Source organism: Streptomyces sp. NPDC037083, from assembly GCF_055606485.1.
Genome location: NZ_JBVJSQ010000009.1, coordinates 170,625 through 282,635 on the forward strand (window position 1 = coordinate 170,625; position 112,011 = coordinate 282,635).

101 protein-coding genes and 3 pseudogenes (2 of these 104 running past the window's edge) are annotated in these 112,011 nt (G+C 73.1%); 62 read left to right on the top strand and 42 right to left on the bottom strand.

Features of this window, described 5'->3' with window-relative positions:
• Nucleotides 1-417 carry the 5' end (the start) of a LysR family transcriptional regulator gene (locus tag ACZ7DE_RS24330; protein WP_470764537.1) on the bottom strand. It extends 453 nt beyond the left edge of the window, so 417 of the gene's 870 nt are visible here — the first part of the coding sequence; it begins with the start codon at nt 415-417; its stop codon lies off the left edge, out of view.
• 101 nt (nt 418-518) lie between these two features.
• Here ACZ7DE_RS24330 and ACZ7DE_RS24335 point away from each other — a divergent pair, with 101 nt between their 5' ends.
• A complete protein-coding gene (locus ACZ7DE_RS24335; RefSeq protein ID WP_470764539.1) occupies nt 519-824 on the top strand; it encodes a YciI family protein in 306 nt (101 codons plus the stop codon).
• A 156-nt stretch (nt 825-980) separates the two neighbouring features.
• Complete coding sequence (locus ACZ7DE_RS24340; protein ID WP_470764541.1) at nt 981-1,379, top strand: SseB family protein; 399 nt, start codon at nt 981-983, stop codon at nt 1,377-1,379.
• Nucleotides 1,380-1,551: 172 nt separating this feature from the next.
• Here ACZ7DE_RS24340 and ACZ7DE_RS24345 read toward each other — a convergent pair whose 3' ends face one another.
• The 6 genes from ACZ7DE_RS24345 to ACZ7DE_RS24370 all read right to left on the bottom strand — a co-directional run bounded on the left by ACZ7DE_RS24345 (nt 1,552) and on the right by ACZ7DE_RS24370 (nt 7,141).
• The gene (locus tag ACZ7DE_RS24345; protein ID WP_470764543.1) at nt 1,552-1,944 is read right to left on the bottom strand and encodes a MarR family winged helix-turn-helix transcriptional regulator; all 393 of its coding nucleotides are present in this window, start codon (nt 1,942-1,944) and stop codon (nt 1,552-1,554) included.
• A gap of 75 nt (nt 1,945-2,019) precedes the next feature.
• Entirely contained in the window at nt 2,020-2,370 is a 351-nt protein-coding gene (locus ACZ7DE_RS24350) for a VOC family protein (RefSeq protein WP_470764545.1), read from the bottom strand.
• A gap of 583 nt (nt 2,371-2,953) precedes the next feature.
• On the bottom strand, nt 2,954-3,988 hold the full coding sequence (locus tag ACZ7DE_RS24355; RefSeq protein WP_470764547.1) for a LacI family DNA-binding transcriptional regulator: 1,035 nt from the start codon (nt 3,986-3,988) through the stop codon (nt 2,954-2,956).
• Nucleotides 3,985-4,890: a carbohydrate ABC transporter permease gene (locus tag ACZ7DE_RS24360; protein ID WP_470764549.1), complete on the bottom strand. Its 906-nt coding sequence runs from the start codon at nt 4,888-4,890 to the stop codon at nt 3,985-3,987. The genes ACZ7DE_RS24355 and ACZ7DE_RS24360 overlap by 4 nt, the downstream gene beginning before the upstream one ends.
• On the bottom strand, nt 4,887-5,813 hold the full coding sequence (locus tag ACZ7DE_RS24365; RefSeq protein WP_470764551.1) for a carbohydrate ABC transporter permease: 927 nt from the start codon (nt 5,811-5,813) through the stop codon (nt 4,887-4,889). The genes ACZ7DE_RS24360 and ACZ7DE_RS24365 overlap by 4 nt, the downstream gene beginning before the upstream one ends.
• Nucleotides 5,810-7,141, bottom strand: a complete 1,332-nt coding sequence (locus tag ACZ7DE_RS24370) for an ABC transporter substrate-binding protein (RefSeq protein WP_470764552.1) — start codon at nt 7,139-7,141, stop codon at nt 5,810-5,812. The genes ACZ7DE_RS24365 and ACZ7DE_RS24370 overlap by 4 nt, the downstream gene beginning before the upstream one ends.
• A gap of 229 nt (nt 7,142-7,370) precedes the next feature.
• On the opposite strand from ACZ7DE_RS24370, the gene ACZ7DE_RS24375 reads away from it, so the two are divergent.
• The 15 genes from ACZ7DE_RS24375 (at nt 7,371) to ACZ7DE_RS24445 (ending at nt 23,940) form a co-directional block, all read left to right on the top strand.
• A complete protein-coding gene (locus ACZ7DE_RS24375; protein ID WP_470764554.1) occupies nt 7,371-9,392 on the top strand; it encodes a beta-galactosidase in 2,022 nt (673 codons plus the stop codon).
• Nucleotides 9,393-9,517: 125 nt separating this feature from the next.
• The gene (locus ACZ7DE_RS24380) at nt 9,518-11,077 is read left to right on the top strand and encodes a glycoside hydrolase family 53 protein (RefSeq protein ID WP_470764556.1); all 1,560 of its coding nucleotides are present in this window, start codon (nt 9,518-9,520) and stop codon (nt 11,075-11,077) included.
• A gap of 208 nt (nt 11,078-11,285) precedes the next feature.
• Nucleotides 11,286-11,573, top strand: coding sequence for an ArsR family transcriptional regulator (locus tag ACZ7DE_RS24385; protein WP_470764557.1), 288 nt, complete (start codon nt 11,286-11,288; stop codon nt 11,571-11,573).
• Nucleotides 11,574-11,707: 134 nt separating this feature from the next.
• Nucleotides 11,708-12,676 (top strand): SMP-30/gluconolactonase/LRE family protein, encoded by a 969-nt coding sequence (locus ACZ7DE_RS24390; RefSeq protein WP_470764559.1) that lies wholly within the window; start codon nt 11,708-11,710, stop codon nt 12,674-12,676.
• A 76-nt stretch (nt 12,677-12,752) separates the two neighbouring features.
• Nucleotides 12,753-13,208 carry a fluoride efflux transporter CrcB gene (crcB, locus tag ACZ7DE_RS24395; RefSeq protein ID WP_470764561.1) on the top strand — a complete coding sequence of 152 codons (456 nt, stop codon included), beginning with the start codon at nt 12,753-12,755 and terminating at the stop codon, nt 13,206-13,208.
• A complete protein-coding gene (locus ACZ7DE_RS24400; RefSeq protein WP_470764563.1) occupies nt 13,205-13,585 on the top strand; it encodes a DUF190 domain-containing protein in 381 nt (126 codons plus the stop codon). The genes crcB (ACZ7DE_RS24395) and ACZ7DE_RS24400 overlap by 4 nt, the downstream gene beginning before the upstream one ends.
• Nucleotides 13,582-13,947 carry a fluoride efflux transporter CrcB gene (gene crcB / locus ACZ7DE_RS24405; protein ID WP_470764565.1) on the top strand — a complete coding sequence of 122 codons (366 nt, stop codon included), beginning with the start codon at nt 13,582-13,584 and terminating at the stop codon, nt 13,945-13,947. Before ACZ7DE_RS24400 ends, crcB (ACZ7DE_RS24405) begins: the two co-directional genes overlap by 4 nt.
• Nucleotides 13,948-14,041: 94 nt before the next feature.
• Nucleotides 14,042-14,878, top strand: coding sequence for an undecaprenyl-diphosphate phosphatase (locus ACZ7DE_RS24410; protein WP_470764567.1), 837 nt, complete (start codon nt 14,042-14,044; stop codon nt 14,876-14,878).
• 165 nt (nt 14,879-15,043) lie between these two features.
• Nucleotides 15,044-15,721 carry a FadR/GntR family transcriptional regulator gene (locus tag ACZ7DE_RS24415; RefSeq protein ID WP_470764569.1) on the top strand — a complete coding sequence of 226 codons (678 nt, stop codon included), beginning with the start codon at nt 15,044-15,046 and terminating at the stop codon, nt 15,719-15,721.
• Nucleotides 15,718-17,157, top strand: coding sequence for an amino acid permease (locus tag ACZ7DE_RS24420; protein ID WP_470764571.1), 1,440 nt, complete (start codon nt 15,718-15,720; stop codon nt 17,155-17,157). Before ACZ7DE_RS24415 ends, ACZ7DE_RS24420 begins: the two co-directional genes overlap by 4 nt.
• Nucleotides 17,158-17,201: 44 nt before the next feature.
• On the top strand, nt 17,202-18,218 hold the full coding sequence (locus ACZ7DE_RS24425) for an asparaginase (RefSeq protein ID WP_470764573.1): 1,017 nt from the start codon (nt 17,202-17,204) through the stop codon (nt 18,216-18,218).
• A gap of 246 nt (nt 18,219-18,464) precedes the next feature.
• On the top strand, nt 18,465-19,877 hold the full coding sequence (gene aspA, locus ACZ7DE_RS24430; protein ID WP_470764574.1) for an aspartate ammonia-lyase: 1,413 nt from the start codon (nt 18,465-18,467) through the stop codon (nt 19,875-19,877).
• Between the two features lie 67 nt (nt 19,878-19,944).
• A complete protein-coding gene (locus ACZ7DE_RS24435) occupies nt 19,945-20,874 on the top strand; it encodes a glutaminase (protein ID WP_470764575.1) in 930 nt (309 codons plus the stop codon).
• Nucleotides 20,875-20,995: 121 nt separating this feature from the next.
• Nucleotides 20,996-22,402, top strand: coding sequence for a polyprenol phosphomannose-dependent alpha 1,6 mannosyltransferase MptB (gene mptB / locus ACZ7DE_RS24440; RefSeq protein WP_470764576.1), 1,407 nt, complete (start codon nt 20,996-20,998; stop codon nt 22,400-22,402).
• Nucleotides 22,399-23,940, top strand: a complete 1,542-nt coding sequence (locus tag ACZ7DE_RS24445) for a glycosyltransferase 87 family protein (protein WP_470764578.1) — start codon at nt 22,399-22,401, stop codon at nt 23,938-23,940. The genes mptB and ACZ7DE_RS24445 overlap by 4 nt, the downstream gene beginning before the upstream one ends.
• Before the next feature lie 35 nt (nt 23,941-23,975).
• On the opposite strand, the pseudogene ACZ7DE_RS24450 reads toward ACZ7DE_RS24445, so the two are convergent.
• Both ACZ7DE_RS24450 and rho read right to left on the bottom strand, forming a co-directional pair.
• Nucleotides 23,976-24,896 (bottom strand): annotated as a pseudogene (locus ACZ7DE_RS24450) (D-alanyl-D-alanine carboxypeptidase family protein); the annotation flags it as partial.
• A 297-nt stretch (nt 24,897-25,193) separates the two neighbouring features.
• Nucleotides 25,194-26,333: a transcription termination factor Rho gene (gene rho, locus ACZ7DE_RS24455; RefSeq protein WP_470764580.1), complete on the bottom strand. Its 1,140-nt coding sequence runs from the start codon at nt 26,331-26,333 to the stop codon at nt 25,194-25,196.
• Between the two features lie 529 nt (nt 26,334-26,862).
• On the opposite strand from rho, the gene ACZ7DE_RS24460 reads away from it, so the two are divergent.
• Nucleotides 26,863-27,753, top strand: coding sequence for a hypothetical protein (locus ACZ7DE_RS24460; RefSeq protein WP_470764581.1), 891 nt, complete (start codon nt 26,863-26,865; stop codon nt 27,751-27,753).
• Nucleotides 27,754-27,826: 73 nt separating this feature from the next.
• Here ACZ7DE_RS24460 and ACZ7DE_RS24465 read toward each other — a convergent pair whose 3' ends face one another.
• A complete protein-coding gene (locus tag ACZ7DE_RS24465; protein ID WP_470764583.1) occupies nt 27,827-28,234 on the bottom strand; it encodes a nuclear transport factor 2 family protein in 408 nt (135 codons plus the stop codon).
• A gap of 77 nt (nt 28,235-28,311) precedes the next feature.
• Here ACZ7DE_RS24465 and ACZ7DE_RS24470 point away from each other — a divergent pair, with 77 nt between their 5' ends.
• Both ACZ7DE_RS24470 and ACZ7DE_RS24475 read left to right on the top strand, forming a co-directional pair.
• Nucleotides 28,312-28,875, top strand: a complete 564-nt coding sequence (locus ACZ7DE_RS24470) for a PadR family transcriptional regulator (protein WP_470764585.1) — start codon at nt 28,312-28,314, stop codon at nt 28,873-28,875.
• Between the two features lie 5 nt (nt 28,876-28,880).
• Nucleotides 28,881-29,648 carry a class I SAM-dependent methyltransferase gene (locus ACZ7DE_RS24475; protein ID WP_470764586.1) on the top strand — a complete coding sequence of 256 codons (768 nt, stop codon included), beginning with the start codon at nt 28,881-28,883 and terminating at the stop codon, nt 29,646-29,648.
• On the opposite strand, the gene ACZ7DE_RS24480 is transcribed toward ACZ7DE_RS24475, so the two are convergent.
• The 6 genes from ACZ7DE_RS24480 to ACZ7DE_RS24505 all read right to left on the bottom strand — a co-directional run bounded on the left by ACZ7DE_RS24480 (nt 29,626) and on the right by ACZ7DE_RS24505 (nt 35,247).
• Nucleotides 29,626-30,384: a GntR family transcriptional regulator gene (locus ACZ7DE_RS24480; RefSeq protein ID WP_470764588.1), complete on the bottom strand. Its 759-nt coding sequence runs from the start codon at nt 30,382-30,384 to the stop codon at nt 29,626-29,628. The two genes, ACZ7DE_RS24475 and ACZ7DE_RS24480, sit on opposite strands and share 23 nt — an antisense overlap.
• A gap of 301 nt (nt 30,385-30,685) precedes the next feature.
• Nucleotides 30,686-31,852, bottom strand: a complete 1,167-nt coding sequence (locus tag ACZ7DE_RS24485) for a serine hydrolase domain-containing protein (protein ID WP_470764590.1) — start codon at nt 31,850-31,852, stop codon at nt 30,686-30,688.
• 217 nt (nt 31,853-32,069) lie between these two features.
• Nucleotides 32,070-33,038 carry an acetylxylan esterase gene (locus ACZ7DE_RS24490; protein WP_470764592.1) on the bottom strand — a complete coding sequence of 323 codons (969 nt, stop codon included), beginning with the start codon at nt 33,036-33,038 and terminating at the stop codon, nt 32,070-32,072.
• 103 nt (nt 33,039-33,141) lie between these two features.
• Nucleotides 33,142-33,729, bottom strand: a complete 588-nt coding sequence (locus tag ACZ7DE_RS24495) for an Rv1733c family protein (protein WP_470764935.1) — start codon at nt 33,727-33,729, stop codon at nt 33,142-33,144.
• Nucleotides 33,730-33,851: 122 nt separating this feature from the next.
• A complete protein-coding gene (locus ACZ7DE_RS24500; RefSeq protein ID WP_470764594.1) occupies nt 33,852-34,649 on the bottom strand; it encodes a ferredoxin reductase in 798 nt (265 codons plus the stop codon).
• Nucleotides 34,642-35,247, bottom strand: a complete 606-nt coding sequence (locus ACZ7DE_RS24505) for a sulfite oxidase-like oxidoreductase (RefSeq protein WP_470764596.1) — start codon at nt 35,245-35,247, stop codon at nt 34,642-34,644. The genes ACZ7DE_RS24500 and ACZ7DE_RS24505 overlap by 8 nt, the downstream gene beginning before the upstream one ends.
• A gap of 208 nt (nt 35,248-35,455) precedes the next feature.
• Between ACZ7DE_RS24505 and ACZ7DE_RS24510 the strand changes: the two are divergent.
• Together ACZ7DE_RS24510 and ACZ7DE_RS24515 are read left to right on the top strand one after the other, a co-directional pair.
• Nucleotides 35,456-35,692: pseudogene (locus tag ACZ7DE_RS24510) on the top strand (NADP-dependent oxidoreductase); the annotation flags it as partial.
• Entirely contained in the window at nt 35,692-36,453 is a 762-nt protein-coding gene (locus ACZ7DE_RS24515; protein ID WP_470764598.1) for a GNAT family N-acetyltransferase, read from the top strand. The pseudogene ACZ7DE_RS24510 and the gene ACZ7DE_RS24515, both read left to right, overlap by 1 nt.
• Before the next feature lie 3 nt (nt 36,454-36,456).
• Here the strand turns inward: ACZ7DE_RS24515 and ACZ7DE_RS24520 are convergent, their stop codons facing one another.
• Nucleotides 36,457-36,897 carry a MarR family winged helix-turn-helix transcriptional regulator gene (locus ACZ7DE_RS24520; protein ID WP_470764600.1) on the bottom strand — a complete coding sequence of 147 codons (441 nt, stop codon included), beginning with the start codon at nt 36,895-36,897 and terminating at the stop codon, nt 36,457-36,459.
• Nucleotides 36,898-37,145: 248 nt separating this feature from the next.
• On the opposite strand from ACZ7DE_RS24520, the gene ACZ7DE_RS24525 reads away from it, so the two are divergent.
• Nucleotides 37,146-37,958: a putative protein N(5)-glutamine methyltransferase gene (locus ACZ7DE_RS24525; protein WP_470764603.1), complete on the top strand. Its 813-nt coding sequence runs from the start codon at nt 37,146-37,148 to the stop codon at nt 37,956-37,958.
• Here the strand turns inward: ACZ7DE_RS24525 and ACZ7DE_RS24530 are convergent.
• Together ACZ7DE_RS24530 and ACZ7DE_RS24535 are read right to left on the bottom strand one after the other, a co-directional pair.
• Complete coding sequence (locus ACZ7DE_RS24530) at nt 37,951-38,652, bottom strand: hypothetical protein (protein WP_470764605.1); 702 nt, start codon at nt 38,650-38,652, stop codon at nt 37,951-37,953. The genes ACZ7DE_RS24525 and ACZ7DE_RS24530 overlap by 8 nt on opposite strands.
• Nucleotides 38,653-38,841: 189 nt before the next feature.
• Complete coding sequence (locus ACZ7DE_RS24535) at nt 38,842-40,908, bottom strand: SpoIIE family protein phosphatase (RefSeq protein ID WP_470764607.1); 2,067 nt, start codon at nt 40,906-40,908, stop codon at nt 38,842-38,844.
• Between the two features lie 244 nt (nt 40,909-41,152).
• Between ACZ7DE_RS24535 and ACZ7DE_RS24540 the strand changes: the two genes are divergently transcribed.
• The 4 genes from ACZ7DE_RS24540 to ACZ7DE_RS24555 all read left to right on the top strand — a co-directional run bounded on the left by ACZ7DE_RS24540 (nt 41,153) and on the right by ACZ7DE_RS24555 (nt 45,255).
• Nucleotides 41,153-42,055, top strand: coding sequence for a hypothetical protein (locus tag ACZ7DE_RS24540; RefSeq protein ID WP_470764609.1), 903 nt, complete (start codon nt 41,153-41,155; stop codon nt 42,053-42,055).
• Nucleotides 42,056-42,188: 133 nt separating this feature from the next.
• Nucleotides 42,189-42,557, top strand: coding sequence for a hypothetical protein (locus ACZ7DE_RS24545; protein ID WP_470764611.1), 369 nt, complete (start codon nt 42,189-42,191; stop codon nt 42,555-42,557).
• A 107-nt stretch (nt 42,558-42,664) separates the two neighbouring features.
• Complete coding sequence (locus ACZ7DE_RS24550) at nt 42,665-44,680, top strand: FAD-dependent oxidoreductase (RefSeq protein ID WP_470764613.1); 2,016 nt, start codon at nt 42,665-42,667, stop codon at nt 44,678-44,680.
• A 29-nt stretch (nt 44,681-44,709) separates the two neighbouring features.
• Complete coding sequence (locus tag ACZ7DE_RS24555; protein ID WP_470764615.1) at nt 44,710-45,255, top strand: PadR family transcriptional regulator; 546 nt, start codon at nt 44,710-44,712, stop codon at nt 45,253-45,255.
• A 61-nt stretch (nt 45,256-45,316) separates the two neighbouring features.
• Here the strand turns inward: ACZ7DE_RS24555 and ACZ7DE_RS24560 are convergent, their stop codons facing one another.
• A complete protein-coding gene (locus tag ACZ7DE_RS24560; protein ID WP_470764617.1) occupies nt 45,317-45,856 on the bottom strand; it encodes a hypothetical protein in 540 nt (179 codons plus the stop codon).
• Between the two features lie 167 nt (nt 45,857-46,023).
• Nucleotides 46,024-47,019: a fibronectin type III domain-containing protein gene (locus ACZ7DE_RS24565; protein WP_470764620.1), complete on the bottom strand. Its 996-nt coding sequence runs from the start codon at nt 47,017-47,019 to the stop codon at nt 46,024-46,026.
• 403 nt (nt 47,020-47,422) lie between these two features.
• Here ACZ7DE_RS24565 and ACZ7DE_RS24570 point away from each other — a divergent pair.
• Nucleotides 47,423-48,124, top strand: a pseudogene (locus ACZ7DE_RS24570) (glycoside hydrolase family 75 protein); the annotation flags it as partial.
• Between the two features lie 482 nt (nt 48,125-48,606).
• Here the strand turns inward: ACZ7DE_RS24570 and ACZ7DE_RS24575 are convergent.
• The 3 genes from ACZ7DE_RS24575 to dhaK are packed head-to-tail and all read right to left on the bottom strand — an operon-like array spanning nt 48,607 to nt 50,662.
• The gene (locus ACZ7DE_RS24575; RefSeq protein ID WP_470764622.1) at nt 48,607-49,017 is read right to left on the bottom strand and encodes a PTS-dependent dihydroxyacetone kinase phosphotransferase subunit DhaM; all 411 of its coding nucleotides are present in this window, start codon (nt 49,015-49,017) and stop codon (nt 48,607-48,609) included.
• Between the two features lie 7 nt (nt 49,018-49,024).
• A complete protein-coding gene (gene dhaL / locus ACZ7DE_RS24580) occupies nt 49,025-49,624 on the bottom strand; it encodes a dihydroxyacetone kinase subunit DhaL (RefSeq protein WP_470764623.1) in 600 nt (199 codons plus the stop codon).
• A 45-nt stretch (nt 49,625-49,669) separates the two neighbouring features.
• The gene (gene dhaK, locus ACZ7DE_RS24585; protein WP_470764625.1) at nt 49,670-50,662 is read right to left on the bottom strand and encodes a dihydroxyacetone kinase subunit DhaK; all 993 of its coding nucleotides are present in this window, start codon (nt 50,660-50,662) and stop codon (nt 49,670-49,672) included.
• Nucleotides 50,663-50,969: 307 nt separating this feature from the next.
• On the opposite strand from dhaK, the gene ACZ7DE_RS24590 reads away from it, so the two are divergent.
• The gene (locus ACZ7DE_RS24590; protein WP_470764627.1) at nt 50,970-51,533 is read left to right on the top strand and encodes a hemerythrin domain-containing protein; all 564 of its coding nucleotides are present in this window, start codon (nt 50,970-50,972) and stop codon (nt 51,531-51,533) included.
• A 17-nt stretch (nt 51,534-51,550) separates the two neighbouring features.
• Here the strand turns inward: ACZ7DE_RS24590 and ACZ7DE_RS24595 are convergent, their stop codons facing one another.
• Complete coding sequence (locus tag ACZ7DE_RS24595; RefSeq protein ID WP_470764629.1) at nt 51,551-52,090, bottom strand: hypothetical protein; 540 nt, start codon at nt 52,088-52,090, stop codon at nt 51,551-51,553.
• Nucleotides 52,091-52,357: 267 nt separating this feature from the next.
• Between ACZ7DE_RS24595 and ACZ7DE_RS24600 the strand changes: the two genes are divergently transcribed.
• From ACZ7DE_RS24600 to ACZ7DE_RS24610, 3 genes are all read left to right on the top strand, one after another.
• Nucleotides 52,358-53,236 carry an SCO6745 family protein gene (locus tag ACZ7DE_RS24600; protein ID WP_470764631.1) on the top strand — a complete coding sequence of 293 codons (879 nt, stop codon included), beginning with the start codon at nt 52,358-52,360 and terminating at the stop codon, nt 53,234-53,236.
• A 276-nt stretch (nt 53,237-53,512) separates the two neighbouring features.
• Entirely contained in the window at nt 53,513-53,974 is a 462-nt protein-coding gene (locus tag ACZ7DE_RS24605; RefSeq protein WP_470764633.1) for an RpiB/LacA/LacB family sugar-phosphate isomerase, read from the top strand.
• A gap of 517 nt (nt 53,975-54,491) precedes the next feature.
• Nucleotides 54,492-55,469 carry an ATP-grasp domain-containing protein gene (locus tag ACZ7DE_RS24610; protein ID WP_470764635.1) on the top strand — a complete coding sequence of 326 codons (978 nt, stop codon included), beginning with the start codon at nt 54,492-54,494 and terminating at the stop codon, nt 55,467-55,469.
• On the opposite strand, the gene ACZ7DE_RS24615 is transcribed toward ACZ7DE_RS24610, so the two are convergent.
• Nucleotides 55,453-57,480 carry a PAS domain S-box protein gene (locus tag ACZ7DE_RS24615; RefSeq protein WP_470764637.1) on the bottom strand — a complete coding sequence of 676 codons (2,028 nt, stop codon included), beginning with the start codon at nt 57,478-57,480 and terminating at the stop codon, nt 55,453-55,455. The genes ACZ7DE_RS24610 and ACZ7DE_RS24615 overlap by 17 nt on opposite strands.
• 229 nt (nt 57,481-57,709) lie before the next feature.
• On the opposite strand from ACZ7DE_RS24615, the gene ACZ7DE_RS24620 reads away from it, so the two are divergent.
• Complete coding sequence (locus tag ACZ7DE_RS24620; RefSeq protein WP_470764639.1) at nt 57,710-60,097, top strand: ATP-binding cassette domain-containing protein; 2,388 nt, start codon at nt 57,710-57,712, stop codon at nt 60,095-60,097.
• A 498-nt stretch (nt 60,098-60,595) separates the two neighbouring features.
• On the top strand, nt 60,596-61,456 hold the full coding sequence (locus tag ACZ7DE_RS24625) for a fructosamine kinase family protein (RefSeq protein ID WP_470764641.1): 861 nt from the start codon (nt 60,596-60,598) through the stop codon (nt 61,454-61,456).
• Between the two features lie 186 nt (nt 61,457-61,642).
• On the opposite strand, the gene ACZ7DE_RS24630 is transcribed toward ACZ7DE_RS24625, so the two are convergent.
• Nucleotides 61,643-62,008, bottom strand: coding sequence for a DUF6479 family protein (locus tag ACZ7DE_RS24630; RefSeq protein WP_470764643.1), 366 nt, complete (start codon nt 62,006-62,008; stop codon nt 61,643-61,645).
• A 150-nt stretch (nt 62,009-62,158) separates the two neighbouring features.
• Between ACZ7DE_RS24630 and ACZ7DE_RS24635 the strand changes: the two genes are divergently transcribed.
• The 8 genes from ACZ7DE_RS24635 (at nt 62,159) to ACZ7DE_RS24670 (ending at nt 73,361) form a co-directional block, all read left to right on the top strand.
• Nucleotides 62,159-62,533: a four-helix bundle copper-binding protein gene (locus ACZ7DE_RS24635; RefSeq protein ID WP_470764644.1), complete on the top strand. Its 375-nt coding sequence runs from the start codon at nt 62,159-62,161 to the stop codon at nt 62,531-62,533.
• Between the two features lie 343 nt (nt 62,534-62,876).
• Nucleotides 62,877-64,055 carry an acyl-CoA dehydrogenase family protein gene (locus ACZ7DE_RS24640; RefSeq protein ID WP_470764645.1) on the top strand — a complete coding sequence of 393 codons (1,179 nt, stop codon included), beginning with the start codon at nt 62,877-62,879 and terminating at the stop codon, nt 64,053-64,055.
• Between the two features lie 6 nt (nt 64,056-64,061).
• The gene (locus tag ACZ7DE_RS24645; RefSeq protein ID WP_470764646.1) at nt 64,062-64,907 is read left to right on the top strand and encodes an oxygenase MpaB family protein; all 846 of its coding nucleotides are present in this window, start codon (nt 64,062-64,064) and stop codon (nt 64,905-64,907) included.
• Between the two features lie 58 nt (nt 64,908-64,965).
• Nucleotides 64,966-67,197, top strand: a complete 2,232-nt coding sequence (locus ACZ7DE_RS24650) for a serine/threonine-protein kinase (protein WP_470764647.1) — start codon at nt 64,966-64,968, stop codon at nt 67,195-67,197.
• A 150-nt stretch (nt 67,198-67,347) separates the two neighbouring features.
• Nucleotides 67,348-69,003, top strand: coding sequence for a phytoene desaturase family protein (locus ACZ7DE_RS24655; RefSeq protein WP_470764649.1), 1,656 nt, complete (start codon nt 67,348-67,350; stop codon nt 69,001-69,003).
• Nucleotides 69,004-69,057: 54 nt separating this feature from the next.
• The gene (locus ACZ7DE_RS24660; protein ID WP_470764651.1) at nt 69,058-70,167 is read left to right on the top strand and encodes an NAD(P)H-dependent flavin oxidoreductase; all 1,110 of its coding nucleotides are present in this window, start codon (nt 69,058-69,060) and stop codon (nt 70,165-70,167) included.
• Nucleotides 70,164-71,717, top strand: a complete 1,554-nt coding sequence (locus ACZ7DE_RS24665) for an acyl-CoA synthetase (protein WP_470764653.1) — start codon at nt 70,164-70,166, stop codon at nt 71,715-71,717. The genes ACZ7DE_RS24660 and ACZ7DE_RS24665 overlap by 4 nt, the downstream gene beginning before the upstream one ends.
• A 147-nt stretch (nt 71,718-71,864) precedes the next feature.
• A complete protein-coding gene (locus ACZ7DE_RS24670) occupies nt 71,865-73,361 on the top strand; it encodes a fatty acyl-CoA synthetase (RefSeq protein ID WP_470764655.1) in 1,497 nt (498 codons plus the stop codon).
• Between the two features lie 105 nt (nt 73,362-73,466).
• Here the strand turns inward: ACZ7DE_RS24670 and paaK are convergent, their stop codons facing one another.
• Nucleotides 73,467-74,768: a phenylacetate--CoA ligase PaaK gene (paaK, locus tag ACZ7DE_RS24675; protein WP_470764657.1), complete on the bottom strand. Its 1,302-nt coding sequence runs from the start codon at nt 74,766-74,768 to the stop codon at nt 73,467-73,469.
• Nucleotides 74,769-74,936: 168 nt separating this feature from the next.
• Between paaK and ACZ7DE_RS24680 the strand changes: the two genes are divergently transcribed.
• On the top strand, nt 74,937-75,806 hold the full coding sequence (locus ACZ7DE_RS24680; protein ID WP_470764659.1) for an alpha/beta fold hydrolase: 870 nt from the start codon (nt 74,937-74,939) through the stop codon (nt 75,804-75,806).
• Nucleotides 75,807-75,864: 58 nt separating this feature from the next.
• Here the strand turns inward: ACZ7DE_RS24680 and ACZ7DE_RS24685 are convergent, their stop codons facing one another.
• Entirely contained in the window at nt 75,865-77,469 is a 1,605-nt protein-coding gene (locus tag ACZ7DE_RS24685) for an acyl-CoA synthetase (RefSeq protein WP_470764661.1), read from the bottom strand.
• A 176-nt stretch (nt 77,470-77,645) separates the two neighbouring features.
• Between ACZ7DE_RS24685 and ACZ7DE_RS24690 the strand changes: the two genes are divergently transcribed.
• The 6 genes from ACZ7DE_RS24690 (at nt 77,646) to ACZ7DE_RS24715 (ending at nt 83,023) form a co-directional block, all read left to right on the top strand.
• Entirely contained in the window at nt 77,646-78,446 is an 801-nt protein-coding gene (locus ACZ7DE_RS24690) for a crotonase/enoyl-CoA hydratase family protein (RefSeq protein WP_470764663.1), read from the top strand.
• 28 nt (nt 78,447-78,474) lie between these two features.
• A complete protein-coding gene (locus tag ACZ7DE_RS24695; protein ID WP_470764665.1) occupies nt 78,475-79,419 on the top strand; it encodes a Zn-ribbon domain-containing OB-fold protein in 945 nt (314 codons plus the stop codon).
• The gene (locus ACZ7DE_RS24700; RefSeq protein ID WP_470764667.1) at nt 79,416-80,486 is read left to right on the top strand and encodes a thiolase domain-containing protein; all 1,071 of its coding nucleotides are present in this window, start codon (nt 79,416-79,418) and stop codon (nt 80,484-80,486) included. Before ACZ7DE_RS24695 ends, ACZ7DE_RS24700 begins: the two co-directional genes overlap by 4 nt.
• Nucleotides 80,483-81,649, top strand: a complete 1,167-nt coding sequence (locus ACZ7DE_RS24705; protein ID WP_470764669.1) for a thiolase domain-containing protein — start codon at nt 80,483-80,485, stop codon at nt 81,647-81,649. The genes ACZ7DE_RS24700 and ACZ7DE_RS24705 overlap by 4 nt, the downstream gene beginning before the upstream one ends.
• An 83-nt stretch (nt 81,650-81,732) precedes the next feature.
• Nucleotides 81,733-81,975 carry a DUF397 domain-containing protein gene (locus ACZ7DE_RS24710; protein ID WP_470764671.1) on the top strand — a complete coding sequence of 81 codons (243 nt, stop codon included), beginning with the start codon at nt 81,733-81,735 and terminating at the stop codon, nt 81,973-81,975.
• Nucleotides 81,976-82,525: 550 nt separating this feature from the next.
• Nucleotides 82,526-83,023 carry a hypothetical protein gene (locus ACZ7DE_RS24715; RefSeq protein WP_470764673.1) on the top strand — a complete coding sequence of 166 codons (498 nt, stop codon included), beginning with the start codon at nt 82,526-82,528 and terminating at the stop codon, nt 83,021-83,023.
• A gap of 6 nt (nt 83,024-83,029) precedes the next feature.
• On the opposite strand, the gene ACZ7DE_RS24720 is transcribed toward ACZ7DE_RS24715, so the two are convergent.
• Both ACZ7DE_RS24720 and ACZ7DE_RS24725 read right to left on the bottom strand, forming a co-directional pair.
• Nucleotides 83,030-84,949 carry an N-acetylmuramoyl-L-alanine amidase gene (locus ACZ7DE_RS24720; protein WP_470764676.1) on the bottom strand — a complete coding sequence of 640 codons (1,920 nt, stop codon included), beginning with the start codon at nt 84,947-84,949 and terminating at the stop codon, nt 83,030-83,032.
• 256 nt (nt 84,950-85,205) lie between these two features.
• Entirely contained in the window at nt 85,206-86,333 is a 1,128-nt protein-coding gene (locus ACZ7DE_RS24725; RefSeq protein WP_470764678.1) for an aminoglycoside phosphotransferase family protein, read from the bottom strand.
• A 232-nt stretch (nt 86,334-86,565) separates the two neighbouring features.
• Here ACZ7DE_RS24725 and ACZ7DE_RS24730 point away from each other — a divergent pair, with 232 nt between their 5' ends.
• Entirely contained in the window at nt 86,566-88,068 is a 1,503-nt protein-coding gene (locus tag ACZ7DE_RS24730; RefSeq protein ID WP_470764680.1) for a DNA-binding protein NsdB, read from the top strand.
• 46 nt (nt 88,069-88,114) lie between these two features.
• On the opposite strand, the gene ACZ7DE_RS24735 is transcribed toward ACZ7DE_RS24730, so the two are convergent.
• Nucleotides 88,115-89,512, bottom strand: coding sequence for a PP2C family protein-serine/threonine phosphatase (locus ACZ7DE_RS24735; protein WP_470764682.1), 1,398 nt, complete (start codon nt 89,510-89,512; stop codon nt 88,115-88,117).
• Nucleotides 89,513-89,862: 350 nt separating this feature from the next.
• Between ACZ7DE_RS24735 and ACZ7DE_RS24740 the strand changes: the two genes are divergently transcribed.
• On the top strand, nt 89,863-90,276 hold the full coding sequence (locus ACZ7DE_RS24740) for an SsgA family sporulation/cell division regulator (RefSeq protein ID WP_470764684.1): 414 nt from the start codon (nt 89,863-89,865) through the stop codon (nt 90,274-90,276).
• Between the two features lie 12 nt (nt 90,277-90,288).
• Here the strand turns inward: ACZ7DE_RS24740 and ACZ7DE_RS24745 are convergent, their stop codons facing one another.
• Together ACZ7DE_RS24745 and ACZ7DE_RS24750 are read right to left on the bottom strand one after the other, a co-directional pair.
• Complete coding sequence (locus tag ACZ7DE_RS24745) at nt 90,289-91,314, bottom strand: Gfo/Idh/MocA family protein (RefSeq protein ID WP_470764686.1); 1,026 nt, start codon at nt 91,312-91,314, stop codon at nt 90,289-90,291.
• A gap of 90 nt (nt 91,315-91,404) precedes the next feature.
• Nucleotides 91,405-92,499: a baeRF3 domain-containing protein gene (locus ACZ7DE_RS24750; RefSeq protein WP_470764688.1), complete on the bottom strand. Its 1,095-nt coding sequence runs from the start codon at nt 92,497-92,499 to the stop codon at nt 91,405-91,407.
• A gap of 168 nt (nt 92,500-92,667) precedes the next feature.
• On the opposite strand from ACZ7DE_RS24750, the gene ACZ7DE_RS24755 reads away from it, so the two are divergent.
• The gene (locus tag ACZ7DE_RS24755; protein ID WP_470764690.1) at nt 92,668-93,450 is read left to right on the top strand and encodes an alpha/beta fold hydrolase; all 783 of its coding nucleotides are present in this window, start codon (nt 92,668-92,670) and stop codon (nt 93,448-93,450) included.
• 153 nt (nt 93,451-93,603) lie between these two features.
• On the opposite strand, the gene ACZ7DE_RS24760 is transcribed toward ACZ7DE_RS24755, so the two are convergent.
• Together ACZ7DE_RS24760 and ACZ7DE_RS24765 are read right to left on the bottom strand one after the other, a co-directional pair.
• On the bottom strand, nt 93,604-95,085 hold the full coding sequence (locus ACZ7DE_RS24760) for a glutamate synthase-related protein (RefSeq protein ID WP_470764692.1): 1,482 nt from the start codon (nt 95,083-95,085) through the stop codon (nt 93,604-93,606).
• On the bottom strand, nt 95,086-96,699 hold the full coding sequence (locus tag ACZ7DE_RS24765) for an alpha/beta hydrolase (protein ID WP_470764694.1): 1,614 nt from the start codon (nt 96,697-96,699) through the stop codon (nt 95,086-95,088).
• Between the two features lie 355 nt (nt 96,700-97,054).
• Between ACZ7DE_RS24765 and ACZ7DE_RS24770 the strand changes: the two genes are divergently transcribed.
• Nucleotides 97,055-97,729, top strand: coding sequence for a chaplin (locus tag ACZ7DE_RS24770; RefSeq protein WP_470764695.1), 675 nt, complete (start codon nt 97,055-97,057; stop codon nt 97,727-97,729).
• A 377-nt stretch (nt 97,730-98,106) separates the two neighbouring features.
• Nucleotides 98,107-98,883, top strand: coding sequence for a GNAT family N-acetyltransferase (locus tag ACZ7DE_RS24775; protein WP_470764697.1), 777 nt, complete (start codon nt 98,107-98,109; stop codon nt 98,881-98,883).
• Nucleotides 98,884-98,920: 37 nt separating this feature from the next.
• Here ACZ7DE_RS24775 and ACZ7DE_RS24780 read toward each other — a convergent pair whose 3' ends face one another.
• The gene (locus ACZ7DE_RS24780; protein ID WP_470764700.1) at nt 98,921-99,184 is read right to left on the bottom strand and encodes a GlsB/YeaQ/YmgE family stress response membrane protein; all 264 of its coding nucleotides are present in this window, start codon (nt 99,182-99,184) and stop codon (nt 98,921-98,923) included.
• 210 nt (nt 99,185-99,394) lie between these two features.
• Nucleotides 99,395-99,841: an SPW repeat protein gene (locus tag ACZ7DE_RS24785; RefSeq protein WP_470764701.1), complete on the bottom strand. Its 447-nt coding sequence runs from the start codon at nt 99,839-99,841 to the stop codon at nt 99,395-99,397.
• Nucleotides 99,842-100,254: 413 nt separating this feature from the next.
• On the opposite strand from ACZ7DE_RS24785, the gene ACZ7DE_RS24790 reads away from it, so the two are divergent.
• Nucleotides 100,255-101,238 carry a MerR family transcriptional regulator gene (locus ACZ7DE_RS24790; RefSeq protein WP_470764703.1) on the top strand — a complete coding sequence of 328 codons (984 nt, stop codon included), beginning with the start codon at nt 100,255-100,257 and terminating at the stop codon, nt 101,236-101,238.
• 87 nt (nt 101,239-101,325) lie between these two features.
• Here ACZ7DE_RS24790 and ACZ7DE_RS24795 read toward each other — a convergent pair whose 3' ends face one another.
• The gene (locus ACZ7DE_RS24795; RefSeq protein ID WP_470764705.1) at nt 101,326-102,021 is read right to left on the bottom strand and encodes a type 1 glutamine amidotransferase domain-containing protein; all 696 of its coding nucleotides are present in this window, start codon (nt 102,019-102,021) and stop codon (nt 101,326-101,328) included.
• Between the two features lie 156 nt (nt 102,022-102,177).
• Here ACZ7DE_RS24795 and ACZ7DE_RS24800 point away from each other — a divergent pair, with 156 nt between their 5' ends.
• Nucleotides 102,178-103,095, top strand: a complete 918-nt coding sequence (locus tag ACZ7DE_RS24800) for a LysR family transcriptional regulator (protein WP_470764707.1) — start codon at nt 102,178-102,180, stop codon at nt 103,093-103,095.
• A gap of 7 nt (nt 103,096-103,102) precedes the next feature.
• Here ACZ7DE_RS24800 and ACZ7DE_RS24805 read toward each other — a convergent pair whose 3' ends face one another.
• On the bottom strand, nt 103,103-104,476 hold the full coding sequence (locus tag ACZ7DE_RS24805; RefSeq protein WP_470764709.1) for a cryptochrome/photolyase family protein: 1,374 nt from the start codon (nt 104,474-104,476) through the stop codon (nt 103,103-103,105).
• 783 nt (nt 104,477-105,259) lie between these two features.
• Entirely contained in the window at nt 105,260-106,783 is a 1,524-nt protein-coding gene (locus tag ACZ7DE_RS24810; RefSeq protein ID WP_470764711.1) for an SDR family oxidoreductase, read from the bottom strand.
• A gap of 152 nt (nt 106,784-106,935) precedes the next feature.
• On the opposite strand from ACZ7DE_RS24810, the gene ACZ7DE_RS24815 reads away from it, so the two are divergent.
• From ACZ7DE_RS24815 to ACZ7DE_RS24825, 3 genes are all read left to right on the top strand, one after another.
• Nucleotides 106,936-107,451 (top strand): MarR family winged helix-turn-helix transcriptional regulator, encoded by a 516-nt coding sequence (locus tag ACZ7DE_RS24815; protein WP_470764713.1) that lies wholly within the window; start codon nt 106,936-106,938, stop codon nt 107,449-107,451.
• A 244-nt stretch (nt 107,452-107,695) separates the two neighbouring features.
• The gene (locus tag ACZ7DE_RS24820; protein WP_470764715.1) at nt 107,696-109,801 is read left to right on the top strand and encodes an MMPL family transporter; all 2,106 of its coding nucleotides are present in this window, start codon (nt 107,696-107,698) and stop codon (nt 109,799-109,801) included.
• Between the two features lie 47 nt (nt 109,802-109,848).
• Nucleotides 109,849-110,049 carry a hypothetical protein gene (locus ACZ7DE_RS24825; RefSeq protein ID WP_470764717.1) on the top strand — a complete coding sequence of 67 codons (201 nt, stop codon included), beginning with the start codon at nt 109,849-109,851 and terminating at the stop codon, nt 110,047-110,049.
• A 164-nt stretch (nt 110,050-110,213) separates the two neighbouring features.
• On the opposite strand, the gene ACZ7DE_RS24830 is transcribed toward ACZ7DE_RS24825, so the two are convergent.
• Nucleotides 110,214-111,131: a LysR family transcriptional regulator gene (locus tag ACZ7DE_RS24830; RefSeq protein WP_470764719.1), complete on the bottom strand. Its 918-nt coding sequence runs from the start codon at nt 111,129-111,131 to the stop codon at nt 110,214-110,216.
• A gap of 143 nt (nt 111,132-111,274) precedes the next feature.
• Here ACZ7DE_RS24830 and ACZ7DE_RS24835 point away from each other — a divergent pair, with 143 nt between their 5' ends.
• The 3 genes from ACZ7DE_RS24835 to ssuE all read left to right on the top strand — a co-directional run.
• Nucleotides 111,275-111,352, top strand: coding sequence for a putative leader peptide (locus ACZ7DE_RS24835; RefSeq protein WP_350786652.1), 78 nt, complete (start codon nt 111,275-111,277; stop codon nt 111,350-111,352).
• A 147-nt stretch (nt 111,353-111,499) separates the two neighbouring features.
• Nucleotides 111,500-111,652, top strand: a complete 153-nt coding sequence (locus tag ACZ7DE_RS24840) for a hypothetical protein (protein ID WP_470764721.1) — start codon at nt 111,500-111,502, stop codon at nt 111,650-111,652.
• Nucleotides 111,653-111,715: 63 nt separating this feature from the next.
• Nucleotides 111,716-112,011 carry the 5' portion of an NADPH-dependent FMN reductase gene (gene ssuE / locus ACZ7DE_RS24845; protein WP_470764723.1) on the top strand. 259 nt of this gene lie beyond the right edge of the window, so the window shows 296 of its 555 coding nt (coding positions 1-296); its start codon is at nt 111,716-111,718; its stop codon lies off the right edge, out of view.

A 112,011-nucleotide genomic window follows, 5' to 3' on the forward strand; every position in this document is an offset into this window, starting at 1 on the left:
CGAGCGCAGCAGATCGCCTTGGAGCCGGGAGTCGACCTGCTGGTAGGCGAGCCGCGGCCGCCCCTCGCGTGTCATGACCTGCTCCGCTCGGGCCAGAACGGACTGCGGCACGCCCCGGCACACCCCGACGGCCGCCGTCGGCACGACGTCCCGGGCCGCCGCGATCGACGAACTCAGCTCTGAGAGCGCCCGGTTGACGCCGTCCAGCAGGAGTCGTCCCCCCTCGGTGAGCTCCATTCCCTGCGGCACGCGTCGGAACAGAGGCGTGCCGACCCGTCGCTCCAGCAGGCGGATCTGCTGGCTGAGGCTGGGCTGGGCGATGCGCAGACGTCGGGCAGCCTCGGTGACGGTGCCGGCCTCGGCGACCGCCGCGAAGTACCGCAGGTGTCGCAGCTCCACGCCTGAAAGCCCGTCCATGCCCGGCTCACCCCTTCTGATCAGCGTTCATAGGCGCCAGCCTATGGGCAGGGCGCGGACAGGTCCTGGCGCTGCCGGACCGCCTGCCCTTGGCTGGAGGCATGTACGTGATCGTGTTCCAGTACCACGCGCCGCTGGATGTCATCGACTCCCTCAAGGACGCCCACTACGCCAACCCTTACGGCGTGTTCGCCCAGGGGATGGCGCGCCTCGCGGGCCCCCTGGAGCCCCGCGACGGCGGGTTGATCATCGCGGACGGTGAGCGCTCGGCGATCGAGGCGGCCGTCGCCTCCGACCCGTTCGTCACCAGCGGCGCCGCCACGGCGGAGATCCTCCGGTTCGAACCCGCCTGGACGCCGGGGCGGGCGGCCGCAGCGCCCTGCTCCGTCCCGCCCGAAGTCTCATGATCGCGAACGGGAGCGGCGGAGGAGGCCGGACGGACACCATTTCGCGGGGCGGCTCCCGTGCGGGGTCGGCCGGCAGGAGGGCCGGCCCCCGCCGAGGGGATTGATCCCCGCCTGGTCGGGTACGCGAGGCCGGACCGCCGCTACCAGGGAGCTTCCATGGAGACACCCGCGCACGACCGTACGAACAACCCCGCAGCGCAGGCGCTGGACGCGCTGGCCCGGGACACCGAGGACACCGCGGCACTGGACACGCTCGCTCACTGCGACGTGCTCGTGCCTGTGCCCGACGACGCCACCGACGAGGACGTCACCAACCCGACCACGGTCGCCCTGCCCGTGCTCGAGCAGCCCGGGGGCGCACCCGTGGTCCCGGTGTTCACGTCCGAGCCGGAGATGGCGGATCTGCTGCCCGAGGTCGGCCGCTACCGGCTGGTGCCTCTCGGCGCGCTCGCCGCGCAGTGGCCGAGCGGAGAGCTGTCGCTCTCCATCGACGGGGCCGGCGACCACCCGCTGACGCTGACCTCGGAAGGGGTGCGCACCCTGCTCGCCCGCTGAGCCACGGACCTGCCCGACCGGTGATCACCCGACAGGCGAACGCCTCTCGGGACGCCGCTCCCCGCCTCCGTGCGGGAGGCGCCTCCGTTTCGGCGCGGCGTCCGTCGTCCCGACGGTCGTCGCCGCCGGGGCGGCGCGGGCGGCTTCGCGAACCGCGCCCGCCGTTCGGGGGTCAGGACCCGCTCAGCATCCGCTCCAGCACCGCCCGCTGCAGCGGCAGCACCTCGGCGTGCAGGTCACGGCCCTTGCGAGTGAGGGCGACATACACGCCCCGGCGGTCCTCCACGCAGATGGACCGCTCCACCAGGCCTTCCTTCTCCAGCCGGCCGATCAGGCGGGACAGCGCGCTCTGACTGAGATGCACCCGTCCGACGAGGTTCTGCACCCGGCACTGATCGCCGTTGCGGGGAGCCTCGGCGGCGAGGATGTCGAGTACTTCGAAGTCGCTCGCGCCCAGACCGTGCGGATGCAGCGCGCGGTCGATCTCGCACATCGTGCGCGCGTGCACCGACAGGATGTCCCGCCACCGCTCCTCGAGGCCCGCCCCGGCCGTCTTCGCTGCCATACACGCACGGTAACACCGATCCGACGGTCATTGACCATGCAACTAGTGCGGGTGCAAGCGGTTCGCGGGACGTCCTCAGGCGGTCGGATCCTGGAGCAGCCCCACCAGGTTGCCGTCCCCGTCCTTCACGAAGGCGATCAGCCTGCCGCCGCCGACGTCCTGGGCGTCCTGCAGCAGCTCGGCCCCCGCGGCCAACAGCGCCGTGAGCCGCTCGCGCAGGTCCGTGACATGCCAGTACGGAACCGGCCCGGTCATGCCCTTGGCGTGCCCGTTGGGGTCCAGGCCGACGTCCTGACCGGCGGCCTTGAAGCCGACGTAGTAGGGCTCGTCGGCGTACGGCTCGACCTCCAGCAGCGCGCTGAACAGGGCCTTGGCCCGGCCGAGGTCCTTGACGGGGTAGATGATGGTCTGCAGGCCGGCGGCCATGGCTCCTCCTCGGTGTGCGGTGCGCGCGAACACGTCCGTGTCCTCGCACCACTCACGCTAGGCCGGGGGAGGGGCGAACGGCTTCTCCAATCCTGACCGGTTACCCCACCCGGCCCACCACCGCCCCGGCGCACCCCTGGCACCCGCCCGGCCCGTGCCTGCGCCCGCCCGGGGCCCACGCTCAGCGGGCCTCCGCCCGTGCCGAGCCCGCACCCGCCCGGCGCGCGTCGGGCCGGGGCCTGCGTTCACCCTGGGTCGGTGCCGCCCGGGCCTGCGCCCGTGCCGGGCCTGCGCCCGTGCCGGGCCTGCGCCCGTGCCGGGCCTGCGCCCGTGCCGGGCTTGCGCCCGTGCCTCCGGCCGCATATCGACGCGCCACCCCGGCCGCCATCGACGCCCCGCTCCGTCCGCTCATCCGCGCACCGCCCGTGCCGGGCTTGCGCCCGTGCCGGGCTTGCGCCCGTGCCTCCGGCGGTTCATCGACGTGTCACCCCGCCCCCGCACCGGCGCACCGCCCCGTCCCCGCATCGGCGCAAGGCCCCGCCCGCTCATCCGCGCACCGCCCTGCCGATCGGGTCTCTCGGCGTCACGTCGATTCGCGCTTCACCAGTTCCGTCGGCAGGATCACCGCCGCCGGATCCTCGCCCCCGATCTGAGCGAGCAGCACGCGCACCATCTCGCTGCTGATCCGGTCCCAGGGCTGGCGGATGGTGGTGAGGGAGGGGCTGGCCGCGGTCGCCGCCGGGGAGTCGTCGAAGCCGCCCACGGCGACGTCCTGCGGCACCCGACGGCCCGCCCGGTGCAGCGCCGTCAGCACGCCCTGTGCCATCAGGTCGGACGCGACGAAGACCGCGTCCAGATCCGGGGCCTGTGCGAGCAGCCGCTCGGCGCCCGCCTCGCCGCTGGCCCGGCTGTAGTCGCCGGAGACGACGAGCCGTTCGTCGTACTCGACGCCCGCCTCGGCGAGCACCTCCCGGTACCCGGCGAGCCGCTCCACACCGCCGGGGGTGTCCAGCGGGCCGGTGACCACGCCGACGCGCCGACGGCCCTGCGCGAGCAGATGGCGCACCATGTCCCGGGCGCCGTCGCGGTCGTCGGCGGCCACGTAGCTCACCTTCGAGCCGATTCCGATCGGCTTGCCGCAGGCGACCAGGGGCACGCCCGCGTCGCGCAGCTCCGTGGCGATCGGGTCCCCGGAGTGGCTGGAGACCAGCAGCACCCCGTCGACGTGACCGGCGGTGATGTACCGCGTTATGCGTCGCCGCTCGTCCTCGGTCCCGGCCAGCATCAGCAGCAGGGGGACGTCGTGCGCGGCCAGCGCCTGCGTGCAGCCGCGCAGCAGGACGTTGAAGTTGGGGTCCTCGAAGAACCGTTCCTGGGGCTCGGTCAGCAGAAAGCCCACGGAGTCGGAACGGCCGGTGATCAGCGAGCGGGCGTGCCGGTTCACGACGTATCCCGTCCTGCGGATCGCGGCGTTGACCGCCTCCGCCGCGGCGGGGCTGACGTAGTGCCCGCCGTTGAGGACACGCGAGACGGTGCCGCGTGAGACGCCCGCCTCCCGCGCCACGTCGTGGATGGTCGGCGGTTTGCGCCGGCCCCCGGCACCATGGTTCATGGTCATGACTTTACGGCTCCGGACAGAAGATCCAGGCTCCAGAACCGTTGGATGACGAGGAACAGCGCCACGAGCGGGATCACCGCCAGGAACGCGCCGGTGATCACCAGGGTGTACAGCGCCGGGCTGTTGGCGCCCTGTTCGAGGAGCGTGAACAGACCGAGGGTGATCGGGAACTTCTCGTCGTCGCTGAGCATGATGTACGGCAGCAGGAAGTTGTTCCACACCGCCACGAACTGGAACAGGAACACCGTCACCAGCCCGGGGACCATCATCGGCAGCGCGATCCGGGTGAAGATCCGCCACTCGCTCGCCCCGTCCATCCGGCCGGCCTCCACCACGTCGCCGGGCACGGCCGCGGCCGCGTAGATGCGCGAGAGGTAGACGCCGTAGGGGGAGAGGACCTGAGGCAGCAGCACGGACCAGTACGAGTCGGTGAGGTCCGCCTTCGCCAGCAGCAGGTACTGCGGGATGGCCAGAATGACCGGCGGCATCAGCACGCCGGCGAGCAGGATGCTGAACATCGTCTCGCGGCCGCGGAACCGGTACATCGCCAGCGCGTACCCGCTGAACGCCGACACGCAGGTCGACAGCAGCGCGCCCAGACCTGCGTACAGGGCGGAGTTGCCCATCCACGTCCAGTAGACGCCGTCGCGGTAGGCGTTGAGGTCCCTGACGTTGTCGGCGAAGCCCGTGCCCGGCAGGAACGTGAACGTGGAGAACAGTTCGCGCCCCGACTTGGTGGACGCGATCACCACCCACGCCACGGGCAGGAGGCAGTAGACCGCTCCCAGCAGCAGCGTGAGGGTGGGCAGCGGCGCGATCCGGCTGCGCAGCGGCGGGCGGCTCTGTACGGCGCCCGTCGTGCCGGCCGCGGACGGAGCCTTCTGCACGGCGAGGGAACTCATCGCGTTGCCTCCTGCTTGTTGCGACGGTTCGCGGCCCGCAGGAAGCCGAACGACAGCACCAGCGTGGCGAGAGCGATGATCACGGCCTCGGCGGCCGCCTGGTAGATGTCACCGGTGCCGAACGCGTCCCGGTGCACCTTCATCAGCGGACTCCATGTCGTGGACACGGAGTTGGTGAGCGGTTTGAGGGTGGTGGGCTCGCTGAACACCTGGAGTGTGGCGATGATCGAGAAGAAGAAGGTGAGCACCAGCGAGGGCGCCACCATCGGGATCTTGACCCTGAGCGCGATCTGCAGCGGGGTGGCGCCGTCCAGCTTCGCCGCCTCGTACACCTCGGCCGGGATGGCCTGCAGCGACGTGTAGATGACGATCATGTTGAAGCCGGTGCCGCCCCAGATCGCGATGTTCGACAGGGCGAGGTAGAGCGGGCCGCCGTCCAGCAGGTCGGGCTGGGGCAGGCCGAGTTTCTCGAGGACGTAGTAGAAGGGGCTGACGTCCGGCAGGTACAGGAAGCCCCACAGCAGGGCCGCCACGACGCCGGGGATGGCGTACGGCAGGAAGATCGCGAGCCGGGTGAACGGGGCGAGCCGCACCTTCTCGGCGTCGAGCATCAGGGCGAACAGCAGTGCCAGGCCCAGCATCACCGGGACGACGATGCAGCCGTAGCCGAGGACGCGCAGCGCCCCGTCGATCAGCTCGCTGTCGGTGAGGGCGTCGGTGTAGTTCTCGACGCCGGCCCAGATCTCCTTCCGGGCGCCCGAGCCCAGGCCGAGGCCCGAGACGTGCACCTTGTGGAAGCTGAGCCAGACCGCGTAGCCGATGGGCAGCGCGAAGAACAGGGCGAAGAGAACCGTGGCGGGGAGGAGGAAGGCGTACGGGGCCCCCTTGACCCCGTACGACCTCCCGTGGCGTGCGGTGGTCACTCGGAGACCTCGAAGCCCTGCTTCTTCATGTCGGCGACGGTGTCCGACTGCATCTTCGCCAGGGCGGCGGAGAAGTCCGACCTGTCCTTGGCGGCGGCGCCGAAGGCGTCCTTGAAGGACGTGTAGGCGACGTTCACGTTCGGCCCCCAGGCCGAGGGTGCCGTCGTCTTCGCGATCTTGGCGGCCAGGGTGTAGAAGTCCGCCTGCTGGGAGAAGTAGTCCGGCGGGGTGGTGAAGGCGCCGCTGAGCTGCGCGGACGTGGAGGCGGGGTAGATGCCGCCCTCCTTGGCCAGCGCGGTGAGGGCGTCGCCGTCGGTGTTCAGCCAGGCGGCGAACTCGGCGGCGGCCTCCTTGTGCCGGGAGTCCGTCGTCACGGCCGTCGAGGATCCGCCCCAGCTGCCGGTGACGTTCTCGCTGTTCGACCACTGGGGGAGCGGGGCCATGGCCCACTTGCCCTTGGTGTCGGGCGCGGCCGTGGTCAGGGTGCCGGGGGCCCACACGGCGGAGACCCAGGCGATCTGCTTGCCGGTGTTCAGCGCCTTGTTCCAGGCCGGGGTGTACATCGGCTGGTTGTCGACGGCGCCCTCCTTGACGAGGCCGCCCCAGAAGTCGGCGACCTTCTTGGTGGCCGCGTCGTCGATGCCGACCTTCCACTGGTCGCCGGAGGTGGTCCACCACTTGGCGCCGGCCTGCTGGGCGAGGCCCGCGAAGAGACCGGAGTCGTTGGCGGAGAAGGTGGTCAGGTCGGTGTCCGGGGCCTTCTTCTTCAGGGCGCGCGCGGTCTGCGCGAACTGTTCCCAGGTCGTGGGGACGGTCAGGCCGTACTTCTTGAAGAGGTCGGCGCGGTAGTAGAACATCATCGGGCCGATGTCCTGCGGCACCGCGTAGACGGCGTCCGTGCCCAGCGTCGTCTGCTGCCAGACGCCGTCGGCGAACTTGCTCTTCGCGTCGCCGACGTCCTTCGCTATGTCGGCCAGCGCGTCGTTGCTCACCAGCGTGGGCAGCGCCTGGTACTCGGCCTGGACCAGGTCCGGGGCCTTGCCGGCCTTGTGCGCGGTGAGGATCTTGGTGACCAGCGTGTCGCCGGACGCCTGCTTCTTCACCGTGACCGTGATCCGGTCCTTCTTGCCCGGGCCCTTGTTCCACAGGTCCACGACCTTGTCCATGCCGGGCGTCCACGTCCAGTACGTGAGCGAGACCGGGCCGGACTCGGCGCCGCTGTCGTCGTCGGACGAGCCGCAGGCGACGAGTGCGGTGGCGCCGAGAGTGACGGTGAGGGCGGATGCCGCGCCTCTGGCAAAGAGCCGCCGACGCTTCGTGTTGGGCATGGATCTCTCCCCTGACCTGGGTTCCCGCCGGATGCGGAAATCTGCCGTGCAAGGGCACGACGAGGGGCTCCCGCCCATGGCGAGGCCCTGTCATGCCGTCTGTGAGCGTTCACAGTAGAGAAACATCCCGGACACTTGTCAATGGTTGTTGCTGTGCGGTTATGTTGGGCTCCGAACGCCGCAGCTGTGTGTGCACGTTCCCAAATGATCGATTAAACGGGAGACATCCATGCCGGAGACCAGCCCCAGGGGCCTCACCAGGCTCGCCTTCGGGGGGGACTACAACCCCGAGCAGTGGCCGGAAACCGTCTGGCAGGACGACGTCCGGCTGATGCGGGAGGCCGGCGTCACCATGGTGAGCGTCGGGATCTTCTCCTGGGCCCTGCTGGAGCCCGCACCGGGGGAGTACGACTTCGGCTGGCTCGACCGCGTCGTCGCGCTGCTGCACGACAACGGCATCCGCGTCGACCTGGGCACGCCGACCGTCGCCCCGCCCGTCTGGTTCTACCGCAACCACCCCGAGGCGCTGCCCGTCACCCCCGAGGGCGTGCGCTACGAGTTCGGCTCCCGGGCGGCGATCTGCCACAGCAACGCGGACTACCGCTCCGCCGCGGCGAACATCACCACCCGGCTCGCCGAGCGCTACGGCGACCACCCGGCGCTGGCCATGTGGCACGTGCACAACGAGTACGGCGTCCCCGTCTCGGCCTGCTACTGCGACTCCTGCGCCGCCCACTTCCGCCGCTGGCTGCGGACGACGTACGGCTCGGTCGACGCGGTCAACGAGGCCTGGGGCACCGCCTTCTGGGGCCAGCGCTACGGGAGCTTCGAGGACGTCAACCCGCCGCGCGCCACCCCGACCGTCGGCAACCCGGGCCAGGCCCTGGACTACAAGCGGTTCGCCGACGCCACCATGCGCGAGAACTTCCGCATGGAACGCGACATCCTGCACCGCCTGGCTCCCGGAGTCCCGGTCACCACCAACTTCATGACCGCGCTCAGCCAGTGCGACTCGGTCGACTACTGGGCCTGGGGCCGTGAGGTCGACATCGTGACCAACGACCACTACCTGATCACCGACGGCCGCCGCACCCACGTCAACCTCGCGATGGCCGCCGACCTCACCCGTTCCGTCGGGGCGGGCGCGCCGTGGATCCTGCTGGAGCACTCCACCTCGGGCGTCAACTGGCAGCCGCGCAACCCCGCCAAGGCCCCCGGCCAGATGGCCCGCAACTCCCTGGCGCACGTGGCCCGCGGCTCCGAGGGCGCCATGTTCTTCCAGTGGCGGCAGTCCCGGCGCGGCGCCGAGAAGTTCCACTCGGCGATGGTCCCGCACGGCGGCACCGACACCCGTGTGTGGCGCGAGGTCGTCGAGCTGGGCGCGTCACTGGACTCCCTCGCCGCCCTGCGCGGCACCCGTACCGAGGCCGACGTGGCGGTGCTGTGGGACTGGCACTCCTGGTGGGCGCAGAACCTCGCCTGGCGTCCCAGCGAGGACGCCGACCCGCGCGAGCGCGCCGACGCGTTCTACGAGGCCCTCTACGACCGTCACCTCACCGTGGACTTCGCCCACCCCGAGTCCGACCTGTCGACGTATCCGCTGGTCGTGGTGCCCGCCCTGTATCTGATGACGCAGGCGGCCGGGAACAACCTCAGGGAGTACGTGGAGAACGGCGGCACCCTGGTGGTGTCGTACTTCTCCGGCATCGTCGACGAGCACGACGCCGTCCACGAGGGGGCCTGTCCCGGGGCGCTGCGGGACGTCCTCGGTCTGACCGTCGAGGAGTTCTCACCGCTGCTGCAGGGCGAGAGCGTGCGCCTGACCGGCCCCGACGGATCCGAACTCGGCGGCGACGTCTGGACGGAGTTCGTGGTGCCGCGCGGCGCCGAGACCGTCTGGACGTACGCCGACGGTCTCGCCGCCGGCCATCCCGCCGTCACCCGGCACCGCCTCGGCGCCGGCGCCGCATGGTACGTCTCCACCCGCCTCGGCCAGGAGGGCCTGGACGCGCTGCTCGACCGGGCGGCCGAGGACGCCCGCCTGGCCCCGCGCGCCGACCTGCCCCGCGACGTCGAGGTCGTGCGCCGCTCCGGCGCCACGGGCAGCTACCTCTTCGCCGTCAACCACACCGCCGCCGACGTCAAGGTGCCGCTGGAGACCTGCGGCACCGAGCTGCTGACGGGCGAACGCGCCGCGGGCCGCCTGGCGGTCCCGGCCGGAGCCGTCCGGGTCGTGCGACTCGACGGCTGAGCCGACTCCCCCTTCGCCCGTGGAGCCGCGAGCCGCGGGCGGAGGGGGTTCCTCCCGGACGAGAGACCACCTGAATCTCACGAGGGAGCCCCATCCCCATCACGTCGAAGGGACGACGGACGACGATGTTCCATCCCAGACGCACCCTCAGGGCCCTGCTGCTGCCGCTCGCCGCGGGACTCGCCCTCACCGCCCTGCCCGCACAGACCGCCCAGGCCGCCGCCACCCTCGCCAACGGCGGCTTCGAAGCCGACGGCGCCGGCTCGTCCGCACCCGCCGGCTGGTCGGAGTACGGCGACACGGGCGCCTCGTTCTCGGAGTCCGGCGGGCACGGCGGCAGCCACCGTCTGTCCCACTGGGCGACCACCGCCTACAAGGTGGAGACGTACCAGTACCTGTCGGGCCTGACCAACGGCACGTACAAGCTGACCGCCTGGGTCCGCTCCGGCGGCGGCCAGAAGTCCGCGTACATAGCGCTCAAGAACTGCGGCGGCACGGACCAGCGCACCGACATTCCGGTCTCCTCCAGCGGATGGATCCACATCGTCACGCCGGTCAGGGTGACGAACCACCAGTGCACCATCAGCATCAACAGCGACGCGAACGCGGGCAACTGGATCAACGTCGACGACCTGGCCTTCACGTCCGGCACGACCGGACTGTCGATCAAGGGCTCCGACATCTCCTCCCTGGCCAAGAGCGAGGCCAAGGGCGGTGTCTACAGGACCGCTGCGGGCTCCGCCGGCGACGCGGTCACCATCCTGAAGAACGCCGGCATGAACTACGCCCGCCTGAAGGTCTGGGTCGACCCGGCCGACGGCTACAACAACAAGACGCGTGTCCTGGCCGTGGCCAAGCGCGTCAAGGCCGCCGGCATGAAGCTCCTGGTCGACTTCCACTACTCGGACACCTGGGCCGACCCCGGCGCCCAGTCCAAGCCGGCCGCGTGGGCGGGACACTCGTACGCCCAGCTCAAGGCCGACGTCTACAACCACACGTACGACGTGCTGAACGCGCTGAAGGCGCAGGGCACCACCGCCGACATGGTCCAGGTGGGCAACGAGATCAACGGCGGCATGCTGTGGTCCGAGGGTTCCACCGACAACTTCGGCCAACTGGCCGGTCTGCTCAACTCCGGCTACGACGCGGTCAAGGCGGTCGGCTCGTCCACCACGGTCGCCCTCCACCTCGCCAAGGGCGGCGACCTCGGCGGCACCCGCTGGTGGTTCGACAACGCCGTGGCCAACGGCGTGAGGTTCGACGCGATCGGTCTGTCGTACTACGGGTACTGGCACGGCACGTTCGCCGACTTCCAGACCACCCTGGACGACGCCGCCGCACGCTACTCCAAGCCGGTGTTCGTCGCCGAGACGGCCTATCCCTTCCGCCTCGACAGCGACGACTCGCTCACCAACCAGATCGACCTCTCCTCCGAACTGGTCCCCGGCTATCCGGCGACCGCCGCCGGTCAGCTGGCGTGGATGAACGCCGTCGCGAACATCGTGGAGGCCGTCCCGAACGGCCGTGGACTCGGCGTCTTCTACTGGGAGGCGACCTGGACCGCCGTCACCGGCAACGGCTGGGACCCTGCCGACGCCGCGTCCGGCAACGGCTGGGAGAACCAGGCGCTGTTCGGCTACGACGACAGGGCCCTGTCCTCCATGGCGTGGTTCAGCCACCGCTGAGCCGGCGCCCGCGTCCCGCAGGGGCCCGTCCGCACCGCGCGGCCGGGCCCCTGCCCGTCCGTTCCGCGATCCTCGAACACCCTTGTATGGAATGGGTGTTCGATCCCGGCCAAGGCTCACGGAGTGCGGGACACGGCGGCCCCGACTGCGCGAGAGTGGAAGGGCGCGGTACGAGGGAGCCCCGAGCGAGGGGCCGGAGGGGGCGACGATGCTGAGGACGCCGGTGGGTGAGAGGCGACTGGACATCCTGGAGTGGTTGAAGGCGCCGGCCCGGCACTTTCCGCCGCAGCGGCACGGCGACATCGCCGAGGACGGCGTCACCGCCGACGCCGTGGCGGCGAAACTGGGCGTGCCCCGCCAGGTGGCGCACACCCATCTCACCCTGCTCGTGGACCTCGGCCTGCTGCGCGCCAAACGGATCAGGCGCCGCACCTACTACCGGCGCGACGAGATGCGCATCGCCGAGGTGGCGCGCATGTTCGACAAGGGCTGGTAGGGAACGGCGCGGAGGGGACGGCAGAGGAGCGGGAGACCGCTCCGCGGAAAGGCCCGGCAAAGGACCGCAGTTGCGCTCCGTCGGGCCCCCGCCCGCCTGCGAGGATGGCCGCCTCCTCAAGGAAGGCGGACCCCATGGACCGTCGGGCGCCCCTCGTCCCTCTCAGGTACGTCTCTCTTCCCGGGCAGGGCCCCGAAGATGTCGTCGCCGACCCCAGAGGGCGTGTCCTGACCGGAGTGTCGGACGGACGGATCCTGCGCGTGGACGGCCTGGACGACCCGCCGACGGCCCGTGTCGAGCACGTCGGCGAGATCGGTGGCAGGCCGCTGGGGCTCGAACTCCTCCCGGACGGCGACCTGTTGGTCTGCTGCGCCGACGGCGCGCTGCTGCGCATGGACCCCGACGGCGGCACGGGCAACGTCCGGGTCCTGACCGAGTCGGCGGCGGGGGAGAGGCTGCGCTTCTGCAGCAACGCCGTCGCCCTGCCCGACGGCACCGTCTACTTCACGGTCTCCAGCCGGGTCCATCCCCTGGAGGACTGGATGGGCGACATCGTCGAACACAGCGGCACAGGACGCCTGTTGCGGCTCGAGCCCGGCGCACGCGAGGCCGAGGTCGTCCTGGAGGGTCTGCAGTTCGCCAACGGCCTCGCGCGCAGCGCCGACGACTCGTTCCTGATCGTCGCGGAGACCGGCGCCCGCCGGCTCACCCGCTTCCGGCTCACCGGGCCCCGCGCCGGGCAGGCCGAGCCCCTCGTCGAGCGTCTGCCGGGCTTCCCGGACAACATGTGGCGCGGCGCGCCCGACGGCCCGGTGTGGGTGGCGCTGGCCGGGCCGCGCGTGCCCCCGCTCGACCTCCTGCACCGCGCCTCCCCCGCCGTACGCCGCCGGGCCGCGCGTCTCGCCGTCAACGCGCCCTTCCGCCCCTCGGGCACGACCGGCGTGCTCGCGATCGACGACGACGGCCGGATCGTCCACCGTCTCACCCGCCGCCGCTCCGGATTCCGCATGGTCACCAGCGTCTGCGAGACCGGCGGCCGGCTGGTCCTGGGCAGCCTCGTGGAGCGGGGCATCGCGCTCTGCGAGGCGCCCGTGGCCAAGTGAGACGGGGTTACCCTGGTGCCCGGCCGTGATCACTCCGAGGAGTGGGCTGGTCCCGGCCGGGCGGGAGACGTACGACATGACAGCCCCGGAGGCCGAGAGCCTCCGTACCAGCGCCCCACGCAGGACCACCGGGACGGGTCAGCTGCCGGTGGTCGCCGTCGTGGCCGTCGGCGGCGGCCTCGGCGCAGCCGCCCGCTACGCGGCCTCACTCCGGTGGCCCACGCCGACCGGCGGTTTCCCCTGGTCGACGTTCTGGGTGAACGTCGTCGGCTGTGCGGTGATCGGCGTCTTCCTGGTGCTGATCACCGAGGCCGTGGCCGCGCACCGGCTGGTGCGCCCGTTCTTCGGCACCGGCGTCCTCGGCGGCTTCACCACCTTCTCGACGTATGCCGTCGACGCCCGGCGGCTGCTCGGCGAGGACCGGCCCGGCACGGCCCTGGCCTACCTCGCCGCGACCCTGTTCGCGGCCCTCGTCGCGGTGTGGCTCGCGGCCACCGCGACCCGCCGCGTTCTCCAGTGGAGGCAGCGATGACGAGGCTGACCGGCAGTGCCCTGCGGCTGACCGTTCTCATCGGCGAGAACGACACCTGGCACCGCAAGCCCCTCTACACGGAGATCGTGCACCGCGCCCGCGCGGCCGGTCTCGCGGGCGCCAGCGTCTTCCGCGGCATCGAGGGCTTCGGCGCGTCCTCGATCGTCCACACCTCCCGGCTGCTCTCGCTCAGCGAGGACCTGCCGGTGGCGGTCGTCGTCGTGGACACCGAGGAGCGGGTGCGGGCCTTCCTGCCCCAGCTCGAGGAGCTGGTCACGGAGGGGATGGTCACCCTCGACCGGTGCGAGGTGATCAGGTACGCGGGCCGTGATGCGAACGGGGGCGATCCGGACATGAAGGGTAAGAAGTCGTTGTGAACTGGCTGGCGGTCGTCGTGGGCGGCATGATCGGCGCCCCCCTGCGGTACCTGACCGACCGCACCGTGCAGTCGCGGCACGACTCGCTCTTCCCCTGGGGCACCTTCGTCGTCAACGTCACCGGCTGCCTGATCCTCGGTACGCTGACCGGGGCCGCCGGCGTCGCCCCCGACCTGCGGTTGTTTCTCGGAACCGGCCTGTGCGGGGCGCTGACGACGTACTCCACGTTCTCGTACGAGACACTGCGGCTGACCGAGACCGGCGCGGGCCTCTACGCCGCAGTCAACGCCGTCGCGAGCGTGGTGACCGGGCTCGGGGCCGCGTTCGCCGGGGTGGCCCTGGGGCAGTGGGTGTGGCCGTGAGCGGCCCGGTCGGATGCGGGCCTGGTAGGACTGTGTACGACACCGGACCGTCTACAACGCTGTCGACCGATTCGTCTCCTCAGAACTGGATTCCATGAGCGCCATCTCCGTCGGCCAAGCCGTCGTCCTCGGAGCCGTCGAGGGAGTGACCGAGTTCCTCCCCGTCTCCTCCACCGGCCATCTGAAGATCACCGAAGGCCTGATGGGCATCCCGGTCGACGACGACGCCGTCGTCGGCTTCTCCGCCGTCATCCAGGTCGGGGCGATCGCCGCGGTGCTCGTGTACTTCCGCAAGGACATCGTGCGGATCGTGTCGGCCTGGTTCCGTGGCCTGCGCAACCGGGAGGAGCGCCACCACCACGACTACAGGTTCGCCTGGTGGGTGATCTACGCGACGATCCCGATCGTCGTCGTGGGTCTGGCTGCCAAGCCGCTCATCGAGGGGCCGCTGGCCTCGCTGTGGGTGGTCGCCGGCTCGCTGATCGCCGGCAGCGGTGTGATGTGGGCGGCCGACCAGATGGGCCGGCACAAGCGGGGTGAGGACGACACCTCGTTCAAGGACGCGATGCTGGTCGGCAGCTCCCAGATCCTGGCCCTGCTCTTTCCCGGCTTCTCCCGCTCCGGCGCCACCATGTCCACCGCGCTCATCCTCGACCTGGACCGGGTCGCCGCCACCCGGCTGTCGTTCTTCCTCGGCATCCCCGCCCTGACCGGCGCCGGCCTGTACGAGCTGAAGGACGCCCTGGGCACCGGCGCGGGCGCGGCGCCCCTGGCCGTCGGCACGATCGTGTCCTTCGCGGTCGCCTACGCGTCCATCGCCTGGCTGCTGAAGTTCGTCGCCAAGCACTCGTTCAACGCGTTCGTCGTCTACCGCATCGTCGTCGGACTCGCGCTGTTCGGACTGCTGGCGGGCGGAGTCCTCGACAGCTGACCGGTGGGACCCCTCGGCGGGCGGGAAGGCGGCATTCAGCCGTCCCGTCCGCTGAATTTTTATTTTCGGTCATCTTGACAGGGGCCTCGGGCCACCCGGAGTATCACTCCCGTGAACCTGTCAGACAGCCAGACAGGTGGTCGGGCCCCGCGGCGCGTCAGCGCCATGGAAGCGGTTCTCACCCACCTCCGCGGCGCCATCGAGCGCGGCGAGTACCCCATCGGCGACAAGCTCCCCTCCGAGGCGGAGCTCTGCCGCACCCTCGAGGTCTCCCGGCCCGTCCTGCGGGAGGCCCTGCGCGCGCTGCAGACGATGGGGCTGACCGTCGCCAAGACGGGCAAGGGCACCTTCGTGATCGCGAACACCGTCGAGGACCCCACCTTCGGCGACTACGCGGCCAGCGACCTGCTGGAGGTGCGCCGCCACGTGGAGATCCCGGTCGCCGGGTACGCGGCCCTGCGCCGCACCCCGGAGAACCTGGACCACCTCGCCCACCTGCTCGACCGCATGGAGCGGGAGACGGACACCACCGCATGGGTCGCGATGGACACCCTCTTCCACCTGGCCGTCGCCGAAGCCGCCCAGAACCCGGTCTTCCGCCGGGTCATCGAGGAGATCCGGGACGCACTGGCGCGTCAGTCGGCCTTCCTCAACGAGCTGGGCGGCCGGCGCGAACAGTCCAACCGCGAGCACCGGGCGATCGTCGAGGCCCTGATCGACGGTTCCGAGCCCGACGCGGTGGAGGCCATGAGCCACCACCTCGACCGCGTCGAGACCACCCTCACCGACATCGTCCGCGCTCCGCGCGCGGACTCTCCCCTGGAAGGCGGACCCGAGGCGTGAGCGAACAGCACCTCAAAGACGAGACGCGCCCCTCGACCCGTCACGTCGACGCCGGAGACGCGGGCTACAGCAAGTCGCTGAAGTCCCGGCACGTCAACATGATCGCCATCGGCGGAGCCATCGGCACCGGCCTCTTCCTCGGCGCCGGCGGCCGGCTCGCCGACGCCGGCCCCTCCCTCTTCATCGCCTACGCGGTGTGCGGGATCTTCGCCTTCCTGGTCGTGCGCGCCCTCGGCGAACTCGTCCTGTACCGCCCGTCCTCCGGCGCCTTCGTGTCCTACGCCCGCGAGTTCATGGGCGAGAAGGGCGCGTACACGGCCGGCTGGATGTACTTCCTGAACTGGGCCACCACCGGCATCGCCGACATCACCGCGGTGGCCACCTACACCCACTACTGGGGCATGTTCTCCGACATACCCCAGTGGGTGATCGCGCTCATCGCCCTGGCCGTGGTCCTCACCGTGAACCTGATCTCGGTGAAGATCTTCGGCGAACTGGAGTTCTGGTTCGCCATCGTGAAGGTCAGCGCGCTGGTGATCTTCATGTGCATCGGCATCTTCCTGCTGGTCACCCAGCACCCGGTGGACGGCGCCACCCCCGGCCCGTCCCTGATCACCGACAACGGCGGCGTCTTCCCCAACGGCCTGCTGCCCATGCTGCTGATCATCCAGGGCGTCGTCTTCGCCTACGCCTCCGTCGAGCTGGTCGGGGTCGCCGCCGGCGAGACCGAGAACCCCGAGAAGATCATGCCGAAGGCGATCAACTCGATCATGTGGCGCGTGGGCCTGTTCTATGTCGGCTCGGTGGTCCTGCTGTCGATGCTGCTGCCCTGGAACAAGTACACGTCCGGCGAGAGCCCCTTCGTGACGGTCCTGTCCAACATCGGCATCCCGGCGGCGGGCGGTGTGATGAACCTGGTCGTGCTCACCGCGGCCATGTCCTCGCTCAACTCCGGCCTGTACTCCACCGGCCGCATCCTGCGCTCCATGGCGATGTCCGGCTCCGCCCCGAAGTTCACCTCGGTCATGAGCCGCAGCCAGGTCCCGTACGGCGGCATTCTGCTCACCAGCGGTATCTGTGTACTCGGCGTCGGTCTGAACTTCGTCGTCCCGGCGGACGCCTTCGAGATCGTCCTGAACTTCGCGGCGATCGGCATCCTCTCCACCTGGGGCATGATCATGATCTGTCACCTCCTCTTCTGGCAGAAGACCCAGAAGGGCGAGCTGACCCGCCCGGGCTACCGACTGCCGGGCTCCCCCTGGACCGAACTCGTGACGCTGTTCTTCCTCGCGTCGGTCCTGGTCCTCATGTACGCCGACGGCGGCGCCGGACGCACCACCGTGCTGTGCCTGCCGCTGATCGTCGCCGCGCTCGTGGCCGGCTGGTACGCCGTCCGCCGCAACCACGCGCGCACATCGTCCAAGGCCGACGCGTGACCCCGGCGCCGGCCCACCCCCACCCCCAAGCGATCCAGGCAGTGATGTACAGCAGTTCCCTCGCCGACGCCCCCACGATCCGCGAACCCCTCCACGCGCCCGTCGCCCATCTCGTCCGCGGCGGGGTGACCGAAGGCGTCCACTACGGCTCCGTCGTCGTCCTCGGCGCGGACGGTGGGGTCGAGCTCCAGCTCGGCGACATCGAGGCCGCCTTCTACCCCCGCTCGGCGCTCAAGCCGGTCCAGGCCGTCGCCATGGTCCGGGCCGGGCTGCCGCTCGACGGCGAGCTGCTCTCGCTCGCCGCCGCCAGCCACTCCGGCGAGGAACGCCACCTCGCCGGAACCCGGCGGATCCTCGAGCTGGGCGGACTGGAGGAGGACGACCTGCGCAACGTCGAGGACATGCCGTACGACCCGGCGGTCCGCGACGCGTGGACACGCGAGGGCCGCGGGCCCTCCCGCCTGGCCCAGAACTGCTCCGGCAAGCACGCGGCCATGCTGTACACCTGCCGGCTCAACGGCTGGTCCCTCGACGGCTACCTCGACCCGGAGCACCCGCTCCAGCAGGCGATCGCCGAGATCGTCGAGGACCTCACCGGACAGCGGATCGCCCGGGTCACGGTCGACGGGTGCGGCGCCCCGCTCTTCTCCGTCTCCCTGCACGGCCTCGCCCGGGCCGCCGCCCGCGTCACCACGGCGGCGCCCGGCACCCCGGAGGCCCGCGTCGCCGACGCCATGCGCGACCACGCCGAGATGGCCTCCGGCTCCGGCCGGGACGTGGCCGCCCTGATGCGGGCCGTCCCGGGCCTGCTGGCCAAGGACGGCTTCGAGGGCGTCGGGGTCGCCGCCCTCCCGGACGGCCGGTCCGTCGCCGTCAAGATCTCCGACGGCGCGAACCGGGCCCGGGTGCCGGTCACCGCGGCCGCCCTCGCCCGGGCCGGCGTCGACCCCGCCCTGCTCACCGAGTTCGCGGGCGAGCCGCTCCTCGGGGGCGGCCAACCGGTCGGCTGCGTCCGCCCGGTACGCGCGCTGGACCCGGTCACCGTACGGGCCTGCGCCTGACGGCTCCGGTGGCCACCGAGTGTGCGCGGTGGCCATCGGCGGAGCGCCGGCGCCGGCCGGCCGGCCCGTGAACCGCGGACCCGGCCGGGCCCGTGCCCGCCGGCCCCCGAACCGCCGGTCCGGTCACCACCGGGCCGGTGCCCGACCGGCCCGGGCGGACGACACCCCGTACCGCCCGGGCCGGCACCCCTTCCACCCGCCTCACCCCTCACCCGCACCTCACCCGCAGAAAGAGGCCGCACCCTCATGACCGCCGCCGTCACCCGCAGCGAACACGACCTGCTCGGAGACCGGGACGTTCCCGCCGACGCGTACTGGGGCGTCCACACCCTGCGCGCCACGGAGAACTTCCCCATCACGGGGATGCCGATCTCGGCCTATCCGCACCTCATAGACGCCCTCGCGGCCGTCAAGGAGGCCGCCGCCCTCGCCAACGAGGAACTCGGTCTGCTGGCCCCGGAGAAGGCGGCCGCCATCGTCGCCGCCTGCCGGGAGATCCGCGCCGGGAAGCTGCACGAGCAGTTCGTCGTCGACGTCGTCCAGGGCGGCGCGGGCACCTCGACCAACATGAACGCCAACGAGGTCGTCGCCAACCGGGCGCTGGAGCTGCTCGGTCACGCCAAGGGCGAGTACCGGTACCTGCACCCCAACGAGGACGTCAACCTGGGGCAGTCGACCAACGACGTCTACCCGACCGCCGTCAAGGTGGCGACGGTCTTCGCGGTGCGCGGACTGCTCAAGGCGATGTCCGTGCTGCAGGACGCGTTCGCCCGCAAGGCCGTCGAGTTCCGCACGGTCCTCAAGATGGGCCGGACGCAGTTGCAGGACGCTGTGCCCATGACGCTCGGGCAGGAGTTCTCCGCCTACGCCGTCATGATCGACGAGGACCGCAGCCGACTGGCCGAGGCCGTCGAACTGATCCATGAGATCAACCTGGGCGCCACGGCCATCGGCACGGGACTCAACGCGCCCGCCGGGTACGCCGAGTCGGCCCGCCGCCACCTCGCCGAGATCACCGGCCTGCCCCTGGTGACCGCCGCGAACCTCGTCGAGGCCACCCAGGACTGCGGCGCGTTCGTCCAGATGTCCGGTGTCCTCAAGCGCATCGCCGTCAAGCTCTCCAAGAGCTGCAACGACCTGCGCCTGCTGTCCTCCGGGCCACGCGCCGGTCTCGGCGAGATCAACCTGCCGCCGGTGCAGGCCGGTTCGTCCATCATGCCCGGCAAGGTCAACCCGGTGATCCCCGAGGTCGTCAACCAGGTCGCCTTCGAGGTGATCGGCAACGACGTCACCATCACCATGGCCGCCGAGGCCGGACAGCTCCAGCTCAACGCCTTCGAACCGATCATCCTGCACTCCCTGTCGGAGTCCATCACCCATCTGCGGGCCGCCTGTCTCACGCTCGCCGAACGCTGTGTGGACGGCATCACCGCCAACACCGAGGCGCTGCGCGCGAGCGTCGAGAACTCCATCGGTCTGGTCACCGCCCTCAACCCGTACATCGGCTACACGGCCGCCACCGACATCGCCAAGGAGGCCCTCGTCACCGGCCGCGGCGTCGCCGAACTCGTCTTGGAGAAGGGGCTGTTGCCCGCCGAGCGGCTGGCCGACCTGCTGCGCCCCGAGGTCGTGGCAGGAAGCGGCCAGGCCCTGGTGTGATCCGGCACTGACCATCCCCGACCCGCGGTGAACGCGCCAGGACCGGCGCGGAGGCACAATAGTGATCATGACAATGACGTCGTCCCGCGCCTTCCAGCCGGTCCTGGAGCGCATCGCCGAGGAGATCGAGCGCACCCCCGGCCGCGGCCGGCCCGCCGACTACATCCCGGCGCTCGCCGCCTGCGACCCGCGCCGGTTCGGCATGGCCGTCGCGGAACCGGACGGCACGGTGTACGGCGTGGGGGACTGGCGGGAGCCGTTCTCCACGCAGTCCATCACCAAGGTCTTCACCCTCGCCCTCGATCTGGCCCGTGAGGGTGACGAACTCTGGGAGCACGTGGGCCGCGAACCCTCGGGCAACCCCTTCAACTCCCTGGTGCAGCTGGAGTACGAGCAGGGCATCCCGCGCAACCCCTTCATCAACGCGGGGGCGCTGGTCGTCACCGACCGCCTGCTGACCCGCACCGGAGACGCGACGGGCGAACTCCTCGGCTTCCTGCGCGCCGAGAGCGGCAACCCCGCCCTCGGCTTCGACGCGGAGATCGCCGCGTCCGAGTCCGCGCACGGCGACCGCAATGCCGCCCTCGCCCACTTCATGGCGTCCTACGGCAACATCGACAACGACGTGCCGGTCCTGCTCGACCAGTACTTCCGCCAGTGCTCCCTGACCGCGTCCTGCGCCGATCTCGCCCTGGCGACCGGTTTCCTCGCCCGGCACGGCATCCGCGCCGACGGCACCCGGCTGCTCACCCGCAGCCAGGCCAAGCAGGTCAACGCGGTGATGCTGACCTGCGGCACCTACGACGCGGCCGGCGAGTTCGCCTACCGGGTGGGCCTGCCCGGCAAGAGCGGCGTGGGCGGCGGGATCATCGCCGTCGTGCCCGGCCGCTGCACCCTGTGCGTGTGGAGTCCGGGCCTGGACGAACACGGCAACTCGGTGGCGGGAGTGGCCGCCCTGGACCGCTTCACCACCCTGACCGGGGTCTCGGTGTTCTGAGCCCCCGGCCGGCCACGCGGCGAAGGCTCCGCCTTCGAGCACACGAGCCGGTCACGTACAGGCTGCCGGGCGGAGGGCGGGACGTCGCTCCTCGGCCACCGGGCGACGACACGATGACGGAGTGTCGGCCAAGGCTTTCCCCATCGATCTCCGTCGCTGCCAGGTGCTGGGCCTGGCCGGCACGGCCTGTCTCGCGCTCGGCGGTGAGACGGCCGGCGCCCTGCCCGCCCGGGAGCTCCTCGCCCCGTCCTCGGCGCACGCCGTGCTCGGTCTGGTCGGCGTGTACTTCGGACTGGTGCTGCTGACGGCGGCCTGGATCCTGCTGGGCCGCCTGGTGCGCGGCGGGGATCCGCCCACGCCGCGCGCCCTCGTGCTGGTCCTCGCCGTGTGGGCGGCGCCGCTGCTGATCGCGCCGCCGCTGTTCAGCCGGGACGTGTACAGCTACCTGGCCCAGGGCGCCATGGTCGACGCGCATGTCGACGTGTACGCGCACGGCCCGGCCCGGCTCGGCGGCCCGCTCGCCGAGGAGGTCGCCCCGCTGTGGCGGCACACCGCGGCCCCCTACGGCCCGGTCTTCCTCGCGGTGGCCGCCGCCCTGTCCGCCCTGACCCGGGGCGCGCTCTCGGCGGGGCTGTTCGGGATGCGGTGCGTCGCGTTGTTCGGGCTGGCGCTGATGACGGCCGCCCTGCCCCGGCTCGCCCGGCACTGCGGTGCCGATCCGGCCGCCGCGCTCTGGCTCGGCGCCCTCAACCCGCTGGTGCTGCTGCACCTGGTGGGCGGCGCCCACAACGACGCGATCATGCTGGGGCTGCTCGGCGTCGGCCTGGTCGCCACGCTCGGCCGCCGTCCGGTGCTGGGGGCCGTCCTCGTCACCCTCGCCGCCCTGGTCAAGGCGCCGGCCGCGCTGGGGCTCGTCGCGATCGTGGTCCTGCAACTGCGCGCGGGCCGGCGTCCGGTGCGGGCCCTGCTGACGACCGGCGGCGCGTCCGCCGTCACGACCGTGGCGGCGACCGCCGTCGCGGGCACCGGCTACGGCTGGATAGCGGCCCTGGACACTCCGGTCTCCGCGCACAACTGGGCGCTCACCAGCCTGCTCGGCCGTGCCACCCGCGCCCTCCTCGAGGGCCTCGGCAGCGACCTGGCGCCCCTGGCCGTCCCGGTCTGGCACGGCCTGGGGCTCGCGGCCACCGCCGTCGTCCTGGTGGCCGTCTGGTGGCGGCTGCGCCGGTACCCGGTCTACGCACTCGGGCTGAGCCTCGCCACCGTGGCCGCGTTCGGGCCGGCGATCCGCCCCTGGTACGCGCTGTGGGGCCTGTTCCTGATCGCCGCCGCGGCGCCCGACACGCTGATACGGCACCGCACGGCGGCCGTGGCCGGGGTGCTCGCACTGGCGGTGCTGCCCGACGGCGGCCCCGCCGACACGGGCCGCCTGGTCCTTGCCGTCTGCGGCGGCGCGCTCGCCGTGGTCGTCCTGTGGCAGGCCCGCCTCGCGGCACAGGTGCCCACCGTTGCGGGGCGCCCGGCATGAGGACGAAGGACGTGCGGGCCGCGCGGCTCCCGCGCACCGACCGCGGCCGCGCCCTGCTGGTACTCGTCGTGGCCGTCGCCGTCACGGTGTTCACGGCGACGGTCCCGCTGCTGCGCGACTGGTTCGACCTGCGTGTCTACTACGGCACGGTCAACAGCTGGATCCACGGCGGCGGCCGGATCTACGACTACCGGGTGCCGGGCACGCCGTACGGCTTCACGTACCCGCCGTTCGCGGCCGTCGTCATGCTGCCGATGGCGCTGGTCGGTCTGCGCACCGCGATCGTGGCCGCGCTGCTGCTCAACCTGGCGGCGCTGGCGGTCGTCGTCCGGGTGCTGCTCGGGCCGCGCCGGCGGCGGCACGGCTGGTACGGCGCCGGTCTCACGGCCTGCGCGCTGGCGCTGTTCGAACCGCTGCGCGACACCTTCAGCTTCGGTCAGGTCAACCTCCTGCTGCTGGCCCTCGTCCTGGCCGACGCCCGGCTGTCGGCGTCCGGCGACCGGTCCCGGTGGGCCCGATGGGCGGGGACCGGCATCGGCCTGGCGGCGGCGGTCAAGCTCACGCCCGCGCTCTTCATCGGCCTGCTGCTGGTCACCGGGCGGCGGCGGGCGGCAGCCGTGGCCACCGCGGTGGCGGCCGCCGCCACGGGGCTCGCCGCCCTGGTCGCCCCGGACGCCTCACGCTTCTACTGGACGCGGGCCCTGTGGGACACGACCCGGGTGGGCCGGCTCGACTACGTCTCGAACCAGTCGCTCCAGGGCGTGCTGGCCCGGCTGGGCGTGGAGAGCCGGGCCGTCTGGGCGGTGCTGGCCGTACTGGTGCTGTGCGGCTGGGCGTGGCGCGCCCGGCGGGCGGCGACCTCGGGCGACTGGCACGGGGCCTTCGCCCTCACCGGTCTCACCTCGTGCCTGGTCAGTCCCGTCACCTGGGTCCACCACCTGGTCTGGCTGCTGCCGTCCTTCGCCGTGCTGATCCACGAGGGGCGCACCCGCGTCGCGGGCGCCCTGTACGCGGTCCTGTGCACCAGCGTGGTGTGGCTGTGGTTCGACGACGCGTCCGGCGTCGGCGGCTTCCTCGGCGCCAACACCTACACCTGGATCACCCTCGGTCTGCTGGTGTGGCTGCCCGTCGGTCACCTTCCCGGGCGTCTGCGTCCCCAGAACCGCAGCACCAGCGCCACGGCGGCCCCGCCCAGTGCGGCGACGCCGGCGATGAGCGCCGCTTCGGACCAGCGGGGAGCGGCCTCGACGGCGCCGCTGCGGACCGCGGCGGCCCCGGCCGCCCCGGCGGGCGCCGTGGGCGCCGTCGCGGACCGCGTCGTCGACCCGGGGGCGGGTGCGGAGAGCGTCGTCGACCCGGGGGCGGGTGCGGAGAGCGTCGTCGACCCGGGGGCGGGTGCGGACCGCGTCGTCCCCGGTGCCGGCCGGGGGCGGGGATCCGGTCGCGGGCGGGCCCGCAGCGCGTCCAGCGAGCCCACCGGTTCGACCCGTCCGGCGGCTGCGAAGCCCCAGTCCAGCAGGTTCCGCGCCTCCTCGTAGACGGCGAAGCCGCCGCCCGCCCGAGGGTTCATCACCGTCACGACGAGGGTGCGCCCGCCCTGACGGGCCGCGGCGACCAGGGTGTTGCCGGCGTTGCTGGTGTAGCCGTTCTTGATCCCGATCAGTCCCGGGTACGGCTCGACTCCGTTCGCGCCGGTCAGCAGCCGGTTGGTGTTCGCGATGGCGTAGGGCCGGTCGCCGTCGCCCGGGAACATCGCGTGGGCGGTCGCGCAGTACTGCGCGAAGTCCGGGTCGCGCAGCCCCGCCCGGCCGAACACCGCCAGGTCGTAGGCGGAGGACACCTGGCCGGGGGCGTCGTACCCGTCGGGCGAGAGCACGTTCGTGTCCAGGGCGCCCAGGGACTGTGCCTTGGCCTGCATCCGGGCGGCCGTGGCGTCCCAGCCGCCGCCGAGCGACGCCAGAACGTGCACGGCGTCGTTGCCGGAGTTGAGGAACACGCCTCGCCACAGGTCGGCGACCTGGTACGTGCGTCCCTCGGCGACCCCGACCAGGCTGCTCCCCGGCCCGATGCCCATGAGTTCCTCCTCGCTCACCCGGTGGTGGAGCCCGGCGGGCAGCACCGGAAGCAGGGTGAGGGCGAAGAGGGTCTTCAGCGTGCTGGCGGGGGGCAGTCTGCGGTGGGCGTTCGCCGCGGCGAGCACCTCGCCGGTGTCCGCGTCGGCCACCAGCCACGACCGCGCGGAGACGTCCGGGACCTCGGGGGCGCCGCGGTGCGCCCTGACGTGTGTGCCGGAGCGGTACAGCAGGGAAGGCCGAGGGACCGTCCCGTGCGGTCCGGCCGTCACCCGTGGCCCGCCGGTGGCGCCCGGTCCGCCGGGCGTTCCCGGGCCCGCGTCGGCCGGAGCGGCGGCCACGGCGGGCCCGAGGGCGAGGAGGCCGGCCGCACAGAGGGCGCAGGCCGTCGTGGCAGCCCGGGAAGAGAATCCGATCGTCATATGATCAACGTAGGAATGATCCGGGTCTTCCCCGGGCTGCCCGTGCCGGACGGGCGCATGCGAGCACCCGGATGCCGCACGCCGAGCCGTTCAGCCGGTGATCTGGCCGCCGTCCGGCCGGTGATTCGCCTGCGATCCGCTCGTCGCCCGAGCTTGCGGTCCGCCCGTGCTCCGGTCCGGTCCGCGGTCGGCCCGTCGCCTGCCCCGCGGTCCGCCAGTTGTCCGGTCCGCCAGTTGTCCGGTCTGCGGTCTGCGGTCTGCGGTCGGCCTGTCGGCCGGTCCGCGTCCGCCCGTCGGCTAGCCCGCGGGCAGCGTCGGCTGGATGCGGCGCAGGAAGGCCGCGTTGTCAGGGGTCTCGCGCATCCGCTGCAGGAGCGTCTCCAGGTTCGCCTGGCCGTCCCGGGTCTGCAGGGCCCGGCGCAGACCGCGCACGGCGGTCAACTCGGCCGGGGAGTGGAGGAGTTCCTCGCGGCGGGTGCCGGAGCCGTTGATGTCGACGGCCGGGAAGACGCGCCGGGAGGCGGGTTCGCGGTCGAGGCGGAGCTCCATGTTGCCGGTGCCCTTCAGTTCCTCGAAGAAGTACTCGTCGGCGCGGGAGCCCGTCTCGACCAGGGCGGTGGCGAGGATGGTGAGCGAACCGTGCTCCTCGACCGCGCGCGCGGCGCCGAAGAACCGCTTGGGTCCGATCAGCGCGCTCGCGTCGACGCCGCCGCTCAGGGTGCGGCCCCCGGCGGCGGCCGCGTTGTTGTGGGCCCGGCACAGCCGGGTCAGCGAGTCGAGGAGGATCACGACGTCCTCGCCCGCCTCGACGAGCCGTTTGGCCCGCTCGACGACGAGTTCGGCGAGGGCGATGTGCTGCGCCGGCGTCCGGTCGAACGTCGAGGCGTACACCTCGCCGCGCACGGAGCGGCGCATGTCGGTGACCTCCTCGGGCCGCTCGTCGAGCAGGACGACCATCAGCCGCGCCTGGGGGTGGTTGCCGGCCACGGCGGCGGCGATCTGCTGGAGCAGCACGGTCTTGCCCGTCTTGGGCGGGGCGACGATCAGCCCGCGCTGTCCCTTGCCGACGGGTGCGACGAGGTCGGCGACCCGACCGGCGAGGCCTGCCGCAGGGTGTTCGAGCCGGAGCCGCTCGTGCGGGTGCACGGGAGTGAGGTCGCGGAAGTGACGGCGGTCGTGCAGTCCGGCGGGGGCGCGGCCGTTGACGCGGGCGACCTCGGTCAGTGTGCGCTGGGCTCCGCGCACGCCTTCGACGAGGTCGCCCCTGCGCAGGCCGTGACGGCGGATCAGCGCGGCCGGCACCTGCAGGTCGGCGGGGGTGGCCAGGCAGTCCGTGGGGCGCAGGCGCCCCTTCCCGCTCGCGTCGACGTCGAGGACGCCGACGGCGATCCGGGCCGGAGCCTGCTGCACTGGGGGGTGTTCGAGAGTGGTGGTCATGGGGTTCGGTCCTTTCACGGACGGAAGGCATGAGACATGCGAGGAAGGGGGGTTGAGGCCGCGAAGGGAGGGCGCAGGGCGCGCCTCGGGCGGCGGGAACGGCACCGCGACCGCGGCGGAATGGAGCCGTCGGCGAGGTGGTGCGGGAAAGCCGCTGCACCGGCCGGAAGCGGCGGGTGACACGGCGAACTGAGAAGAGATCGGCACCGGCGCCCGGAACGGGGCGTACACAAGTGCTGTCCGCAATGTAGCACACGGGTCGGTCGTGACGGCTTCAACGCGCCCGTCGCGCCACTTGTTCCCGGGATCGGGCGGGCGGGAGCGAGGCAAACGCGGGCGGGAGCGCGGGCGGGAGCGTGGGCGAAGCGGGCGGGAGACGGGGAGACGGGGGAGGGCAGGGGCATTCACCCATGCCTCCAGGGGCGCGTCGGAATTCCGGCCTCTTCGAGGTGTGGCGCAGATGTCCCCAGAGAGTAACGATCCGTGACGGCAGCGGACTTGACCGCCCATTCTGCATTATCTTCACGTCATGTCCACGCCGCCTCAGCCTCCGCAGCAGCCGGAGCAGCCGTCCGAGGCGCCGGCCCAGCCGAGCGCGTACCCCTATCCGAATCCGCAGTCGCCGGCCCCCGGCGGGCCGATGGGTTTCCCCCCGGCGGCGCAACCCACCCAGGCCGGCCAGCAGAGCGTCTATGCCCAGCCGACCCTGGTCGGGCAGCCCGTTCACCCCCAGCAGGGCAATCCGTACGCCCAGCCGGGCCCTTACCCCGTCGTCGGCCCGCCGCCCTCGGGGGGCGGCGGCGCCGGACGGGCGGTCCTGTGGGCCGCGGTCGGCGCGGTGGTGGCGTCGGCCGCGTGGGCGGCCGGAGTCTTCCTGATCGGCGGCGCGGCCGACGCGGACCTGCGCGGCTACACCGCCCCGTCGAACCTGTGCAACTCCACCGACTACTCGTCCTTCAAGGAGGAGTACACGGACAGCGACAGCGCCCCGACCCATCGCGGTCTCGAGGACGACGCCCTGGACGAGGGGCTGTGCAACGTCAGCCTGAAGAAGTCCGGTTCCAGCTACACGGACGCCTACCTCTACGTCCAGCTGGACCTGCACAAGAAGACCGACCCCGGGCCGGAGTTCACCGCCACCTGGAAGAACTACGCCGACAGCCACTCGGGTTACGACGTGCAGTCCGTCACCGGCATCGGCGACGAGGCCTATCTCGTCAGCGACGACACCACGTCCGGCTCGTCGAGCGGTTCGCTCTACGCCACGCTCGCCGTACGGGACGGCTGGGTCACCTACACGATGAGCTACAGCGCCTACTACTCCTCGTACGACACCGACACCGATCCGCCGACGCTCAGCGAGGTCTCGGACTGGCTGAAGACGGACACCCGGGCCACCCTGGGCGACCTCAGGGGCTGACGGCCCGCCGGGCGTCCGGGAGTTGCGGGACACGGCGGCCGAAGCGCCGCCCCGCCCTCACCGTGGCCCGGCGTCAGGAGGCGGAGGCCGACCGGGCCTCCGCCTCCTTCGCGATCTCGTCGAACCGGGCGCCCATCGCCGCGGCGAGAGCCTGCGCGCCCGACAACGGGCGCACCATGACCGTCAGTTCGTCGATGAGCCCGTCCTCGTCGAGGTGGATGAAGTCACAGCCGGTCAGTTGCCGTTCGCCCACCCGCGCCGTGAACACCAGGGCGTGGTCGCGGCCGCCGCCCCCGTCGAGCTCCCGCTCGTACCGGAAGTCCTCGAAGACGCGCGAGACGGCGCGCAGGATGGACGCGGTGATCGCCTTGCCCGGGTACGGCTTGAACACGACCGGGCTGGTGAACACCACGTCGTCGGCCAGCAGCGCCTCGACGGCGTCGAGATCGCCGGCCTCGACCGCCTCACGGAACGCGCGCATCGAATCACCTCATCGCAGACAGTAAATTTGTTGAGTAGGTGCGGATGACAATAATCACCTGCTGTTACGGTGTCCATATGTCGCTCAAGTACGCCGTCCTGGCCGCCCTGCTGGAGGGCGAGGCCTCGGGCTACGAATTGTCGAAGGTGTTCGACGTCTCCCTCGCGAACTTCTGGCCCGCGACTCCGCAACAGCTCTACCGCGAACTGGAGCGTCTCGCGCAGGACGGACTGATCGAGGCACGGGTGGTGCAGCAGGAACGCCGTCCGAACAAGAGGATGTTCACCCTCACCGAGGCCGGCCGGCGGGATCTAGGCGCTTTCGCGGCGACCCCGCCCCGCAGGCCCACCGCCGTCCGCGACGAACTCCTGGTCAAGATCCAGGCGATGGACTCCGGCGACCCCGGGGCGGCCCGCGAGTTGATCGAGGAGCGGATGGCCTGGACGCGCGGCAAGCTCGACCGCTACGAGCGCCTGCGCGACCGCATCCTCGACGGGCGCACCGAGGACGAGTTCCTGGCCGGGGCCGACCGGATCGGCCCCTATCTGACCCTGCTGGGCGGCATCGGCTTCGAGGAGTCGAACCTGCGCTGGTGCGAGCGAGCCCTGCTGCTCCTGCGGCGGCGCACGGCCGTAGGCTGACACGGATGTTCAGCCCCGAAGGACCCACCCTGCGCGAACTCGCCGTCCAGGCCCTGTCGTCCGTCGAGCGCGGCTACGACCTCCTGGCCCCGAAGTTCGACCACACGCCCTTCCGCACGCCCGACTCCGTGCTGGCCGCCGTCGCCTCGGCCCTGGAGGAGGCCGGCCCGTACCGGGACGGCCTCGACCTGTGCTGCGGCACGGGCGCCGGGACGGACGTCCTGGCCACGGTGTGCCGCCGCAGCGTGACCGGGGTCGACTTCAGCGCGGGCATGCTCGACGTGGCGCGCGGGCGGACGCCTCCGGCGGGTCCCCGGGTGTCCTGGGTGCGGGCGGACGCCCGCGCGCTGCCGTTCACCGCCGCCTTCGACCTCGTCGTGAGCTTCGGGGCGTTCGGGCACTTCCTGCCCCGGGAACTGCCGGATCTGTTCGCCCAGGTGCACGGCGCGCTGCGGCCCGGGGGACGTTTCGCCTTCCCCGTCGTCGCGCCGCCGCGAGCGTCCTCGCCGGTCTTCTGGATGCTCCTCGGCTTCGACACGGTGATGCGGGTGCGCAACGCGCTGTGGCGGCCTCCGTTCGTCATGTACTACCGCGCCTTCCGGCTCGGTGAGGTGCGGCGCGAACTGGAGCGCGCCGGGTTCCGCGTGGACCTGCGCGCCCTGCCCGACTTCGGCACGAGGGGCGACGGAAGCCCGCGGGTCCGGCTGGTCGTGGCGCGCCGCGCGGACGACGGCGACGTCGCGGACGGGGTCATCCGGCCGCCGGGAGCGTGAACGCGTAGACCAGCGCCTCCCGCCGGGTGTCCAGGACCAGGTCGGTGATCTCCAGGGGGCGCGCGTACTGGTCGTGCACCTGCCGGGTCACCCGCATCGACGGGGCGTCGTCCAGGTGGGTGATCAGGTCCCGGTGGTGCAGGGTCAGGCCGGCCCGGCGCATCCAGTCGTAGGCCCGCCGCAGCTCCGGGCAGGCGCCCCTGTGGGCGCGGTCGCGGTAGCGGGCCAGTTCCTCCACCTCCGCCAGCGCCACCGCGGAGAACGACGTCACGGCCGTGCGCAGGCCGCGTCCGTCGGCGCCCGCGGACTCGTAGCGGTGTACCAGCGTCGGCCGGTGCGGGGCGAGCCCGAGCGCTTCGGCGTGCCCGGGCGGAGGGCTCTCCCAGCTGACGGCGGCCCGGGCGACCGCCGAGGGATCGTCCGCGGCCCGGACGCCCACCGGAAAGGCCAGGAACGACGGGGCGCCGACCGGTTCCGCGGGGAGCGCCGCGTAGCTGCCCCGCCGGTCGGTCTCGACCAGGCCGTCGCGGCGCAGCACCTCCAGCGCCTGCCGTACGGTCTCCCGGCTGACGCCGAAGTGCTCGGCCAGCCGCCGCTCGCCCGGCAGCCGTTCGCCGGGTGCGACGGCGCCGTCGCGCAGCTCGCCGAGCAGCTCCGTCGCGATTCGCCAGTACAGGGGGCGGTCGTCGGAGCCGGGGTGGACATGAGGGGTGGTGGGGGTGGTGCTGCGGGCCATGCCGCGCGCCTCCTGTGGGTGACGTGCCGTGTTCGTGCGGACTCGGTGCGCCACCAGATCTAGCATTGGTCTAAACCAGCAGGGAAGGGTGCGGTGCCCGATCGGCCGAAACCGGACCGCCGGGTGCCGTCACCCCGCCACTGCTCCCGTGCCGTCACCCCGCCACTGCTCCGCGCCGTCACTCGCTTCCGCCCAGCCCGGTCACTGGCTTCCGCCCCGTGCTGTCACGCGGTATGCGTCCCCCCTGCTGTCACCCCGGTGTGTCCGCCCTGCCGTCATCCCGTCTGCGCCGTGCGCGTGCTCACAGCGCGCGGTACACGGCGTCGACCAAGGCCTTCTTCCGCGGGTCGTCGGCGATGTGCGGCCCCATCCGGTTCATCACGTAGCCCAGCGACACGCCCGCCTCCGGATCGGCGAGCCCGCAGGAGCCGCCGAAGCCGTCGTGTCCGAAAGCGCGCGGGTTGGGTCCGTACGAGCCGTTGGGCCCGCTGAGCCACAAACCGAGGCCGATCTCCGTCTCGTGCTCGAATCCGGCCCCCAGGACCACGTCCCGGCAGGCCCCCTGCCCCTCGCGCACCCGTTCGGCCGCTTCGGGGGACAGGACGCGCCGGCCGTCGTACGTGCCCCGGCCCGCGAAGACGCCGTAGAGCGCCGCGATCGCCCGCGCCGTGCCGTGGCCGTTGGCGGCCGGGATCTCCGCGGCCCGCCAGCGCGGCGAGTTGGCCTCGGTCGCGCCTGCCAGGGGGTTGGTCAGGGCGGCGAGGGCGGCGGGCGACAACTGGCTGAAGACCGCCGCCTGTTCGCTCGCCGAGACGGCCGGCGGATGCACCAGCTCGGCCGCCCGTCCGGCCTCCTTCTCCGCCAGTCCGATGGTGAAGTCCACGCCCAGCGGACCGGTCACCTCCCGCTCCAGAAAGGCCCCCGGCAGCAGCCCCGACACCCGGCGCACGACCTCCCCGACCAGGAAGCCGTAGGTCAGGGCGTGATAGCCGGACCGGGTGCCCGGCTCCCACCAGGGTTCCGTCGCCGCGAGGCGCGCGGTGGTCAGCTCCCAGTCGTAGAGCTGCTCCAGGGAATGCGGCTCGCGCAGCCCGGCGAGGCCGGCGCGATGGGACAGCAGGTGGCGGACGAGCACCCCCTCCTTGCCCGCGGCGGCGAACTCCGGCCAGTACGCGGCCACCGGCGCGTCGAGGTCGAGCAGCCCCCGGTCGGCGAGGATGTGCGCGCACAGCGCCGTCGGTCCCTTCGACGTGGACCACACGTTGACCAGGGTGTCCCGCTCCCACGCGCGCGTGCCCGCCGCGTCGGCCCAGCCGCCCCACAGGTCGGCCACCGTCACCCCGTTCACCGTGACGCTCACCGCGGCGCCCAGCTCGCCACGGTCCCGGAAGTTCTCCTCGAAGGCGGTGCGCACCCCCGCGAACCGCGGGTCGCAGTGGCCGTGAATCCGTGGCGCGTGCTCGGGCATGGGTCCTCCGTGGTCCGCCGGGACGCCGGACCGCGTCGGTGCGCTCCGGCCGCACCGAACGTACCGACTGGTCGGACTGGAGGGAAGTGGACGGGCGCGGCGTACGGCGGGAACCGGAAACGGGGCGCCCGCATGCCCGAGGCGCCCCGTCGCGGCCCGAAGACCCGTGGCGGCCGTGGGCCTGCGGCGCCCCGCAGGCCCACGGAAGGCGGGCCGCTCAGGCGTACGAACGCAGCCAGCGCAGCTTGACCGCCTCCTGGTAGGGGCCGCCGCCCTCGTGGTCGTTGAAGTCGTACACCTCGATCGTCTTGTCCTCGTGCGGCCACGCGTTGAAGGCGGCGAACACGGTCGACGGCGGGCAGGTCTGGTCCTCCAGCGCGGTCGAGAACAGCGCCGGGGCCGAGCCGCGCGAGGCGAAGTGCACACCGTCGAAGTAGGACAGCGTGCGCAGCGCGTCCTCGGCGCGACCCCGGTGCGTCTTGAGGAACAGGCCGATCTCCCGGTACGGGTGACGGTCCGTCAGCGTCGCCGCGCGGGGGAAGTCGCACAGGAACGGCACGTCCGGCGCGACCGCCGCCAGGTCGGGCACCAGGCCGCCCACGGCGAGCGTGATCCCGCCGCCCTGGCTCCCGCCGGTCGCCACGGTCCGCGACGCGTCGGTCAGCGGGTGCGACCTGGCCGCCTCGACCGCACGCACCGCGTCGGTGAACACCCGGCGGTAGTAGTAGTTCTCGGGAGCGTCCATGCCCCGGGTCATGAACCCGGGGTACGAGGGCGCTCCACCCACCGGGTCCGCGGTGCCGCCCCCGCCACCCCACGCGCTGCCCTGGCCCCGGGTGTCCATGATGAAGTGCGCGCGGCCCGTGGACGCCCACAGCAGATGCTCGTGCGGCAGACCGCGCCCGCCGCCGTAGCCGACGAACTCCACGACCAGGGGCAGCGGTTGACCGGCCCCCGCGGGCAGCGTCAGCCAGCCCTTGACCGGGTGTCCACCGAACCCGGCGAACGTCACGTCGAACACCTGCACCGTGGTCAGGCCCGTGTCGACCGGCTCGAAGCGGGCGTCCAGATCGTGCTCGCGGGCTTCCTGGAGGGTCTTCGACCAGAACGCGTCGAAGTCCTCCGGCTCGTGGGATGCGCTGCGGTATTCGTGGAGCTCGTCGAGGGACAGGTCGAACAGGGCCATGAAGCACCGCCTTTTGTTAAGTGCCCATACGAATGATCACACCGTACGTGCGCCGTGGGATGCCTCGCCAGGCCGCGGTCCGAGCCGGCCGCCGTCAAACGCTTCAGGCCGGCCTGCGCCGGGTCCACTGCGGCTCGGTGCGCGCCCACTCCCGCTCCCACTCGGCCAGCCGGTGACGCATCGCCACCCGGCGGACCGCCGCGTGTCCCAGCAGCACCGCCGCGGCCGTACCGCCGGCCACGCACGTGCCCAGGGTCACGGTGTGCTGCCACACCATCGTGTCGTTGGGCGGCGGCGCGACGCTGCGGCCGCGCTCGTCGAACCACACGTCCACCGCTTCTCCCTGACGGGTGCCCGCCGGCACCCGGGCGGAGGCCGTCCGCGCAGGCTCGCCCGGCGGCGTCCACCGCACGCTCACCCGGACCATCTGCTGCCTGCCGCCCTCCACCGCGGGCATGGACTCGGGCGGGTGGCCCACGACCTCGGCAGTCACGCGATGCCGCTCGGCCCGCTGCCGGAGCGCGGCCGCCTGGGCGTCGTCATGGGCCCACCGGCCGGCGAGCGCCCCGGCCAGGGGCACGGCGACCAGCAGCAGCACGGCGACGACCAGCGCCGTCCACCCTTCCACGACGTCCGACCGGCGCCGCAGCGGATTGTCCCGCAGACGCCAGCCACGCACCCGGCTTCGCATGTCGACCTCCTCGCCGTCACGCGTACGAGTGCCCACACGAGCGTTGTACCCCGTTCGGAGTACATCGTTTCACGCATCGTTCACGACGGCCCCTCGACAGGGGTGGGAGGCCGGGGGACCGGTCAGCCGAACCGTTCGATCCGGATGCGGTCCACCGGCTGCCCGGCCTCGACCAGCAGCCGCGACGCGTGCTCGGCGAACGCGTTCGACCCGCACACGTACGCCTCCCAGCCGCCCGCGGGCTCCTCGGCGAGCAGCGGCGCCACATGAGCGGCGCGGAGCCGGCCCACGTCCACGCCCGGCGGCGCGCTGCGGGTGAACACGGGCGTGGTCTCCGCGCCGTACTCCCGGGCGTAGATCAGTTCCTCGGGACTGCGCGCCGACACCAGCAGCCGCAGCGGCACGTCGAGGCCGCGCGCCCGGTGGTGTCGGACCATCGACATCAGCGGGACGACCCCGGAGCCCGCCCCGACGAGCAGCGCGGGCCGGTCGCCCGGCCAGGCGAAGAAGCCGCTGAGCGGGCCGCGCACCTCGACCTCGTCGCCGGGCTCGGCCGTCGTGTGGAACCAGCCCGAGACCTCGCCGCCGTCGACGTGGTCCAGGGTCAGCTCGATGTGCCCGTCGTCGCCGGGCGCGGAGGCGATCGAGTAGTGGCGCTGGGCGGTGTAGCCGTCGTGGGCGGTCAGCCGCAGCATCAGGTGCTGGCCGGGCAGATGACCCGCCCAGGCCGGCACCGCGAACCGGAAGGTGGCCGAAAGCGGAGTCTCGCGGCGGATCTCGGTGAGCGTCGCCGTCTGCCACACGGCGGCGGTCCGGTTGCTGACGGCGATCCGGCCGGGCACGGCGAACCGGGTGGGGGGCGCGAACGTCCCGGCCGCGTGAGCGGCGGACGCGGACGGGCCGGTGAAGGTCTCAGTCACCGGAGTACCTCTGCTCCTCCCAGGGGTTGCCCCGGGCGTGGTAGCCGTTCTGCTCCCAGAAACCGGGCTCGTCGTGGTCGAGGAGGCGCAGGCCCGCGATCCACTTGGCGCTCTTCCAGAAGTACAGGTGCGGCACGAGCAGCCGCGCCGGACCGCCGTGCTCGGCGGCGAGGGGCTTGCCGTCGTACTCCCAGGCGATCCAGGCCCGGCCGCCGGTCAGGTCCGCCAGCGGAAGGTTGGCGGTGTACCCGGTGTGGGAGTAGGCGACGGCGTGGGTCGCGGACGCAAGGGGCCGCACGGCCGTCAGGAACGCGTCCAGGGACACGCCCCCGAACCGCACCCCGAACTTCGACCAGCTCGTCACGCAGTGGATGTCGCCTTCGTAGGAGGACTCCGGCAGCGCGTGCGCCTCGTCCCAGTCCCAGGTGCGGGGCGCCTCGACCAGTCCGTCGACGCGGAAGCTCCAGTCGGCGGGCGCGAGGTCGGGCGTGACCTCTGCGGACAGCACGGGCCAGTCGTCGCCGGCGTCGTACTGGCCGGGGGGCAGGCCCGGATCGGCGACGCGGGGGCGCCCGGTGAAGCCTCGGGTGACGTTCATGCGGTTCCAGCGTGAGGACGGCGGTTGCTGACGCAGTCCACCGTACGTGCAAGTCGGAGGTGTTCCGCACCGGCCCCGGCCGTCGATCGTTAAGGCCGTATGAACGCTCCCGCGGGCGGGGAATAGCGGCCCGGCTCCCGGCTCTTGCACGTGTCGTCCCGGATCCAGCGCTCCAGCGGTCCGGCACCGGCGAAGGAGAGTGGGAGCAATGCCGAAGGCGTACGTCTTCACCCGGTACGGCGGCCCGGAGACCGAGGCGCTCGTCGACCTGGAACGGCCCCGGCCCGGCCCCGGCCGGGTGCTGGTCGCGGTGCGCGCGGCGGGCGTGAACCCCGTCGGCCGGAAGCAGCGCACCGGCCGCCGGCACCCCGGCGAGAGCGGCGGGCGTACGTTCCCCTCCGTCCTGGGCACGGACACGGTCGTCCTCGGGATCGGAGCGGGCATATGAGCGGCGCCGGCTTCGCACGGGCCGCGGGTCCGGCCGGCAGTGTGGCCCGGCACGTCCTCGACAATCCCGCCCTCGCCGCGCTCACCGGTCCGCACGCCCACTTCGCCGAGCGCCGGGGGCGCGTCCTGCGCTACCCCGTCGACGTGTCGCCGTGGCTGGCGTTGCCGGACGAGCCGGACGCCGACGACTGGGCGGACCTCGCGGCGCTGGCCGGCCCCGGAGCCGAGGTCCCGCTGCCCGGCTTCCGGGGCGACCTCCCGGCCGGCTGGGAGGTCACCTTCCAGCTCGAGGGCGTGCAGTTCGTGGACGACGGGCTGGCCGCCGCACCCGACCCGGAGGCTGTCCGGCTCGGTCCCGCCGACGTGCCCGAGATCCTCGACCTGGTGGCCCGCACCCGGCCGGGCCCGTTCGAGCCGCGCACCATCGAGCTCGGCGACTACCTCGGCATACGACGTGGCGGGGCCCTGGTCGCCCTGGCCGGCGAACGGCTGCGACCGCCGGGCTGGACCGAGATCAGCGCGGTCTGCACCGACCCGGCCTTCCGCGGCGAGGGCCTGGCGAGCCGGCTGGTCCTCGCCGTCGCCCATGGCATCCGGGAACGCGGCGACACGCCCTTCCTGCACACCGCCGCCGGCAACGCGAACGCCATCCGCCTCTACGAGTCGCTGGGCTTCCGGCTGCGTCGCCGCACCGTGTTCCTCGCGGCGAGGGCGCCCGCGGGACTGGGGGAGGGGCGCATGGCGGCGCCGGTGGCGTAGGGGTCAGTCGGCGTCGCCGCCGGGCGCGGGCCCGGCGTTGTAGCGCACCAGGTACCGCGCGAACCGCTCCAGGTCCTCGGCCGGCCACCGCGCCAGGCGTTCCCGGAAGGCGGTGCGGCGGCTCTCGGTGACCTGGGCGAGGATGCGCCGCCCCGCCTCGCTGAGGTGGAGGACCTGGACGCGGTGGTCCTCGGGATCCTGACGTCGTCCGATCAGGCCGGCCCGCTCCAGGGCTGCGACCTGACGGCTGACCGTGGACTTGTCCAGGGCGTAGTGCGCGGCGAGGTCGGTGGCCCGGCAGCCGCCGCTCTCCTCCAGGTGACCGAGGAGGGTGTACGACACCAGCGACAGCTCGGGGTGCAGCCGGCCCGCCGAGGCGCGGGCGCGCCGGGCGAAGCTCGTCATCTCCCGCTGGATGGTCTCCACGGCCTCGGCTGGTTCCACTGGGACTCCCTCATAGCCTGGTTGCATAGTACAACTGAGAGGGGAAGGCGGGGGATCCCGTGGCGGCGGATGATCGTTGGGGTAGGGTGGCCGTCCGGCTGCGGAGGTCCCCAGTCGCGTGAGGCCCGGGAGGTGAGACCCATTACCGCAGTGTCAGGTCGGGTGCTCTCACCTCGTGACGGCGTGCACCGCCGCCCGTAGGCGACCGCGAGAGCGCCCTTCGGCTTCCGAAAGGCTCTTCGGCTCCCATGCCCCCTCTCGCCCCTCCTCCTTCCTCCTCACAGCCCTCGTCGTCCCGTGACGCCCTCGTTCGGACGCTGCGTGCCGCCGGGTGCGTCTTCGCCGAGGACGAGGCGGAGTTGATCCTCACCGCCGCCCGCACTCCGGACGAGGCCGCCGCCATGGCGGAGCGCCGTGCCGCGGGCCTTCCCCTCGAACACGTCGTCGGCTGGGCCGAGTTCCACGGTCTGCGCGTCACCGTCGAGCCGGGCGTCTTCGTGCCCCGCCGCCGCACCGAGTTCCTCGTCGACCAGGCGCTCGCCGCGGCGCCCCACGCGTCGCTGGTGGTCGACCTGTGCTGCGGCTCGGGCGCGGTCGGCGCGGCTCTGGCCGCCTCCCTCGGACGGATCGAGCTGCACGCCGCCGACATCGACCCGGCGGCGGTCCGCTGCGCCCGCCGCAACATCGCCGAGCACGGCGGACACGCCCACACGGGCGATCTGTTCGACGCCCTGCCCGCCCGGCTGCGCGGCCGCGTGGACATCCTGGCCGCCAACGTGCCCTACGTGCCCACCGGCGAGGTGCCCCTGCTGCCGGCGGAGGCCCGTGAGCACGAGCCGCTCACCGCGCTCGACGGCGGCGGCGACGGGCTGGACGTGCTGCGCCGGGTCGCGGCCGGTGCGCCGCACTGGCTCGCCCCCGGCGGCTGCCTGCTCGTCGAGACCAGCGAGCGGCAGGCGGCGGCCGCCGTCGAGGCGTTCACCCGCAGCGGGCTGGCGGTGCGGGTGGCGCGGGACGAGGAGCTGTACGCCCACGTGGTCCTCGGGACCCGGGTCAGGTAGCGGCGCCGCCGCCCATGGGGCCGGGGGAGCGGCTCTCGTCCTCGTCCCACGGGCCGTGCCCGGGGAAGCCGCCGCGGTGGCCGTCGTGGCCGTCGTGGCCGCGGTCGCCGAAGGCGCCGGACAGGAACCGGTCGGCGGTGTTCACGTCTCCGGAACGGGAACCGACGACGAACACCTCGTCGCCCTTCGTCAGGGCGACGGCTCCGGAGCCGGAGGCGCCGTCGATGGACACGGGCGTGTCCGAACCCACCGTCCACGTCCACGAGGCGCCGTCCTCGCTCTTGACGGTGACCTGGTCGTCGGCCACCTTCGTGACCGATCCCCGCTGCCAGACGCGCACGACCCAGTCGCCCGTGTCGCGGTCCTTGACCGCCGCCTCACCGTGCGCCGCGTCGCCGCCGAGTCCGAACCACGGGCCCCCCGGGCCGTGACGGCCACCGGGCCCCTCGGACGAGGAGGCGGACGGCGCGGCGGACGGCGAGCCGTCGGCGGAGCCGTTCGACGTCGCCGCGTAGGCGACGGTGCCGCCCAGGGCCAGGACGGCGACCGTCGTGGCCGCGATCACTGCCCGGCCGCGGGCCGACCGACGCCGCCACAGCGTGCGCAGGGAGGCATGCTCCCGTTCCACCCCGTCCACCGGCCCCGACAGCAGTTCGACCTCGGGCGGCCTCTGAGGGCCTCGCGGCTCCTGCATGGCTGCTCACTCTCCTCAAACTCGTCGGAAAGGAACGCAACGAACGGAACGAAGGAACGAACGGAACGAACGAACAGGCGGGGCGGACGGCGGTGTCCTTTGCCAGGCCTCACTGTGATTGTCCGAGGGGCCGGGTAAGGAAGCGGTAACGAAAGCCTGTGAATCGGGCGGCCGTCGGGGGGCACCCGCTCACCCCTCGGCCAGCGCCCGCGCCACCAGCAGGGCCACGTCGTCGTGGTTGTCGGGGTGGTGCAACGCCTCCAGCAGCAGGTCGCACAGCTCCTCCAGCGGTTTCGCGGGATCGTCGAGGAGCGCCAGCAGCGCCTCCAGCCGCTCGTCCAGGGAGTGCCTGCGGGTCTCGACGAGCCCGTCCGTGTACAGCACGAGCTGGTCGCCCGGGGCGAAGTCGACGTCGGTCGTGGAGAACTCCACCCCGCCCACGCCCAGCGGCGCGCCGGTCGGCAGCTCCAACAGCTCCGGCGGGTGGCCGGGGCGCACCCGGGCGGGCGGCAGATGCCCGGCGTTGGCGATCCGGCACCTCCTCAGCCGGGGGTCGTGGATGGCGTACACGCAGGTGGCGATGGAGTGGTCCAGGCCCTGGGTGATGCGGTCGAGGTGCTCCAGGAGGACCGCCGGGTCGAGGTCGAGCGAGGCCAGCGTGGTCGTCGCGGTGCGCAGCCGGCCCATCGTGGCCGCGGCGTCGATGCCGCTGCCCATGACGTCGCCGACGACCAGTGCCGTCTTGCCGTCCGGCAGCGGGATGACGTCGAACCAGTCGCCGCCGACCTCGGTCGTGGCGCCCGCGGGCTGGTAGCGGGAGGCGACCTCCAGGCCGCCGGTGACGGACGGATGGCTCGGCAGCAGGCTGCGCTGCAGGGTGAGCGCGGTGGTGCGGGCGTTCTGGTACCAGCGGGCGTTGTCGATCTGGACGGCCGCGCGGGCCGCCAGTTCACGGGCGAGCAGCAGGTCGTCGCGGCCGAACGGCAGGGGGTTGCGGGTCCGTTTCAGATCCAGGGTGCCCAGCACCTCGCCGCGGGCGATGAGCGGCACCGCCAGGTAGGAGTGCACGCCGGCCCGGGCGAGGAGGTCCGCCGCCTCGGGGGAGCGGGCGATGTGCGCGAGGTCCTCGTCCTTGACCCGTGCCACCATGACCGGCTTGCCCGAGCGCACGCACTGGGTGACGAGCCGGTCGGGCGCGTAGCGGGCCACCTGCCCGGGCTGGTCGGCCGCCCGCAGCGCGTCCGGCTCGTCACCGGCCCGCACCGCGAGGGCGCGCATGACGGCCGGTTCGGCGGGCCCGAGGCTGGTGCGGCGGCCCGCCACCACGGCGTCCAGCAGATCGACGGCGGCCACGTCCGCCAGTTCCGGCACGGCCACCTCGGCCAGTTCGAGGGCCGTGCGCTCCAGGTCCAGGGTGGTGCCGATACGGGCCGAGGCGTCGGCGACCAGCGCGAGCCGACGGCGCGCCGCCTCGGCCTCGACGGCCGCCCGGTGCCGGTCGGTGACGTCCCTGACCGAGACGGCAACGCCCAGCACGGTGCCGCGGGCGTCCTCCAGGCGGTACAGGGAGACCGACCAGGCGTGGTCCTCGTCGGGGTCGGCGGGGGTGCGGCCGGCCGAGAAGCGGTCGACCAGCGGCTCCCCGGTCCGCAGCACCTGGCGGGCCGCGGACTCCAGGGCGTCGGCGTCCAGCAGCGGCAGCACCTCGCGGACCGTCCGCCCGATGTGCTCCTCGGCCGGCACGCCGCTGATCCGCTCCAGCGCCGGGTTGACCGACACGTACCGCAGGTCGGTGTCGAGGACGGCGAGGCCGTTGGGGGACTGGGCGACCATCCGGGTGGACAGCGCCACGTCGCGCTCCAGCCGGCGCACGGTCGGCTGGTCGGTGGCGAGGCCCAGGGCGTAGACGCCGCCGCGTTCGTCCAGGAGCCGCATGTTGCGGAACTCCACCATCCGGGTGGTGCCGTCCTTGCGCCGGATGGGGAACGCCCCCGCCCAGCTCCGGCCGGTGGCCATGACGTCCGCGAACAGCTTCACGACCAGGTCGACGTGGCGCTCGTGGACCATCACCCGGGCCGCGTACCTGCCCAGCGCCTCCTGGGCGGAGTAGCCGAACAGCTCCTCGGCCTGGGGACTCCACAACGCGATCCGGCCCTCGGTGTCGAGCACCACCGAGGCCACGTTGAGCACGTCCAGCAGACCGCTGGGCCCCGTCGGGACACCGCTGTCCGCCGCGGACGATCCGGCTGCACTCATGCCACGCCCCGCCTCCGCATGTCGATGCGGCACGCCGTCCCCCGTGCCGACTCCCCCTGTTCTACCGCGCTCAACCCATTTCTCCCACGCCTGGAACGTCCGTCTCCATGCTCCTCCAGTACGGCTCGACGCGCTGTTCTCCTCAGGGTCCGCACCTGTCCATCCGTTTGGTCTGTACATGACTATCAGGGCGGGCCAGACTGTCCGCCGAGCGCGCCCCACCCCCCCCTCGACGAGGAGTCCCATGCCCCTGCGCCCTGCCCGCCGCCGCGGTTCCCCGGCCGGCGTCGCCCGCATCGCCCGCGCCTCCTGCCTCGCGCTGGCCGTCGCGACCGTCACGGCACTGTCGGCGGCCCCGCCCGCCGCGGCCGCGGACACCTGGACCGAGGTCGGCTCCGACCGGGCCGACCCGCTGACCGAGAGCCAGGGCCTGACGTCGGTCGAGGTCCCGGCGGGCAGCCCCAACCGCTACACCGGCATCGGCACCATCCCCCTCTCGCTGTCCGTCCGGGGCTGGAACCACGTCGGCGACCCCGACGCCTCCTACGACGGCTACTACGTCGAGCCCTACCAGAGCGATTCGTCCGGCTCGAAGATGTTCCGCGTGCAGGCGCCCGGCGGCGCCTGGTCGGAGTACGTCCACGCGCTCGGCCCGGGCGAGGCCCTGAACAACTCCTGGGCGGCGATCACCCCGAACAGCCAGTGGATGCTGTCGGGGGAGTGGGGCACCATGACCCGGTTCCTGGTCTTCCCGACGCCCGGCGCCAACGCGAGCACCTCGCCCTCGGTGAACCTGCCGCAGGCCTCCACCGTCCGCCTCGACCACGCCGTGCGCGACGTCCAGGGCTGCGACTTCACCGGACCGACCACCCTGCTGTGCTCCTCGGACGACCCGGCCGGCACCCTCTTCGGCATCACCAAGCCCCTCCTGCGCATCGACCTGTCGGCCGAGCCGAACGGCGCCTCCGACGTCACCGGCCATGTCACGGCCCTGCGACAGCTCCCGCTGCGCAGCTCCTGTTCGGGCTCCTTCGAGACGGAGGGCGTCGACTACGACCGCCGTAGCGGCACCCTGCGCGTCATCGTCGTCTCGCCCGGATTCTGCGTGCTGACCGACAGCAGGACGTACCGCTTCACGCGCGGCTGAGACCGGGGCCGGCGACCGCTCCCGTCGCCGGCCCGTCGCTGGTCCCGCTCGGAAAGTGGTGCTTTTCTGGGGATGTGGCGCGGCTCGCTGGGAACCCGCACAGCCGCGCCACCCCACGAGAGGAGCGATCACGATGGGTCGCGAGCGATCGCACGAGGAATCCGTCTCCGTCGAGATCAGCGGATGCAGCAAGGAAGACGCCCGGATCGTGTTCGACGCGCTGAACGCGTGCTTCGAGTCCGACCGCGGCAGCGGCGACGAGCCGCAGCAACTCCACGAGAGCCGCCCGATGGTGTGGCTCGGCACCTTCGAGGTCACCGAGGCGCGCGACTGCGCCGAGCCGGCCCGGCTGTCGTCCTCCGTCGAGGCCGACGCGCAGGGCAGCTACTGGGCGATCGAGCGGCTCCGCTCGACGCTGGACTCGGTGTTCTCGGTGCGCGACCTCTCCTCGGCCTCCGGGGACCAGGAGCGGGAGCTGCATGTACTGCTGGAGAGCCGGTGAGGCCGTGACCTGCGGCACATGACGCAGGCCTCATTGTGCAACTAGTTGCACAACCCGTGCGCGGTCCTCTAGAACTGAGGGACTACCGCCGCGCACGGAGGCCTGTCATGACCCGATACCCGCACCTGCTGAGCCCGCTCGACCTGGGCTTCACCACGCTGCCCAACCGCGTCCTGATGGGCTCGATGCACGTCGGACTGGAAGAGGCCGAGCACGGCTTCGAGCGCATGGCGGAGTTCTACGCCGCCCGCGCACGCGGGGGCGTGGGCCTCATCGTCACCGGCGGCATCGCCCCCAACGACGAGGGCCGGCCCGGCGAGGGCGGCGCCAAGCTCACCACGGACGCGGAGGCCGGGCAGCACCGCGCGATCACCGACGCCGTGCACCGTGAGGGCGGCCGGATCGCGATGCAGATCCTGCACTTCGGCCGGTACGCCTACCACCCGGACCTGGTCGCCCCCAGCCCCCTCCAGGCCCCGATCAGCCCCTTCCCGCCCCGCGAGCTCACGGACGCCGACGTCGAGCGCACGATCGACGACTACGCCCGCGCCGCCCGCCTGGCGAAGCAGGCGGGCTACGACGGCGTCGAGATCATGGGCTCCGAGGGCTACCTCATCAACGAGTTCATCGCGGCCCAGACCAATCACCGCACCGACCGCTGGGGCGGTTCGTACGAGAACCGGATGCGGTTCCCCGTCGAGATCGTCCGCCGGGTGCGCGAGGCCGTCGGCGAGGACTTCATCGTCATCTACCGGCTGTCCATGCTCGACCTGGTGCCCGGCGGCTCGACCCTCGACGAGGTCGTCACCCTGGCGAAGGCGGTCGAGGCGGCCGGCGCGACGATCATCAACACCGGCATCGGCTGGCACGAGGCCCGTATCCCCACCATCGCCACCTCGGTGCCGCGCGGCGCCTACACCTGGGTGACGAAGAAGCTCATGGGCGCGGTCTCGGTGCCGCTGGTCACCACCAACCGCATCAACACCCCCGAACTCGCCGAGCAGTTGCTCGCCGACGGCTGTGCGGACATGGTGTCGATGGCCCGGCCGATGCTCGCCGACCCCGACTTCGTCAACAAGGCGGCGGCGGGCACGCCCGAAGCCATCAACACCTGCATCGGCTGCAACCAGGCCTGCCTCGACCACACCTTCAGCGGGAAGATCACCTCCTGCCTGGTCAACCCGCGCGCCTGCCACGAGACCGAGCTGGTGCTGTCCCCGACCCGGCGGCGCAAGCGCGTCGCGGTGGTCGGCGCGGGTCCGGCGGGCCTGGCGTGCGCCGTCGCGGCGGCCGAACGCGGCCACGAGGTGACGCTGTTCGACGCCGCGAGCCAGATCGGCGGCCAGCTCAACGTCGCCCGCAAGGTCCCCGGCAAGCAGGAGTTCGACGAGACGCTGCGCTACTTCCGCCACCAGCTCGACGCGCACGGCGTGGACGTCCGGCTCGACACGCACGTCACCGCCGAGGACGTCGCCGACTACGACGAGGTCGTCGTCGCCACCGGCGTCAGCCCCCGCACCCCCGACATCCCCGGCGTCGACCACCCCAGCGTCGTCGGCTACCTCGACGTCCTGCGCGACGGAGCGCCCGTCGGCGACCGCGTCGCGATCCTCGGCGCGGGCGGCATCGGCTTCGACGTCGCCGAGTTCCTCACCGACGGCGGCGACAAGGCGAGCGAGGACCCGGCGACCTACTTCCGCCAGTGGGGCGTCGACATGGACTACCAGGGCCCCGGCGGACTCGCCGCCCCCGAGCGTCCCGTCCCGCCGCGCACGGTGCACCTCCTGCAGCGCAAGACCAGCAAGGTCGGCGCGGGCCTGGGCAAGACCACCGGCTGGATCCACCGCACCGAGCTCAAGCACCGGGGCGTCACCATGGTCCCGGGCGTGCGCTACGACCGGATCGACGACGCCGGACTGCACGTCACCGTCGGCGGGGAGAGCACCGTTCTCGAGGTCGACACCGTCGTGCTGTGCACCGGCCAGGACCCGCGCCGCGACCTGTACGAGGCCCTGGTCGCCGCCGGCGGGAGCGTGCACCTCATCGGCGGCGCGGACGTGGCCGCAGAACTGGACGCCAAGCGGGCCATCCAGCAGGGCACGGAGCTGGCGGCGGCGCTGTAGGCCGCGCGGCGCGTCCCTAGGATGACCGCATGTCACTCCCGCACGCGATCCTCACCGCCCTGCTCGAGAGGCCCTCGTCGGGGCTGGATCTGACCCGCCGGTTCGACAAGTCGATCGGCTACTTCTGGTCGGCGACGCACCAGCAGATCTACCGTGAGCTGGGGAGGCTGGAGGCCGAAGGCCAGATCCGGGCCCTGCCCACCGAGCAGCCGGCCCGCGGGCAGAAGAAGGCCTACGAGGTCCTGCCCGCCGGCCGGGCCGAACTCGCGCGGTGGACGGCGGCCCCCCAGGACCCGAAGCCGCACCGCGACGCCATGCTGCTCAGGCTGCGCGCCGCGGCCGTCGTCGGCACCGCGGGCCTGGAGGCCGACCTGCGCCGTCATCTGGAGCTGCACCGGCGGCAGTTGACCGAGTACGAGGAGATCGAGAAGCGCGACTTCCCGCCCGGTGAGGACAGCGCGCAGGCCAGGCTGCAGCACCTGGTCCTGCGCGCGGGCATCGAGCTGGAGACCTTCTGGACACAGTGGCTCACCGAGGCCCTGGAGGGGCTGCCGGTCGTGGAGGACGGGCCCTGAGTCCGTTCACCCCTGGGGCCCTTCGTTCGGATGAGGCCGGGCTCGGCCCGAGCGGAAGACCCTAGAGCCGGTACGGCTTCGAGCGGCGGCGCAGGAACCAGGCCGCCGCGATGACGCCCGCCCCCACCAGCGCGCCGCCCACCGCCATGGTGACGGTGCCGTAGTCGCGGGCCGCGCCGCCGAGCCCGCCCATGACCCCGCGTGAGGGCGAGGCCGTCGCGGAGATCGTCGGCGTCGACGGGGCGGAGACGATCACGGACTGGGTGCCCGCGGTGTCGCCGCGCGAGCACATGACGACGACGGTGTACGTGCCCGGCGAGACGGCCGACCAGGCGGCGGACTGTCCGGCGGTCGTCCCGGACAGGGCCACCTGACGGCCCTGGGCGAAACTCGCCTGGCTGCTGGTGAGCAGCGCCGCCGTGCCCCAGCTGCCGTTGATCTGGGTGCAGGCGCTGGTCACCACCGACACCGTGGAGCCGGTCGTGCTGACGGAGATGCCCGGAGCCCGGGCGGCGGCCGGCCCGGAGGTCAGGGTGAGGGGCAGTGCGGCGGCGGCTGCCACGGTCAGCCCTGAGCGGACGAGGAGACGGGAAGTGCGCATCGGGTGTCCTCCGGCGGCGGCACGGTCGGCGGTACATCCCTTGCGCCGCCGAGGTCGGATACGCCCGTGCTGCCTCAGGGGCAGCCAACGCGCCCCCGGTCCGCCCCGCACGCGGACGGCCCCCGGGCAGGTGACGGATTCCTTCGGACGGCCCACGCGGCGGACGGTCAGCGACGCCCGCCCGTCGTCACCGTCCGCTCCGCCGAGAACGCGCCCCAGGCGCCGTCCGGCAGCCGGGCCCGCAACCGCACCCGATGGCCGACCCCGGCCTCCCGGCCCACGTAGAAGCTGTACCTCGCCGTCCCCCGGGGCGGAGTCGCGCCCCACACCAGCGAGGTGGCAGGCCGGCCGTCGAGCTGGATCTGGTACTCCGTGACCACGCCGTCCACGCGGGGCGGCGTCCAGGACAGGTCGATGTAGTGGGCCCCGCCCGAGACGTGGGTGGCCGCCCGGAAGCCGGCCGGCGCAGTGTCGTCCGGACTCCCGTCGGCCCCCGGGGCGGTGGTGAGGCGCACGGGCGGGCCGGCGGACGAGACGTTGTCGGCCGCGTCCCGGGCCCGGACCGTGAACGCGTAGCGGATGCCCGGCCGCAGCCCCGTGACGACCGTCGCGGTCTGACTCCCGCCGACGCTGTGGATCCTCGTGCCGCCCTGGTAGACGTCGTACGACACGACGCCGCGGTCGTCCGTGGACGCCGACCAGGACAGCTGGACGGCCCGACTCCCGGCCGCCCGGCCGGTCACCCCGCCCGGCGGGGTCGGGGCCGAACGGTCCGCCGCGGCCGCCGCCGGCGTCGTGGCTCGCACCTCCCGGCTGCGCGGGCCGAGCCGTCCCTCGGCGTCCCGGGCCCGCACGGTGAAGACGTAGGTGGTCGACGGCGAGAGACGGACGACGTCCAGCATGTGCGCGGACCCGGGGACGTCCCCGACCTTCGTGCCGCCCCGGTACACCACGTAGCCGCTGACCGCGGGGTCGGCGACGACCGCGTTCCACATCACGTGCACGCTCGTCGCGCTCCCGGCCTGCGCGCCGACTCCCGTCGGGGCGACGGGCGCCCGTCCCCCGTCGGAACCGGACCCGGAGCCCGAGGCGCCGACGGCGCAGCCGCACGCCAGGGCCGTCACCAGCCCGCTCCCCGCAGCCCACAGCGCGATGCGTCGCACGGCTTCGCCTCCCGGCCGGACACGACGGCAATGGTCCGGACCAATATGACGGGGTATCGGGACCGCATCAAGAGGGTGGGCGGACATCGGGGGCGGCCGTTGGCGACCGCTTCCGGGCGTTACGTATGCTGAAGCTCCTCGCGGCTGAACTCTTCTTGAGGGCTCATGAGTTCATGCCGGTGGCGCGGACCGCTGTCGTCGCTGATCCCGCGCCGGCGGAGTGCCCCGGGGGCCCGGGCGCCGAGACGGCCCCGGGTCCCCGGCCTCCTGTCGCCGTGTGGCCCGCACGGCGGCCGTGTCCCGCGCCGTGCACCGGACGGCCCCTTCGGAGTGGCCCCGTGGTGAGGCCGACACCAGATTGTTCTGAGTGTCCGTCAACCTCCCCACGAGAGGCTCCCGAACCGTGCGCGTCAAGTCGCTGACACTGGCCGCGGCCGGCCTGGCCCTGCTGGCCCCGGCCACCCCATCCGCCGCGGCGCGCCCGTCCCCGGCCGCCTACGGAGCCCCCGCGTCCCGGCAGGAGGGCTCGGTGCGCGCCGCCGACCTGCTGTCCCGGGTCCGCGACTGCGCCCCCGTCTCACGGGGCCGCTACCGAACCGACGCGGGCGCGCCCGCCACGATCCCGGTCTGCGGCACCGACGAGGCGGTCTTCTGGACGGCCGACATGGACATCGACTGCGACGGCCGCCCGAGCCCGCGGTGCAACAGCGGCACGGACTCGCTGTTCTCCGACGCCACTGCCTACGTGCAGTCCGACGGCCGCTATCTGAGCGCCGAGGCGCTGCCCTACATCGTGGTGCCGGGAGTGAGCGCCGTGTGGGACCACCGCGCGAGCGGGGTGCACGGGGGGTCGGTCGCGGCCGTCGTCTACCGGGACCGGGTGCAGTACGCGGTCGTCGGCGACGTCGGGCCGCGCGAGATCATCGGCGAGGCGTCGTACGCCACCGCCGCGGCGCTCGGCATCCGCCCCGACCCGCACGGCGGCGGCACGTCCTCCGGCGTCACGTACATCGTGTTCAGGAACTCCCGGGCGACGCCCATCGAGAGCCACGCGTCCGCGGTGGCGGTGGGGGAGCGGTTGGCACGGCAGTTCGTGCGGGCGGCGAAGGCGGGCGAGGAGCCGACGACCCCGCCCGCGGAGCAACCGGCGTCCCAGGGCGGCACGACACCGACGCAGTCCGCGCAGGACGGCCGGGCGCCCGCCGAGGGCCCGGACACCCAGGCGCCCGGGGAAACCCGGGACGACCCGAACGCCGAGACCGGGACGGAGGCCGGGACCGGGGCCGCCCACGCGCAGGGCCTCGACGCCCCCGGGGCCCCGGCCGCCGGCACGGGCGAGGGGGCCGGGGAGGACGAAGAAGGCTGGTGAGCGGGCGAGAAACGCCCAGCCGCCGTGGGCCGTCCCACAGCGCTTCCTCATCCGCCGCAGGCCGTCCCGCAGTGCTTCCTCATCCGCCGCTGCCCGGCTCTCCGGTGGGACGCCGGCGGCCGGTCGACCGAGGCCGGGGGACGGCTTCGTCCAGTGCCCGCATGCCGGCCGAGCCGATCAGCGCCTCGCCGTCGGTCCGGCCCGACCATGCCGCTGTGTCACACCTTCCGGTAGCCGTAGGCCTCCGTGGCCGCCGATTCCACCGTGTCGAGGTCGGCGCCCGTCGCCGCGGTGACCACCGCGGCCACCGCACCCTCCACGAAGGGGGCGTCCACCAGGCGCGCGGTGCCGGGCAGTTCGTCGCCCTCGGCGATCAGCGCCTTGACCGTCAGGACCGCGCTGCCCAGATCCGCGAGGAGCGCGACCCCGGCGCCCCGGTCCACCGAGGCGGCTGCGGCGGCGATCAGCTCGGCGCTCGTGCCCAGCCCGCCGCCCTCCGTCCCGCCCGCCGCGGCGACCGGCACTGCCATGCCGACGCCCGCGAGGCCCTGTGCCAACTCGGCCACGGCCGTCGCCACCTGCGCGCTGTGCGAGACCAGCACGACGCCGACCATCTTCTCCTCACTCACCGCCGCCTCACTTCCCGTCGGTCTCGGCCAGAGCGGCGATCAGCAGCGCCGACGAGGTCGCGCCCGGATCCTGGTGGCCGATGCTGCGCTCGCCGAGATAGCTGGCCCGGCCCTTGCGCGCCTGCAGCGGCGTCGTCGCCTCGGCGCCCTGCTCGGCCGCGGAGCGGGCGACGCCGAAGCCGTCGGGCAGGGCGTCGACCGCCGGCACCAGCGCGTCGATCATGGTCTTGTCGCCGGGCGCGGCGCCTCCGAGCTGCATCACGGCGTCCACGCCCGTGCGCAGCGCCGCGGCGAACTGCTCCTCGTCCACCTCGGCCGCGTCGCCCAGCGCTTTCCCGGTCCGCCGCAGCAGCGTGCCGTACAGCGGCCCCGAGGCCCCGCCGACCGTCGAGATCAGCTGACGTCCCGCGAGCATCAGCACGGCGCCCGGAGTCGTCGGCGCCTCCTTCTCCAGCGCCGCGGTCACCGCGGTGAAACCGCGCCGGAGGTTGCTGCCGTGATCGGCGTCCCCGATGGGCGAGTCGAGGGCGGTGAGACGGTCCGCCTCGCGTTCGACGGACGCGGCGGTCGCCGTCATCCAACGGCGGAAGAAGTCGGCGTCGAGCACTGGATCTCCTTGCGTGGTCGGTACGGTCCGAGCGCCTGTCCTGCCTCAGACGCCCCAGCGCAGGCCGGCGGTCTTCACCGGCGCGTTCCACAGCCGCAGCAGCTCCTCGTCGACCTCGCAGAGGGTCACCGAGGCACCGGCCATGTCGAGGGACGTCACGTAGTTGCCCACGAGCGTGTGGGCGACGACCACCTCGCGCTGCGCCAGCACCCGCTGCACCTCGGCGTTGAAGCCGTACAGCTCCAGCAGCGGCGTCGCGCCCATGCCGTTGACCAGGACGAGAACGGGGTTGCGGGGCGTGATGTCGTCGAGGATCGCCTGGACGGCGAAGTCGGCGATCTCACCGGAGGTCATCATCGGCCGCCGCTCCCGGCCCGGCTCGCCGTGGATGCCGACGCCCAGTTCCAGTTCGCCGGGCGGCAGGTCGAAGGTCGGACCGCCCTTGGCGGGGGTCGTGCAGGCGCTGAGCGCCACGCCGAAGCTGCGGGAGTTGCCGTTGACCTGCCGGGCGATGGCCTGGACCCGCTCCAGCGGCTGTCCTTCCTCGGCCGCCGCCCCCGCGATCTTCTCCACGAACAGCGTCGCGCCCGTACCCCGCCGTCCGGCCGTGTAGAGGCTGTCGGTGACGGCGACGTCGTCGTCGACGAGGACCTTGGCGATCTGGATGCCCTCGTCCTCGGCGAGCTCCGCCGCCATGTCGAAGTTGAGCACGTCGCCGGTGTAGTTCTTCACGACGAACAGCACGCCGGCGCCGCTGTTCACGGCCGCGGCCGCGCGCAGCATCTGGTCCGGCACGGGGGAGGTGAACACCTCGCCGGGGCAGGCCGCGGAGAGCATCCCGGGCCCGACGAACCCGCCGTGCAACGGCTCGTGCCCCGAGCCGCCGCCCGATACCAGCGCCACCTTCCCGGCCACCGGAGCGTCCCGCCGTACGATCACCCGGTTCTCGACGTCCACGGTCAGGTCGGGGTGAGCTGCCGCGATCCCGCGCAGCGCGTCCGCGACGACGGTCTCCGGAACGTTGATCAGCATCCTCATCGGATACCTCCCAGTGGGCTAGTAGATGCGGCTCTGATCCCATTCTGCGCGTCAGGTCGCGCTGGGTCACTCGCCATCGGCCTCGGCGGTGCGCGCCGGTCGCGAACGAGGTCCCCGTCCGGGCGCGGTCGACGCGCCGTCCGGGGCGGCGCCCTCGCCGACGGCGCACGTTCCTGCGTGACGTCGACGGCGACGCCGACCGCCACCCCGGAGGGGAGGCGGCCGTGTCACCGGGTGGATGCGGGGCACTCGGGGGCCGACGGGTTCCGACTGGGAGCCCGTCGAGCCCAGTCTGGAGGTGGAGGACATGGGTCATGGTGGGAACGTCATCGACGAGCTGGTGACCGATCATCGCGAGGTCGAGGAGCTGTTCGGCCGGATCGAGGCGCTGCCGTCCGGCGCGAAGGGGCGCAAGCTGCACGCGGACCAGGCCACGATGGAACTGGTCCGGCATTCGGTCGCCGAGGAGGCGTACCTGTATCCGGCGGTGCGCGAGCACGTGCCCGGCGGCGACGCACTGGCCGACAAGGAACTCGAGGACCACGCGCGGGCCGAGCAGATCATGAAGGACCTGGAGGGACGTGAGGCGGACGATCCGGAGTTCGACCGGCTGATCGGCATGCTGATGAGCGAGATCCGTGAGCATGTGGCCGACGAGGAGGAGAACCTGTTCCCCCGGTTGCGTTCGGTGTGTCCGGCGGACGCCCTCGACGACCTGGGCGACAAGGTCCGCAGGACCAAGAAGACCGCCCCGACGCGTCCGCACCCCGCCGCTCCGGACAAGCCCCCGGCCAACAAGATGCTGGCCCCGGGCGCCGGGCTGGTCGACCGGCTGCGCGACGCGCTGACGGGCCGCGGCAAGCCTGACTGAGGAGAACGGGTCCGGCCTCAGGCGACGAGCGCAGGGCCCCGTCCCAGGCGGTCCATGAGCCCGGCGCGGTGGAGGCACGCCACGGGGGCCAGGAGGTCGGGGTGGCGCAGCAGCGCCGCAGCCTGCAGGTCACGCTCGTCGGGTGCCATCAGGCGCCGGAAGTCCGGCCGCGTCCCCCGGGTGTGGTCGCCGCCGGCGAGCCCGGCGACCGCCCCCGTGGCGAGGCCGGCGTCGCCGAGCAGACAGGCCGCCCAGCTCGCCACGACCTCGTCCACCCAGCTTCGCCACGCGCGGTCGTCCTCGGACGCCGACCCGTCCGCGGACGGGTCGGCGTCCGCGCCGCTGACCCAGTCCAGCCGGGCCGAGCCGCCCGGGCCCGCCAGGCCCACCAGCGCGGCGTCCGTGTCGGTCGGATAGCGCAGCCAGGCCGCCACCGTCACCGCCTGCCGGGCCTGCGCCTCGCACAGGGCGGAGGCGAGCGCGCCGCCGCTCGCCGGGTAGGCCCGGGTGAGCCATTCGGTGGTGGCGGCGATGAGCGAGGAGAGGTCAGCGAGCAAGGGGGCCGTCCGGGGGTGTGCGGCAGCGGGGGGCGGGGGTGCGGGGGCTGCCGGAAACCGTAGCCTGCGGCCCGGCCGGGCGACACGTGTCCTCAGCCACAACACCGGCCGCCGACGGCCGGAACCGGTCCGCCGCCGACGCCGGGAACCGGGCCCACGCGGGCGCGGGCCCGGCAGCCCGCAGGGGGTTGTTATGACCGCTGTCATGACGGATGCTGCCTCTCGGCGTTCACCGCCGCCGAGCACACGAGCCGGGAGGACCTGCAAGTGAGTGACACCGTCGCACGGAGGATGTGGGAGAGGTTCGAGCCGGTCCACCAACTGGTCTACTTCGCCCCCGAGGTGCGCGAGGCCGCCGACGGCCTCGGGATGCGCGGCTACTGGATGGGCTACTTCGCCCTGCGCGCGGCGCCCCTCGGCCCCGCTCCCGCCCCGGTCGTCACCAGCTCCTTCTACGTCTTCCACCCCGACCGCGCGGCACGCGCGCTGCCGGCCGCCTGGGAACTCGCCTCCCCGCAGCGGGTGCTCCAGGCACGCGAGGAGGCCGTGGACCGCGCGATGACCGCCTTCTACGGTCAGGACGTCCTCGCCTCCCCCGAACTGTCCGAGGCCGCCGACCTCGCCTGGGAGGCGGCACGCGCCGCGGACACGGCGGGGCGGGTGCTCGGCGCCGCCAACCAGGCCCTGCCGCGCCCGGCACAGCCCCACGTCAGACTCTGGCAGGCCGTGACCACCCTGCGCGAACACCGCGGCGACGGCCATGTCGCGGTGCTCGTGGGCCGCCGTCTGGGGCCGGTCGAGGCGCTGGTGCTCAAGTGCGCGGCGGGGGAGACCGACGCCGCGTTCCAACAGCGCACCCGCCAGTGGGACCCCGGGCGATGGCGGTCGGCGCAGGCCGAGTTGCACGAGCGCGGCTGGCTGGACGGGGAGGGGCTTCTCACCGAGGCGGGGGCCGTCGCCCACGAGCAGGTGGAGGCGGACACGGACGCCGCCGCGGCCGAGCCGTGGAAGGTCCTGGGCGCCGACGCCACCGCCCGCCTCGCCCACCTCCTCGAACCGCTCGCCCGGACCGTCCTGGACTCCGGGATCGTGCCGGACGCCAATCCGGTCGGTCTCACGGGCGGTACCTGGGACGCCCCTGAGTGACCCACCTGCCGGGGCGGAACCGCCGGCCCCGCCCGTGTCGCCGTGGTCCGGCGGGCGAGGCGTCGGCGAAGGCGTCGCGCCCGCCCCGGACCCCGTCCGAGCTCCGACCGGGGACAATGCCGGACCCGGACGGGCGCGCGGGCGCTGGTCGGGACGCTCTCCGCCCCGCGTCGCCGCGCGCACGGGCGCCGGCCACCGGGATGTCGAGGGACGTCCCCCACTTCCCGACGTCCCTACGGGCGACAGCACGGGCCGGTCCTCAGTAGGCTCCCGGGCATGCGGATCTCCGTCTCGTCGGACATGGACGAACCAGTGGCCCGGGCCCTCGTCGCCGGACTGCGCGGCCGAGGACACGACGTGGTGCCGCACGGCGCGCTGCGCCCCGGCGACGACCCACGGTGGGCGGTGTGCTCCGAGGCGGCGGCCCGGGACGTGGCCGACGGGACCTCGGAACAGGCGGTGGTGTGCTGCTGGACCGGCACCGGCGCCTCGATCGCCGCGAACAAGGTGCCCGGCGTCCGGGCCGCCCTGTGCACCGACGCCTACACCGCGGACGGCGCCCGCCGCTGGAACGACGCCAACGTCCTCGCCCTCAGCCTGCGCCTGACCTCCGAGCCGCTGCTGAAGGAGATCCTGGACGCCTGGTTCGCCGCGCGGGCCGACCAGGACGCCGAGGACCGCGAGAACCTGGCCCACGTCGACGGCCTCGACGCCGGCCGGGCAGGCACGCAGGGGTGAGAACGCGCCTGTCTCCCGCGGACGGCTCCGCTCCGCCGCACGGTCAGCCCGGCCGCGCGGGTAGCCCGGCCCTGCCGGGCGCCCGGGGACGTTCGACTGCGCCACCAGGACCGGATCCGCGCCCACGGCACCGGTCCGCACGGGGTGCCCGACCGGGCCCGGGACGGCTGAGGCGCCGGCCCGCCCACGGCCCCGGCAGGGCGCACGGACCGGGGCGGACGGCGCAGGGCGCGGGGCAGGACGCGGGCCGTCGTGCGCCCTGGTAGCGCGTCCCGCCGGATGCCTACAGTGGTCGGCCAGCCCTGCACGCGGATCCGGCGGGGCGAGCCCCACCACCTCGTGGTCACCCGTCCCCGCCCGGCCCGTCCGGACCCGGCACGGCTCCGCAACCCCGCGCGGCTCCCAGGGCGACGGGTGCGACGACCACCCGCGCGACAGGCACCATCCGTGACACCGCTCGGGCCGCGCGTGGGCCGTTCGCGGTACGAGCGCGCGTCGAGAGCCACTGGAGGCCGCTGTGTCCCGACCGTGCATCGCCCTGATCGCCGACCCCACCTCGCCCGAAGGCTGCCGTGAGTACCTCGCCGACGCCGTGGAACTGCTCACCGGCGCGCCGCCCGTCCGGGTCGACTCCCGGCACTTCGCGACCGGCGGAACCGGCCGCGGCGTCCGCCACGGAGGCCGGTTACGGCTCCGGGTCCCCGAGCAGCGGCTCGACTTCGTGCCCGACGTCGTCCTGCTCTACGAGATCCAGCCGCACCACCGCCGGGCCCTCGCCGGCTTCCAGGAACTCCTGCGGAGCCAAGGCGTGGTGACCCTCGCCGCCGGCCCCGACGCCTGGCGGACCGCGACCGAGAAGAACCTCACCGTCGAACGCTTCCTGCGGGACGGCATCGCCCAGATGGAGACCGTGGCGCTGTCCCGCCCCTCCGCGCGGGAGGCGGCCGAGGCGTTCGAGCGGCTCGGCCGCGACACCTGGGCCAGGCCCGTCGTCGGCACCGGCGGCAACGACACCTTCCATGTCACCGCCCCCGCCCAACTGCGGCACGCCGCCGCCTACTACGCCGAACGCGGCACCGACTGGCTCCTGTCCCGCGACGCGGGCAACGTCACCGCCGACGGCCTGCGCCACCAGTTCCGCGTCTTCGTCCTGGGCGACCGGGTCGTGCACGCGCGCGAGCACCTGCAGCCCGCGACCGACACGCCCTGCAACACCTGCCAGGGCGCGACCGCCGTGCACATCGACCCGCCGGACCTCCACCCCCGGCTCGCCGAGCTCGCCGTGGCGGCCACCGCGTCGGTCGGGCTGCCCTTCGCCGGCGTCGACCTCGCCGCGGAGAACGGCGGGGTCGTCTTCGAGGTCAACGTGCAGCCCGCCTTCGTCGACGGCGAACGCGAACTGCACGCGGTGGCCGTGCCCTACGTCCAGGCACACCTCGACGCCCTGGCGTCGGCGTGCGGCGGCCCGCACCGGGGGCTCACAGCTTCAGCGTGAACCAGGTCGTCTTGCCCTCGTCCGTCGGCCGCACCCCCCAGCTGGCGGCGAGGGCACGGACCAGGATCAGTCCGCGGCCCGACTCCTCGTCCTCGACCGCCAGGCGCGGCTGGGGCAGTTGCGGGCTGCGGTCGCTGACCTCGACCGTGAGGTCGGTGGCCGTGCGGTGCAGATGCAGGCCGACCGGGCCCATGGCGTGCTGGACGGCGTTGGTCAGCGTCTCCGACAGCAGCAGCAGCGCGTCGTCGGCGCCGGCCGCGCAGTTCCACCGGTTCAGCGCCTTGTGCAGAAAGGCGCGTCCCCGCGGCACGGAGGCCGGGACGGCCGGGAGCTGGGTGGTGACGGCGGCCAGCGGCGCGGCCGGCAACTGCGCGAGCAGCAGCGTGACGTCGTCGTTGTGGCCGTCGGCGTCCGGCAGCAGATTCGCGAGGACATGGTCCGCCGTGGCCTCCAGACACGGCGTGGCGACGAACAACCGCTCCAGCAGCACCGTCAGTTCGTCGATGCGCACCTCGATGTCGCTGCCCGGAGTCTCGATCAGGCCGTCCGTGTAGAGCACCAGCGTGGAGCCCGGGGGTATCTCCGAACTGGACTGCTCGTACAGGATGTCGCCCACGCCGAGCGGAGCGTTGACCGGACAGGGCAGGGCGCTGACGCCCTCGCCCACCCCGGCGACCAGCACCGGCAGATGCCCCGCCGAGCACACCGTCACCGTGCCGGCGTCCGGTGCGATCACCAGATAGCAGCAGGTGACGAGCTGGTCCGGGACGTCGAGGTCGGCGACGCAGGTGTCCAGCGCCCGCATCAACTGCCGCGGCTGCATCCCGGTCTTCGCCAGCGCGTGCGCCGCCGACCTCAACTGGCCCATCACGGCGGCCGCTTCCAGTCCGCGGCCCATGACATCGCCGATCAGCACGCCCACCCGGTCGGCGCCCAGCGGAATCAGGTCGAACCAGTCGCCGCCCACCCCGGCGCCCTGGGTGGCGGGCCGGTAACGGCTGGCGGTGGCCAGACCGGGCAGGGCGGGCGGGGTGCCCATCAGGCTGCGCTGGAGCGTCAGCGCGATGTGCCGCTGCTGCTCGTAGAGCGCCGTGAGCTCGGCCTCGGCGCGCTTGCGGTCGCTGATGTCCCGCACGATCGCGCAGGCGCCGACCACGGTGCCGTTGGCGTCCCGGGTCGGCCACAGCGTGACGTCCACGTCCAGCAGCGCGCCCGTCTTGGTCAGCCGCAGCGTCTCGTGGTGCTCCACCTTCTCGGCGTGCCGCAGCCGCTTGAGCAGTTCGCGGACCTCGCCCCGCAGCTCCGACGGGGCCAGCAGCGACACGTGCCGGCCGATGGCCTCCTCGGCGGAGTAGCCGTACAGGCGCTGCGCGGCCGCGTTCCAGTACGTGATGTAGCCGTCGAGGGTCTTGGCGAGGATCGCGTCCTGCGACGACTCCACGAGCGCGGCCAGCTCGTTGATGCGGGCCTCGGCCGCCTTGCGGTCGCTGACGTCGCGCACCGCCGCCGACACCAGCAGGCCCTCCGCGGTCTCCAGCGGGCTCAGACTGATCTCGACCGGGAACTCCGTGCCGTCCTTGCGCAGCCCGTGCAGTTCGAGACCGGCGCCCATCGGGCGCACCTGGCGGTTGGTCGTGTACCCGCTGCGGTGCGCGGTGTGCTGCTGGTGGAACCGGTGCGGGATCAGCAACTCGACCGGACAGCCGAGCAGTTCCTCGCGACAGTGCCCGAACAGGGCCTCCGTCTGGGCGTTGACGAGTTTGATGATGCCCGTGTCGTCGACGATGACCATGGCGTCCGGCGCCGCCTCCAACAGCCCCCGGAACCGTTCCTCCGCCCCGCCGAGCTCGCCGGCCGGCGCGGGCGCCGGACAGCCGCACCGTTTCTGCTCGGCATTTCGCACCACGTTCTGTTTCGCGTTCTGCTTGATGTCCTGTCCGACGTTCTGCTTCGCAGCGCCCGCCCCCGCCCCTGTGCGCCGCGCCGGTTCCGCCCGTATCACCTCGGCCATGTTCCACCTCATCCTGCACGACGAATCAGGCCATCTCAGCGCCTTTGCCGCGCCCCCGCTCCGCGTTGTCGTTTACTGTCCGTCGCCTGTCCGAACCTGAACGCCACCGCATCGATCAGGATTCGAGAAGCGCCGGCCCCCGAGCCGCGGATAGCGTTGCGTCGAACAGAAGAGCTGCAGGCGACGCCGACGGAGACCGGACGGGTCCCGCGCAACGGATGGAGAGACGATGAGCATGGCCGACAGGACCAACCCGCGGTCGCCTGCGCCGCACGTTGCCGACAGCCATGGCCTGATCCGGGTGCACGGCGCGCGCGAGAACAACCTCAAGGACGTCAGCATCGAGATCCCCAAGCGCCGCCTGACGGTGTTCACCGGGGTCTCCGGTTCGGGCAAGAGCTCGCTGGTGTTCGACACGATCGCCGCGGAGTCGCAGCGGCTGATCAACGAGACCTACAGCGCCTTCGTGCAGGGCTTCATGCCGAACCTCGCGCGGCCCGAGGTCGACGTGCTCGACGGGCTGACCACGGCGATCATCGTCGACCAGCAAAGACTCGGCTCCGACCCGCGCTCCACCGTAGGCACGGCCACCGACGCCAACGCGATGCTGCGCATCCTCTTCAGCCGGCTCGCCCAGCCGCACATCGGCCCGCCGAGCGCGTACTCCTTCAACACCGCCTCCGTCCGGGCCAGCGGCGCGATCACCGTCGAGCGCGGCAACAAGAAGGCGGTGAAGGCGACCTACTCCCGCACCGGCGGCATGTGCACGCGCTGCGAGGGCCGCGGCACGGTCTCCGACATCGACCTGACCCAGCTCTACGACGACAGCAAGTCGCTCAACGAGGGCGCGCTGACGATCCCCGGCTACAGCATGGACGGCTGGTACGGACGCATCTTCACCGGCTGCGGCTTCTTCGACCCGGACAAGCCGATCAGCAAGTTCACCAAGAGGGAACTGCACGACCTCCTCCACAAGGAGCCGACCAAGATCAAGGTCGAGGGCATCAACCTGACGTACGAAGGTCTGATCCCGAAGATCCAGAAGTCGATGCTGGCCAAGGACATCGACGCGTTGCAGCCGCACATCCGCGCCTTCGTGGAGCGGGCGATGACGTTCACCGTCTGCCCCGAGTGCGACGGCACCCGGCTGAGCGAGGGCGCCCGGTCGTCGAAGATCGAGGGCGTCAGCATCGCCGACGCCTGCGCGATGCAGATCAGCGACCTGGCCGAGTGGGTCCGCGGGCTCGACGAGCCGTCGGTGGCGCCGTTGCTCACCGCGCTCCAGCACACCCTCGACTCGTTCGGGGAGATCGGCCTCGGCTACCTCTCCCTCGACCGCCCCTCGGGCACGCTCTCCGGCGGCGAGGCCCAGCGCGTGAAGATGATCCGCCACCTGGGCTCCTCGCTCACCGACGTCACCTACGTCTTCGACGAGCCCACCACGGGCCTGCACCCGCACGACATCAGCCGGATGAACGACCTGCTGCTGCGGCTGCGCGACAAGGGCAACACGGTGCTCGTCGTGGAGCACAAGCCGCAGACGATCGCGATCGCCGACCACGTCGTCGACCTCGGCCCCGGCGCCGGCGCCGGGGGCGGCAGCGTCTGCTTCGAGGGGACCGTCGAAGGGCTGCGGGCCGGCGACACCATCACCGGCCGCCATCTCGACGACCGGGCCGCCGTCAAGGAGACCGTGCGCAAGCCCACCGGCGCGCTGGAGATCCGGGGCGCGTCGGCGCACAACCTGCAGGACGTGGACGTCGACATCCCGCTCGGCGTGCTGGTCGTCGTCACCGGCGTGGCCGGCTCGGGCAAGAGCTCGCTGGTGCACGGGTCCATCCCGGCCGGCGAGGGCGTGGTGTCCGTGGACCAGGGCGCGATCCGCGGCTCGCGACGCAGCAACCCGGCCACGTACACCGGCCTGCTCGACCCGATCCGCAAGGCCTTCGCCAAAGCGAACGGAGTGAAGCCGGCGCTGTTCAGCGCCAACTCCGAGGGCGCCTGTCCCACGTGCAACGGCGCCGGCGTCGTCTACACCGATCTGGCGATGATGGCGGGCGTCGCCACCACCTGCGAGGAGTGCGAGGGCAAGCGGTTCCAGGCCTCGGTCCTGGAGTACCGCCTCGGCGGCCGCGACATCAGCGAGGTCCTCGCGATGTCGGTGACCGAGGCGGAGGACTTCTTCGGCGCGGGCGAGGCGAGCACCCCGGCGGCGCACCGCGTGCTGAACCGGCTGGCCGACGTCGGGCTCGGCTACCTGAGCCTCGGCCAGCCGCTCACCACGCTGTCCGGCGGTGAGCGCCAGCGGCTGAAGCTGGCCACGCACATGGCGGAGAAGGGCGGCGTCTACGTCCTCGACGAGCCGACCACGGGCCTCCACCTCGCCGACGTCGAGCAACTGCTCGGCCTGCTGGACCGCCTCGTCGACTCCGGCAAGTCGGTGATCGTCGTCGAGCACCACCCGGCGGTGATGGCGCACGCAGACTGGATCGTCGACCTCGGCCCCGGCGCCGGCCACGACGGCGGCCGGATCGTCTTCGAGGGCACCCCCGCCGATCTCGTCGCCGCCCGCCCCACCCTCACGGGCGAACACCTCGCGGACTACGTCGGCGCCTGAGGACACCTGACGGGGCCCCGATGGTGCCCGACGGGCCGGACGGCCTGGCGGTCGTGCGGCCTGAACGGGGTCTGAGGCGGCCCGGTGGTGTGTGGCGGGGCTGCGCGGCTGGACGGGCTGACGGCACTTGACCGGGCCGGGCCGTCACCGTGCCGGGCGAGGCCGGGCGGTTTGGCGGTCGTCGGCCTGAGGGGGCTGACGCGGGGGTGATGGTGGCTGGCGGGGTCGTACGGGCTGGCGGTCGTTCGGCCTGAGGAGGCCCGGCGGGGGCCCGATGGCGCCGGGCGAGGCCGGGCGGGCCGGTGGCGCCTCACCTTCCTGGGGCGCCGCACGCCACGCCCCGCCGCACCGGCCACGCCCCGCCGCGGCGGCTCGGCATCGGGCCGTGGTCCGTCCCGTCGGTGGCGGGCGCCGTCGTAGGCTGGCCAGCGTGTCCCTGTGCCGCGTCCACGCCCGTCTGTCGGAGCCCGGCCCCGCATGCTCCGAAGGTTCCGTCGTATGACCGCCGGTCCCTCCACTCCCGGCGAGATCGCGGCCCGCTTCACCGGGGCCTCACCACGTCGGGAGCGGCCGCTTTCCGGGACGCTGACGGAGGTCGTCCTCGACGACGGGCGGTCGGTGATGGTCAAGCGGGCCGACGGCTCCGGCTCGGTCCCGGCCGAGGCCGCGGGGCTGCGCTGGCTGGCCGACGCCGGGGCCGTCCGCGTACCGGCGGTGCACGGACACGACGAGCGGTGGCTGGTGACCGACCGGGTGCCGCCGGGCGTCCCGAGCGTCGAGGCGGCGCGTCGCCTGGGCCGGGGCCTGGCGGCCCTGCACGAGGCCGGCGCGCCGGCGTTCGGCGCCGGGCCGCCGGGCGGCCCGCGGGACGCGTACGTCGGCCGGGCCCCGATGCTCAACGCGACCGGTGAGGACTGGCCGGTCTGGTACACGCGACACCGGGTGCTGCCCTACGTGCGATCGGCGGTGGACGCCGGCACGCTGCGCGCCGCCGAGGCGTCCGAGATCGAGCGCCTGTGCGAGCGCCTGCCCGACCTGGCCGGGCCGCCCGAACCGCCCGCCCGGCTGCACGGCGACCTGTGGGACGGCAACGTGCTGTGGGGCGCGGACGGCGACGCGTGGCTCATCGACCCGGCCGCCCACGGCGGGCACCGCGAGACGGACCTGGCCATGCTGCGTCTCTTCGGCTGTCCGTACCTGGAGCAGGTGCTGGAGGGCTACCAGGAGGCCGCCCCGCTCGCCGACGGATGGGCCGCGCGCGTCGGACTGCACCAGCTCTTCCCGCTCCTGGTGCACACCGTTCTGTTCGGCCGCCCGTACGCGGAGCAGGCACTGGCGATCGCGAGGGCCGCCTGCTGAGGGCCGCCAGGTCGGGGCCGAGCCCTGCGACGCGGTCTGAGGCCGGGCGGACGCGGCCACGCCAGGGGCGGCGCAGTGCCCGGTCGGAGACGACGCGGTCGGCGCAGTGCCGAGGTCGAACCGTGGCGCGCTTCCGACGTCGCACGGCGGCGCGGTCCCGGTGCCGGACCGCCGTGCGGCCCGCGTTCAGTGGGCGCCCAGACCGCCTCCGCCGAACGAGCCGCTGCTGCCTCGGCTCCAGCGCGGGCGCTTCTTGTCCGTGCTCGGCCGGGTCTGCATGTTGGTCAGTTCGTACGGCGTGAGGGGACGGCCGCCCTCCGGCATGCGGGGCACTTCGTCGGGTTCCCGGTTCTCGCGGATCTCGTGCACCGCGCCGCCGGGCGGGAGGTGCGGCTGCTCGTCGGGGCGGGGCCGGGCCGGCTCGCGCGACTTGACACGCGCGCCCAGCCAGAAGCTGCCGGCCAGTACGGCCACGACGACCATGCCGACGAAGAACAACCCCAGGCTGAGCAGGCCGCTCGCGGCGGCCAACTGTTGACTTGCGGTAGTCATATCGGCTGATTACCCCCCAGAACGGGGCATGAACCCGCCAGGGTGTAGCCGTGACCGTCCGTCCGCGGAACCTCGCGCTCGGCGTCCGGCGCGGGCCGCCGGAACCGGTCCGTCGGGTTTGGCGCCGCGAGCCGCGGCTACCCGCCCCGTGTGACTACGACGACATCGCAACAGGAACTCTTCCGGTTCCTGGAGGATCGTTTCGCCTGTGCCCAGGCGTGCACCGAGTGCGCGCGAGCCAGCGCGTTGCGCGCGAGCCTCGTGGACCCGGACGGCAGCGAACACCAGGAGCTCGTGCGACGCAAGGGCATCATGTGCGCGGAGGTCTGCGACGCGACCTGCCGTGTGCTGTCCGAGGACAACCGGATGGACGAGGCCGGCATCCGCGCCCAGCTGGAGTGGTGCCGCACGGTCTGCCTGGAGTGCGCCCACGTCTTCGACAAACAGCCGGGCGCCGAGGAGAGTGCGGCCGCCTGCCGCGCCTGCGCCCAGGCCTGCACCGAGTTCATCGCGACGCTGTACTGAGTCCCGCCGTGCCGAGACGGGGAACGGTTCTCGTCCCGACCGGCCCCTGAGCCCGCGGGCCGCGGTCCTCGTCGGCTCCGGTTCCGAGTCCGTGGGGCGCGGCCTCTCGTCCCGACCAACCCCTGAGCCCTCGGGCCACCGTGCTCGTCGGCTCCGGTCCCGAGCCCTCGAGGCGCAGTTCTCGTTCCGGCCGGCCCCCGAGTGCTCGGCTCACGGTGCTCGTCGGCACCGGTCCCTGATCTCTTCGGTCGCCTTTCGCGCGTCCGCCGCCATTCCCAATTTCTGGAACACGTTCTACGGTGTGCGCCGTCAGGACACCGGCCTTGGGAAGCCAGGAGGCGCCGTGCACCTCGACCACACGCCCGAACAACTGCGGCTCCGTGCCGAACTGCGCTCCTACTTCGCCGAGTTGGTGCCGGACAACGCCTATGCCCGGCATGCCGACCCCGTCGCCGCCAAGCGCTTCTACCGCAAGACCATCAGGCGGCTCGGCGAGGACGGCTGGCTGGGCGTCGGCTGGCCGAAGGAGTACGGCGGACGCGGTCTGACGCCCATCGAGCAGTTCGTCTTCTTCGACGAGGCCGCCCAGGCAGGCGTGCCGCTGCCGCTGATGGCGCTGAACACCGTCGGACCGACGATCATGCGCTACGGCACGGACGAGCAGAAGGCGTTCTTCCTGCCGAAGATCCTCGCCGGCGAGATCGACTTCGCCATCGGCTACAGCGAACCCGACGCGGGAACCGACCTCGCCGCGCTCAGGACGCGCGCGGTGCGAGAGGGCGACGAGTACGTCGTCGACGGGCAGAAGATCTGGACGACCAACGGGGACACCGCCGACTGGGTCTGGCTCGCCGTGCGCACCGATCCCGAGGCCCCGCCGCACAAGGGCATCACCATGCTCCTGGTGCCGACCACCGACCCCGGCTACTCGTGCACGGTCATCCGCACTCTCGCCTCGCACGACACCACCGCCAGCTACTACGAGAACGTCCGCGTCCCCGTCTCGCGGCGCGTGGGCGCCGAGAACCAGGGCTGGCGGCTGATCACCAATCAGCTCAACCACGAACGCGTGACCCTCGCCGCGCACGGCACGATGGCCATCCGCGCCCTGCACGACGTCCAGCGCTGGGCGACCGGGACCAAGCTCGCCGACGGCCGCCGGGTCGTCGACCTGCCGTGGGTGCGCCGACGCCTGGCCCAGACCCATGTGAAGCTCGACGCGCTCAAGCTCCTGAACTGGCAGATGGTCGGCGCCCTCCAGAACGGCACCCTCACCCCGCAGGACGCCTCCGCGGTCAAGGTCTACGGCTCCGAGGCCCGCCGGGACGCCTACGCCTGGCTGATGGAGGTCGTCGCGGCGCCCGGCGCCCTCCAGGAGGGTTCGGCGGGCGCCGTTCTGCACGGCGAGCTCGAACGCGGCTACCGCTCCGCCGTGATCTTCACGTTCGGCGGCGGCAACAACGAGATCCAGCGGGAGATCATTTCCTGGATCGGCCTGGGAATGCCGCGGGTGCGGCGCTAGCCTGCCATGACGGCCGACCCGGGGCTGTTCGGCCCGACGAGCGTGACCTGGCAGACGCACGGCGACCCGATGATGTGGGTCGCCGGAGTGCGGGCCCTCTACCTCCAGGCACTGCACCCCCGCGCCGTGCGCGGCGTCATGCAGAACTCCGACTTCCGGCAGGACGCCTGGGGCCGTCTGATGCGCACCGCCGACTTCGTCGGCACCACCACGTACGGCACCACCGAGGCCGCGGAGAAGGCCGGCGCCCGCGTCCGGAAGATCCACCGCCTGCTGTCCGCGACCGACCCGGACACAGGGGAACGCTACGGCGTCGACGAACCCGACCTCCTGCTGTGGGTGCACTGCGCCGAGATCGACTCCTACCTGCACGTCCTGCGGCGCTCCGGCTACCCGCTCTCCGACGCGGCCGCCGACCGCTACGTCCGCGAACACCGCGTCAGCGCCCGCCTGGTGGGGCTCGACCCCGACACCGTGCCCGGCGACCGGGCCGAACTGGAGGCGTACTTCGAGAAGGTCCGCCCCGAACTCGCCGCCGGAGCGGAGGCACGCGACGTGGACGACTTCCTGCTGCGGCCGCCGACCCATCCGCTGCTCGTCCCGGCACGCGCCCTGCTGTGGCGGCGCGTGGCGCGCCTGGCGTACGCCTCGCTGCCGCCGTACGCCCACGAGCTGTACGGCCGACGCGCCCCGGAACCCGCCACCGTCACCCGCAGGCTGCGCGCCACGGGCACCCTGCTGCGCTGCGTTCCCGCACGTCTGCGATGGCGGCTCCCACCCCAGCACGTCCCGCGGGCCATGGCGAGGCTCGGCCCCGAAGCCCGTCCGGCACCGTACAAAGTCCGGCCATAGGCCGCCATACTGGACGGGCCAGGGGAGGGCCGGAACGTGACGGGGGCGGCGGCGCACTATGGCGGAGAGCAGACTGATCCAGGGCCGGTACCGGCTGCTCGAGCTGATCGGGCGCGGGGGCATGGGCGAGGTGTGGCGGGCTCGTGACGAGTCCCTCGGCCGCCAGGTCGCCGTGAAGTGTCTCAAACCGGTCGGCCCGCACCACGACCCGTCCTTCGGGCGTGTCCTGCGCGAGCGGTTCCGGCGCGAGGGCCGGGTCGCGGCCGCGCTCCAGCACCGCGGCGTGACCGTCGTCCACGACTTCGGCGACAGCGACGGCGTCCTCTTCCTGGTGATGGAACTCCTGGACGGCAGCAACCTGTGCCAGCTGCTGGACGACAACGAGCGCCGGCCGCTTCCCGTGCCCGACGTCGTCGAGATCGCCGACCAGGTGGCCGCTGCCCTGGCCTACACCCATCGGCAGGGCATCGTGCACCGCGACCTGAAGCCCGCGAACATCGTGCGGCTGGCCGACGGCACCGTGAAGATCTGCGACTTCGGGATCGCCCGCCTCGGCCACGACATCGGCTTCACCTCCCGGCTCACCGGCACAGGCGTCGCCATGGGCACCCCGCACTACATGTCGCCCGAGCAGATCGGCGGCGAGGATGTCGACCAGCGCAGCGACCTGTACTCGCTGGGGTGCGTGCTCTACGAGATGGCCACCGGGGCCCCTCCGTTCGACCTGGACGACCCCTGGGCCGTCCTCGTCGGCCACCGGGACACACCGCCCCGGCCGCCGCGCGAGCGCCGCCCCGACCTGCCCGGCCACCTCGACCGGATCATCCTGGACCTGCTGGCGAAGCGGCCCGAACAGCGCCCCCACGACGCCCGTGAGGTCGTCCGGCGCATCGCGGCCGGCCGCACCGCACCGGTGTACGTGCCGACCCTGGTGACCCCCCGTCCCGAGCTCGGACCGCCCGAGCCCGCAGGCCGCGAGCCCCGGCTGCCGTCCTGGACGCGGGGCATGACCACCGGGCACAAGGCCGCCGGCACCGGACCGCGCGCCGTCCCCGCGGACGCCGGCGCCGCCCTGACCGGCGAATGGATCCCCCGGCCGGTGCTCGGCGCGGTCCCCGCCGCGCCGGCGCGGCACACGCCGTCCCCGCAGGCGCTCACCGCGCTCGCCGCACGACATGGCGCCGGTCTCAGCCTGGGTCGCCTCGGCCGCTGGGCCGAGGCCGGGGACGTGCACCGCGCGGTCGCCGCAGAACGCGCGCACCTGCTCGGCCCGGACCATCCCGACACCCTCGCCAGCCGCTACGAGGTCGCCTTCGCCCTCAGCCGCACCGGCCGCGCCGACGAGGGGCTGCGCGAGTACCGTCGACTGATCGTGGCCCGCACCCGGACGCTCGGCGCCGACCACCCCGACACCCTGGCCACCCGCCAGGAGATGGCCTACGTGCTCGGCCGGCTGGACCGCCACGTCGAAGCCCACCAGCTGTACACCTCGGTCCTGGCCGCCCGTGAACGCACGGCCGGGCGCGACCACCCCGACACCCTGCGCTGCCGCCACAACCTCGCCTTCAACCTCAGCAGGCTCGGCCGCATCGAGGAGTCGTACCGGATGGCGAGCGAGGTGGCCGCCGCGCGCACCCGCGTCCTGGGCCCCGTCCACCCGGACACGCTCGTCACCCGCTACGAGGTCGCCTACGCCCTGGGCCGGTTGGGCCGCTGGCCGGAGGCGCTGCAGACCTACCGCGAGGTCGCCGCGGCCCGCGCACAGGCCCTGGGCCCCGACCATCCCGACACCCTCGCCGCCCGCTACGAGACCGGCATCAGCCTGGGCCGCCTCGGCCGCAGCGCGGAAGCGCTCCGGCTGTACCGCGACCTGGTCGGCGACCGCACCCGCGTGAACGGGGCGGCGCATCCCGAGACCCTGCGCGCCCGCCACGGTCTCGGTGTCAACCTCGGCCGCCTGGGCCGCTGGGAGGAGGCCCTCGCGGAGTCCCGCGACGTGTGCGCGATCCGGGAGCGGGTGCTCGGCGCCGACCACCCCGACACCCTCGTCAGCCGCCGCGAGGTCGCCGTCGGCCTGGGCTGGCTCGGCCGCTGGGCCGACGCCCTGACCGAGTACCGCCGGGTGGCGGCTACCCGCGAGCGGACCCTGGGCCCGGACCACCCCGACGCCCTCGCCGCCCGCAACGACGAGGCCCACTGCCTGGAGCAGCTCGGCCGCGGCCAGGAGGCGGTCGAGTGGTACCGGAGGGCTTCGGCGCTCCGCCGGCGCCGGGCGGCGGACGGCGCGTAGGGCCCGCCTGCTCCCGGCCCAGCCGATGACGCCGGAGGCGACGCACCGCACGCTGACCCTCCCGGCGGTCCGGCTCCGGCGGCCGTGAGCGGCGGTGAGCCACCCTGACCACCTCTGGCCGACCTTGATCGGCTCGTGTTACGAAGAACCATGCCTGCACACGAGGGACACGAAGGACACGTAGGACACGACGGGCCCGGGGGACATGACGGGCCCGGGGGACATGACGGGCCCGGGGGGCGCCGCGCCTACGACGTCGTCATCGTCGGCGGCGGCCACAACGGTCTGGTCGCCGCCGCCTACCTGGCGAGGGCCGGCCGGTCGGTGCTGGTGCTGGAGCGGCTGGACCACACCGGGGGCGCCGCCGTCTCCACCCGCCCGTTCGCCGGCGTGGACGCCCGGCTGTCCCGCTACTCGTACCTGGTCAGCCTGCTTCCGCAGAAGATCGTTCGGGATCTGGGGCTGAGCTTCCGCGTCCAGGGCCGCACCATCTCCTCGTACACGCCGGTGGAGCGCGCCGGGCGTGCCACCGGGCTCCTGGTGGGCGGCGGCGCGGACCGCACCCGGGCGGCGTTCGCGCGGCTCACGGGCGGCGAGCGGGAGTACGCGGCCTGGGAGCGCTTCTACGGCATGACCGCACGCGTCGCCCAGCGGATCTTCCCCACGCTCACCGAACCGCTGCCCGCCCGCGAGGAGCTTCGCCGTCGGGTCGACGACGAGGAGGCCTGGCGGATCCTGTTCGAGGAGCCCATCGGCGTCGCCGTCGAGGAGCGCTTCGCGGACGACCTGGTGCGGGGCGTGGTCCTCACCGACGCCCTCATCGGCACCTTCGCCGACGCCCACGACCCCTCCCTCAAGCAGAACCGCTGCTTCCTCTACCACGTCATCGGCGGCGGCACCGGGGCCTGGGACGTTCCCGTCGGCGGGATGGGCGCCCTCACCGACGCCCTGGCCGCCGCCGCACGAGAGGCGGGCGCCGTTCTCGCCACCGGACACGAGGCCGTACGGATCGACACCGACGGACGCACCGCCGAGGTCGCCTACCGCACCGCCGACGGCGAGGGCGTCGCCGCCGCCCGGCACGTCCTGGTCAACGCCTCCCCGCAGGCGCTCGCGGCCCTCACCGGCGACGAGCCGCCCGCCCCCGCCGAAGGCGCCCAGCTCAAGGTGAACATGCTGCTCGAGCGGCTGCCCAGGCTGCGGGACACGTCCGTCGACCCGCGCGAGGCGTTCGCCGGCACCTTCCACATCGCCGAGGGCTACGAACAGCTCGCCGCCGCCCACGCCCAGGCGGCCGCCGGGGAGCTGCCCGCCGCCCCGCCGTCCGAGATCTACTGCCACTCCCTGACCGACCCGTCGATCCTCGGCCCGGACCTCGTCGAGCGGGGCTACCAGACGCTGACCCTCTTCGGGCTGCACACGCCCGCCCGGCTCTTCCGGCGGGACAACGACGCCGTGCGCGAGGAACTGCTGAAGTCGACCCTCGCCCAGCTCGACGCCCAGCTGGCCGAACCCCTCGCCGACTGCCTGGCCACCGACGCCGACGGCCGCCCCTGCATCGAGGCGAGGACGCCGCTGGACCTGGAGCGCGACCTCGGGCTGCCGGGCGGAAACATCTTCCACCGGGAACTGTCGTGGCCGTACACGGACGAGGGCACCGGCCGGTGGGGCGTGGAGACCCGGCACGGGAACGTGCTGCTGTGCGGGGCCGGCGCGGTGCGCGGCGGAGGGGTGAGCGGGGTGCCGGGGCACAACGCGGCGATGGCCGTGCTGGAGGCGGCGGGGGACCACGGCGGCAAAATCTGACGGTGTATCAGAAAAAGCCTTCCGTCGTCCGCGTCGCTGCGGCATCCTGCGCCCATGCAGACGGAGCTGAGCACACAACTGGGAGTCGAGCACGCCGTCTTCGGCTTCACGCCGTTCCCCGCCGTCGCCGCGGCCATCAGCCGCGCGGGTGGCTTCGGCGTGCTCGGCGCGGTCCGCTACACCGCACCCGACGACCTCAAACGCGACCTCGACTGGATCGAGGCCCACGTCGACGGCAGGCCGTACGGTCTCGACGTCGTCATGCCGGCCAAGAAGGTCGAGGGCGTCAGCGAGGCCGACGTCGAGGCGATGATCCCCGAGGGCCACCGGCAGTTCGTGCGGGACACCCTCGCCAAGTACGGTGTCCCCGAACTGGCCGAGGGCGAGGCCTCCGGGTGGCGGATCACCGGGTGGATGGAGCAGGTCGCCCGCAGCCAGCTGGACGTCGCCTTCGACTACCCCATCCGGCTGCTGGCCAACGCCCTCGGCTCCCCGCCCGCCGACGTCGTCGCCCGCGCCCACGAGCAGGGCGTACTGGTCGCCGCGCTCGCCGGCAGCGCCCGGCACGCCCGCAAGCACAAGGACGCCGGCATCGACATCGTCGTCGCCCAGGGCTATGAGGCGGGCGGGCACACCGGCGAGATCGCCTCCATGGTGCTCACCCCGGAGGTCGTCGAGGCCGTCGACCCGCTGCCGGTGCTCGCCGCCGGCGGCATCGGCAGCGGACGGCAGGTCGCCGCCGCCCTCGCGCTGGGCGCCCAGGGCGTGTGGCTCGGATCCGTCTGGCTGACCACCGCCGAAGCCGACCTGCACTCGCCCGCCCTCACGCGCAAGCTCCTCGCGGCCGGCTCCGGCGACACGGTCCGCTCCCGGGCGCTGACCGGGAAACCCGCCCGCCAGCTGCGCACCGAGTGGACCGACGCCTGGGACGGCCCCGACGGCCCCGGCACCCTCCCCATGCCCCTGCAGGGCCTGCTCGTCGCCGAGGCCGTCTCACGCATCCAGAAGTACGAGGTCGACCCCCTGCTCGGGACCCCCGTCGGCCAGATCGTCGGCCGGATGAACGACGTCCGCAGCGTCCAGGCCGTCTTCGACGAGCTCACCCGCGGCTTCGAGCAGGCCGTGGACCGCGTCAACCGCATCGCCGGAAGGAGCGGCCAGTGACCAGCACACCCCCCGTGGGCTTCTGGGCCCAGGCGACCCAGGACCCCGACCGCACCGTCCTGATCGCCCCGGACGGCGAGGAATGGACCGCCGGACGCCTGCACGCCGCCGCCAACCGGCTCGTGCACGGCCTGCGCGCCGCCGGCCTGGAACGCGGCGACGCCTTCGCCGTCGTCCTGCCCAACTCGGCGGAGTTCTTCACCGCCCATCTTGCCGCCACCCAGGCCGGCTTCTACCTGGTCCCCGTCAACCACCACCTCGTCGGACCGGAGATCGCCTGGATCGTGTCCGACTCGGGCGCCAAGGTCCTCCTCGCCCACGAACGGTTCGGCGGCCAGGCCCGCCGGGCCGCCGACGAGGCCGGGCTGCCCGCCACCCACCGCTACGCCGTCGGCGAGGTCGAGGGCTTCCGGCCGTACGCCGAACTCCTCGCCGGACAACCGGAGTCGGCGCCCGCCGACCGCACCCTCGGCTGGGTCATGAACTACACCTCGGGCACCACGGGCCGCCCCCGTGGCATCCGGCGCCCGCTGCCCGGAACGCTGCCCGAGGAGGCCTACCTGGGCGGCTTCCTCGGCATCTTCGGCATCAGGCCCTTCGACGGCAACGTGCATCTCGTCTGCTCGCCGCTCTACCACACGGCGGTGCTCCAGTTCGCGGCCGCGTCCCTGCACATCGGCCACCGACTGGTCCTGATGGACAAGTGGACGCCCGAGGAGATGCTCCGCATCGTCGAGGCCCACCGCTGCACCCACACCCACATGGTCCCGACCCAGTTCCACCGCCTGCTGGCCCTCCCCGCCGAGGTGCGGGCACGCCACGACGTGTCGTCCATGCGGCACGCCATCCACGGCGCCGCGCCCTGCCCGGACCATGTGAAGCGGGCGATGATCGACTGGTGGGGCACGTGCGTGGAGGAGTACTACGCGGCCAGCGAGGGCGGCGGCGCGTTCGCCACGGCCGAGGACTGGCTGAAGAAACCCGGCACGGTCGGAAAGGCCTGGCCCATCAGCGAGTTGGCCGTCTTCGACGACGAGGGCCGACCGCTGCCGCCCGGCGAGCTCGGCACGGTGTACATGAAGATGACCACCGGCGGCTTCGCCTACCACAAGGACGAGGACAAGACGCGGAAGAACCGCATCGGCGACTTCTTCACCGTCGGCGACCTCGGCGTGCTCGACGAGGACGGCTACCTGTTCCTGCGGGACCGCAAGATCGACCTGATCATCTCCGGCGGCGTCAACATCTACCCGGCGGAGGTCGAGTCCGCGCTGCTCGCCCACCCCGCCGTGGCCGACGCCGCCGCCTTCGGCATCCCGCACGACGACTGGGGAGAGGAGGTCAAGGCCGTCGTCGAACCCGCGCCGGGCCGCGAGCCCGGCCCCGACCTCGCCGCCGCCCTCCTCGACCACTGCGCCGAGCGGCTCGCCGGCTACAAGCGGCCCAGGTCCATCGACTTCATCGCCGAGATGCCCCGCGACCCCAACGGCAAGCTCTACAAGCGGCGGCTGCGGGAGCCGTACTGGGAGGGCCGGACGCGCCCCGTGTGACGGCGCGGCCCCCGAACGCCGCAGCAGGCTCCGGCCTGCGGCGACCCCGCCCGCTGGAGCGGGGAGCCGCGCGGCGGGCGCCGTGGCGCGACGGCCCGCCCGGCGGCGACTTGACCTGCCCCGGCCGTCGCCCGAGGATCATCAGTCATGACGCCCGGACATGGCAGCACGGTCGACGGGGTGCTGCGGCGCAGCGCCCGCCGCACCCCGGCCCGCGTCGCGGTCGAGTACCGCGACCGCACCTGGACCTACGAGGAACTCGACGAGGCGGTCTCGCGCGCGGCGAGCGTCCTGCTCGCCGAGGGCCTCGCCCCCGGCGACCGGGTCGGGGCCTTCGGCCGCAACTCCGACGCCTATCTCATCGCGTTCCTGGCCTGCGCCCGCGCGGGACTGGTCCACGTCCCCGTCAACCACGGACTCACCGGCGACGACCTGGCGTACATCGTCGAGCAGTCGGGCAGCGCGCTCGTGCTCGCCGATCCCGACCTCGTGGACCGGCTCCCCGACGGCGTGCGCACGTCGGCCCTGCGCGACGCCGACGACTCGCTCCTCGCCCGGCTGCCCGCGGCCCCCGCCCACGACGGCCCCGAACCGCGCACCGAGGACCTGGTGCAGCTGCTGTACACCTCCGGGACCACGGCCCTGCCCAAGGGCGCGATGATGACCCACCGCGCCCTGGTGCACGAGTACCTGAGCGCGATCGCCGCGCTCGACCTGAGCGCCGGCGACCGTCCCGCGCACTGCCTCCCGCTGTACCACTCGGCGCAGATGCACGTGTTCCTGCTGCCGTACCTCGCGGTCGGCGCCACGAACATCGTCCTGGACGCCCCCGACGGCGACCTGCTGTTCGATCTGATCGAGGCGGACCGGGTCGACAGCCTCTTCGCCCCGCCGACCGTGTGGATCGGTCTGGCGAACCGTCCCGACTTCGCGACCCGGGACCTGAGCGGCCTGCGCAAGGCGTACTACGGTGCGTCGATCATGCCGGTGCCCGTCCTGGAACGGCTGCGCGAACGACTGCCCGGGATGGGCCTCTACAACTGCTTCGGGCAGAGCGAGATCGGCCCCCTGGCCACCGTCCTCGCTCCCGACGAGCACAAGGGGCGCCTGGACTCCTGCGGCCGCACGGTCCTCTTCGTGGACGCCCGGGTCGTCGACGAGGACGGCGCGGACGTCCCTGACGGCACACCCGGTGAGATCGTCTACCGGTCCCCGCAGCTGTGCGAGGGCTACTGGGAGAAGCCCGAGGAGACCGCCGAGGCCTTCCGTGACGGCTGGTTCCACTCCGGCGACCTGGCCGTGCGCGACGCCCACGGCTTCTTCACCATCGTCGACCGGGTGAAGGACGTCATCAACTCCGGTGGTGTGCTGGTCGCCTCACGGCAGGTCGAGGACGCCCTCTACACCCACGACGCGGTGGCCGAGGCCGCCGTGATCGGTCTGCCGGACGAGAAGTGGATCGAGGCGGTCACGGCGGTCGTCGTCGTGCGCGAGGAGGTCTCCGAGGAGGAGCTCATCGCCCACGCCCGAGAGAAGCTCGCCCCCTTCAAGGCCCCGAAGCGGGTGCTCTTCGTCGACGAGCTGCCGCGCAACGCCAGCGGCAAGATCCTCAAGCGCGAACTGCGAGACCGGTTCGCCTCCTGACCGAACCGGCCACCTCCTGACCCACCGGCCGCCGCACGGCTGCGGCCGCGTCCCCGGCCGCCGCAACCGGCGTGACCGCGGTCGTCGTCGGCACCGCCGCGGTGGTCACGACTCGCGCGGCCGCAGGTCCACGATCCGCCTGATCTTGCCCACCGACCGCTCCAGCGACTCCGGGTCGACGATCTCGACGTCGACCGAGACGCCGATGCCGTCCTTCACGGCCGCCGCGACGGCGTGCGCGGCGCCGTCGCGCTCCGCGGGGCCGGCGTCGGGGCGGGCCTCCGCCCGGATCGTCAGGGCGTCGAGGCGGCCCTCGCGGGTCAGGCGGAGCTGGAAATGGGGCGCCAGGGCCGGGGTGCGCAACACGATCTCCTCGATCTGGGTGGGAAAGAGGTTCACCCCCCGCAGGATGACCATGTCGTCGCTGCGCCCGGTCACCTTCCGCATCCGCCGGAAGACCCGAGCCGTGCCCGGCAGCAGGCGGGTCAGGTCGCGCGTGCGGTAACGGACGACCGGCATCGCCTCCTTGGTGAGCGAGGTGAAGACCAGCTCGCCCTCCTCGCCCTCCGGCAGGACCTCGCCGGTGACCGGGTCGACCACCTCCGGAAAGAAGTGGTCCTCCCAGATGTGCAGCCCGTCCTTGGTCTCCACGCACTCCTGCGCGACTCCCGGGCCGATCACCTCCGACAGCCCGTAGATGTCGACGGCGTCGATCGCGAAGCGCTCCTCGATCTCCTGGCGCATGCGCTCCGTCCACGGCTCCGCGCCGAAGACGCCCACGCGCAGCGAGGTGGAGCGCGGGTCCACGCCCTGGCGTTCGAACTCGTCGAGCAGTGTGAGCATGTAGGAGGGGGTCACCATGATGATCCGGGGCTCGAGGTCCTGGATCAGCTGGACCTGACGGGACGTCATGCCGCCGGAGGCGGGTACCACCGTGCAGCCGAGGCGCTCGGCCCCGTAGTGGGCGCCGAGGCCGCCGGTGAACAGGCCGTATCCGTACGCCACATGGACCGTGTCGCCGGGCCGCCCGCCCGCGGCGCGGATCGAACGGGCCACCATGTCCGACCACATGGACAGATCGGCCTCCGTGTAGCCGACGACCGTGGGCCGGCCGGTGGTGCCGCTGGAGGCGTGGATGCGGCGGATGCGGTCCCGGGGGACGGCGAACATGCCGTACGGGTAGTGCGCGCGCAGGTCGGCCTTGGTGGTGAAGGGGAAACGGGCCAGGTCGGCGAGAGAGCGGCAGTCGTCGGGGTGGACGCCGGCCTTGTCGAAGGACTCGCGGTAGAAGGGCACCTCGGCGTAGGCGTGGCGCAGCGAGTTCCGCAGGCGCTCCAGCTGCAGGGCGCGCAGGGCGGCCTCGTCGAGGCGCTCGCCCTCGTCCAGTGCGTTCCTCGCATCCGTCATGGGACGTCTCCCTCGCCGAACCATCTCAATACGGGCGACCGATCATTCGGTCGATCTTCTTCGGGATCAGTAATCCAGGCCCGCGGGCTTGGGGCAAGAGGCCGGTCGTGACTTTCGCCCGGGAGAACCGCGTTGCGCGCGGTCACGGCCCGCGCCGAGAATCGGGGCATGCCGATCTTCACCGCGCCGGACGGGACCGAGCTCGCCTATCGCGAGTCGGGCGAGGGCGAGCCGCTCGTCGTCCTGCCCGGCGGCCCGATGCGAGCCTCCGTCTACCTCGGCGACCTCGGGGGTCTCGCCGCCCACCGTCGGCTGATCCTGCTCGACCTGCGCGGCACCGGCGGCTCCGCGCCTCCCGCGGACCCGGCGACGTACCGGTGCGACCGGCAGGTGGACGACGTCGAGGCGCTGCGCGTCCACCTGGGGCGGGAGCGGATCGACGTGCTGGCGCACTCGGCGGGCGGCAGTCTCGCGCTGCTCTACGCGGCGCGGCACCCGCACCGGGTCTCCCGGCTCGCGCTGATCACCGTCAATCCGTGGGCGCTGGGCCTGCCGGCCAGGGCCGAGGACCGGCTGGCGGCCGCGCGGCTGCGCAGCAGCGAACCGTGGTTCGACGACGCGTACCCGGCGTTCGAGGCGTGGCTCGCGGGCGCGGGCGAGCCCGACGTCGCGGTCGTCGGAGGCTTCTTCCACGGCAGGTGGGACGACGCCGCCCGGGCCCACGAGGCCGCCGCGGACGAGCAGACGAACGTCGAGGGGGAGGAGCGCTTCCTCGACCCGGCCGCGTTCGACCCGCCCGCCCTGCGGACCGCTCTGGCCGAGGTGACCGCCCCGGTGCTCGTCCTGGCCGGCGAGCTGGACGGCGGCCCCCGGCCGGAACGCGCCCGGCTGGTCGCCGACGCCTTCCCGAACGCGGAGTTCGCCGTGCAGCCGGGCGCCGGCCACTATCCGTGGCTCGACGACCCCGAGTGGTTCGTCGAGCGCACCCGCGCCTTCCTGGACCCGCGGGCGGCCGCCGATCCGGTGCGACGCACCTGACACCGCGGGCGCCGAACGGGCGTGCCGCCCCGGCCGGTGCGAAGGCGGCCGGGAGGGGTCAGCCGCTCTCCGAGACGGCCACCTCCCGCGCCCACCGGTAGTCCGCCTTCCCGCTCGGCGAGCGGCGGATGGACTCCGTGAGCACCAGCTGACGCGGGATCTTGTAGCCGGCGAGCCGGGTGCGGCAGTGACTCTGGATGTCCTCCAGGGACGGCGGCGGGGCGCCGAGGCGCACCTGCACCACCGCTGCCACATGGTTGCCCCACGTGGCGTCCGGCACCCCCGCCACCAGGGCGTCGTACACGTCCGGATGCGCCTTCAGCGCCTGCTCGACCTCCTCGGGGTACACCTTCTCGCCCCCGGTGTTGATGCACTGCGAGCCGCGCCCCAGGACGACGACCACCCCGTCCTCGTCCACGGTCGCCATGTCGCCGAGCAGCACCCAGCGCTCGCCGTCCTTCTCGAAGAAGGTCTCGGTCGTTTTCGCCGGGTCGTTGTAGTAGCCGAGGGGGACGTGGCCGCACTGGGCGACCCGGCCGACCTCGCCCGCCGCCACCGGCTCGTGCGTGGCCGGATCGACCACCCGGGTGCGCGAGTTGACCCGGACGCGGAAGCCGCGCTCGGGCCCGGAGTCCTCCGTGGCCGTGCCGTTGAAGCCGGACTCCGAGGAGCCGAAGTTGTTCAGCAGCATCGCGTTCGGCATCAGCGCCCGGAACTGGCGGCGGACCGTGTCCGACATGATCGCCCCGGACGAGGACACGCTGAACACCGACGAGCAGTCCGACCCCCTCATCGGTCCCTCGAGCGCGTCGATCAGCGGCCGCAGCATCGCGTCACCCACCAGGGAGATGCTGGTGACCTTCTCCTTCTCGATCGTCCGCACCACTTCCTCGGGCACGAACTTGCGGTGGATCACGACGCGTTGGCCGAAGTTGAAGCCGATGAACGCGGTGAGCGTGGAGGTGCCGTGCATCAGCGGGGGAGTGGGGAAGAAGGTGATCCCCGTACCGCCGGCAGCGACCCGCTCGGCGATCTCCTGCGGCTTGCCCACCGGCTCGCCCGTGGGCGAGCCGCCGCCGAGCCCCGCGAAGAACAGGTCCTCCTGACGCCACATCACGCCCTTGGGCATGCCGGTCGTCCCGCCGGTGTAGATGATGAACTGGTCGTCGCCCGAGCGGGCCGGGAACCCGCGCCCGGGCGAACCGCTCGCCTCGGCCTCGGAGAACGAGGTGATGCCCCCGCCCGCGGGCCCGACCCGTATCAGGTGCCGCAGGGCCGGGGTCTGCGGCAGGGCAGCCGCCACCCGGTCCGTGAACTCCGCATCGAAGACGAGCGCGACCAGATCCGCGTCCCGGTAGAGATAGACCAACTCCTCTTCCACATAACGGTAGTTGACGTTGACGGGCACGATGCGCGCCTTCAGGCAGCCCAGCACCGTCTGCAGGTACTCCACGCCGTTGTACAGGTGCAGCCCGAGGTGCTCGCCGGGACGGATCCCGCTGTCGAGGAGGTGGTGGCCGATGCGGTTGGCGGCGGCGTCCAGCTCCGCGTACGTCAGCCGGCGTTCCGCGCCCGTGCCGGGATGGTCGACGTACACGAGCGCCTCGCGGTCCGCCGCCACGTCGACGACCGACTCGAACAGGTCGGCAAGGTTGTACTCCACCGCTCCTCCTGACCTCCGGGGCCTGGTTCTGTCGACGGTTCGCCGGTCATCAGAGCAAAGGGCGCGGCAAGTGGGAAGGGTCGGCGCCAATAAATCTGACTGTCTGTCAGAAAACCCTTGAACTGCCATCACGCCTCCTGCAACCTGTTCTCGTTCTTTCCGAGGGGAGATGTGCGATGGGCGGTACCGAACACCTCACCGTGCAGCGCGAGGGCGCCACGCTCGTGCTCACGCTCAACAGGCCGGAGGCCAGGAACGCGCTCTCGCTGGCCATGCTCGTCGGCCTCTACGACGGCTGGATCGAGGCCGACGAGGACGACTCGGTCCGCTCGATCGTGTTCACCGGCGCGGGCGGCTCCTTCTGCGCCGGCATGGACCTCAAGGCCCTGGCCGGCAAGGGCATGGAGGGCGAGCAGTACCGCGACCGGCTCAAGGCCGACCCCGACCTGCACTGGAAGGCCATGCTGCGCCACCACCGGCCGCGCAAGCCCGTGATCGCCGCCGTCGAGGGGCACTGCGTGGCGGGCGGCACCGAGATGCTCCAGGGCACCGACATCCGCGTCGCGGGCGAGTCCGCCACCTTCGGCCTCTTCGAGGTCAGACGCGGTCTGTTCCCCATCGGCGGCTCCACGGTCCGCCTGCCACGGCAGATCCCGCGCACCCACGCCCTGGAGATGCTGCTCACGGGACGGCCCTACAGCGCACGGGAGGCCGCGGCCGTCGGACTGATCGGACACGTCGTCCCCGACGGGACCGCCCTGGACAAGGCCCTGGAGATCGCCGAACGCGTCAACGCCTGCGGCCCGCTGGCCGTCGAGGCCGTCAAGGCGTCGGTGTACGAGAGCGCCGACCTCACCGAGACCGAAGGTCTCGCCGCCGAACTCGCCCGCGGCTGGCCGGTGTTCGACACCGCAGACGCCAAGGAAGGCGCCCGTGCCTTCGCGGAGAAGCGCCCGCCCGTCTACAGGCGGGCCTGACCTCTCAGGCCCCGCAAAGGAGACCGGTATGCCCGAAGTCCTCAAGGCCCCCCTCGTCGTCGAGTTCCCCTTCACCCGCTCGCTCGGACCGGTCCAGAGCGCCTTCCTGACCGGCCTGCGCGAGCGCGTCGTGCTCGGCGTGAAGACCACCGACGGCCGCGTCCTCGTCCCGCCCGTCGAGTACGACCCCGTCACCGCCGAGGAGATCCACGACCTCGTGCGCGTCGCTCCCACCGGCACCGTCACCACCTGGGCCTGGAACCACGCCCCCCGCCGCGGGCAGCCCCTCGGCACACCCTTCGCCTGGGTCCTGGTCCGCCTCGACGGCGCCGACACCGCCCTCCTGCACGCCCTCGACGCCCCCGGCCCCGACGCCGTCCGCACCGGAATGCGCGTGCGGATCCGCTGGGCCCGCGAACGCGCCGGCGCCATCACCGACATCGCCTGCTTCGAGCCCTGCGACGAAGCGCCCGCCCCACCGGCCGACGACGCCGTCCCGCTCGCGGACGACCGCGTCACCGGCATCGTCGCCCCGGCCCGCCTCGACTACACCTACTCGCCCGGCCGCGCCCAGTCCGCCTACATCGCCGCGCTCTCCACCCGGCGCACGGTCGGCGAACGCTGCCCGTCCTGCCGCAAGGTGTACGTCCCGCCCCGCGGAGCCTGTCCCACGTGCGGCGTCCCGACCGCCGAGCAGGTCGAGGTCGGACCGCGCGGGACCGTCACCACCTTCTGCATCGTCAACATCAAGGCGAAGAACCTCGACATCGAGGTCCCCTACGTCTACGCCCACATCGCCCTCGACGGCGCCGACCTCGCCCTGCACGGGCGCATCGGCGGCATCCCCTACGACCAGGTCCGCATGGGCCTGCGCGTCGAGCCCGTCTGGACGGAGGGCGCCCGCTACCCCGACCACTACCGGCCCACCGGCGAACCCGACGCGGACTACGACGCCTACAAGGAGCTGCTGTGACCCGCGAGGAATCCTCAGGCGTCCGCGACGTCGCGGTGGTGGCCTTCGCGCAGACGGACGTCCTGCGCACCACCGACGAGCTCTCCGAGGTCGAGATGCTCATGCCGGTCCTGCACAGCGTCCTGAACCGGACGGGCCTGAAGACCGCCGACATCGACTTCACGTGCTCCGGCTCCAGCGACTACCTCGCCGGACGGGCCTTCTCCTTCACCCTCGCCCTCGACGGCGTCGGCGCCTGGCCGCCGATCTCCGAGTCCCACGTGGAGATGGACGGCGCCTGGGCCCTGTACGAGGCCTGGACGAAGCTGCTCACCGGCGACGCGGACACCGCCCTCGTCTACTCCTACGGCAAGTCCTCGCCCGGCGCCCTGCGCGACGTGCTCACCCGCCAGCTCGACCCCTACTACGTCGCCCCCCTGTGGCCCGACTCCGTCGCGCTCGCCGCACTCCAGGCCCGGGCGCTGATCGACGCCGGCGACACCGACGAGCCGGCCCTCGCCGCGATCGGGGCCCGCAGTCGACGGGTCGCGACCCTCAACTCCCACGCCCAGCTGCGCGGTTCGGTCCCTCAGGGCGACTACGCGGTACGGCCGCTGCGCACCGGCGACTGCCCGCCCGTGGGCGACGGGGCCGCCGCCGTGATCCTCGCGGCCGGTGAACGCGCCCGGGAACTGTGCTCCCGGCCCGCCTGGATCCGGGGCATCGACCACCGCATCGAGGCCCACTCGCTCGGCGTGCGCGACCTGACCGACTCGCCCTCCACCCGCCTCGCCGCCGAGCGCGCCGGCGCGTTCGACCGGCCCGTCGACACCGCCGAGCTGCACGCGCCGTTCAGCGCCCAGGAGGTCGTCCTGCGCAAGGCCCTGCGCCTCGACGACAGCGTGCGGGTGAACCTGTCCGGCGGCGCCCTGGCGGCCAACCCCATGATGGCCGCCGGCCTGATCCGCATCGGCGAGGCCGCCGCGCGCATCCACCGGGGCGAGTCCGACCGCGCCCTGGCCCACGCCACGTCCGGCCCGTGTCTCCAGCAGAACCTGGTCGCCGTACTCGAAGGGGAACCGCGATGAGCAAGGAGCCCGTGGCCGTCGTCGGGATCGGCCAGACCAAGCACGTCGCGGCCCGGCGGGACGTCTCGATCGCCGGACTCGTCCGCGAGGCCGCCCGACGCGCCCTCGACGACGCCGAGCTGACCTGGGCCGACGTCGACGCCGTCGTCATCGGCAAGGCCCCCGACTTCTTCGAGGGCGTCATGATGCCCGAGCTCTACCTCGCCGACGCGCTCGGCGCGGTGGGCAAGCCGATGCTGCGTGTGCACACGGCCGGCTCGGTCGGCGGATCCACCGCGCTGGTCGCGGCGGGCCTCGTCGCGGCCCGCGTCCACGGCACCGTCCTCACCCTCGCCTTCGAGAAGCAGTCCGAGTCCAACGCCATGTGGGGACTGTCCCTGCCCATCCCCTTCCAGCAGCCCCTGCTCGCCGGGGCGGGCGGGTTCTTCGCGCCCCATGTGCGGGCGTACATGCGACGCAGCGGCGCGCCGGACACCGTCGGCTCGCTGGTGGCGTACAAGGACCGGCGCAACGCGCTGAAGAACCCCTACGCCCACCTCCACGAGCACGACATCACGCTGGAGAAGGTCCAGGCCTCGCCCATGCTCTGGGACCCCATCCGCTACTCGGAGACCTGCCCCTCCTCCGACGGCGCCTGCGCCATGGTCCTCACCGACCGCGCCGGAGCCGCCCGCGCGCCCCGCCCGCCCGCCTGGCTGCTCGGCGGCGCGATGCGCAGCGAACCGACCCTCTTCGCCGGCAAGGACGCCGTCTCCCCGCAGGCCGGCAGGGACTGCGCCGCCGACGTCTACCGGCAGGCCGGCGTCACCGACCCGCGACGGGACATCGACGCCGTCGAGATGTACGTGCCCTTCTCCTGGTACGAGCCGATGTGGCTGGAGAACCTGGGATTCGCCGACGAGGGCGAGGGCTGGAAACTCACCGAGGCCGGCGTGACCGAGCTCGACGGCGACCTGCCGGTCAACATGTCGGGCGGCGTCCTGTCCACCAACCCCATCGGCGCCTCCGGCATGATCCGCTTCGCGGAGGCCGCCCTCCAGGTGCGCCGGCAGGCCGGGGAACACCAGGTGGAGCGGGCCGACAAGGTCCTCGGACACGCCTACGGCGGCGGTTCGCAGTTCTTCTCCATGTGGCTCGTGGGAGCGCGTCCGCCGGTGTCCTGAAAGGTCCCCCTCGCGTGCTCTGTCGGCGTCCGGGGCCGGTCGCTAGGCTGACCCGCGGACGACGAACCGGGAGGAGCACGGACGTGGCCGAGAGCACCATCCAGCAGCAGCCGCTCACGGGCTGGGACAAGCCGGAGCTGGACCTCAGCAACGCCGAGTGGCAGTCCAGCAGCCGGGGTCGGGGGGATGTCCAGATCGCCTTCGTCGAAGGATTCATCGCGATGCGCAACAGCCGGCGACCCCAGAGCCCGTCCCTGATCTTCACGCCCGCCGAGTGGGGCGCGTTCGTGTCGGGGGCGCGGGAGGGGGAGTTCGACCTGACCTGAGAGCGGCCGGACCCGAGCCGCACCCGTACCGCCGGACGTCGTCGGACCCCGTGCCGACGAGCCGATCCGGGGGAGGTCCGCCGTGCGGGTCTCCGCCGGCGAGGGCGGCGGCCCACGGTTCCCAGGACGGTCGTGGCGCCCTCGACCGGGCGCTCGGCGCCGCGCGCCGGCGGAGCGCAGCCGCCGTGGCGCACCCACGCCACCACGGCGTAGGGATGCGGGCGTCCCCGTCGTCGTGCCGTCGCCCTCGTCTCGCGCGGGACGCCCTGCCCCGCTCGCCGGGCCCTGCGCCCGCCCGGCGGCCTGCGAAGACCGGCCGTCCCCGGCGCACGCAGGACGGGAGGGCGCGCCCGGCGCGCCACTGCCCGCACCCGGGTGACGGGTGAAGGCGCGGGAGACCTCCCGACGTCCGGCAGCGTCCACTGAGCCGACGCGACGGGCCGGACACGGCCCAGGGACGCCCGCGCGGGCGCCTGCCACCCGCTTGCGCACGGCGATCCGCATGCCTCCCACGCGCCACCGACGGGCACCGGCCACGTACCATGACGGCATGTCGTTCCTCCGCCGCCGCAGTGCCACGCCCGCCGGGCCCGACTTCGACGTACTGGCCATGGATCCGGGCGACTGGCCCGGCAATCTGGGCGCCGGCCTGTTGCCCGCCCCGGACGGCAGCTGCCAGGGCGTCTTCCTGCGCTACGACCTCTTCGGCGGCCGCGGCCCCGCGATGATCATCGGCAATCTGCCCGAGGGATCCCCGGCCCGCGAGGTGGAGGAGGGCGAGGTCCCCTTCGAGGTGGCGCAGCTCCTGCTCGCGCTGGAGAACGACGAGGAGGTGACCGTCGTCGGCACCGAGGACATGCCGGTGATGCAGGGCGACAACCTCATGATCGTGCGGCGCCTGAAACTCTCCGAGGGGCGGATCTCCTGCGTGCAGTTCGACCGCAGCGACAACGTCCTGGTGACCATCGCCGCCTGGGACCGCCCCATCACCGACGACCTGTACGCCCTGCTGAAGCCGCTCCCGGCGGAGCTGTTCCAGCAGGGCTGAGGGCGCCTACGTCGACGACGTCACCTTCACGTCCGCGGCCCGCACGAACGCCACCCGGTGGCCGTACTGGATCTCGTAGTACAGGTCGTTGCCGACGATCAGCCGGTGTGAGCCGCCGGCGAAGGTGACCGCGTAGTAGTACTCGCCCGGCACCTTGCCGCCGACCACGTACTTCTGTCCCTTGGGCAGGGTGTAGGGCAGGGGGGAGACCGCCTGCGCGGGGACGCCCGCCGGATAGGCCCCCGCCTCGGGATAGGCGCGGCCGTACAGCGGAACGCTGTCACGGCCGTCCTTGGCGGTGACCACCTGGCCCGCCGCGGGCACCGCCGTCGGCTGGGCCGCCGGGTTCTTGAACCAGGCCTTCCGGCCCAGGTACCAGATCGCCGTCCAGTCGCCCCACTGGTCGGCGACCGCGTACTGCTGACCCGTCGACGCCCGCGAGGAGACGTCGTTCACGCCCGTGGTCGGGGCCGAGCCGTCGCCGACGTCCTTGATCAGGGCGGATTTCTCGTCATGGTCGGAGTACAGCCGCACCTCGCCGGAGCCGTGCGCCGCGCACGGCATGCCCGCCCCGGCGCAGTCCGTGTACACCGGCCGGTTGGCGGCGTAGTCCGGCCGGATCGTCACCAGGCCGCCGCCGCTGCGGGCCGTCGCCGTGAAGGGCCGGTCCAGCAGCTCGAAGTAGTGCCGCCAGTCCCAGAACGGTCCGGGGTCGGTGTGCATCCCGGAGATGCTCGCGGCGGTCGGGCCGGGCACGTTGTCGTGGCCCAGGATGTGCTGCCGGTCCAGCGGGACGCCGTACTTCGCGGCCAGGTACTTCACCAGACGGGCCGACGACCGGTACATCGCCTCCGTGTACCAGGCGTCAGGCCGGGCCAGGAACCCCTCGTGCTCCAGGCCGATCGACTCGGAGTTGACGTACCAGTTGCCCGCGTGCCACGCCACGTCCTTGGCCTTCACATGCTGGGCGATGTGACCGTCGGTGGAGCGCAGCGAGTAGTTCCAGGACACGTAGGCGGGGTCCTGGACCATCGTCAGCACCCCCTCCCAGCCGCCCTCGGTGTCGTGCACGACGATGTACCTGATGCCGGGCGAGGCCGGCCGGTCGGCCACGTCGTGGTTGCCGTAGTCGTTGTCGCCGAACTGCTCGTGGGGCGCCGGGATCCACTCGCAGGACACCGTCGTCGGGCACTCGGTGCCCGCGGCGGAGACCGCCCGCAGCTTCGCCCTGCGCAGCGGGGCCTTCCGCGGGACCAGGCCGGGCCGGGCGTTCAGGGCTACCGCCTGGCCGTCGTCCGTGACGCGCTCCTGTCCGGCGCGGAGCACGCCGTAGACGTCGTCGGCGTAGGCGGCGGCCGTCGCCGTGTCGTCCGCGCCCGAGAACCGCGCCACCGCGCCGTACCAGTCCGCCGGATCGGAGCTGAGGGGCTCGCCCAGCTGCCGCTGGGCGGCGGCGAGGAGCGCCGCGCCGCCCGCGATGTTGGCCGCGGGGTCCGTGCGCAGCTTCCCGGGGCTCAGTCCGGTCAGTTCCGCCGCCCTGCGCAGCGTCCGCAGCCGGGCCGGGAGCTCGGCGTTCGAGCGGAGCCGCACGTCCGGGGCTGCGGCCGGGGGCGGGGCCGGGCGTGCGGAGTCGCCCCGGGGGTCCTCCGCGCCGTGGGCGTGGCGCGGGGCGGCGGCGAGCGCCGTACGGGCGTCGGTGAGGTGCATCGGGCCGTAGCCGCCGGTCACGCTCGGCGCTCCGGCGTGCGCGTCCCAGCGGGACTGGAGGTAGGAGACCCCCAGGAGCACGCTCTGCGGCACGTGGTACTCGGCGGCCGCGGCGGCGAAGGCCTGCTGGAGGCCGGTCGCCGGGGTGGGCCGGGGAGCCGCGGCGCCGGCCGGGGGCGCCGCCGCGAGCAGTGGGAGCAGCAGAGCCGCCGACGCCATGGCGCCTGCGGCTCTACGGGTGGCTCTGCGGGTGGTTCCGGGGGGTCCGGGGGGAGTGACGGGTTTTCGCAATGCGGCCTCCTGGGACGAGCGAGCGGGGGCGTGCGGGGCCGAACGTGGGCCATGTGGTTCCGCCTAGCCGACAACCCGTCAATCATGACCGCAAACCGGTCATTTCCGCCGCCAAGACACCGCCCGCACACACGGAGGTCCGTGACGCGTCGCCACCGCGGCGCGTCACGGACCTCCGTCCCCCTCAGCGCGTGCCGACCGCCGCGCGTACGGCGCGGCGGGCCAGCTGGCAGTCGTCGTGCAGCCGTCGCAGCAGCAGGCGCTGTTCCTCGCCGGACGGCGTGACGCCCGGGTGGGCCGCCGGGACCATGTCGTGCATCGAACGCTGGACGGCCGTCTCGTAGGTACGGATCTCACGCGTCAGGACCAGCATCAGGTTCACCAGGAAGGCGTCCCGCGAGGCAGGTCCCGCCGACTGGGCGATCTGGCTGATCTGACGGCGCGCCACCGGCGCGTCGGCCAGCGCCGACCACAGCGTCGCCAGGTCGTAGCCCGGCAGATACCAGCCCGCGTGCTCCCAGTCCACCAGCACTGGACCGGCCGGTGAGAGAAGGATGTTCGACAGGAGGGCGTCGCCGTGACAGAACTGGCCCATGCCCTGCCGGCCCGCGGTGGCCGCGATGCCGTGCAGCAGCTTCTGCAGGTCGCCCATGTCCCGGTCGGTGAGCAGACCCAGCTCGTGGTAGCGGGAGATACGGGCCGCGTAGTCCAGCGGCGCGTCGAACGTCCCCGCCGGCGGCCGCCAGGCGTTGAGCCGGCAGATCGCGCCGAGCGCCGCTCTGACGTCGGCCCGCGGCGGGGCCTCGGTGGGGTGCCGCTGCAGTGCCGCCACCCGCCCCGGCATCCGCTCGATCACCAGGGTGCAGTTGTCCGGGTCCGCCGCGATCAGTCTCGGCGCCCGCACGGGGGGGCGGTGCCGGACGAACGTGCGGTACGCGGCTATTTCGTGCCTGATCCGCTCCGCCCACACGGGGGAGTGGTCCAGTAAACACTTGGCGACGGCCGTACTGCGTCCTGTGGTGCCGACCAGGAGCACCGAGCGTCCGCTGCGGCGCAGTACCTGAACCGGGGCGAACTCCGGGCAGATCCGGTGCACCGAGGCGATCGCCGTGCGCAGCTGGGCCCCCTGGGGGCCGGACAAGTCGAGTCTCCCGCTGAGCGGTTGCGTGCCGAGCCCCGCGGGGCGCCTGGCCAGGCTCGCGCCGAGGGCGGGGCCCGCCGACCGCGCGGGGTCGAGGTAGGGGCCGCCGCCGCCCGGGCGGGTGTGCAGCGACCGGGGCGGGGCGGACACGGAGGACGATGCTGCGTACATGGGAGAAACAGATCCCTTCGTGTGCCGGACGTCAGAACGCTGCCCCGACCGGCCCTTTCGGGTACACCCTGGGGAATGTCCCTCGGCGACCGGGTCGGGGTGGCGCTTTCCTACCTGACACCCGTCGCCCAGTGGCACACCATCTGGCGAACCCTGGCGAACCCTGGCGAATAGTCGCCCGGCAACTTTCACCGGGCTACTGTCAACTCAGCCGAGAACCTGGGGGCTTGACGTGAGCGGACAACCCAACACCCGTCTCTCGGACCTGTTCGGCCTGGCCGGCTGGTCCAAGGGTGAACTCGCGAGGCTGGTCAACCGGCAGGCGGCGGCCATGGGCCACCCCCAGCTTTCGACCGACACCTCGCGGGTGCGGCGGTGGATCGACACGGGAGAGATCCCGCGCGATCCGGTGCCGCGGGTGCTGGCGGCTCTGTTCACCGAGCGTCTCGGCCGTGTCGTGACCATCGAGGACCTCGGTCTGGTCCGGCACGGGCGTACAGGGAAACGGCCCGGCGGCGGGAGTGTGGAACATCCCGACGGTGTGCCGTGGGCGCCCGAACGGACTGCTGCGGTCCTCACCGAATTCACGGGAATGGACCTCATGCTCAACCGACGCGGCTTGGTGGGCGCGGGTGCCGCGCTCGCCGCGGGCTCAGCACTCAGCAGCGCCATGTACGAGTGGCTGCACACCGACCCCACGCTCTCCGCCGACGCTCCTGTCATCGACCATCCCCTCCTCCACCAGGCCGATCCGGCCGGGTTCGACCGCTACGAGGCCGCTCCCATCGGGACGGAGGAGGTCGACGAACTGGAGCGCTCGGTCGAGGTGTTCCGGGCCTGGGACGCGGCCCGCGGAGGCGGGTTGCAACGCAAGGCGGTCGTGGGACAGCTCAATGAAGTGGGCGGCATCCTCGCCTACCGCCATCCCTCCCATCTCCAGCGGCGCCTGTGGGGCGTCGCGGCCAACCTCGCCGTCCTCGCGGGCTGGATGTCGCACGACGTCGGCCTGGAACCGACGGCCCAGAAGTACTTCGTCATCGCCGCCCACGCCGCTCGCGAGGGAGGCGACCGGCCGCGGGCCGGGGAGGCCCTCTCCCGGGCGGCCCGTCAGATGGTCCACCTCGGCCGGCCCGACGACGCCCTCGACCTGATGAAACTGGCCCAGTCCGGCTCCGGTGACAACGTGCTGCCGCGCACCCGGGCGATGTTCCACACCATCGAGGCCTGGGCACAGGCGTCGATGGGCAAGGGGCAGGCCATGCGCCGCACCCTCGGCCGGGCGGAGGACCTCTTCGTCTCCGACAAGGGCGACGTCACACCGCCGTCCTGGATGCAGACCTTCAAGGACGAGGATCTGTACGGCATGCAGGCCCTGGCGTACCGCACGCTGGCCGAGTTCGAGCCGCCGGCGGCCGCGCACGCCCAGTACTACGCGGAGAAGGCCCTGGCGCTGCGCGTCGACGGCCGCGAGCGGTCGAAGATCTTCGACCACCTGTCCATGGCGTCCGCCTGCTTCATCGCGGACGACCCCGAACAGGCGGACCGCTTCGCGCGGCTGGCTCTCATGTCGATGGGGTCGAACTCGTCCCGTCGGACCTGGGACCGGCTGAGCCAGATGTACCGGCTCACGGCGGAGTACGCCAACTACCCCCGGATCAGCGAACTGCGCGAGGAGATCGTGCTGGCGCTGCCGAAGCAGAAGGGGGGCCGGCCCGGCAACCACGCCCAGGCTTGAGCGAGGTGGTGTCCGTCGCGTCTTCCCCCGGGTGTGCCGGGAGCTGTCACCCGGTGACGTGGGCGACGAGCAGACACGCGTCCTGATCGCGTCCGGCTTCGCCGCACTCCTCCACGACCGTCCGCACGCAGTCCTGTGCGGTGCGCGCCCCGTCCAGGCGGGGGGCCAGGTCGAGGAGGCGGTCGGCGGGGGCCAGTCCGTCGGTGTGCAGCAGGAGCAGGTCGCCTTCTTCGAGGGTCGCCTCGGCCTGCCCGTACGCGGCGCGTGAGGTCGCTCCGAGAAGGATGCCCTGCGGTGTGTCCAGCCGGCGCCCCGTCCCGTCGCGGAACAGCAGCGGGGCAGGGTGTCCCGCCTGCGCCCAGGTCAGGGTGCGGGTGTCCGGTCGGTAGCGGCAGCACAGGGCGCTGCCCAGGGCGGGTTGGGCGGCGGTGTCCAGTAACTGGTTGAGCCAGCCCATCAGTTGTGCCGGCTGGTGCCCCGCCATGGCCATGCCCCGCAGGGCGCCCAGCATCATCGCGATGTTCGAGGTGACGGCTGGGCCGTGTCCGGTGAGGTCGCCGACGCTCAGCAGCGTCTGGCCGTCGGCGAGTTCGAGCGCGTCGTACCAGTCGCCGCCGATCAGCGAAGCGGTCGCGGCGGGCAGGGAGCGGGCGGCGAGGTCGAGGCAGCGAGGGCCCTGGCGCGGCAGGCTCAGGGAGTCGCGCCACGGCGGCAGGACCGCCTCGCGCAGTTCGACCGCGAGCCGGTGTTCGGTCTGCGCGCGGTGTCGCTGGCTCTGGAGCGTGTCATGGCTCTCGCGCACCGCACGCTGGCTGCGGCGCAGCTCGCTGACGTCCCGCAGCACGGCCCACATCGTGGCGGTGCCGCCGTCGGCGTCGAGCACGGGCTCGCCCATCATGTGCACGGTGCGGGGCTCCCCGCCCGGGCGGACGACGCGGAACTCGCCGTCGATGGGCCGTGCGTCGACCAGGCAGTCGGTGACCATCGCGGTCAGCTTCGGCCGGTCCTCCTCGAGGACCAGCGAGGGCAGTTCGTCGAGGGTCAGGGGGGCGGCGGCGGGATCGCGGCCGAGGATGCGGTAGAGCTCCTCGGACCACATGGCCTCGTCCGTCAGCAGGTTCCACTCGGCGCTGCCGACTCGGCTGAGCAGCGACTCACGCCGGGCGGTCATCGGTGCGGGGGGCGCGGGCTCGACGGCCGGCACGGGGGGCGGGCCCTCCCGTAACTGGGCCAAGTGCGTGTCGAGGTCGTTGAGTTGGTGCAGCGCCAGATCGCAGAGCGCGCGCTGCCAGCGGCCCTGCGGGTCCGTTCCGTCGCCCTGTGCGCCCTGGCGGACGGCGTCCATGTCGCCCTTGAGTCGTCGCGTCTGCGTGATCAGCGCGTCGACCGAGCCGCGTCCTGGCGGCTGGGCGGCTGAGCGGTCCGCAGAGGCATGGGGCGGCATGACGCACTCCGATACGGGAACGGTACGACGAAGGCTGACACAAGGGCCGTTACGACTGTTGCACAGCGCGCGACGCCGTGTAAGTGCTTTGGCAACACACGATTCGGTGGTGCTTCTGGCATATGCCACTGTCTTCACGGAGGGGCGGCGGGGTCCTGTCGGTGTGGGTGTGGAAGGGGTCAAGTCGTAGGTTGTGTACGTGACTTGAGTGACGGGTGAGGGGGTCGAAAGGGCTGCCAGTCACGTGTTCGACGCCCCTGTGTTCTATGGTTCCGCGCCTGTGATGCAGGTCACATGAATTCGGTGCCGCATTCGCGTAATGCGATGAGCTCTTCGGAGGTCGTACATGCATGGACATCACTCTTGAACAACCCGTCCGCGCGCGCCTGATCACCGCGGAGGACCAGGAGCTGCCCGTGCCCGCCACGCTCCGCTACGACTCGACCGACCCCTTCGCGGTGCACGTCGACTTTCCCGCGGAGATCGCCCTGGCCGGCGAACCGGTCACCTGGACGTTCGCCCGCTCCCTGCTGGAGCAGGGTGTGAGCGGTCCGTCCGGGAGCGGCGACGTGCACATCTGGCCCTGCGGGCGATCCCGTACGGTGATGGAGTTCCACTCCCCGCTCGGACTGGCCCTGCTCCAGTTCGACACCGACGGCCTGCGCCGTTTCCTGCTGCGCAGTTACGCGGTCGTCGCGGCGGGCCGGGAGGACGTCGGCGCCGAGGTCGACCGGGGGCTGCAGGCCCTGCTCGGCAACGTCTGAGGCCTGGCGGTGTCAGCGACCGGTTCCGGCGTACAGGCCGGGACGCGGGGCGAGCTCGACGCGGGTGCGCAGGCCGCTCTCCAGCGCCCGGACCCCCGCCTCGGCGACGACGGAGGCCGCGTAGCCGTCCCAGACGGTCGGGCCGGTGACCCTGCCCCGCCGGGTGGCGTCGACCCATGCCTGCACCTCACGGTCGTAGGCGTCCGCGAACCGCACCAGATAGTCCTGGGGCACCTCGGCGCCGGCGGCGCCCCGAGCGGTGACGAGCATGCCGTGGTCGTCGCCGATGCGCGCGCTGCCCGCCTCGCACACGGCCTCGCAGCGCACCTGGTAGCCGAAGCCGCAGTTGACGAAGACCTCCACGTCGACCAGGGCGCCGCCCTCGGTCTCGAAGAGCACGAACTGCGGGTCCAGCAGGCCCTGCGGAGCGCCCGACGAGGAGCGCGGGCGCACCACCGTGACCGCGGTCAGCTCCTGACCCAGCAGCCAGCGGGCGGCGTCGATCTCGTGCGACACCGAACTGTCGATCAGCATCGAGCTGGCGAAGTCCGGGGGCGAGGAGACGTTGCGGTGGACGCAGTGCAGCATCAGCGGCCGCCCGAGCCTTCCGTCGTCCAGCAGCGACTTCAGCCTGCGGTACTCCGCGTCGTAGCGCCGCATGAACCCGATCTGCGCCAGCCGCCGCCCCAGCCGGACCTCGGCGTCCACCACCCGCAGCGCCCCGGCCGCGTCCGGCACCATGGGCTTCTCGCACAGCACCGGCAGGCCGCGGGCGAAGGCCGCCAGCAGGGCTTCCTGGTGCGCGGGACCCGGCGAGGCGATCAGCACTGCCTCGACGCCGGGCGCGTCGAGCGCCGCCACCACGTCCGTGTGGACCGTGGCCGCCTCGATCCCGGCCACAGCCGCCCGCGCGCGTTCCGCGTCCGGATCGGCTACGGCGGCGACCCTGGCTCCGCTCACCACGCGATCGAGTCGGCGTATGTGGTCGGCGCCCATGTGCCCGGCGCCCAGTACGGCCACCCCCAGCAGGTCGCCCACGTGCGGTCCCCCTCCCCGGTCGACGATCACGCCGTAGCGTACGCCGCCGGGGGAGAGCCGCCGGGCGGACCCTGATCCGGACGAGGGGCCCTAGTACCGCAGTACGCCGGCGATGCCGTCCGCGTCGACCAGCGTGCCGTCCGGTACGAAGCGCACCTCCGCGCCCGTCTCCAGGCACTGCTCGACGATCTCGTCCACGATGTCGTCGCGGGCGTCGAGGTCGCCGCTCGCGGCGGGGACGAGGTGGGCGCCGTCGTCGCGGACCGTGACGCGGTAGTTCTCCTCGACGGCGAGCAGCCGGACCCGGCCCTCCCGTGCGCTCTGCCAGAGCTCGTCGACTCCGGCCGCGAACGCCTTGCGCCCGCGGGCCGTGTCGAGTTCCCGGGCGACGGCCGCGGCGCCCCGGCGGGACTCCGCGTCGAGCAGTGGGCGCACCGCCTGCCGCACGGCCTCGGGGGTGCCGTGCGAGAGGCCGCCGTGCGTCATGTGCACCGCGTCCCGGATGACCGGGCCCAGCTCGTCGAGGAGCGAGAGCGCCGCCGGCTCGCCGGTGACGTACAACGGCCGCGGGTGATCGCGCTGGAGCCTGGCCACGGCGGCCTCGGCGTCGCGCAGGAATCGACGGGTGCCCTCGTCGCGGAAGGTGCTGGGCTGGTCGCCGATGCGCTCCTGGCGCTCGGCGTCGAAGTTCTCCCGGCTTCTGGTCAGCGGGAAGTCGCCGGAGTGCTCCTCGGTGACCCGGTCGCCGCCGCCGTTCCACAGGGTGACGCGGTCGGCGGAGACCGACAGCACCCAGAACGGCCGAACGGCGGCCTGCGCGGAGACCAGGTTGCGGGTCAGGAAGGTGTCGGAGAAGACGACGCGTTCGGGCACGGCGCGGGCCAGCGACCACACCTGGTGCTCGCCCGGGGCCGCGTAGATGACCAGACCGTCCTCCGTGTGCGCCAGGTCGATCTCGGCGAGCGCCCGGTCCAGCTGGCCGGCGACGTCGGCGCGCCGCTCGCGGGTGACCGCGGGGTCGGTCTCCAGCTGTTTCTTCGCCTCGGCCACGACATTGCGCAACCGGACCCGGTCCTGGGAGTTCTCGGGTTCACGGCGATGGGTCGGCGTCAGCACGGACACCGCGGGATAGGGGCGCGGGCGGCGCAGTTCGGAGAGTGTCGCGGGGCTGAGTGCGTGCTCCATACGAGCACGATAGGTCTGTTTCACCTATCGGGCATTTGGGGCAATGCGGGCGCATGGCCGAGGTTCGCCGCCGCCTGCTCGATTTCCTCGGCGATCGCCGGTGACGGCGGGCCCGGCAGCCGGTTACCGTACGCGTCAGTAACCAGGACCGCATCGCAGGAGGCACCCATGCCGCAGCTCGAAGTCGACGGCGCAGCACTGACGTACGACGACGAGGGCCCACGCGACGGCGACGGCGTGCCCCTGGTGTTCGTGCACGGCTGGACGGCGAACCGGCACCGCTGGGACCACCAGCTGGCGCACTTCGCCGAGAAGCGCCGGGTGATCCGGCTCGACCTGCGCGGGCACGGCGAGAGCAGCGGCGCGGGCGTGAGGACGGTCGCGGAACTGGCCGCCGACCTCCTCGCTCTCCTCGACCACCTCGACGTCCAGCGGTTCGTGCTGGTCGGCCACTCCATGGGCGGCATGATCGCGCAGACCGTCGCCCTCTCCCACCCGGAGCGGGTCGAGCGCATGGTGCTGGTGAACTCCATCGGCCGGATGACCTACAGCCGGGGCAGGGGCCTGCTGATGGGCGCCTCCACCCTCGTCCCGTTCAAGCTGTTCGTCGCCGCCAACATCCAGCGCGCCTTCGCCCCCGGCTACCCGAAGGACGAGATCCGCTCGTACGTCAAGTCGTCCGCCGACACCCCGCGCGAGGTGGTCATGACGCTGTACGGCGCCATGCGCGCCTTCGACGTCCTGGACCGCGTCGGGGAGATCCAGGCCCCCACCCTGATGATCCACGGCTACCACGACATCCAGCTCCCGGTGCGGCAGATGCTGCGGATGGCCATGGCCTATCCGGACGCCGTCGTCCGCATCCTCGACGCCGGCCACGAACTCCCCGTCGAGAAGCCGGCCGAGCTGACCGCGGCGATCGACGCCTTCGTGACCGTCAAGCCCTCGTAGCCGCAGACAGGCCGACGTGGCGCGGTGACGTGCCGTCGTCGACGTGCCGCGGTGACATGTCGCTGTCGACGTGCCGTCGACGGCGGACGGCCGGCCGGTGGAAGAGCCGTGCCGGTGGAAGGTCCGGGGCGGCCGAGGGGCGGTGGGCGGCCGTCAGCCGAAGCTGTCCGGGTCCGCCGCCTTCCAGTCCGTCTCCCACGACCGCGGCGGCCCGGCGAGCAGTTCCTCCGGCGCCAGCCACTCGTACAGCTCCGCGTACGAGCGCTCCGCGCCCGGGCCGACCCGACGGACCAGGTGGGCGGGGGTGAGCCCGCCCGGCTCGCGGACGCCCATCGCCGCCATGATCCGGACGGCGTCGCGGACCGTCTCGCGCTGGTAGCGCTCGACCCGCCGGGCCTTGTCGGCCACGTGGAGACCGCGCACCCGCAGCGGGTCCTGCGTCGCCACGCCGGCCGGGCACGCGCCGGTGTGGCAGCGCCCCGCCCGTACGCAGCCGACGGCGAGCATCATCGCGCGGGCCGCGTTCGTGTAGTCGGCGCCCTGGACCAGACGCCTGACGACGTCCGCGCCGGTGGCCACCCGGCCGCTCGCGCCGATCCGGACCCGGTCCCGCAGCCCGACCCCGACCAGCGCGTTGTGCACGGTGACCAGTGCCTGGGTGAGTGGCATGCCCAGCCGCCCCGCGAACCCCGGCGGGGCGCCCGTGCCGCCCTCCGAGCCGTCCACGACCACGAAGTCGGGGGCCAGCCCCTCCGCCAGCATCGCCCGGCACACCGCGAGGAACTCGCGCCGCGACCCCACGCACAGCTTGAACCCGATCGGCTTGCCGCCCGCGGCCTCCCGCAGCCGCGCCAGGAACAGCACCAGTTCCCGTGGCGTCGTGAACATCCGGTGGGAGGGCGGCGACACCACCGTCTCGCCCACCGGGACCTTCCGCTCCCGCGCGATCTCGGCGCTCACCTTCACCGCCGGCAGCACCCCGCCCGTTCCGGGCGCCGCTCCCTGCGACAGCTTCAGCGACACGCACTTCACCTCGGGCAGGGCCGCCTTGTCCGCGAACTCCCGCACGTCGAAGCCGCCGTCGTCGGTACGGCAGCCGAAGTACCCCGTCCCGATCTCCCAGACGAGGTCGCCGCCGCCCCGCAGATGGTGCTCCGACAGACCGCCCTCGCCGGTGTCGTGCGCGAAACGGCCCAGCGCGGCACCCCTGTTGAGGGCGAGGACCGCATGCGACGACAGCGCGCCGAAGCTCATCGCGGACACGTTCAGCAGCGCCATGTCGTAGGGCTGGGAGCAGTCGGGGCCGCCCACCCGCACCACCGGCGCCTCCTCGGCCGCCTCGACCGGCCGCAGCGACGGCACCAGGAACTCGTGCTCCTCCCAGCCGTCGTCCAACCGCCCCCGCACCGCGCCGTCCGTGGGCAGCGGCGTCTTCACCGGGTGCCTCAGACGCCCGGCCAGCGGGTGGTTGCGCGCCACGGAGTGCCGTCGCTGCAGCAGGTCCCGGCAGCCCAGGCAGGTCACCGCCAGCGCCGGACCGGCCACGAGCCACCACCGGGCGGACAGCAGGAACGCGGCGATCGTCGACCCGGCCGCGGTGAGGGCCACGAGCAGCAGCGGCAGGAACCGGCCCACTCAGTCGGAGTCCTCGTCGGGCCCGCACGAGCTGCCGCTGGGCGGGAGGGAGCCGTACAGCAGGAAGTCGTCGACCTTGCGGTGCACGCACTTGGACGATCCGTACCCCGTGTGGCCCTCGCCCTTGTTGTCGAGCACCACGGCCGAGGACCCGAGCCGCTTCGCCGTCTCCTCGGTCCAGCGGTACGGCGTCGCCGGGTCGCCCCGCGTGCCGACCAGCAGCATCTTGGGCGTGTGCAGGTCCTTCACCTCGTCACGGATGAACTCGGTGCCCTTGGGGCGGCCGTAGCACATCAGGACCTCGGTGAGCCGGTAGCGGCCGAACACCGGCGACGCCTTCTCGTAGGCGGCCCGCAGCCGTTCGACGGCCGCGGTGACCTGGGCGGCGGTGGGGCGGTCGGGGTCGTCCGCGCAGTTGATCGCCATCAGCGCGGCGGGCAGGTTGTCGAGGGGTACGTCCTCGGCGTCGACGAGCGCGCCGGGGGAGGGGTCGCCGCCGCTGCGCAGCGGGAAGGGGAGCGGGAGGGCGAAGCCGCCGGCGGCGAAGCCCAGGACGCCACTGGGGTCGCCGTTCTCGATCAGCTGGGCCAGCGCCCGCTCCAGCAGGGGCCACAACTCCCTGCTGTACAGGCCCTGGCCGAGGGCTCCGACCAGGTCCTGGCCGGTGAAGTCCTGGCCGAAGTCCGTCGGCAACGGGTCCTCGTCGAGCGAGCGGACCAGCCGCACGACCTCCTCGCGGGCCACGCGCGGATCCTGCCCGAACGGGCAGGCGATGTCCTTCACGCACCAGCCGACGAAGTCGTCCAGCGCGACCTGCTGCCCGCGCGCGCCCGCGATGCCCTGCTCGGTGAGCGGTTCGGTCAGCGTGTCGACGCCGTCGAGGACCAGCCGGCCCACCTTGTCGGGGAACTGGGCGGCGTAGACCGCGCCGAGCCGGCTGCCGTACGAGAAGCCGAGGTAGTTGAGCTTCTTGTCGCCGAGCGCGCGGCGCATCACGTCCAAGTCCCGTGCCGAGTCGACCGTGCCGATGTGCGGCAGGACCGGTCCGGAGTGCTCGGCGCAGTCGGCGGCGGCCTGCTTCAGCCGGGCGAGGAGGGTCCGGGGATCGGAGCGGGCCGCGGCGTCGTCCAGAGCGGCCAGCCCGCTCTCCTCCCCGTCGCCGCAGCTGACGGGCGAGGAGCGGCCGACCCCCCGGGGATCGAAGGTGACGACGTCGTAGCCGTCGGTGAGGTCCATGAACTCCTTCCCGCCATAAGCGAGTTCAGGGACCCCGGCGCCACCGGGACCGCCGAAGTTGAGCACCACCGAGCCGCGCTTGTCGCCGGTCGCCCGGTAGCGGGCGAGCGCGAGGTCGAGCGTGCCCTTGTCGGGGTGGGCGTAGTCGAGCGGGACGGTCAGCTTGGCGCACTGCAGGTCGTCGGGCATGCCGTCGCCCGTGCACGCCGACCAGGCGACCTTCTGGCCGTGGAAACGGGCCAGGTCGGGGGAGTCGTCCGCGTCCGCGTTCCGGTTCGCAGTGGCCGACGGCAGGCCCGCGCCGATCAGGGTCAGTGCGGCGGTGGCGGCGAGCGCGCAGCGTCGCAGCGTGGGCCGCCTCGACAGCTTGGCCAGCATCAGTGCCTCCAAGGACGCCAGCAGCGGTCCGGGACGGCGTCCTCGATCACGATAAGCGGCCTTCCGGTCACCCGCCTCCGGGCGGCTGGGCAGCCCCGACGCCCTGTTGCGGGAGTGACTTGTGCGGGCAGTGCGACGGGTGGGGCGCGCTCGGGGCTCCCCCTCGGCGGGTTCGACGCCGTACGAGGCGAGTGCCCCCCCGGAGGGGTCTCGAGGTGGGTGACGGCCGATGGGGTGAATGGGCGTCAAGGCATAACCCGGACGGTTCGAGGACGTTCTACCGGGTGCGGGCGAGTGCCCGCGACTCATGTCTGGAAGGCAGGGACCCATGAGACGGGTTACCCGAACCGGTGTGATGGCCGTCGCCGCAGTCTCCGGCGCGATGGCCGTGGCACTGCCCGCAAACGCCGACTCCGCCGCGGACGGCTCCGCGGTCGGCTCGCCCGGGCTGATCTCCGGCAACGGCATCCAGCTGCCGGTGAACCTCCCGGTGAACCTGTGCGGGAACACGGTGAACGTGGTGGGTGTGCTGAACCCCGCCGTCGGCAACACCTGCGTCAACGCGGGCACGGCCGCCGCGCACGGCGAGCACCACGCCCCGTCCGGCGGCGGCGCCACCGCGCAGGGCGGCGCGAAGGACTCCCCGGGAGCCGTCTCCGGCAACGGCATCGAACTGCCGGTCGACCTCCCGGCGAACGTCAGCGGCAACAGCGGGAACATCGTCGGGATCGGCGACCCGGCCTTCGGCAACGAATCCGTCAACGCCTCCGGCGAGGTGCCCGCGGAGCCTTCCGAGCCCGAGCCGCTGACGCCGGCCCGGCAGAACCCGCCTCCGGAGCACCAGCGTCCGGGCCCGAAGGCCGTGCCCGCGGCCCCCGCCCTCACTCCCCGGGCCAAGGCGCCCGCGGCCGTCCCCTCGCTCGCCAGCACGGGGGCCGAGGCCGCACTGCCCGCCGTCGCCGGCAGCACGGCCATGATGCTCGGCGGCGCACTTCTGTACCGCAGGTTCCGCCCGCGCACGGAGCGCTGAGCGGCGCCGACGGCCGCACGAGTCGCAGGCCCCGACGGACATGGGGCCTGCGGCCGCGCTCGGCCCGCGTGGAGTCGCCGGTGCGACGCGCACACCTCGTCGACCAGTTCGGCAACCGGTCCCTCCGCGCTCAGCATGCGGAGTGGATGCGTGCGCCATCAGGGCACCCATCGGCCCCCGAGCACAAGGCAGTTCGGCGGGCCTCGACCATGCCGGACGGCTCCCTGCGCGCCTTGCTCCGGTCTTCGCGCCGCGCGCCGGTCCTCGCGCCCCCTCCGGTCTTCGCCTCGCTCCGGGGTAGGTTCCGGATTGCCGGAACGGCGTGCCGACGCGGTAATTGCGTTGTGGGGGGCGCGGCCGGGTGCTGGAGTGGGCGCATGGATCATGCCGCGGTACTCGCCCTGTACGACCGGGACATGCGCGAAGGCGCACGCCCCGAGAGCTCCGACGCCCGGGTCGAGAGAGTCGGGGGCGTGGTCCGTCACGTCGGCGGAGACGGCGGCTGGAGCGGCGTCCTGTGGTCCGACCTGGACCCGGCCCACGCCGACGCGGCCATCGCGGAGCAGATCGCCCACTTCACCGGCCTCGGCCACGAGTTCGAGTGGAAGCTGTACGGGCACGACCGTCCGGCCGACCTCGGACAGCGGCTCACGGCGGCGGGATTCACGCCCGAGCCGGAGGAGACCCTGATGATCGCCGAGACCGGCGACCAGCTCGTCGACGTCGTGCCGCCCGAGGGCGTCCGCATCGTTGCCGTCACCGACCGGGCCGGCGTCGAGCTCATGGTCGAGGCGAACGAGAAGGCATTCGGCCGGGACGCCTCGTGGCTGCGGGACCTCCTCCTCGCCCGCCTCGCCGGGGACCCGGACTCGCTCGTCGCCCTCGTCGCGCTGGCCGGGAGCGTGCCGGTCAGCTCGGCACGGATGGAACTCGTCCCGGGCACCAGGTTCGCCGGGCTGTGGGGCGGCGGCACCGTCGAAGGCTGGCGCGGCCGGGGCGTCTACCGTGCCCTGATCGCCCATCGTGCCCGCATCGCCGCCGAGCGCGGCTACCGGTACCTCCAGGTCGACGCCTCCGACCAGAGCCGCCCCATCCTCGAACGCCTCGGCTTCGCCGCGCTGACCACGACGACTCCGTACGTCTACGCGCGCTAGCGCAGCGCCCGAGGCGCGCCGCGCGCCCGGGATCGCGTCAGCGCCGCGCTTTCGCCCGGTCCAGGGCCGTGACGCCCACCGCGGCCAGCCCGATCTGGATGAGCCACTCGATCCAGTCGACGCCCTTGGTGTCGTCCACGCCGAGTCCCGCGGCGAGCAGCGAGCCGATCAGCGCCGCCACGATGCCGACGGCGATCGTCCACAGCACGCCGATGCGCTGGCGGCCCGGGACGACGAGCCGCCCCAGCACACCGATGACGATGCCGATGAAGATGGCACTGATGATGCCGTCGATCTCCATCTCCGCCCCTCCGCTTCTTCGTGAAAGTCCGTTGGCATGTGTGTGCCCGGTCGGGCGGTGGGGCAGTCCGTTCCGCTTGGCGGCACGTTCGAAGTTCACCGGGCGGTCACGCCAGGTACCCCACGGGCTCCGCGACGGCGTCGCGTGACGGCGGGGCCGGTCCGCGTCCGCGGGCCGACCCGGCCGTGGTCCAGGGTGTGAGGCGGTCGTCTACGGGTTCGGGGTGCGGTTGCTCCTCATCGCCGTGGCGGTGCACATCAGCCCGAGAATCAGGGCCAGGGCGCCGATGATGATGTTGTTGACCGCGACGCCGGCGTCCGGGCTGTCGCCGACGACCCACGGAGCGATGATCATCCAGATGCCCGCCGCGCACATGGCCCAGCTCAGGCCGTACATGCGTGCCGGAGCGGCGGTGAATCCGAGGCCCAGCAGGGCGATCGCGATGCCGACGATCAGGTTGTGGGTGACGAGCGCGGGCTGGCTGGCGGTGTAGTGGAGTATCCACGGGGACACGGCGCAGTACAGACCGAGCAGGAACACCGGTCCGTCCACGAGCGCCACATCACGACCACCGAGCATGCGGTCGTACCGCGCCTGCATCTCGGATACGTCGGGGTGTGTCGACATGTCGCCACTGGTGGGCGAGATGTTGGCCATGATCCGTCTCCTTTGACTCTCAGGGCCGACCGCTTCGGTGCGGTGTGCGGTAACTGCCGCGCATGTTTATTCTGCGCTTATTTGGTCTTTATGTGTAGAGATTGGGCCCCTGCGTGGTACGGGGTGAAAGGCCTGATCCGTTGATCCGGATTCACCCCCGGAGGAGCGTGGACGGGCCGGAAACGCCCGGACCGGGGCGGCGGGGCGTGGGGTGAGGGTGGCGACGGGAGCGCGGTGCAGCGTTTGTGCATCGAAATGTCGGGGGCGAGGGGCTGGACGACGGCTCCTCCCGTCGCGCGACCTGCGCTTGGGCCGTTTCCGGGACTGCCTCCGGGCGCCCCGGTGACCTCATCCCGCGAGCCGTGTCACGGACGCCCCAGCATGCGTCGGTTCTGCGTCGTATCGTCGGCCCCATGAGCGACTTCCCCAGCCCCGACGACGCCGGCCTGACCACCGGGGCGCTGGCCCGGCGGCTCGGCGTCGCGCCCACCACGCTGCGGACCTGGGACCGGCGGTACGGCATCGGGCCCGCCGTGCGGGCGGACGGCCGGCACCGGCGCTGGCGGCCGGGCGACGTGGCCGTGCTGGAGGCGATGTGCCGGCTCACCTCGTCCGGTGTGCCGCCGGCGGACGCGGCCCGCGCGGCGAAGGAGGGGATGCTGCGCCCCGCGGCGGAACCGGCGGGGACGGCCCCCGCACGGACGCGTGCGGCCGGCGCCCTCCCGCTCGGCGGCGACGTCCGTCAGGAGTGCCGGGGCCTGGCCCGCGCCGCAGTGCGCCTCGACGCGCCGGCCGTCGCGGAACAGCTGGCCGCGGCCGTGGACCGGCATGGACTCGCCGTCGCCTGGCAGGAGGTGATGGTGCCGACTCTGCACGCCGTGGGCCGCAAGTGGGCCTCTTCCGGCGACCGGTACGTCGAGGTGGAGCACCTGCTGTCCTGGCATGTGTCCACCGCCCTGCGCCGTGCGCCCCAGGCGGTCATGACGGGAGAGGCGGCGGGCGGGCCGGGGCCGGTGCTGCTGGCCTGCGTGCCGGACGACCAGCACAGCCTGCCGCTGGAGGCGCTCAACGCGGGCCTGTTGCAACTCGGCGTTCCCACCCGGATGTTCGGGGCGGCGGTGCCCGTGGAGGCGCTGACCGCGGCCGTGCGGCGACTGGGGCCCGTCGCCGTGGTCCTGTGGGCGCAGACGCGCTCCACCGCCAGCCTGCCCCTCGCCCGGCACGTGGCGGAGACCCGCTGGGGCGTCACCGGAGCCCGGCGCGCCCCGGCCGTGGTGCTCGGCGGCCCCGGCTGGGCCGGACGCCCCACGCCGGGCCTGCCCCGGCCGACCGGCCTGAGCGACGCCCTGACGCTGCTGGCCGGGACGTACGGCACGGCACAGGGCACCGGCACCTGACAAGGAGCGGCGCTCCGCACGAGGCCGGCATCCGAACCGGCGGAGCTGTTGCTGCTCCGCCCCCACCGGCGGGGGCGGCCGGTCGGCTCAGTTCAGCTTCTTCAGGAGTTCTGTGGCCAGAGGCGCGGAAGAGGCGGGGTTCTGGCCCGTGACCAGGTTGCGGTCCACCACCACGTTCGGCGCCCAGGGCTCTGCGACCTGCACGTCGACGCCCGCCTCGGTCAGCCGGTCCTCGAGCAGCCACTTCGCCTTGTCGCCCAGACCGGCCTGGATCTCCTCCGCGTTGGTGAACGCGGCGATCCGGTAACCGGCGAAGGCGTTGGAGCCGTCCTCGGCCACCGCGGCGAGCAGCGCGGCGGGGCCGTGGCACACGACGCCCAGCGGCCTGCCCGAAGCCAGCGCTTCGACCAGCAGCCGGCCGGACACCGCGTCGACGGCCAGGTCCTCCATCGGGCCGTGTCCGCCCGGGTAGAAGACGGCCGCGTAGTCGTCGAGGTCCACGTCCTCCAGTCGCACCGGCCGCTGCAGCTCGGTCATGGCGGACAGAGCGGTGGAGACGCGGTCGGCGCCCTCCTGCCCGCCGTTGGCCTCCGCGGCCAGGCTGCCCTTGTCGACGGGGGGCACGACGCCGCCGGGCGTGGCGACGACGACCTCGTGGCCGGCCGCGCGGAACGCCCCGTACGGGGTGACGGCCTCCTCCGCCCAGAAGCCCGTGGGGTGCAGCGTCCCGTCGGCGAGCGTCCAGTGGTCGGCGCCGGTCATCACGAAAAGGATCTTGGACATGAGTGTTCTCCGAAGTGTCGGCGCCGACGCTCCGCATCCGCGGACCGCCGACGTGTGGGTGCCTGAGCGAACCTAGGCGGACGAGAGATAGGGATCCAATGAGGAATCCAATGCCCGGCATTGGGGATCCTATGGGTGGCGGGGAATACTGGTGCGGTGGCACACACCGACGGCCGGCACGCCGAGCACCTGGACCTGAATTTGCTGCGCACCTTTCTCGCGGTGTACCGCTCGGGCTCGTTCACCGGCGCCGCGCAGCTGCTGGGGCTGTCCCAGCCGACCGTGACGACGCAGATGCGCGCCCTGGAGCGACAGGCCGGACGCGAGCTCTTCGAACGGCTCCCGCGCGGCGTCTCGCCGACCGCCGTCGCCGACGAGCTGGCCGCCCGCGTGTCCGCGCCCCTTGACGAGCTGGCCGTCGTGGCCGGCCCGCATCCGACGGCCGGCCCCGCCGACCCGGTGCACCTTGCCGGCCCCGCCGAGCTGCTGTGCACCCGTGCACTCCCCGCCCTGGCGCCGCTGGTGGCCGGGGGAGTCCGGCTGCGGGTGGCCACCGGCCTGACCGACGCGCTGCTCGAGGAACTGCGCGCAGGACGGCACGACCTGGTCATCGCCACCACCCGGCCGCGAGGCCGCACCCTGCACGCGGTCCCGCTGGCGGACGAGGAGTTCGTCCTGGTCGCCGCGCCGGAGTGGGCCGACCGTCTCCGGGACCCCCTGGCCGCCGAGGGCCCGGCGGCACTGCACCGTGTCCCGATGGTCACGTACGCCGAGGACCTGCCCATCGCGCGCCGGTACTGGCGGCACGTCTTCGGCCGACGCCTGTCGCGGTCCGCGGCGGTGACCGTGCCCGACCTGCGCGGTGTGCTGGCCGCGACCGTCGCGGGCGCGGGGATCACCGTGCTGCCCCGCTACCTCTGCCTGGACGAACTGGCCTGCGGCGCCCTCGTCCCGCTCCACGAGCCCGCGGACCCGCCGATCAACACGTCGTACCTGGTCCAGCGTCCAGGCGCGGCGAACCGGGACGTGAACCGGGTGCGCGCGCTGCTGCTGAGCGCGGCGCCGGGGTGGTGAGCAGCCCTCAGGGGCGTTCCCGGGCCCTCTTGAAGCGGGCCAGTCCGTCGGCGAGCTCGACGATCGGGTCCGGGTAGTCGAGCGCCGCGCGGTCCGGGCCCGGCAGCTTCCACGGCTCGTGCACCGCGGGCGCCGCCAGGTTCGCCAGCTCCGGCAACCAGCGCCGCACATACGCCCCGTCGGGGTCGTACCGCTTCGCCTGGGTGACCGGGTTGAGGACCCGGTTGGGCCGTGAGTCGGTGCCGGTGCCGGCCATCCACTGCCAGTTGAGCTGGTTGTTGGCCACGTCCCCGTCGACCAGCAGGTCCAGGAAGTGCCGGGCGCCGATGCGCCAGTCGACGTAAAGCGTCTTGGCGAGGAAGCTCGCGGTCAGCAGCCGGCCCCGGTTGTGCATCCACCCCTCGTGACGCAGCTGCCGCATCGCCGCGTCCACCACCGGGTAACCGGTACGCCCCTCCCGCCACGCCTGTACGTCCTCACCTGCCGTGCGCTCCGAGCGCCAGCGGTCGTGCTTGGTGCGGTAGTCGGCGGTCGCCGCGCCGGGCCGGGCGGCCAGCACCTGACGGTGGAAGTCGCGCCAGGCGAGCTGCCGTACGAACGCCTCGGCCCCCGGGCCGCCCACCCGGCGCGCCCGGTGCACGAGCTCCACCGGGGAGAGGGTGCCGAAGTGCAGATGGGGCGAGAGCCGGGACGTCGCGTCGCCGGCCAGGTCGTCGTGCCCGTCCTCGTAGGCGCCGATGCCCGAACGCAGCCAGGAGGCGAACCGGGCACGGCCCTCGTCCTCGCCGCCCGCGGCCAGACCCGGCGACAGTCCCGCCAGACCCTTGCGGTCCGGCAGCTCCTCCGAGCCGACGCCGTCCGGGACCCGCACGGTCCGGGGCGCGCCGAGCGGCTCGCGCAGCCGCGACTGCGACCAGTGCCGGAAGTACGGCGTGAACACGGCGAAGTGGTCCGAGGAAGCAGGGGCCAGCGTGCCCGGACCGACGGCGGTCGTCACCTCGTCGTGCACGTGCAGCCGCACGCCCTCCGCCTCCAGGGCGCGCCGGAGCCGTTGCTCGCGCCGCCGCGCGTGCGTACTCACGTCGGCGGCCAGGTGGATCTCGTCCGCGTCCGCCTCGACGGCCACCCGGCACACCTGCTCGACCAGGTCCCCCGACCGCACGACGAGCCGGCCGCCCCGCTCGCGCAGCCCCGCGTCGAGATCGCGCAGACAGTCGGAGAGGAACGCCAGCCGGTTCGGCACGGCGAAACCGGCGGCGTCCACGGCCCGGTCGCGCACGAACAACGGGACCACCTGCCGTGCCCCGTCGAGCGCGGCGCGCAGCGGCGGGTGGTCGTGCAGACGCAGGTCTGCGGTGAACAGGACGAGCGAGACGTTCATGGACGGGCTCCGGGGCAGAGGAGGCGGACTGTGAACCACTTCTGGGCAGCGGGGGCCGACGGATGCAGGAGAGCGGGACGCGTCCCGGCGCCGGCCGGTCATGGGGGCCGGCTCGCCTCCGGCGGCCGGCTACGGGGGCAGCGCGGGACGGCGGACCACGGCTGCCGGCGGGCTTGCGGGTCGCCGTTCCGACGCGGGCAGGATCACCGGTGTCTGCCGGTGGGCTCGTGCCCGCTCGCCCCGTCCCGGCCCGGGGCCCCCTCGGGCGGGTCGGGTCAGCGCGTCGGCTTCTGCGTCTCGAGCCGGCCCGTCGACGGGCCGGCGCGCGCCCGCGCGCCGAGCCGGTCGGCGCGGTCGGCGGACGCTTCCCGGGTCGGCGGGTCGGCGGGTCGGCGGGTTGGCGGGTCGGAGGGTGGTCGGAGGGCCGGCGTTCCGGCGTCGGCCGGATACCGGTCGGCTCCGGTCGCCGCGCCCGCGCGTCGGCCGCCAACGCGTCGGCTTCGGCGTGCCGAGCCCGTCCACCGGTCGGCCCGGCTACCGGTCGGCCCGTCCACCAGTCGGCCGGCGCCCGCGCGGCCCCGTGCCAACTGGGTTGCGGCGCTCGGGTGTTGGGGGCCATGGGTCGGCCGGGAGGTGCCGCTCTCGGGCCTGTCCGTGAACGTGTGGGCTTCCGCCTGTCGAGTCGGTTCCCGTCGACGGGCCGGCGCGCGCTCGCGTGCCCCGCGGGGGCGCCGCCCGGGCCTGTTCGTGAGCACGTCGGTCTTCGTGTCCGCGTCGGGGCGGTCAGTGGGCGGCCTCCCGTGTTCTCGCCGTCGCGTCGGCCACCGCCGCCTGGGCGATGTTGCGGGCCATGCCGCCGAAGACGAGCGCGTGGAAGGGCGCCACGCTCCACCAGTAGGCGTGGCCCAGCAGCCCGTGGGGATGGAACACCGCGCGCTGCCGGAAGCGGACACGGCCGTCGGCGCCGGACTCCGCCCGCATCTCCAGCCAGGCCAGTCCCGGCAGCCGCATCTCGGCCCGCAGCCGCAGCAGATGTCCCGGTTCGATCTCCTCGACCCGCCAGAAGTCCAGCGAGTCGCCCACGCGCAGCCGGGCGGCGTCCCGGCGGCCGCGGCGCAGCCCCACACCGCCGGCCAGCCGGTCGAGCCGACCGCGGACGGCCCAGGCGAGCGGGAACGAGTACCAGCCGTTGTCGCCGCCGATGCCCTCGATCACCCGCCACAGGGACTCGCGCGGGGCGTCGACGACCAGTTCGCGATCGTCGGTGTAGAGGCTGCCGCCGGCCCACCCGGGGTCGGTGGGCAGCGGGTCGCTGGGCGCGCCCGGGACGGAGGCGGAGGACCACCGGGTGGCGACCTGGGCCTCGCGCACCTTGCGCAGGGCCAGCCGGACCGCCTCGTCGAACCCGAGCGGATGGCCGGGCGGGTCCGGAACGTACCGGGCGATGTCGTGCTCGTGGCAGACGACCTCGTGCCGCAGGGACTCGGTCAGGGGCCGCGCGATCGAGGCAGGCACGGGTGTGACCAGTCCGACCCAGTGGCTGGACAGCCGGGGGGTGAGGACCGGCACGGAGAGGATGAGCCGCTTCGGCAGTTCGGCGACGGCGGCGTAGCGGACCATCATCTCGCGGTACGTCAGGACGTCCGGTCCGCCGATGTCGAAGGCCCGGTTGACGTCCTCCGGCATCCCGGCGGACCCCACGAGGGCGCGCAGCACGTCGCGGACGGCCACCGGCTGGATCCGGGTGTGCACCCAGCTGGGGGTGACCATCACCGGCAGCCGCTCGGTCAGATAGCGCAGCATCTCGAAGGAGGCGGATCCGGAGCCGATCACGACCGCGGCCCGGAGCACGGTGGTGGGGACGCCCGAGTCCAGCAGGATCCGCCCCACCTCAGCGCGCGAGCGCAGATGCGGCGACAGTTCCCGCTCGGGCACGCCGGCCGGGGTGAGGGCGCCGAGGTAGACGACGCGGCGCACTCCCGCAGCCCGGGCCCGCCCCCCGAAGATGCGCGCCGCCCGGCGGTCCGTGTCCTCGAAGTCCTCGCCGGTGCCCAGCGCGTGCACCAGGTAGTAGGCGACGTCGATGCCCCGCATGGCGGCCGCGACCGACTCGGCGTCCGTGACGTCCCCGCGCACCGTCTCGACGTCACCGGCCCACGGGTGGTCGCGCAGCCGGTCGGGGGAGCGGGCCAGACAGCGCACCCGGTGGCCTGCCGCGAGCAGTTCCGGGACGAGCCGGCCGCCGATGTATCCCGTGGCGCCGGTCACCAGACAGAGTGCTCCGGCGCCGTGGCCGTCTTCCGTCATCTGTTTTCGGTCCTCCGCTCGGACAGGTCGGACAGGTCGGACAGGTTCGACTGGTCCCCTCGCAGATCGCTTCCACGCGGAGGCGGTCCGCGGATGCGCCCCGGGCTTGTGCGCACGAACGAGTGATCGCGGAGGACGACTACGCTGGCCCCGTGGCCACAGCGAACGACCGTGAGGGGCGGGTGCCGGGACTGCGGTCCGAGGCGTCCGAGACCTCCGAGGCGCCGACCGACCTGCATGCCTTCGCCGTGCGGCTGCGGCGGATGAACGGCGAGATCAACCGGCTGGTGCACGGGTTCGCGGGCGACCAGGGACTGCACGCGACGGACGTCCAGGCGCTCGCCGCGATCCTGGACGCCGACGAGCCGATGACCCCCAAGCGGCTGCGCGAGCACCTCGGACTGACCTCCGGCGCCGTCACCGCGTGCGTGGACCGGCTGGAGCGCGCGGGGCACATCCGAAGGGTCCGGGAGAGCGCCGACCGCCGGGTGGTCCACCTGCACTACGCGGCCGACGCCCGGTCCGTGGCCCGTACCTACTTCCGGCCGCTGGCCGAGGCGACCCGGGCCGCGCGCGCCCGGTTCACCGAGGACGAGCTGTCGGTGGTGCTGCGCTTCCTCACGGCGATGGGCGAGGAACTGTCCGGGATCACTCCTCCCGGGCGCTGAACCCGCGCGCCGGGCAGGGACAAGGGCCGTACTCGCACCCGTACCTGGGCTGTACCCGGACCGCACCCCGGTCCTGAAAAGCCGCGGTCCGTCGCATCCGGGTACCGGCCGAGGGCGGAAGGACAGGCAACGTCTACGATCACTCGACGGCAACTTACTCAATCATTGAGATTGTTTGTTGTTGAGATACCTCTGTCGTCGAGCTGTCCTGCCGCCACCTGAGCCCCTTCGGAGCTGGAGAACGATGTCCACCACCCCCCGACGCGCCCGCTGGCTGATCCCGGTCCTCCTCGTCGCCGTCTGGCTCGGCGTCGGCGGCGTCCTCGGTCCCTACGCCGGCCGCCTGGGCGAGGTCGCCACCAATGACCAGGCCGCCTTCCTGCCGCGCAGCGCCGAGTCGACGGAGGTCATGGCCGCGCAACGCGCCTTCCGGCAGAACGAGACGCTCCCGGCGATCGTCGTCTGGACCGCGGGCCCCGAGGCCGCGGCCGGGGCCGGGATCGAGGCCCGCCGGGACGCCGCCGGCCGGGCGCTCGCCTCCCTCGCCGACGACCGGAGCGTGGCCGGCGACGTGTCGCCGGCCCTGCTCGCCGAGGACGGGCAGGCCATCGAGGGCGTGGTGCCCCTGCGCCCCGAGCTCGGGGACGACCTCTCCGCCGCCCTCGACCGGATCCGCGCCGCCGCCGAACGCGTCCCCGGCACGAGCGTCGTGCTGGCCGGACCGGCCGCCACCCAGGCGGACCTCTCCGACGCATTCGCCGGCATCGACGGACTGCTGCTCGCCGTCGCGCTGGCCACCGTCCTCGTCATCCTGCTGCTCGTGTACCGCAGCGTGCTGCTCCCGCTGGTGATCATCCTCGGCGCGGTCTTCGCCCTCGGACTGGCCTGCGCGGTCGTGTACGCGCTCGCCGACCACGACGTGGTCCGGGTCGACGGGCAGGTCCAGGGCATCCTCTCCATCCTCGTGATCGGCGCGGCCACCGACTACGCCCTGCTGCTCACCTCCCGCTACCGGGAGGAACTCGCCGCCCGCACCGACCGGTTCGCCGCCGTCACGGCCGCGCTGCGCAAGTCCTGGGGGGCCGTCGTGGCCAGCGCGGCGACCGTCGCCCTGGGGCTGCTCGCCCTGCTGCTCAGCGACCTCACCAACAACCGCGCGCTCGGGCCGGTCGGCGCCATCGGCATCGGCTGCGCCGTGCTCGGCACGCTGACCTTCCTGCCCGCCGTCCTGGTGCTCCTCGGCCGGGCCGCGTACTGGCCCGCCCGGACGACCGCGGACGGCGCGGGCCACGGCGTATGGCGGCGCGTCGCGGGCCTCGTCGACCGGGCGCCACGACGGGTGTGGGCGGTGACCCTCGCCATCCTGCTCGCCGGGGCCGCCTTCGCCCCCACGCTCGCCTCGAACGGCGTGCCGCTGGACGAGACCTTCGTGAACGACGCCCCCTCCGTCGCCGCGCAGGAGACCCTGGGCCGGCACTTCCCCGGCGGCTCCGGCAACCCCACCGTGGTCGTCGCGGACGCCGACCGACTGGACGAGGTCCTCGCCGCGGCACGGGACACCGAGGGCGTCGCCTCCGCGGCCGGCGCCGCCGCGTCCGGCGGGCCCGGCGACGAACCCCTGGTGGTCGACGGGCGGGTCCGGGTCGACGTCACCGTCGACTCGGCCGCGGACGGCGACGCGGCCCTGCGGACCGTGGAGCGCCTGCGCACCTCCCTGCACGCCGTCCCCGGCGCGGACGCCCTGGTCGGCGGCTACACGGCCCAGCGGTACGACACCCTGCCCACCGCCGAACGCGACCGCACCCTCATCGTCCCCGTCGTCCTCGCCATCATCTTCCTCATCCTGACGGTCCTGCTGCGCTCGCTGCTCATGCCCGCCCTGCTGGTGGCCACCGTGGCGCTGAACTTCCTCGCCACCCTCGGCGTCGCCGGTGTCGTGTTCCGGCACGTGTTCGGCTTCAGCGGCACCGATCCGTCCGTACCGCTGTACGGCTTCGTCTTCCTGGTCGCCCTGGGCGTCGACTACAACATCTTCCTCATGTCGCGGGTGCGCGAGGAGTCCCTGCGGCACGGGGTGCGCGAGGGTGTCCTGCGGGGGCTGGTCACCACCGGCGGCGTGATCACCTCGGCCGGCGTGGTGCTCGCCGCCACGTTCGCCGCGCTCGGGGTGATCCCGCTGGCCTTCCTCGCCCAGATCGCCTTCATCGTCGCCTTCGGCGTCCTGCTCGACACACTCGTCGTGCGCTCGCTGCTGGTGCCCGCGCTGGTGCGGGACATCGGCGCCCGCGCCTGGTGGCCGGGACGGCTCAGCCGCGATCACGGCGGGGCAGGTGACGACCCGTCGACCTGAAGGTGAACATGTTCGCCCCGATCCCGGGCAGCCGAAGCAGCAAGAAGATGTCGGTTTCGCATCGGGAGGTGTCGGTCGCCATGGGCGCGAAGGTGTTGGAGCGATTCCCCGCAGGATCCCCGCGAGGGTCGTGGCCGGCGGAGGAGTACGCGGCGCAACGGCGCGCCGAGGGCGAGCCCGCGACCGTGGTGATGGACCTGAAGTCGGATGCCTTCCTCGTGGTGGTCCCCCTGGGCGACGAGGACTGAGCCGGACGGGCGGGGCGGCGCGGGCATGGTGCGGGACCGGTCCTCGGCGGCCGGTCCCTTCCCTGCTCGGCCGGTCCGTTCCACGCTCGCACGGTCCTTTCCGCGCTCGGACGGCCCGTTCCACACTCGCACGGTCCCTGTCTGCGCTCGGACGGTCCGGTCTCCTATGGCGCCCCGTGCGTCGCGCTCAGGGTCCCTGCCGTCCGGACGAACACCTCGTGCAGGTCACGCGCGGCCCGGGGCACGGACTCCGCCCGCCGCCGTCGCAGCATCAGCAGTACCCGCGTCGTGTCGCCGCTGATCGGCCGGTGGGTCAGCGCCCCGCGCCGTTCCAGCGGATCCCCGATCACACTGAAGTCGGGCAGCACCGTCGCCCCCAGCCCCTCGGCCACCATCAGCTTGCCCATCTCCGCTCCGTCGGTGGAATACGCGAAGGACGGTCCGCGGCCGCCGAGGAGCCGATGGACGTAGCGGTGCATGACGTAACCCGACCGCATCCCGATCAGCGGTACGCCCAGCAGGTCGTCCACCGAGACCGACGACGCGGCCGCCAGCGGGCTGTCCGGGCGCACGCACACCACCGGCCGGCCGCGCAGCAGCTCGGTGGACTCGAACTCGGCGGGCATGTCGTCGCCCTCCAGATGGTTGACCAGGCCCAGGTCGAACCCGCCCTCCAGCAGGGCCCGGTGGATGTCGGTCTGCTGGGCGCCCACCACCTCCACCTGGGTGACGGGATGCGCGGCACGGAACTCCCGGACCGCCGGGATGAGGAGCGGCACGGTCGCCGCGTTCACCGTGCCGACGCGCACCATCCGGCTGATCCGGTGCTGCTCGCCGGCCGCCGAGCGCAGCCGGTCGACCGCGTCCAGCACCTCGATGATGTGGGGCAGGAGTTCGCGGCCCGACGCGCTCATGGTGGCGCCGGACCGCTTGCGCTCCAGGAGGTCCACCCCGAGTTCCCGCTCCAGGTTCCGCACGGTCTCGCTCAACGCGGGCTGGGAAAGGCGCAGTTCCTCGGCCGCCCGGCGCAGAGAACCGAGCCGGGTGACCGCAGCGATGTATTCGAGCTGTTCCGTTCGCACCACGGAAGAATGCGGGCCCGTTCGACGGCCGTTCAAGGGTTTCCCTGTCACACCTTCGTGAAATTCAATGGTCCGCGATACGAGACCGGTCGGGTTTGCCTTGACTGCCGTCGCCGACGGCTGCCACGATCGAGGGCATGAAGATGCGACTGGACCTCACGCGGCGACGCCATGTCGACCTCGCGCGCGTCTCCAGCGCCTCCTGTTGCGCCGCGGCCTGATCGCCCCCCTCGCGATCCGCCGCGCTTTTCCTTTTCCCACCTGAATTCCCCGCGCCCTCTCGCCCTTGGCGTCCGCATCCCTTTTCCAGGCCTGAGCGCCCCGTGAATTCGGCGTGCCCGAAAACATTTCCGCACCAGGAGTTCCGCATGCCTGCCGCGCCCGTGAAATTCGCCGTCGTCGAGCAGATCACCGACGTGCGCGCGTCGACCCCCCGGGCCGCCGAGGACCGGATCGCCCGGGCCGGCGAGGACCGGAGGGTCCTCGAGGGCGAACTGCCCCAGCCCACCTGGTACTTCTGACCGCTCCCACCGGGGCGCCCCCGCCATGCCGGGGCGCCCCGGGCTCCTTCGAAAAGAGGGCCCATGGCCACCGTCCTGTCCGTCTCCGGCAGCCCGTCCGCATCCTCCCGCACCGGGCGTCTGCTGCGTCACCTCGACCGGCGGCTCGCCGCCCAGGGGCACGAGGTGATCCCGCTCGACGTCCGTACGATCCCGGCCGAGGCCCTGCTGGGCGCGGACTTCCGCCACCCGGCCATCGTCGAGGCGACCGAGCTCTTCGCTCGCGCCGACGGCGTCGTCGTGGGGACCCCGGTCTACAAGGCGTCCTACTCCGGTGTCCTCAAGGCGCTCCTGGATCTGCTCCCGCAGTACGCGCTCAC

Excerpts from the sequence above, each read along its gene's own strand:
- ACZ7DE_RS24785 (WP_470764701.1), bottom strand. The coding sequence starts at position 99,841 with ATGGCCAACATCTCGCCCACCAGTGGCGACATGTCGACACACCCCGAC.
- ACZ7DE_RS24525 (WP_470764603.1), top strand. The coding sequence starts at position 37,146 with ATGCCCCCTCTCGCCCCTCCTCCTTCCTCCTCACAGCCCTCGTCGTCC.
- ACZ7DE_RS24725 (WP_470764678.1), bottom strand. The coding sequence starts at position 86,333 with ATGTACGCAGCATCGTCCTCCGTGTCCGCCCCGCCCCGGTCGCTGCAC.
- ACZ7DE_RS24355 (WP_470764547.1), bottom strand. The coding sequence starts at position 3,988 with ATGACCATGAACCATGGTGCCGGGGGCCGGCGCAAACCGCCGACCATC.
- ACZ7DE_RS24605 (WP_470764633.1), top strand. The coding sequence starts at position 53,513 with ATGCGGATCTCCGTCTCGTCGGACATGGACGAACCAGTGGCCCGGGCC.
- ACZ7DE_RS24590 (WP_470764627.1), top strand. The coding sequence starts at position 50,970 with ATGGGTCATGGTGGGAACGTCATCGACGAGCTGGTGACCGATCATCGC.
- ACZ7DE_RS24835 (WP_350786652.1), top strand. The coding sequence starts at position 111,275 with ATGCGACTGGACCTCACGCGGCGACGCCATGTCGACCTCGCGCGCGTC.
- ACZ7DE_RS24350 (WP_470764545.1), bottom strand. The coding sequence starts at position 2,370 with ATGGCCGCCGGCCTGCAGACCATCATCTACCCCGTCAAGGACCTCGGC.
- ACZ7DE_RS24810 (WP_470764711.1), bottom strand. The coding sequence starts at position 106,783 with ATGACGGAAGACGGCCACGGCGCCGGAGCACTCTGTCTGGTGACCGGC.
- ACZ7DE_RS24340 (WP_470764541.1), top strand. The coding sequence starts at position 981 with ATGGAGACACCCGCGCACGACCGTACGAACAACCCCGCAGCGCAGGCG.
- ACZ7DE_RS24480 (WP_470764588.1), bottom strand. The coding sequence starts at position 30,384 with ATGGCCCGCAGCACCACCCCCACCACCCCTCATGTCCACCCCGGCTCC.
- ACZ7DE_RS24560 (WP_470764617.1), bottom strand. The coding sequence starts at position 45,856 with ATGCGCACTTCCCGTCTCCTCGTCCGCTCAGGGCTGACCGTGGCAGCC.
- ACZ7DE_RS24780 (WP_470764700.1), bottom strand. The coding sequence starts at position 99,184 with ATGGAGATCGACGGCATCATCAGTGCCATCTTCATCGGCATCGTCATC.
- ACZ7DE_RS24460 (WP_470764581.1), top strand. The coding sequence starts at position 26,863 with ATGTCCACGCCGCCTCAGCCTCCGCAGCAGCCGGAGCAGCCGTCCGAG.
- ACZ7DE_RS24375 (WP_470764554.1), top strand. The coding sequence starts at position 7,371 with ATGCCGGAGACCAGCCCCAGGGGCCTCACCAGGCTCGCCTTCGGGGGG.
- ACZ7DE_RS24655 (WP_470764649.1), top strand. The coding sequence starts at position 67,348 with ATGCCTGCACACGAGGGACACGAAGGACACGTAGGACACGACGGGCCC.
- ACZ7DE_RS24735 (WP_470764682.1), bottom strand. The coding sequence starts at position 89,512 with ATGCCGCCCCATGCCTCTGCGGACCGCTCAGCCGCCCAGCCGCCAGGA.
- ACZ7DE_RS24445 (WP_470764578.1), top strand. The coding sequence starts at position 22,399 with ATGAGGACGAAGGACGTGCGGGCCGCGCGGCTCCCGCGCACCGACCGC.
- ACZ7DE_RS24530 (WP_470764605.1), bottom strand. The coding sequence starts at position 38,652 with ATGCAGGAGCCGCGAGGCCCTCAGAGGCCGCCCGAGGTCGAACTGCTG.
- crcB (WP_470764561.1), top strand. The coding sequence starts at position 12,753 with ATGACAGCCCCGGAGGCCGAGAGCCTCCGTACCAGCGCCCCACGCAGG.
- ACZ7DE_RS24385 (WP_470764557.1), top strand. The coding sequence starts at position 11,286 with ATGCTGAGGACGCCGGTGGGTGAGAGGCGACTGGACATCCTGGAGTGG.
- ACZ7DE_RS24505 (WP_470764596.1), bottom strand. The coding sequence starts at position 35,247 with ATGAACGTCACCCGAGGCTTCACCGGGCGCCCCCGCGTCGCCGATCCG.
- ACZ7DE_RS24360 (WP_470764549.1), bottom strand. The coding sequence starts at position 4,890 with ATGAGTTCCCTCGCCGTGCAGAAGGCTCCGTCCGCGGCCGGCACGACG.
- ACZ7DE_RS24670 (WP_470764655.1), top strand. The coding sequence starts at position 71,865 with ATGACGCCCGGACATGGCAGCACGGTCGACGGGGTGCTGCGGCGCAGC.
- ACZ7DE_RS24535 (WP_470764607.1), bottom strand. The coding sequence starts at position 40,908 with ATGAGTGCAGCCGGATCGTCCGCGGCGGACAGCGGTGTCCCGACGGGG.
- ACZ7DE_RS24495 (WP_470764935.1), bottom strand. The coding sequence starts at position 33,729 with ATGCGAAGCCGGGTGCGTGGCTGGCGTCTGCGGGACAATCCGCTGCGG.
- ACZ7DE_RS24840 (WP_470764721.1), top strand. The coding sequence starts at position 111,500 with ATGCCTGCCGCGCCCGTGAAATTCGCCGTCGTCGAGCAGATCACCGAC.
- ACZ7DE_RS24790 (WP_470764703.1), top strand. The coding sequence starts at position 100,255 with ATGAGCGACTTCCCCAGCCCCGACGACGCCGGCCTGACCACCGGGGCG.
- ACZ7DE_RS24465 (WP_470764583.1), bottom strand. The coding sequence starts at position 28,234 with ATGCGCGCGTTCCGTGAGGCGGTCGAGGCCGGCGATCTCGACGCCGTC.
- ACZ7DE_RS24515 (WP_470764598.1), top strand. The coding sequence starts at position 35,692 with ATGAGCGGCGCCGGCTTCGCACGGGCCGCGGGTCCGGCCGGCAGTGTG.
- ACZ7DE_RS24720 (WP_470764676.1), bottom strand. The coding sequence starts at position 84,949 with ATGGCGTCGGCGGCTCTGCTGCTCCCACTGCTCGCGGCGGCGCCCCCG.
- ACZ7DE_RS24775 (WP_470764697.1), top strand. The coding sequence starts at position 98,107 with ATGGATCATGCCGCGGTACTCGCCCTGTACGACCGGGACATGCGCGAA.
- dhaK (WP_470764625.1), bottom strand. The coding sequence starts at position 50,662 with ATGAGGATGCTGATCAACGTTCCGGAGACCGTCGTCGCGGACGCGCTG.
- ACZ7DE_RS24825 (WP_470764717.1), top strand. The coding sequence starts at position 109,849 with ATGTCGGTTTCGCATCGGGAGGTGTCGGTCGCCATGGGCGCGAAGGTG.
- rho (WP_470764580.1), bottom strand. The coding sequence starts at position 26,333 with ATGACCACCACTCTCGAACACCCCCCAGTGCAGCAGGCTCCGGCCCGG.
- aspA (WP_470764574.1), top strand. The coding sequence starts at position 18,465 with ATGACCGCCGCCGTCACCCGCAGCGAACACGACCTGCTCGGAGACCGG.
- ACZ7DE_RS24370 (WP_470764552.1), bottom strand. The coding sequence starts at position 7,141 with ATGCCCAACACGAAGCGTCGGCGGCTCTTTGCCAGAGGCGCGGCATCC.
- ACZ7DE_RS24755 (WP_470764690.1), top strand. The coding sequence starts at position 92,668 with ATGCCGCAGCTCGAAGTCGACGGCGCAGCACTGACGTACGACGACGAG.
- ACZ7DE_RS24740 (WP_470764684.1), top strand. The coding sequence starts at position 89,863 with ATGGACATCACTCTTGAACAACCCGTCCGCGCGCGCCTGATCACCGCG.
- ACZ7DE_RS24680 (WP_470764659.1), top strand. The coding sequence starts at position 74,937 with ATGCCGATCTTCACCGCGCCGGACGGGACCGAGCTCGCCTATCGCGAG.
- ACZ7DE_RS24620 (WP_470764639.1), top strand. The coding sequence starts at position 57,710 with ATGAGCATGGCCGACAGGACCAACCCGCGGTCGCCTGCGCCGCACGTT.
- ACZ7DE_RS24615 (WP_470764637.1), bottom strand. The coding sequence starts at position 57,480 with ATGGCCGAGGTGATACGGGCGGAACCGGCGCGGCGCACAGGGGCGGGG.
- ACZ7DE_RS24345 (WP_470764543.1), bottom strand. The coding sequence starts at position 1,944 with ATGGCAGCGAAGACGGCCGGGGCGGGCCTCGAGGAGCGGTGGCGGGAC.
- ACZ7DE_RS24475 (WP_470764586.1), top strand. The coding sequence starts at position 28,881 with ATGTTCAGCCCCGAAGGACCCACCCTGCGCGAACTCGCCGTCCAGGCC.
- ACZ7DE_RS24750 (WP_470764688.1), bottom strand. The coding sequence starts at position 92,499 with ATGGAGCACGCACTCAGCCCCGCGACACTCTCCGAACTGCGCCGCCCG.
- ACZ7DE_RS24770 (WP_470764695.1), top strand. The coding sequence starts at position 97,055 with ATGGCCGTCGCCGCAGTCTCCGGCGCGATGGCCGTGGCACTGCCCGCA.
- ACZ7DE_RS24695 (WP_470764665.1), top strand. The coding sequence starts at position 78,475 with ATGCCCGAAGTCCTCAAGGCCCCCCTCGTCGTCGAGTTCCCCTTCACC.
- ACZ7DE_RS24425 (WP_470764573.1), top strand. The coding sequence starts at position 17,202 with ATGTACAGCAGTTCCCTCGCCGACGCCCCCACGATCCGCGAACCCCTC.
- ACZ7DE_RS24550 (WP_470764613.1), top strand. The coding sequence starts at position 42,665 with ATGACCCGATACCCGCACCTGCTGAGCCCGCTCGACCTGGGCTTCACC.
- ACZ7DE_RS24435 (WP_470764575.1), top strand. The coding sequence starts at position 19,945 with ATGACAATGACGTCGTCCCGCGCCTTCCAGCCGGTCCTGGAGCGCATC.
- ACZ7DE_RS24400 (WP_470764563.1), top strand. The coding sequence starts at position 13,205 with ATGACGAGGCTGACCGGCAGTGCCCTGCGGCTGACCGTTCTCATCGGC.
- ACZ7DE_RS24715 (WP_470764673.1), top strand. The coding sequence starts at position 82,526 with ATGTCGTTCCTCCGCCGCCGCAGTGCCACGCCCGCCGGGCCCGACTTC.
- ACZ7DE_RS24335 (WP_470764539.1), top strand. The coding sequence starts at position 519 with ATGTACGTGATCGTGTTCCAGTACCACGCGCCGCTGGATGTCATCGAC.
- ACZ7DE_RS24820 (WP_470764715.1), top strand. The coding sequence starts at position 107,696 with ATGTCCACCACCCCCCGACGCGCCCGCTGGCTGATCCCGGTCCTCCTC.
- ACZ7DE_RS24555 (WP_470764615.1), top strand. The coding sequence starts at position 44,710 with ATGTCACTCCCGCACGCGATCCTCACCGCCCTGCTCGAGAGGCCCTCG.
- ACZ7DE_RS24795 (WP_470764705.1), bottom strand. The coding sequence starts at position 102,021 with ATGTCCAAGATCCTTTTCGTGATGACCGGCGCCGACCACTGGACGCTC.
- ACZ7DE_RS24645 (WP_470764646.1), top strand. The coding sequence starts at position 64,062 with ATGACGGCCGACCCGGGGCTGTTCGGCCCGACGAGCGTGACCTGGCAG.
- paaK (WP_470764657.1), bottom strand. The coding sequence starts at position 74,768 with ATGACGGATGCGAGGAACGCACTGGACGAGGGCGAGCGCCTCGACGAG.
- ACZ7DE_RS24765 (WP_470764694.1), bottom strand. The coding sequence starts at position 96,699 with ATGCTGGCCAAGCTGTCGAGGCGGCCCACGCTGCGACGCTGCGCGCTC.
- ACZ7DE_RS24415 (WP_470764569.1), top strand. The coding sequence starts at position 15,044 with ATGGAAGCGGTTCTCACCCACCTCCGCGGCGCCATCGAGCGCGGCGAG.
- ACZ7DE_RS24485 (WP_470764590.1), bottom strand. The coding sequence starts at position 31,852 with ATGCCCGAGCACGCGCCACGGATTCACGGCCACTGCGACCCGCGGTTC.
- ACZ7DE_RS24630 (WP_470764643.1), bottom strand. The coding sequence starts at position 62,008 with ATGACTACCGCAAGTCAACAGTTGGCCGCCGCGAGCGGCCTGCTCAGC.
- ACZ7DE_RS24410 (WP_470764567.1), top strand. The coding sequence starts at position 14,042 with ATGAGCGCCATCTCCGTCGGCCAAGCCGTCGTCCTCGGAGCCGTCGAG.
- ACZ7DE_RS24625 (WP_470764641.1), top strand. The coding sequence starts at position 60,596 with ATGACCGCCGGTCCCTCCACTCCCGGCGAGATCGCGGCCCGCTTCACC.
- ACZ7DE_RS24490 (WP_470764592.1), bottom strand. The coding sequence starts at position 33,038 with ATGGCCCTGTTCGACCTGTCCCTCGACGAGCTCCACGAATACCGCAGC.
- ACZ7DE_RS24390 (WP_470764559.1), top strand. The coding sequence starts at position 11,708 with ATGGACCGTCGGGCGCCCCTCGTCCCTCTCAGGTACGTCTCTCTTCCC.
- ACZ7DE_RS24690 (WP_470764663.1), top strand. The coding sequence starts at position 77,646 with ATGGGCGGTACCGAACACCTCACCGTGCAGCGCGAGGGCGCCACGCTC.
- ACZ7DE_RS24650 (WP_470764647.1), top strand. The coding sequence starts at position 64,966 with ATGGCGGAGAGCAGACTGATCCAGGGCCGGTACCGGCTGCTCGAGCTG.
- ACZ7DE_RS24705 (WP_470764669.1), top strand. The coding sequence starts at position 80,483 with ATGAGCAAGGAGCCCGTGGCCGTCGTCGGGATCGGCCAGACCAAGCAC.
- ACZ7DE_RS24540 (WP_470764609.1), top strand. The coding sequence starts at position 41,153 with ATGCCCCTGCGCCCTGCCCGCCGCCGCGGTTCCCCGGCCGGCGTCGCC.
- ACZ7DE_RS24660 (WP_470764651.1), top strand. The coding sequence starts at position 69,058 with ATGCAGACGGAGCTGAGCACACAACTGGGAGTCGAGCACGCCGTCTTC.
- ACZ7DE_RS24470 (WP_470764585.1), top strand. The coding sequence starts at position 28,312 with ATGTCGCTCAAGTACGCCGTCCTGGCCGCCCTGCTGGAGGGCGAGGCC.
- ACZ7DE_RS24805 (WP_470764709.1), bottom strand. The coding sequence starts at position 104,476 with ATGAACGTCTCGCTCGTCCTGTTCACCGCAGACCTGCGTCTGCACGAC.
- ACZ7DE_RS24545 (WP_470764611.1), top strand. The coding sequence starts at position 42,189 with ATGGGTCGCGAGCGATCGCACGAGGAATCCGTCTCCGTCGAGATCAGC.
- ACZ7DE_RS24380 (WP_470764556.1), top strand. The coding sequence starts at position 9,518 with ATGTTCCATCCCAGACGCACCCTCAGGGCCCTGCTGCTGCCGCTCGCC.